We start from the raw sequence: 112141 nt of genomic DNA, 5'->3' as shown, positions 1-112141 counted from the left end.
CGGAGGGAACTGCGTTCGACGATGGATCCCGGAGCTGCGCTGCTACGCCGCCTGTCCGAGATGACGGTGGAGGTCGTGCGAGTTACTTCGCCGCCTTGAGGGCTTCCTCGGCCTTGACCTTGGCCTTGGCGTAGTTGTCGCGGGCGAAGCTCGCCCACTGCGCTTCGAGCTCGGCCTGGCGCGCGCCCTTCTCCTTGCCGCCGGTGAATGCGCCGCGCAGCTCGGGGCTCGCCGCCTGGATCTGGGTGACCGGCAACGCGGCGACCAGCTTACGGGCTTCGTCAGCGAGGGCCTTGGCTTGCGGGTTGGGCTTCTTGGCGAGCGCCGCATCGACCTCGTGCAGGGTCTTGGTGACGCCCTTCAGCGCGTCGAGCTGGAAGGAGATCAGCTGGTCGAACAGCGTGTCGACGACGGCGGTGCGGGCCTCCGACTTGTCGACGTCGAAGCCGATCATCTTCTGGAAGCGCGGATCGGTGAAGGGGTTGGGGTAGTCGGCGCCGGCCTTGGCGTAGACCGCCGGGTTGACCGGCAGGCGGCGGATGCCGGGCTCGAGCAGCACTTCCTGGCCAGTCGGCGAGAGCAGGAACTCGATGAAGGCCTCGGCCGCCGCCTTGTTCGGCGGGTTAGCGATGATGCCGACATTGGCCGGAACCACGGTGGTCACGCTCGGATAGACGAACTTGACCGGGAAGCCCGAGGCCTGGGCCGAGAAGGCAAAGAAGTCGATGACGATGCCGACGCCGACCTGGCCGGAATTGACCGCCTCTGGAACGCCGAAGGAGCGCTCGGTGATCGAGCGGAAATTGCCGGCCATCTCCTTGATGGTGCGCCAACCATTTTCCCAGCCCTCGCCCTGGAGGATGGTCTCGATGGTCAGGTGCGTCGTGCCCGAGCGGGCAGGCGAGGCGATCGAGACATGGTCGTAGAAGACCGGCTTGGCGAGATCCTGCCAGTCCTTGGGCTCGGGCAGCTTGTTGGCCTTGGCATAGCGGTCGTTCCACATGATGCCGTAGCCGGAGGCCGCGAAGCCGAAATAGAAGCCCTGCGGGTCGTTGATCGGATAGGAGCCGATCTTCTCGGGGATGCCGGCCGCCTTGGGCTTGTAGGCGGTGAGCAGCTTCTTGCCCTTCAGCACCTCGAAGGCGTCGGGCGCCGAGGCCCAGAACAGGTCCACCTGGTTGTTGGCCTTGGTTTCCTCGACATATTTCACGCCGGCATTGGTGTTGCGGTTCTGGACCTCGAGGGTGACGCCGGGAACCGCCTTCTCGAAGGCCTTCTTGATGGGGTCGGTGACGTCCTTGGAGAAGGAAGTGACGACGGTGACCTTGCCGGCGAGCGCCTGTGCGACGGCGATGGTCGCGAACGATGCGCTCAGCGACAGACCGAGGGTGGCCGCCAGCGCGGCCCTGCGATTGAGCATGGTTTCCTCCAGGACAGTTTCTTCAGCTCGACGTCGAGGCCGATGCGTCCTGGACAGCAACTGCGATGCCAACCATGGGCATCGTTGAAATCATTCGGGAATCCGACGGGATGTTACCGGATGGGCGCAATTCCGGGGTTACTCCGGTAACCTGCCGGCGGGGCCGATGGGTCAGCTCGGTAACATGAGCGCGGTGGCCCGAGCCCGGTAACCTGGTCGCTCAGTCGGCGAGTGCGGCGGAGCCGCCGAGCCCGTAGCGCCGCATTTTCAGGTAGAGCGTCTTGCGGGTGATGCCGAGGGCTGCGGCGGTGATGCCGATGCGCCCGCCATGACGCTTCAGCGCGGCGCCGATCACCTCCGCCTCCGCCAGCGCGACCTCCTCCTCCAGCGTCCGCTCGACACCGCCGGGCGCGGAGACAGTGGCATCCTCGAACTCCTCGTCCATGCCGAGCAGGCTGCGTTCGGCGGCATTGCGCAATTCGCGGACATTGCCGGGCCAGTCCTGCCGCGAAAGGCGCTGCAGGAGATCGCGCCCGAGCGGCGGCGCGGAGCGGCCGACGCGCGCTGCCGCCAGCGCCAGGAAGTGCCGGAACAGCATCGGGATGTCCTCGCGCCGGTCGCGCAGCGGCGGCAGGCGCAAGGTCACGACATTGAGCCGGTAGACCAGGTCCTCGCGGAAGCCTCCCGCCTTGGCGAGGGCAGCGAGGTCGGCCTTGGTCGCAGCGACGATGCGGATGTCGACGGCGATCTCGCGATTGGAGCCAAGTCGCTCGATGCGGCGCTCCTGCAACGCCCGAAGCAGCCGGACCTGCGCGGCCATCGGCATGGATTCGATCTCGTCGAGGAAGAGCGTGCCGCCGCTGGCATGCTCGATCTTGCCGATCCGGCGCTCGCGGGCGCCGGTGAAGGCGCCGGCCTCGTGGCCGAAGAGCTCACTCTCGATCATGGTCTCGGGGATGGCGCCGCAGTTCACGGCGACGAAGCGGCCGGCGCCGCGTTTGCCGAGATCGTGCAGGGCGCGCGCCGCGACCTCCTTGCCGGTTCCGGTCTCGCCGAAGAGCAGCACGTCAGTGTCGGCGTCGGCGAGCAGCGCGAGCCGGCCGCGCAGCTTGGCGATGGCCGGCGAACTGCCGACCAGCCGGGCGGCCCAGGGGTCCTCGGGCGTGACGCCGGCGCGCAGCGAGCGGTTCTCGATGATCAGCCGGCGATACTCGCTGGCGCGCCTCACCGTCTCGATCAGCAGCACGGGGTCGGCCGGCTTCTCGACGAAATCCCAGGCGCCGTCGCGGATCGCCTTCACCGCCATCGGCACGTCCGCATGGCCGGTGATCAGGACGACCGGAATCTCGGCGTCGATCGCGGTCACCGCCGCCAGCAGCCCGAAGCCGTCGCGGCCGGGCATGCGGACATCGCTGACGAGGACGGCTGCGCTGTCGCGGTTGAGCAGTGCGAGTGCAGCATCGCCGGAGCGCTTGGCGACGACCTCGAAACCATCGAGCTCCAGCGTCAGACGCCAGGCTTCGAGAACCTCGGCGTCGTCATCGACGAGGATGACCTTCGGGGCGCTCATACGTTCGTATCCAATGGGGCCATGACATGGGTGGTCGTGCCCTCGAGCGTGATCAGGAAACGCGTGCCCTTCGGCCCTGTTTCCGCCACGGCGAGGGTGCCGCCCAAATCCTTGATGATGTTGTAGGAAAGCGAGAGGCCGAGGCCGAGGCCGGAGCCGACCGGCTTGGTCGTGAAGAACGGGTCGAAGATCCGCTCCAGATGCGGGCGGTCGATGCCGGGGCCGCTATCCTCGACCCAGAGCTCGACGCTGCGGCCACGCCGCTGCGCGCCGATCGTCAGCGTCGCGCCAGGGCGACCGGCGACGGCGTCGAGCGCGTTGGCGACGAGGTTGACCAGCACCTGCTCCAGCCGGATTTCCTCGGCGTGGACGTACAGCCGGCTCGACGGCAGTTCGCGCTTCAGCGTCACGCCTTCGGCCTCGAGCCTTGGTTCGAACAGTGAGAGCGCGGTTTCGAAGACCTCGCCGACCTCGACCGGGGCGAGCACGACACCGGGCTTGCGGGCGAAGCGCCGCAGATGCGCGATCAGCTCGGCGGCGCGGGTCGTCAGCGCCTGGATCCGGGCGAGGGCCTGGCGGGCATCGTCCGGCCGGTCGCGTTCGAGCAGCAGCGCACCGTTATGGGCATGCGAGCGGATCGCGGCGAGCGGCTGGTTGAGCTCATGGCTGAGCCCCGCCGCCATTTGCCCGAGGGCCGCGAGCTTGGCGGCCTGGATCAGGTCGTCGCGCGTCTGGCGGAAGACCGCGAGCGCACGGGCGAGATCGCCGAGCTCGTCATTGCCGGCCTTGGGCAGGACGGCGGAGGACTGGCCGCTGGCGATGCTGGTTGCGGCCTCGGTCAAGACGCGCAGCCGCGCCACGAGGTGGCGGCGGACATAGAACCAGCCGATCAGCAGTGCGCCGAGCAGCGAGGCGGCGGCGATCGCCAGCAGCAGATTGCGCCCAAGCAGGATCGCCTCGGCCGAGCGCTCGGCGGCGGCCTTCGCCACGGCCTCGGTGCGCTGGACTTCCTGAGAGACAAGCGCGCCGAGCTCGGTGACGAGGCGCCGGCTCTCGAAGATCAGCCGCTGCGCGTCGGCCAGCGCGGCCAGTTCGGCCCGCTTGATCCCCGGCAGGCCGGCCGTCGTGTCGGCGAGGCCGATCAGGCGCTGGGTGATCTGCCGGACGGTGATGGTGTCGGCCCAGCCGGCGAGGGCCTTGGCTTCGACCTCGAGCTGGTCGACGGCTTCGCCGATGACATGGCCGGTCTGCTCCATGTCTTCGCGGGTTCGTACCGCGCCGAGGCGGCCGAAGAGCCCGACGATCAGGTTCGCCTGGGCGTTCAGCGTCATCAGGGCTTCGCTCTTGCGCGTCTCCTCGCGGATGGCGTTGGGACGGCCCGCTGCGGGGGCTTCGCTGCCCGCCTGCCCGAGCGCGGTCTCGATGTTGAAGCGGGCGTCGTCGGTCAGTGGCTCGATCTCGTCGAGCAAATCGGCCTGGAGCCAGCGCAACTCCTCGCCGATGGCCCGGTTGCGCTCGCCGAGCGGAAAACGGCGCTCGGAGACGGCGTCGATCGCCGCGAGATTGCCGCGGATCGCGGCCGCCACCGCCGACAAGGCCGGCACGTCGAAGCCGCCCAGCTTGCGCTCGGAGAGGACGCGGTCGAGCTCGTCCAGGCGCTCGCCGACCGCGCGCCGGCTGCGCTCATAGACGTCGCGTCGCTCGGCATTGGCGAGCTCCGGCACGGCCGAGATCACGCGCGCGCTGGCTTCGGAGAGCCGGGCCGCGGAGGCGAGGCCCGGCAGGTGGTCGCGGGCGATGGCGGCGAGTTCCTTGCTCAGCCGCTCATAGGAGATGACGCCGACGATGCCGGCGCCGACGGCGAACAGCCCGACCCCGAGGAAAGCGGCGATCAGGCGGCCGCCAATGCCGAAACGCCTGCCGGACCAGAAGCGTCTCACGGCCGCCCTCCGGCGAGCCCGTCTTCGCCGCCGGTCCAGCCGACGGCGGCAAGCCGCTCGGTCGCCCGGCGCAGAGCATCGGCAGCCTCCGCGGCATGGCTGGCGATGGCGCCGCGGATCTGTGCCTCGATCCGGGCCTGCGCTTCGGGTGCGGCGATGCCGCGCGGGACGCGCACGAGATTGCGGAAGCGCTCCGGCTGCTCCAGCTCGGCGGCGGTGACGGGCGGGCGGGTCAGCGCGGCGCGGGCCTGCGTCAGGAGCCGGGCGGTCTGCTCATCGGGATGGCTGAGCAGGGCAGCCTCCATCGCCTGGAGGCTGCGCCAGAGCCTTGCATGCTCGGCGCGGCGGAAGGTGATCCACTCGTCGAAGATGATGTTGACCAGCTCGTAGCGGCTGGCCGACAGGCCGGCATCGAAGCGGGTCTTGCTGAACAGGCCTGCAGTGTCCGAGAGATGCGGCGGCGTCTCGTCCGGCCCATAGGCGGCCGGGGAGACGGCGAGGCGGCCGATCTTGGGTTCGCGCAGCAGCCTCTGGCCTTCCGGCGACAGCACGAAGTCGACGAAGAGCTCGGCCTCCTTGGGATTGGGCGAGGTTGCGAGGCGTGCGATGCTGGCCGGCGCGAACAGGGTTTCCTCGGGCAGTACGAAGCGGTTGGCCTCACCTTCGGCGGCGCCGGAATCCGTCAGGAAATCGATGGAAATGCCGATGCCGAAGCGGCCGCGCGCGACGCCGGCGGTGACGCCGAAGCTGCGCGCGGTGAGCGTTGCGAGATTGCCGCCGATCGCCGACCAGAGTGCCCAGCCGCGCTCCCAGCCGAGCGATTGCAGCAATGCCTCGACCATCAGATGGGTGGTGCCGGACCGGGCCGGCGAGGTCAGGCCGATATGGCCGGCATAGGCGGGGGCGGCTAGATCCGACCAGTTGCGCGGTACCGGCAGATTGCGGGCGGCGAGATAGCCGGGATTGTAGACCAGTCCGTAGCCGGAAATGGCGAAACCGAGATAGCGGCCGGCGGGGTCGTTGACCGGGTAGCCGGCGATGGTCTCGGGCGCGCCGGTCGCGCGCGGCTGCAGCTGCGCCAGCAGCCCGGCCTGCTTCAGAAGCTCGAAGGCATCGGGCGCCGAGGCCCAGAACAGATCGGTCTCCGGCCGCTTCTGGGCGTGGATGTCGGCGAGCGCTGCGGTCGTCTTGCGCTGGACGATCTCGACAGCGATGTCGGGATGGCGGGCGCGGAAGGCGGTGCGGAACGGCTCGAAGAAGGACGGTGGGAACGAGGTGATGACCTGGACGCGGCGCGCCTCCGCCGGCCCGGCGGCGAGCCAGCCGAAGACGGAAAGGGCAAGCCAGAGAGAAAGGGCGCGGCGGCTCATCGAACCGTCATATAGCCGGGAAATCGGCCCGCATAGATCGGCAACGCGACCGCTCTGCGAGAGGAAGGGCCGCCGGCGGCGGCCCCTCGGTCGTCTGGCGCCGCCTCACTTCACATGCAGGAGGACCGCGCCTTCCAGGACGGTGGGAGCGCCGACGCCGGTATTGGCGGCGTGCTCCTTGATCCACTCCTTCGCCTTCTTGAGGCTCTCATCGGTGCCGGCCTTGTCCTTGCAGACCGTGACGGAGACCCCGCCATCGGCGGTGCGGATCAGCGCGTAGTTCGAGAAGCCCGTCACCGTCCGCATCAGCTTCTCGACGTCGGCCTTGCGCTTCTCGAGCAGGTCGAAAAGCTCCTTGGCGCCCTTGCCGGAATAGGTTCTGACGATCGCGTGCATGGCCAGTCCTCCCTTCAAGGCCCCGCCAGCCGCGACAGCTATGCGCCTCCGCGCAACGCTTGCCAATTCAAGATGACGCAAGGGAGGGTGCTTTGGCCCGGGCGGGCCTTGCTCCGGCGAGGTAGCCCATTCGCTCCGCACAGGGCGGCAAGGCGAAAGAACCGGTGAGACAGCGCAGCATGCAGTTGCGGCAGTCATGAAACTGTCACACAAGCTGCCGGCAATTCGGCTTGTTTTTCGCTGCGACGAGGGCAGCGAGGCTGGCCATGCGATCACGACGAGGTGCGCGGTGCTCGGCTGGTTCCAGAAGCTGCTTCCGAAAGAACCCAAGTTCTTCGATCTGTTCGAGGCGCATGCGGTCCCGCTGGTGGCCGGGGCGAAGGCGCTGGATGCGCTGCTCTCCGGGCGGATGCCGGTAGAGGCCGGCTGTGCCGAGATCTTCAAGCAGGAGGATCTGGCCGACGAGGTCGCCGGCGAGGTCATGCTGGAGACGGGGCGCAGCTTCATCACCCCGTTCGACCGCGGCGACATCGAAGAGCTGATCGGCTCGATGGACGATGCCATCGACCAGATGAAGAAGACCGCCAAGGCGATCGCGCTCTACGAGGTCGAGGCTTTCGAGCCCGGCATGGCCGAGCTCGGCGCGGTGATCGTGCAAGCTTCGGAGCGTGTCGCCGTCCTGCTGCCGATGCTGCGGGACATCAAGAAGCATGCGATCGCGATCGGAGCCCTCGCCAAGGAGATCGGCGCGATCGAGGAGCATTCCGACGAAATCCATGGCGACGGCCTGAAGGCGCTGTTCCGGGCGCATCGGGGCGGCGACGCCATGGGCTTCATCGTCGGTGCCGAGATCTACGACCATCTCGAAAAGGTGGTCGACCGGCTCGAGGACGTCGCCAAGCGGGTCAGCCGCATCGTCCTCGAACATCTCTAGGCGGCACGCGCCGTGGACCTTTCGAGCGTCGCCACCGCCCTGATCTTCCTGATCGCCGTCGCGCTACTGTTCGACTTCCTGAACGGCCTGCACGACGCAGCGAATTCGATCGCCACCATCGTCTCGACGCGGGTGCTGGCGCCGCAATGGGCGGTGTTCTGGGCCGCCTTCTTCAACTTCATCGCCTTCATGTTCTTCGGGCTGCACGTCGCCCAGACCGTCGGCTCGGGCATCATCCAGGCGGCGATCGTCGACGACCGGGTGATCTTCGGGGCGCTGACCGGCGCGATCGCCTGGAACGTGCTGACCTGGATCGCCGGCATTCCGTCGAGCTCCTCGCATGCGCTGATCGGCGGTCTCGTCGGGGCGGGGCTCGCCAAGGCGGGCTTCTCCTCGATCGTCTGGTGGGGGCTCGGCAAGACCTTCGTCGCGATCTTCATGTCGCCGGCGATCGGCTTCGCGCTGGCGCTGCTGCTCGTGCTGATCGTCTCCTGGAGCTTCCTCAAAGTCGCGCCGATCAAGGCCGACAGCACCTTCCGGGCCCTGCAATTCGTCTCCGCCTCGCTGTACTCGCTCGGCCATGGCGCCAATGACGCGCAGAAGACGATGGGCATCATCGCCGTGCTGCTGTTCTCGCACGGAATGATGGGCGACACCTTCTCGGTGCCGTTCTGGGTGGTGATCTCCTGCCAGGCGGCGATGGCGCTCGGCACGCTCTGCGGCGGCTGGCGCATCGTCCACACCATGGGCTCGAAGATCACCAGGCTGACGCCGCAGCAGGGCTTCTGCGCCGAGACCGGTGGGGCGATCACCCTGTTCATGGCAACCTATCTCGGCATCCCCGTCTCGACGACGCACACCATCACCGGCGCGATCATCGGCGTCGGCGCCGCTCGCCGGATGGCGGCGGTGCGCTGGGGCGTGGCGCGCGGCATCGTCTTCGCATGGATCGTGACGATGCCGGCGGCGGGCGCGATCTCGGCCGCGGCCTATTTCCTGTCTGGCTACTTCCTGACCGGGCGCTGAGGGCGGCGAGGCACCGCGAGCCTCAGGGCAGGTTCTCGCGCAGCACGATCTCGGTGCTCGGCCGGCTCGTGCCCTCGGTCGCAGGACGCCCGGCGCGCAGATTGGCGAAGATCGAGACGCAGGTCATCAGCGTCGCCTGTGGGTGCTGGGTGATCACCGCGTCCATGGTGCCGTCGATCAGCAGCGCCCGGGTGTCGGGCGTCAGGCCATGGCCGACGAAGACGACCTCATGCTGGCGCCCGGCCTCCTTCAGAGCCCGGCTGATGCCCTCGGCGGCGCCGCCGATATTGTAGATGCCGGCGAGGTCCGGATGCTGCGCCAGCAGGGTCTTGGTCTGCCGGTAGTTCTGGCCCTCGTCGTCATGGCCCTCGCGTAGGCCGACGACCTCGATCGCTGGATAAAGCTCCTGGAACAGGTGCAGGAAACCCATCTCGCGCTCCTCATGGGCGCGATAGCTCAGGCTGCCGGCGATCATCGCGACCTTGGCCGGGCGGCGGCCGATGAAGCGGGCGACAAGGTAACCGGCAGTTCGCCCGGCCGAGCGGTTGTCGAGCCCGACATAGGCGACGCGGCGGCTGTTGGCGATGTCGGAGATCAGCGTCACGGTCGGCACGCCGCGCTCGGCGAGGCCGTCGACCGCCTCGCGCACGGAAGGGTGCTCGAGCGCCATGAAGGCGATGCCGTCGACGTCGCGCGCCGACTGGCGCAGATGCTGGGCGAGGAGCTCGGGCTTGAAGCTCTCGATGTATTCGACCCTGGCGCGCATGTTGAACGAGGCGAGCTGGTCCTGCGCGCCGGCGATCTGTCGGCCGAGCAGGGTCAGGAAGCGATTGCTGCCGGCCGGCAGCAGGAAGGCGAGTTTAAGCGGCCGCAGCGCGCTGGCGGGGAGGGCGCCCTCCATGACGTAGCCGAGCTCGCCGGCCGCCTTGAGCACGCGCTGTACCGTCACCGCACGGACGCCGGGCCGCTGGTTCAGCACCCGGTCGACAGTCGCGGTCGAGACACCGGCGAGTTTCGCGACATCCTCGACACGGGCCATCTGGCGGCGCCGCGGTGCAGCATCCGGACCGGTGTCCTGGGCTTCCGCGAGCTTTGAGGTCGCGATGTTCATTCAATCAAAAACCATCACAGAATGAGCTTGATGACCATCAGACGTGATTTCTATCCTGAGTGCAAGACGCTCAAGAGCAATCAAATCGCATCAAGCGAAACTGGGAGGACATCATGACTGGACTGACCCGCCGCGCTGCGTTGCAAAGCCTTGCCGCCGTTCCCGCAGCTTCGCTGATCGGCATGCCGATGATCGCGCGGGCCGCCGAGATCGAGCTGAAATACGGTAACAACCTGCCGCTCAGCCACCCGCTCAACATTCGCGCCCAGCAGGCGGCGGAGCGTGTCGCCAAGGAGACCAACGGCCGGGTCGAGATCAAGATCTTCCCGAACAACCAGCTCGGCGGCGACACCGACATGCTGAGCCAGGTCCGCAATGGCGGCATCACCTTCTTCACGCCGTCGGCGCTGGTGATCGCGACGCTGGTCCCGGTCGCGGCGATCAATGCGGTCGGCTTCGCCTTCGCCGATTACGACCAGGTCTGGAAGGCGATGGACGGGCCGGTCGGCGCCCATGTCCGCGCCGCGATCGAGAAGGTGAACCTCTATGCCTTCGAGAAGATGTGGGACAACGGCTTTCGCCAGATGACGACCTCGGGCAAGCCGATCGAGCAGGCCGCCGACATGGCTTCGCTGAAGATTCGCGTGCCGGTTTCGCCGCTCTCGATCTCGATGTTCAAGGCGCTCGGCGCCGCCCCCGCCAGCCTGCAGTTCTCTGAGGTCTACTCGGCGCTGCAGACCAGGGTGGTCGACGCGCAGGAGAATCCGCTGCCGATCATCCAGGTCGCCAAGCTGTTCGAGGTGCAGAAGCACTGCGCGATTTCGAACCATATCTGGGACGGGTTCTGGTTCATCGCCAATGGCCGCGCCTGGCGCGGCCTGCCGCCCGACATCCAGAAGATCGTCGCCTCAGCCATCAACGATGCCGGTGTCGCGCAGCGCGGCGACATCAAGAGCCTGAACGAAACCGTGCAGGCCGATCTGCAGTCGAAGGGGCTTTCCTTCAACAAGACCAATCCGGACAGCTTCAGGGCCAAGCTGCGCGAAGGCGGGTTCTACAAGGAATGGCAGGAGCGCTTCGGCGCCGAGGCCTGGGGTCTGCTCGAAGGCGCGGTCGGCAAGCTCGCTTGAGCGAGCCGACCCATCGGATCAAGGTCATCCCGGGCCTCCCCGTGATCCCTGGGATGACCACGAATAGGTAAGAAGGAAATCGCCATGGCCGGGCACATCGCCTTGATGCCGACGCAGGCCATGCCTGCGACGGGCCTCGGACGCTTCGTCGGCCGGCTCGACCATGCGATCGGCTCGCTGGTCGAGGCGATCGCGGCCGTGCTCGTCCTTGCCGAGATCGTCATCCTCGGCGCTGGCGTCACCGCCCGCTACGCCTTCCACGCCCCGCTGGTCTGGTCGGACGAACTGGCGTCGATCCTGTTCCTCTGGCTTTCCATGCTCGGCGCGGTCGTCGCGCTCCGGCGCGGCGAGCATATGCGGATGACCGGCCTCGTCTCCCGCGTCGGGCCGCAGGCGCGCATCCTGCTGGAAGCGCTCGCGATCACTGCCGCGATCGCCTTCCTGGTGATGATCCTGCCGGATGCGCTGGACTATGCCGAGGAGGAGCGCTTCATCGTTACGCCGGCGCTGGAGATCGCCAATAGCTGGCGCGCCGCGGCGCTGCCGATCGGCATCGTCCTGATGCTGTTCGCCGCCTTCTGCCGGCTGCTGCGCTTCGGCTCCTGGAAGACAGTCGTGCTGGCGGCCGGGATAACCGTGGCGCTGGTCGCCTTGCTGTGGCTGCTCGGCCCGGTGCTCAAGCCGCTCGGTAAGCTCAACCTTCTGATCTTCTTCGTCGGCATCGTCGCGGCGAACGTCTTCGCCGGCGTGCCGATCGCGTTCTCCTTCGCGCTCGCCACCTTCGGCTATCTCTCGCTGACGACCTCGACACCGATGATCGTCATGGTGGGTCGGCTCGACGAGGGCATGAGCCATCTGATCCTGCTCGCCGTGCCGCTCTTCATCTTCCTCGGCGCGCTGATCGAGATGACCGGCATGGCCCGCGCCATGATCCAGTTCCTGGCCTCGTTGCTCGGCCATGTCCGGGGCGGGCTCTCCTATGTGCTGGTCGGCGCGATGTATCTGGTTTCGGGCATCTCCGGCTCGAAGATCGCTGACATGGCTGCGATCGCGCCGGTGCTGTTCCCGGAGATGCAGAAGCGCGGCGCCAAGCCGGGCGACCTCGTCGCGCTGCTCTCGGCGACGGGCGCGCAGACCGAGACGATCCCGCCCTCGATCGTGCTGATCACCATCGGCTCGGTCACCGGCGTCTCGATCGCGGCTCTATTCACGGGCGGCATGCTGCCGGCTGTCGTGCTCGGCATCGCGCTCTGCTTCGTTGTCTGGCGGCGCAATAGGGCTGAGGACCTCAGCCACGTCACCAAATATTCGAAGCGCGAGATCGGCCGACTCTGCCTGATCGCGGCGCCGGCCATCGCGCTGCCCTTCGTGATCCGCGCTGCAGTGGTCGAGGGCGTCGCTACCGCGACCGAGGTCTCGACCATCGGCATCGCCTATGCCGTGCTGGCCGGCATCCTGATCTACCGCCAGTTCGATTGGCGCCGGCTGAAAGGCATGCTGGCCGACACCGCCTCGCTCACCGGCGCGATCATCTTTATCATCGGCTGCGCCACGGCGATGGCCTGGGGGCTGACGCAATCGGGCTTCTCGCAGGACCTCGCCAAGGTCATGGCGGCGGTGCCCGGCGGCACCTGGGGCTTCCTCGCCATCTCGATCGTCGCCTTCGTCATCCTCGGCAGCGTGCTCGAGGGTATCCCGGCGATCGTGCTGTTCGGCCCGCTGCTCTTCCCGATCGCCAAGCAGATCGGCGTGCACGAGGTGCACTATGCCATGGTCGTGATCTTCGCGATGGGCATCGGGCTTTTCGCGCCGCCCTTCGGCGTCGGCTATTACGGCGCCTGCGCGATCTCGAAGATCAATCCCGACGAGGGGTTGAAATACATCTGGGGCTATGTGCTCGCCCTCCTGGTCGGCCTCGTCATCGTCGCCGCCGTGCCGTGGATCTCCATCGGCTTCCTCTGATTCCCCTCTCGAAAGCGAAAGACCAAAATCATGAGCCGCTTCTTCGGCCAGATCCGCCAGGCCGGCTATGTCGTCCCCGATATCGAGGCGGCGATGGATTACTGGAGCCGGGTGCTCGGCGTCGGGCCGTTCTTCTACAATCCGAAGGTGCCGATCAAAAACTACCGGTACAAGGGCGAGGAGTACGAGCCGCATAACTCGGTGGCGCTCGCCAATTCCGGCCCGCTGCAGATCGAATTGATCCAGTGCCGCAACGCGGTGCCGTCCATGTACAAGGACTTCACCGATGCCGGGCATACCGGCCTGCAGCATGTGGCCTATTGGACCTCGGACTACGACGCCGACATGGAGCGGCTGCTGGCCGAGGGCTTCAAGCCGGTGATGTCGGGCGAGGTCGGCGAGCGCGGCCGCTTCGTTTATTTCGACACCCACTACCATCCCGGCACGGTGATCGAGCTTTCCGAGGTCGCCGGTCCCAAGGGCGAGATGTTCCGCCTGATCCGCGAGGCGGCGGACAACTGGGACGGCAAGGACCCGGTGCGGCCTTTCCCGGATCTGAGCAGGCTCTAAAGTCTTCGCCCTGGCTCTGCTGTCGTCCCGGGCGACCGCAGGGAGACCCGGGATCCATGCCTGAGCCTCACCGATAGACGCTCAGGCATGGGTCCCGGATCGGCGCCGCCAAAGGCGGCTTGTCCGGGACGACCGCCATGGTGAGTATAGCGACATGTCCGCAGCCGACCGTTTCGAAGCCTCCTATCTGATCGAGACGCCGCTCGACCCGCGCAAGGTCGCGGAGGTGATGGCTGGCGAGCAGTCCTGTGGCACCTTCACCCGCGTCGCCGGGGAGACCGACGCATTGCGCGAGCGGGCGCGGGCGGTCGTCAGCCATGTCGCGGTTCTGGAGACCGCGGACGAGCCCAGCCTTCCCAATGCCTGGTTGGACCGCAAGGGTGTCACCGGGCCGTGGCGGCGGGCGCGCGTCACGATCTCCTTTCCGGTCGACAATGTTGGCGCCAATCTCGCGACGCTGGCTTCGATCGTCGCCGGCAATCTCTACGATCTCGGCGAGGTCACCGGCCTGAGGCTCGACACGATCACGCTGCCCTGGTCCTTCCGCCGACGCTTCGCCTTGCCGGCGCAGGGCATTGCCGGAACGCGCCGGCTCGCCGGCGTCGCCAGCGGGCCGCTGGTCGGCTCGATCATCAAACCCAATGTCGGGCTCAGTGCCAGCGAGACGGCCGAGCTGGTCGCGAAGCTCTGCGCGGCCGGGCTCGACTTCATCAAGGATGACGAGATCTGCGCCAACCCGGTGCATGCGCCGCTCGCAGAGCGCGTGCCGGCGGTGATGGCGGCGGTGCGGCGCCATCAGGACCGGACTGGCAAGGCGGTGATGATCGCCTTCAACATCACCGACGAGACCGATGCGATGCGTCGCCATGCCGATCTGGTGGCGCGCGAGGGCGGATCCTGCGTGATGGCGAGCCTGAACTGGTGCGGCTTCTCCGCTATCGAGACCCTGCGGCGCTCGACCGATCTCGCTTTGCACGGGCATCGCAACGGCTATGGCGCGATCTCGCGCCATCCGCTGCTCGGCATCTCCTTCCAGGCCTATCAGACGCTTTGGCGCCTCGCCGGGGTCGACCACATGCATGTCCACGGCGTGCAGGGGAAGTTCGCGCAGGAGGACGAGGAGGTCGTCTCCTCGGCGCGCGACTGCGTGACGCCGCTGACCGACGGCGCCGATGACCGCGTCATGCCGGCTTTCTCCTCGGGGCAATGGGCCGGGACGGCGCAGCCGACCTTCGACGCGATCGGCCATGCCGACCTGCTCTTCATGGCGGGCGGCGGTATCCTCGCCCATCCCGGCGGGCCGGCGGCCGGCGTCGCCAGCATCCGCCAGGCCTGGGAGGCAGTGGCCGGCGGCGTGCCGGTCGCGGAGGCGGCGCAGCGGCACCCGGAACTGAAGCAGGCGCTCGACTTCTTCGGCGCGGCGGCGGGCTGAGCTGTCATGGCCGGAACGCTGCCTCGCTACGCCTGGTATGGCGACGATTTCACCGGCTCGACCGATACGCTCGCGGTGCTGGCCGAGGGCGGGCAGAAGGCGCTGCTCTTCCTGCGCATTCCGACGCCGGAGCAGCTCGCCCAAGCCGGTGACCTCGACGCGCTCGGCATCGCCGGCGCGACGCGGGCGATGGCCCCCGAGGCGATGGCGGCCGAACTCGACCCGGCCGGGCGCTTCTTCGCCGGGCTCGGAATCGCGCTGCTTCATTACAAATGCTGCTCGACCTTCGACAGCGCGCCGCATCTCGGCAGCATCGGCGCGGCGGTGCGGGCGCTGCAGCCGCATTTTCCCAACAGCCTCCTGCCGATCATCGGCGGCCAACCCAATCTCGGCCGCTACTGCCTGTTCGGCAACCTCTTCGCCGCCGCGGGCACGGGCGGCACCGTGCACCGGATCGACCGGCACCCGACGATGAGCGTCCATCCGGCGACGCCGATGGGCGAGGCCGATCTGCGCCTGCACCTCGCGGCACAGGGGCTCGGCGAGGTCGGGCTGGTCGATTACCGCAGCTATGGCGATCCGGGTGGCCTCGCGACACGTCTGGCCAACGGCGCCGGCCCGCTGCTCTTCGACATTGCGCGCGTCGAGGATCTCGCCGTGGCTGGCCGGGCGATCGCCGCATGGGCAGCGCCCGCTCCCATGCTCGTCGTCGGCCCGAGTTCGGTCGCGCAGGCGCTGGCGGGAACGCCGCTGCTCGGCCGTCGCGAGAAAGCGAGCTGCGCTGCGACAACGCCGAAGCCGTCAGGCCCGGTGCTCGCGCTGGTCGGCAGCCTCTCGCCGGTGACGCGGGCGCAGGTCGAGGCCGCTTCGGGCTATGCCCGGATCGCCGTCGACCCGGTGCGATTGCTCGGCGAGGTCGGCCATGCGGTAGAGCTCGCGGCCGAGGCGCAGCGGCTCCTGCGGCAAGGCGACGTCATGCTGGTCACCGATCGCCCGGTGCGCGCGCCGGGCGATACCTCGAAAGTGGCGGCGGCGACGGGCGAATTGCTGCGAGCCATCGTCGCCGAGGCCGCGATCGGGCGGCTGGTGGTGGCCGGCGGCGATACCTCTACGCTAGCCGTGCGCATGCTCGACATCTGGGGACTGTCGCATCGCGCAGCTCTGGTCCCGGGCGCGCCGCTCTGCCGCGCCCATAGCGACGATCCCCGGCTCGACGGGATCGAGATGGTGCTGAAGGGCGGCCAGATGGGGCCGCCCGACTTCTTCGCGCTGGTCGCCGGGCGCTGACGCGCCCGGACCGGAGACCTAGAAAGCGACCTTGTCGGCGCCCTTGAGCTGGAGCTGCTCGCGGGCATCGTCCGGGGTTGCGATCTCGAGGCCGAGGCCCTCGACGATCTGGCGGGCGGCACGGACCTGGTCGGCATTGGACTTGGCGAGCTGGCCCGGTCCGAGCCAGAGCGAGTCTTCCAGGCCGACGCGCAGATTGCCGCCCATCGCCACCGCCATCGCCGCGATCGGGAGCTGGTGGCGGCCGGCGCCGAGCACCGACCAGTGATAGTCGTCCCCGAAGAGCCGGTCGGCCGTGCGCTTCATGTGCATGACGTCTTCCGGGTGCGGGCCGATGCCGCCGAGCAGGCCGAAGACCGACTGGACGAAGAAGGGCGGCTTCACCAGCCCGCGATCGACGAAATGCGCCAGCGTGTAGAGATGGCCGATATCGTAGCACTCGATCTCGAAACGCGTGCCGTTCTCGGCGCAGGTGGTCAGGATATTGGCGATGTCCTTGAAGGTGTTCTTGAAGACGCGATCGTCCGAGCCTTCGAGATAGGGGCGCTCCCAGTCGTGCTTGAACTCCTTGAAGCGGTTCAGCATCGGGTAGAGCCCGAAGTTCATCGAGCCCATGTTGAGCGAGGCGACCTCGGGCTTGAAGTGGGCGCAGGGCTTCAGGCGTTCCTCGACCAGCATGGTCGGCGCGCCGCCGGTGGTGATGTTGATGACGCAGTTCGAGCGCTGCTTGATCACCTTGAGGAAGGGCTCGAAGGCCTCGGGCGACTGGTCGGGCTGGCCGGTCTTCGGATTGCGGGCGTGGACGTGGACGAGGGCCGCGCCGGCCTCGGCCGCGCCGACGGCGGCGTCGATGATCTCATCGGGCGTCACCGGCAGATAGGGCGACATGGAGGGAGTGTGGATCGCGCCGGTGACGGCGCAGGTGATGATGACTTTGCGGTTCTTCGCCATGGTCGGGGCTCCGGTCGAGGCAGATGGGATCAGTATGGCGTCAGGTCGTCATTGCGAGGAGGCGTGAGCCGAAGAAGCAATCCAGGGGCGGCAGGGCGTAGCGGCAAGTCCTCCTGGATTGCTTCGCTGCGCTCGCAATGACCGAAGCCTTTCAGTCCGGCTTGCGCTGCGAGGCGCGCTTGTGCGCCTGCAGCGAGGCGAGGCGGCTGTCGCGCCAGTCGCTCAGGCGTTTGACGCGCTCTGCCTCCTGCGCGCCGCGCCATTCGCGCATGACCTCGGCGACCGTCTCCGGCTTGAACGGATTGCCGAGCCCCTCCGAGGATTTGACCATGCGGTCGAGCGACTCGGAATAGCGGGCGCAGTAATCGGGAATGCCGCCCGGCGCGTTGAGCTCGATGGTCTCGAACGGGCCCATGAAGGACCAGCGCAGGCCGAGCCCGTCGCGGATCGTCTTGTCGACATCCTCGGCGCTGACGACGCCCTCGCCGACCAGGCGGAAGGACTCGGCCAGCAGCACCGCCTGGAGCCGGTTGAGCACGAAGCCAGCCTTCTCCTTGCGCAGGGTGATCGGCACCTGGCCGGCCTGCTCGTAGATCCGCTTGGCCTCGGCGACGACAGCCGGATCGGTCCAGGGCGCCGGGGCGAGCTCGACGATCGGCACCAGATGCGGCGGGTTGACCGGATGGGCGACGAGGCAGCGGGAGCGTCCCGGCAGCGCTTCGGAAAAGGCCGAGGCCATGATGAAGGAGGTCGAGGAGGCGAGAATAGCGCCCGCCGGTGCGAGCCGGTCCATCTCCGCGAACAGCTCGCGCTTCGCCTCGACCGTTTCGGGACCGTTCTCCTGGGCGAGGGCGATGTCCTTAAGCGCATCGGCGAGGTCGGCCGCGACACGGATGCGGGCGAGGGCCCCCTTGGGATCGTCGACCAGCCCGTGGCCGGCGAGTTCCTCGAGATTGGTGCCGATATGGGCGCGCGCCGCCTGAGCGGCCTCGTGCTTGAGATCATAGAGCGCGACCTCGAAGCCATGGCTGGCGAAGACGGTGGCCCAGGCGCGGCCGATCAGGCCCGAGCCGACGATGGCGATCTTGGTCATAAGGCGATGTTCCGGGTGGGAGCGTGGGGGCGAGAGCAATTGCCGTCATTCTCGGACGAAGCGAAGCGTAGACCCGAGAATCTCCTGAAAGAGATGTTCGGGTCTACGCCCGAGCATGACGCGTTACGCGAGTTCGTCACAGCCAAAGCACCTGCCGGCGCAGCGCCAGATCCTGGCTCAGCGCCCGCGAGGGGCCGGTATGGGTGACCTGGCCGCGTTCGAGTACGACGGTGCGGTCCGAGAGCGCGAGCGCGAGATCGAGATGGTGGTCGACGATCACGATGGCGATCTCCCGGCGCAGCTTGTCGAAGGCCTCGAACAGTTCCTCGACGACGGCGGGCGCCAACCCCTCGAACGGCTCGTCGAGCAGCAGCACCCTGGTATCGCCGGACAGTGCCCGGGCCACAGCCACCATCTGCTGTTCGCCGCCGGAGAGGTAGTCCGCAGGGGAATGCCAGCGCTGCTTGATGCGCGGGAAGAAGGAGAAGATCTTCTCGTCCTCCCAGCGCACGCCATTGCCGGTGATGCGGCGCAGGCGGCCGAGCTCCATATTGTCCTTGACGCTCATGCCGGCGAACAGGCCGCGCCCCTGCGGGACATAGGCGATGCCGGCGCGTGCGATCCTGGCAGGCGGCAGGCGGGCGATGTCGCCGCCGGCGAGCGTGATCGAGCCCTGCGCTGGCGGGGCGATGCCGGTGATCGTCTTGAGCAGGGTCGACTTGCCGGCGCCGTTGCGGCCGAGCAGGGCTACGATCTCGTTCTCGTGCACGTCGAGCGAGACCTGCCGCAGGATGTGGCTCTTGCCGTAGAAGGTGTCGACCTTGTCGAGGCCGAGCAGGACCTTGGAGCCGGCGGCGCTCTCGCGCGGTTTCTCGGCGAGGGCATGGGCACCCGAGCCGATATAGACTTCCTGCACCTTCGGCGAAGAGCGGGCGTCCTCGACCGTACCGTCGACCAGCACCGAGCCCTCGTTCATCACCGTGACATGGTCGGCGATGGCGAAGACGCGGTCGATGTCGTGCTCGACGAGCAGCACCGGCAGGTCGCGCGAGATCGACTTGATGAGATTGCCGACGCGCTCGCGCTCGGCGGCGGCGAGGCCTGCGAGCGGCTCGTCGAGCAGGAGCACGCGTGGGCTCGTCGCCAGTGCCAGCGACATGTCGAGCAAGCGCTGGCCGCCATAGCTCAGCGAACCGGCTTCCGCCGCCTCGATGCCGGAGAGGCCCATGGTCGAAATGACCTGGCGGGACTCGTCGTTGATCTTCTCGAGGGCACCCGCTGCCCTCCAGAAGCCGAAGCGTTCGGGCGCCCGCGCCTGCACGGCGAGGCGGACGTTTTCGGCGACGGAGAGCGTCGGGAACAGGTTGGTGATCTGGAAGGCGCGGCCGATGCCGGCCTGGGTGATCGCTTCGGGCGAGAGCCCGGCGATGTCGCGCTGGCGCAGGCGGACCTCGCCGCGATCGGGCGGGAACAGACCGGAGATCAGGTTGAAGGCCGTGGTCTTGCCGGCGCCGTTCGGGCCGATCAGCGCGTGCAGCTTGCGGTCGCGCATGGTGATGTCGACATTCTCGACCGCCTTGATGCCGCCGAAGCTCTTGGCGAGGCCGCTCGCTGCGAGGATCGTGCCGTCGCCGGCATCGGCCGGCTTCATGAAGGCCGGCAGCTCGACCGCCCCGGCCTTGCGGGCCGACATCGCGGCATCCTCGGCCGGAACCTTGCGGAAGGGCTTGAGCAGGCGCTGGCCGACGCCGACGAGGCCATCCGGCGAGAAGACGATGAAGGCGACGAAGAGCAGGCCGAACCAGAACAGCCAGTTCTCGGTGACGCTGGAGAGATAGTCGCGGAAGACGACGAAGAAGAGCGCGCCGAGCGCGGGGCCGAGGAAGGAGCGCATGCCGCCGATCACGACCATCGCCAGCAATTCGCCGGAGAAGGCGACCGAGATCGGCTCGGCCGAGGTCATGCGGTTGTTGAAGAGAAGGAGCGTGCCGGCGAGGCCTGTGAGCACCGCCGAAAGCGTGAAGGCGACGAGCTTGTAGCGGGTGGTGGCGTAGCCGAGGAAGCGGGCGCGCTGCTCGTTCTCGCGGATCGCGACGAGGACCGTGCCGACCGGCGAGCGATGGAAGCGCCAGAGACAGTAGACCACGCCGAAGCCGATCGTCGCGACCAGCATGTAGAAGGGCAGGGCGGTCTCGAAGTCGATGCCGGCAAAGAGCGGGCGCTTGATGCCGCCGAGCCCGTCCTCGCCGCCGGTGACCGAGGTCCAGCGGAAGGCGACCGAATAGATCATCGCGGTCAGCGCCAGCGTCAGCAGCGAGAAGTAGACGCCCCTGCGGCGCAGGATCAGTGCACCGAAGGTGACGGCGACGAGACCGACGAAGACAAGCGCCAGCAGGATCGGCAGCGCGAACTGGCCGGGCAGCCAGTTGCGCTGGATCAGGCCGGCCGCATAGGCGGCGAGGCCGAACCAGGCGCCATGGCCGAAGGAGACCAGGCCGGTGGTGCCGACGAGGATGTTCAGCGCCATGCAGGCGATGGCGAAGACGACGACCTCGGTGGCCGAGGTGGTGCCGAGGCCGATGGCATGCATCAGCGAGGGCAGGGCGGCCAGGCCGATGGCGGCGATGGCGAGCGGGAGATAGTCGCGTGCGGTCGGGTTCATCTCGGCCTCACTCGAAGCGCTGGATGCGCTCGCCGAACAGGCCGCGCGGACGGAAGAGGAGGACGAGCAGCATCATCAGGTAGATCACGGCCGTCGACCATTGCGTGAAGCCGAGGCCGATGGTGATGCCCTTGACGAGGCCGACCATGATGGCCGCGACGACGACGCCCCAGAAGGAGCCGAGCCCGCCGATGACGACGACGACGAAGGCCGGGGTGATGATCTCCTGGCCCATGGCGGGATGAATCGAATAGATCGGCGCCAGGAGCACGCCGGCAAGGCCGGCCAGGCCGATACCGATGCCGGCGATGGCCATCATGTAGGGCTGCAGGGAGATGCCGAGCGCGCCGACCATGTCGGGGTTCTGGACGCCGGCCCGCACGACGCGGCCGAAGGCGGTGCGCTGCAGCAGGAACCAGAGGCCGATGACGCAGGCCGCCGCGATCAGCAGCAGCAAGGCACGGTAGCGAGAATAGATGAAGTCGCCGATGAAGATCTGGCCGCGCAGCTCAGGCGGGATCGAGAATGAGAGCGGCGGCGCACCGAAGATCATGCGCAGGGTCTGCTCGGCGACCATGGCGAGGCCGAAGGTCAGGAGCAGGGACAGGATCGGGTCCGAGCGGTAGAAGCGCTGGAACAGCCCGCGCTCGATGACGATGCCGAGCAAGGCGACGAGCACCGGCGAGGCGATGATCGCGCCGCCGAAGCCGATATGCGGCGCCAGCACGATCGTGAGATAGGCGCCGATCGCATAGAAGGCGCCGTGCGCGAGGTTGACGATGCCGCCTAGCGAGAAGATCAGCGACAGGCCGAGCGCGATCAGGAGGTAATAGACCCCGTCGAGCAGCCCGTTCAGCACCTGCTGGATGAAGAGGGTGAGCAAGGGAACGCCTTTGTCCGGGTTGCTGTCAGCTGCCTGAGGGGCGCGGGGAACCCTTCTCCCGTGTGGGAGAAGGGCAGGGATGAGGGCCTGCCCTCACCGATAAGGTCGCAGCGGTGCCGCTTCGCTTTGACGATCAGCGGCGGTCCCTCACCCCTGCCCCTCTCCCATCCGGGAGAGGGGTTCGCGTAGTGCCTGTGCTGAAGTCGTTCAGCTCATCTTGCAGACGGCTTCGTCGCCCTGGGTCGCGATGACCTCCATGCTCTCGTTCGGGCCGGGGATCGGCGGCGAGGAGGTGAAGAGGTCCCACTGGTTCTTGACCTTGGCGGCCGGCAGCGCGGTGATCGCGTACATTTCGCTGATCAGCTGATGGTCGGAGGCGCGGAAATAGCCTTCGCGCGTCTTCAGCACATCGAACTTGGCGCCCTTCTCGAGATGCTCGAGGATCTTGGCGGTCTCCGCGCTCTTCAGCTCGTTCATCGACTGGGCCATCATCTTCACGGCCATGTAGTCGCCCCAGGCCTGGTTCTCCGGGGGCTTGCCGTATTTCTTGGTGAAGGCGGCGACGAAGGTCTTGGTGCCGGGGGTCTCGATGAGATGGTGCCAGACGCAGGGCCAGATGCCGCCGAAATTGTCCTTGCCGGCGGCCCAGGCGAGCGCGGTGTCGAAGCCGAAGCCGGCGACCGGAAAGGTCAGGCCGAACTCGGAATACTGCTTGAGGAAGTTGGTGATCTGGTTGCCGGCGAGGTTCGAGATCACGAGGTCCGGCTTGGCGGCGCGGATTTCGAGCAGCAGGGCGGAGAAGTCGGTCGCGTCGGTGGGGACCAGCTTGTCGGCGGCGAACTGGCCGCCATTGGCCTCCATGAAGCGCTTGGCGACCTTGAGAAGGTCATGGCCGAAGGCGTAGTCGGCGGTGAGCGAGAACCACTTCTTGCCCTTGACCAGGCCCTGTTCCATCAGCGCCCGGCCGCAGCTCTTCACATACATCGAGTTCTGATGCTCGACATGGAACATGTAGCGGTTGCAGTTCTCGCCGCGCAGTGCGTCCGAATTGGCGCCGGTGTTGACGAACAGCGTCTTGGTCCGGCCGGCGACCTGCGCGATCGTCAGCGCCGAGGCGGAGGAAATCTCACCGATGATACAGGCGACCTTGTCGCGCTCGACCATGCGCTCGGCCTTGGTCGAGGCGGTCTGGGGATTGACTGAGTCTTCCTTCAGCAGCTCGAGCTTGCGGCCGTTGATGCCGCCGGCGGCATTGATCTCCTCGGCGGCGAGGTCGGCCGCCATCACGCCGTACTCGCCGAGCGGGCCAAGGAAGCCGGTGCGCGGCGTCAGGTGTCCGAAGCGGATCGCATCCGGCGTCTGCGCCAGGATGATCGACGGGCTCGCGATCAGCCCCGTCGCGGTCACGCCGAGGCCGGCCAGTGCCTGACGGCGCGAAAGGCCGGTTTTCTTTTGATCTGACATTTGGTTCCTCCCAGAACGCATGCCGCGCCTCTTGGCGTCGGCGTTTCGCTGTCGTTCGTCTCGTTTGCGGTCTTCGTGCCGCTTGTCGTGATCTGTGATCACAGTTAGGTTGGCAGACATGACCGCCCCTGTCCAGTCCTCGCGCCGTTCGCCCACATCGGGCTTGGCCGCCGCTGCCCCCGCGGCGCCGGAGGGCGGCGCCCTCGACGAGATCGGCTCGCTCGCCCGCGAGACGCTGGGCGAAAGGGTGACCGAGGAATTGCGCGCGCTGCTGGTCTCGGGACGGCTAGCACCCGGGGAGAAGCTCTCGCTCCGCCGTGTCGCCGAGGCACTCGGGGTCTCGATGATGCCGGTGCGCGAGGCGGTGAATCGGCTCGTCGCCGACAAGGCGCTCGAGGTCCTGCCGGGCCGGGCGGTGCGGGTGCCGGTGCTGACCCTGGCGCAGTTCCGCGAGCTGACCCGGGTACGCCTCGTCGTCGAGGGCTTCGCCGCCGAGGAGGCGACCAAGATCGCGACGCCTGAGCAGATCGCCGTGATCGCCAGCCATGAGCAGGCCTTTCGCAAGGCCGCGAGCGCCGACCCGCCGGACCTCGCGGGCGCGGTCGCTGCCAACCGGAATTTGCATTTCGCGCTCTACGAGGCTGCCGGGATGCCGCTGCTCGTCGAGACGATCGAGCGCCTCTGGCTCAAGGCCGGGCCGATCCTCAATCTCGACATGCGCGCCGAGGCCCGCCGGCTCGACCGCGGAAGCGCGGTGCTGATGCATGCGGCGCTGGTCGTGGCGCTGCGCGAACGCGACCCGGCGGCGGCCCGCAAGGCCCTGGCGGAGGATATCCAGCAGGCGGCCGACCATATCGAGGGCACGGGAAGGCTCGCCTCAGGCTAGGGCCGGCAAGCGATCACAATCACAGACGGCAATGACCGGCAAACGACAAAAGGCAAAGGGACGGAAACGATGGATTTGACGATCAAGGGCCTGCGCGTGCTGGTGACGGCGGGCGCCAATGGTATCGGCCGCGCGACGGCGCGGGCCTTTGCGGCGGAGGGCGCCAAGGTCCATATTTGCGATGTCGACGAGAAGGCGCTCGCCGAAATGGCGCAGAGCGATCCTGCGATCACGCGCTCGGTCTGCGACGTCTCCGACCGAAAGGCGGTGGCGCGGCTGTTCGAGGAGACCATCGCGGCGCTCGGCGGGCTCGATTGCCTGGTCAACAATGCCGGCATCGCCGGGCCGACCGGGCGCGTCGACGAGATCGCCCCGGAGGACTGGGACGCTTGCGTCGCCATCGACCTGACCGGCCAGTTCAACTGCACGCGGCTCGCCGTGGAGCACCTCAAGCAGTCGAAGAATGCCTCGATCGTCAATCTCTCCAGCCAGGCTGGCAAGCACGGCTTCCCGCTGCGCTCGCCCTATGCCGCGGCGAAATGGGGGGTGATCGGCTTCACCAAGGCGCTTTCGGCCGAGCTCGGCGAATTCGGCATCCGGGCGAACGCGATCTGCCCCGGGCTGGTCGACGGCCCGCGCATCCAGAGCGTGATCGCCAACAAGGCGCGCTCGCTCAACGTCTCGCATGAGGAGATGACCGGGCGGCTCTTCGCCGGCGTCTCGATCAAGCAGTTCGTCGACCCCAACGACATCGCCAAGCAGATCGTCTTCCTGGCCTCGCCCTTCGCCAAGACGATCTCGGGACAGGAGATTTCGGTCTGTGGCGATACGCGGATGCTGAGCTGAGAAGCCGGCGTCATGCTCGCCCTTGTGGCGAGTATCCACGGCTTGAACACGACACTGCCCAAAGGAAGACGTGGATGGTCGGGACAAACCCGACCATGACGGAAGAACTCGCGGACCGCTCGCCCTGTACCTTCCGCCCTTAATCGCCTAGAGGATGCCGCTTGGACAGGAGCGGCGGCTTGGCGAAGGGCGTGCATCACGAGTTCGGGGCCGGGGCAGGCCATGACGATGGCGAGGGATCGAGCGATCGTTCCTTCGGCTTCGTCTTCGCGGCCGTCTTCGCGCTGATCGGCCTCTACAATGCCTGGCATCACGGGCGAGCCTGGCCCTGGCTTGCGCTCATCGCGGCAGGCTTTCTTGCCGTTGCGCTGATCCGGCCTGCGCTGCTCGCGCGGCTGAACAGGCTCTGGATGAAATTCGGCCTGCTGCTGGCGATGATCATCAACCCGATCGTGCTCGGCATCCTGTTCTTTCTCGTCTTCACGCCGATGGCGCTGGTCGCCCGGCTGGTCGGCAAGGATTTTCTCAAGCTCAGGTCTCAGCCGGAGGCGAAGAGCTACTGGGTCGTCCGCGATCCGCCGGGGCCGGAACCGGTCTCGATGAAAGACCAGTTCTGACAGGGAAACACCGATGTCGTTCCTGCGCGAGTTCTTCCGCTTCATGGCGGCGCGAAAGAAGTTCTGGCTGGCGCCGATCCTCTTGATGTGCGTGCTGCTCGGCGGCCTGCTGTTCCTGACCAAGGGCAGCGCGATCGCGCCCTTCATCTACACGCTGTTCTGAGCCGCAGGCGGATGCGCATTCTCGGCATATCCGGGCTCTATCACGACAGCGCGGCTGCGCTGGTCGTCGACGGGTGGATTGAGGCGGCGGCGCAGGAGGAGCGCTTCACCCGCAAGAAGCATGACGCCGAGTTCCCGAAACATGCGGTCGAGTACTGCCTTTCGGTCGCCGGTTGCGGGCTCGACGAACTCGATGCGGTGGTCTTCTACGACAAGCCCTTCATCAAGTTCGAGCGCCTGCTCGAAACCTATCTCTCGTTCGCGCCGCGCGGCTTCCAGTCGTTCAAGATGGCGATGCCGCTCTGGCTGCGCGAAAAACTGTTCCAGAAGCAGATCATCGCCAAGGAGCTGAAGAAGCTCAGCCCCGGCTTCGATGTCGAGAAGCTGCTCTTCACCGAGCATCATCTCTCGCACGCCGCCTCCGCCTTCTATCCCTCGCCCTTCGAGGAAGCGGCGATCCTGACCATGGACGGGGTCGGCGAATGGGCGACGATGACGCTCGCCGTCGGCAAGGGCAACGATCTCAAGGTCCATAAGGAGCTGCATTTCCCGCATTCGCTCGGGCTGCTCTACTCGGCGGTGACCTATTATATCGGCTTCAAGGTCAATTCCGGCGAGTACAAGGTGATGGGGCTCGCGCCCTATGGCGAGCCGCGCTTCGCCAGGCTGATGCTGGAGAAGCTCGTCGACCTCAAGGAAGACGGCACCTTCCATCTCGACCAGAGCTACTTCAACTACAGCGTCGGTCTGACCATGACCAACGACAAGTTCGCCGCGCTGTTCGGCGAGCCGGTGCGCGGGCCGGAGCAGTTGCTGACCCAGTTCCACATGGACATGGCGGCCTCGATCCAGGCGGTGACCGAGGAGATCGTGCTGAGGCTCGCCCGTTCGGTGCGGGCCGAGACCGGTATGAAGAATCTCTGCCTCGCCGGCGGTGTCGCGCTGAACTGCGTCGCCAATGGCAAGCTGCTGCGCGAGGGCATCTTCGAGGGCTTGTGGATCCAGCCGGCGGCGGGCGATGCCGGTGGCGCGCTGGGCGCCGCGCTCGCGGGCTACCACCTCTTCCACGGCAAGCCGCGCGACGTCCCTGCCAAGGGCGACGCGATGCGCGGCAGCTATCTCGGCCCGGAATTCGGCCCGGCCCAGATCGAGGCCGAACTGACGACCGCCGGGGCGAAGTTCGAGGTTCTGGACGAAACCGCATTGATCGAGGCGACGGCGCAGGGTCTCGCGGACGGCAAGGCGGTCGGCTGGATGCAGGGGCGGATGGAGTTCGGCCCGCGTGCGCTCGGCGGCCGCTCGATCCTCGGCGATCCGCGCTCCCCGGCGATGCAGAAGACCCTCAATCTCAAGGTGAAATACCGCGAGAGCTTCCGGCCTTTCGCGCCGTCCGTGCTGCGCGAGGATGTCGCCGACTGGTTCGAGCTCGATGGCGACTCGCCCTATATGCTGCTGGTCGCCGATGTCCGCGAGGAATTGCGCCGCGAGATGACGGCGGAGGAAAAGGCGCTGTTTGGCATCGACAAGCTGAACGTGCCGCGCTCGAGCATTCCGGCCGTGACCCATGTCGACTATTCGGCCCGCATCCAGACGGTCCATGCCGAGACCAATCCGCGCTATCACCAGCTGATCTCGCGCTTCAAGGCGCTGACCGGCTGCCCGGTTGTGGTCAATACCTCCTTCAACGTCCGCGGCGAGCCGATTGTCTGCAGCGCGACCGACGCCTTCCGCTGTTTCATGGGCTCGGAGATCGAGCTCCTGGTCGTCGGCAACTGCATCCTGCGCAAGGAGGATCAGGACCCGGCGCTGAAGCTCGACTACAAGGAAGCCTTCGAGCTCGACTGAGGGACACGGGGATAAGATCGCAATCGATCCCCGCTGCTTTGGGAGCCCGCATAATCGGCCGGCATGGCGCGCCTCCCGCGTGCCGATCCGACCTTGCGAGGCCCCATGAGCGAAACCCCGCGTCTCGGCCTGCCCCTGCTCGCCGCCGGGCAGGCGCAGAAACATGTCACCCACAATGATGCGCTGATGCGGCTCGATGCACTCGTGCATCTGGTCGTCGCCAGCCGTACGCAGACCGCAGCGCCGGCGTCGCCGGCTGAGACCACGGCCTATATCGTCCCGGCCGGCAGCAGCGGCGTCTTCGCCGGTCGTCAGGACAATCTCGCCATCTTCGAGGACGGTGGCTGGAGCTTCCTGCCGCCGCGCGCCGGCTGGCAGGCCTGGGTGAGCGACGAAGCAGAGCACCATGTCTGGACCGGCACGCAATGGCGCCGCTCGCAGCCCGAAAGCAGCCAGGGCGCAGCGCTCTGGGGCGTGAACGCAACGGCCGATACGACGAACCGGCTTGCCGTGTCGGCCGACGCCACATTGTTCAACCATGCCGGCACCGATCACAGGCTCAAGCTCAACAAGGCGAGCGCGGCGCAAACGGCAAGCCTGCTGTTCCAGGACAATTGGTCCGGCCGGGCCGAGATCGGGCTCGCCGGTGACGATCAGTTCCGGATCAAGGTCAGCGCCGACGGCGCGAACTGGACCGAGGCGCTGGTCGTCGACCGGGCGAGCGGGCTGGTCAGCTTGCCGGCGAGCGACTGGGCGCGCGACGTGCCGCGGCCGAACCTGCTGATCAACGGCGACTGGCAGGTCAACCAGCGTGGCTTCGCCGGTGGAGCGCTGACGGCGGGCGCATTCGCCTATGACCGCTGGAAGGCGCATGCGGGTGGCGCCACGCTCAGCCGCAGCGGCTTCGATCTGAGCCTGACCTCCGGCGCGATCCAGCAGATCGTCGAGCCGGCGCTCTGGGGCGTGTCGTCCTTCGCCTCGACGCCGCTCTGCCTGTCTGTCGAGGACCTGAGCGGCGGTGATCTCGAGGTGACGCTCGGCAGCGTCTCGGGAACGATCACCGCCGGAAGCGGCCGGCGCTTCGTCGTCTTGACGCCGGCGGTCGGCGACAGCGGCAATCTCGCGGTCCAGATCGCCCCCTCGGCGGGAGCGGTTACATTCCGTGCGATCAAGCTCGAAACGGGAAACGCGCCGAGCCCATGGCTGGCGCGCAATCAGACGCAAGAGCGGCAGCTCTGCGAGCGCTATCATTGGCGCCCGGGCATGCCGGTCCACCTCGACTGCTATCATGCCGCCTTTGGCTACATGCAGCAGCTGCTGAAGTTTCCGGTCGCGATGCGGGCGATGCCGGCCGCAAGCTACACGGTCATTGCCGAGGCCAACATCTATGGTGGCGAGAGGTGGATCACGCCGAACTCCACCGCCATTGCGGTCGCCTCGATCCGCGCCTCGGCGGAGGGACGCACCTATGCCAGCTTCGACGAGATCGCCTTCGACGCCGAACTCTGATCGGTGGGCCGTTCAGGGCGCAGCTCGTCCCGCGTGATCGCGCGGTCATCGATCCTGCCGATTGGACGGGCGCGGTGCCCTGGCTCGATCAGGCCTTGAAGACGTTCGCTGCGCCGAAGCCCTTGCGGGCGCAGACATTGCGGGTATCGACCACGAGCTTCGCATTGGCGACGATCGAGGCGTAGTCGACATCGTCATGGTCGGTCGCGATCAGCACGGCATCATAGCCGGCGAGCGCCTCCTTGCCGATCGGAACGCTCTTGCGGCCGGTCAGCTCGGGGTGCTCGCGGGTCGGCGTGATCACCGGGATGAAGGGATCGTGGAAGGCGACCTTTGCGCCGCGCTTCTCGATAAGCTCGATCAGCTTGAGCGAGGGGCTCTCGCGCATGTCGTCGATGTTCTTCTTGTAGGCGATGCCGAGGATCAGGATCCTGGCATCGCTGAGATTCATGCGGCCCTCGGAATCGAGCAGCCGGGCGAGCTGGTCGACCACCTGATAGGGCATGCGGGTGTTGATTTCGCCGGCAAGCTCGATGAAGCGGGTCGTGATGTCGTATTCCCGCGCCTTCCAGGTCAGATAGAACGGATCGATCGGGATGCAGTGCCCTCCGAGCCCCGGTCCCGGATAGAAGGGCATGAAGCCGAAGGGCTTGGTCTTGGCGGCGTCGATCACCTCCCAGACGTCGATGCCCATCGCGGCGTAGACCGTCTTCAGCTCGTTGACGAGCGCGATGTTGACGGCGCGAAAAATGTTCTCCGTGAGCTTCACCGCTTCTGCCGTCGCGGTCGAGGAAACCGGCACAGCCTTGACGACGAGGGCGCCGTAGAGCGCCAGCGACATCGCCAATGCGTCGGCGCCGTCGCCGCCGACGATCTTGGGAATCGTCGACGTCCCGAAATCGGGATTGCCGGGGTCCTCGCGCTCCGGCGAGAAGGCGAGGAAGAAGTCCTTGCCACTCGTCAGCGCGCTCGTGCTTTCGAGGATCGGTCGCATGACCTCCTCGGTCGTGCCGGGATAGGTGGTCGATTCCAGCACGACGAGCTGGCCCTTGCGGAGGCGCTGAGCGATCGCCTCCGTCGTTCTGACGACATAGGACAGGTCGGGTTCGCGATATTTGGTCAGCGGCGTCGGCACGGCGATGAGCAGCGCATCGGGCTCGCCAAGCCGGTCGAAATCGGTCGTTGCGACAAAGCGGCTGGTGCGGGTTCCCTCGACGATCAGGTCCATCGGGATATGCTTGATCGCGATCTGGCCGGCATTGAGCGCATCGACGCGCTTCTGGTCGATGTCGAAGCCGATGACCTTGATGCCCTGCCGGAGCGCTGCGAGTGCGAGCGGGATGCCGACATAGCCGAGACCGATGACCCCGATCACGATGGAACGGTCATCGACACGCTCGATGAACTGCTCGGCCACTGAGGACGTCACGGAACCTCCGGGAAATGCGGCGAAACACGCGACCACGCGCTTTCGTGCCGAGGCTGTCCCAGAGTTGCCGGGCGTCGTCAACAGCGGGCAATGCCGCGCCTCGACGCCCGGCAGCAGCTCTCAGTGAATTTCCGGCTCCGCCACCTTGGCCGTGCCGGTGAGGTAGTCGAAATCGCAGCCCTTGTCGGCCTGCTGGATGTGGGCGGCCGACATCTTGCCATAGCCGCGGGCATAGTCGCGGTCGGGCGGCGTCCAGCTCTTCAGGCGCTCGGCGATCTCGGTGTCCGTCAGATTGACCGAGATGCTGCGCGCCTCGACATCGACGCTGATGATGTCGCCGGTCTTCACCGCCGCGAGCGGGCCTTTGATATAGGCTTCCGGAGCGATGTGCAGGACGCAGGCGCCGTAGCTGGTGCCGGACATGCGGGCGTCGGAGAGCCTGAGCATGTCGCGCACGCCCTGCTTCAGCAGCTTCTTCGGGATCGGCAGCATGCCCCATTCCGGCATGCCGGGGCCGCCGACTGGGCCGCAATTCTTCAGCACCATGATGTGATCGGCGGTGACGTCGAGGTTCTCGTCGTTCACGGCCTTCATCATCGCATCATAGTCCTCGAAGACGAGGGCGGGGCCGGAGTGCTTCAAGAGGCGCGGCTCGGCGGCGGAAGGCTTGATGACGCAGCCATCGGGGGCGAGGTTGCCCTTGAGCACGGCGAGCCCGTTGGCGGTCGAGACCGCCTTGTCGAGCGGGCGGATGACGTTGTCGTCATAGACCTGGGCGAGGGCGATCGTCTCCGAAATCGGCTTGCCGGTGACGGTCATCGCGTCGGTATGGAGCTTGCTCTCGAGCTGCTTCAGCAGGGCAGGGAGCCCGCCGGCATAGAAGAAATCCTCCATCAGGAACTCGCCGGAAGGCCGCAGGTTGGCGATCACCGGCACCTTGCGCGAGAATTCGTCGAAATCGTCGGGGGTGAGCGGCACACCGGCGCGCCCCGCCATGGCGACGAGATGGATGATCGCATTGGTCGAGCCGGCGACCGCCATGTGGACGGTCAGCGCGTTCTCGAAGCTCTTGCGGGTCAGGATGCGGTCCGGCGTCAGGTCTTCCCAGACCATTTCGACGATGCGCTTGCCGGCAGCCGCCGCCATGCGCGGATGGGCGGCGTCGGCGGCGGGGATGGCCGAGGCGCCGGGAAGGGTGAGGCCAAGCACCTCGGCATGGCTCATCATGGTCGCGGCGGTGCCCATCACCATGCAGGTGCCGTGCGAGCGCGCGATGCCGCTCTCCATATCGCGCCACTGGTCGTCGGAGATGTTGCCGGCCTCCTTCTCGGCCCAGTACTTCCAGACGTCCGCGCCGGAACCCAGCACCTTGCCGGCCCAGTTGCCGCGCAGCATCGGCCCGGCCGGCACGAAGATGAAGGGGAGCCCTGCACTGCAGGCCCCCATGATCAGGGCCGGCGTGGACTTGTCGCAACCGCCAAGCAGCACCGCGCCGTCGAGCGGATGGGAGCGGATCGATTCCTCCGCCTCCATCGCCAGGAAGTTGCGATAGAGCATGGTCGTCGGCTTCTGGTACTGCTCGGAGGCCGACATCACCGGGATCTCGACCGGGAAGCCGCCGGCCGCCCAGACCGCGCGCTTCACGGCCTCGGCACGGTCGCGCAGATGGGTGTGGCAGGGGTTGATCTCGGACCAGGTATTGAGGATGCCGATCACCGGCTTGCCCATGAACTCGTCATGGTTCAACCCCATCTGCAGGGCCCGCGAGCGATGCCCGAAGGAGCGCAGATCGCTCGCCCCGAACCAGCGTTTCGAGCGCAGCGTGTCGGGCGTCTTGCGGGGATGGGACATCGGCGTTTCCTCGAATTCTTGGTGTTCTAAGTTTTGCTCATGACGGGCACTGCCGTCATGCTCGCCCTTGTGGCGAGCATCCACGTCTTGAACACCGCGCTTGGCGAAGGAAGACGTGGATGGTCAGGACACGCCCGACCATGACGATGAGGCGCTACTCCGCCGCCGCCCGCTGGCCACCCCAGCTCGAAACAATCGCCCGCAGCTCGGCGCGTTCGCTCTCGTTGAGCTCGGGGAGACCGGGCAGCCGCACCGGGCCGACATTCGTGCCGAGCAGGCCGAGCGCTTCCTTGACCACGGTGACATTGGCGCCATTGCCGTATTTCGTCCTGAGCTTCTCGAAGCCGGCAATGGCGTCGACCTCGCGGCGCGCGGTGCCGTAGTCGCCGGCCTCCAGCGCCCGCCAGACCGCCAGCGAGCGCTCGGGCGCGACATTGATCAGGCCAGAGGTAAAGCCGCGCGCGCCGAGCGCGTAGAAGGGCGCGGCCCAGCCCTCGGCGAGGCCGCAGATCCAGTTGGCGCTGGAGCCTTCAGTCTCGCGGACGCAATCAGCCAGCAGCATCATATTGGACGAGGCGAACTTCACGCCGGCGACGTTCGGGTGGTTGGCGACGCGGGCGAGATCCTTCACGCCGATCGCATCGGAGCGGACATAGGCGACGAGCGGGATCTCCAGCGCCTCGGCGATCGCCAGGAAATAGTCTGCCTGGGATTGCGGCGCGGCGAAGGGGTCGAGCGGGTGATGCACCATCACGGCATCGCAGCCGGCCTTGGCGGCGAGCCTGCCGGTCGAGACCGCCTCGCGCAGGGAACGGCCGATGCCGGCGGTGACCAGCGCCTTGCCGGCGGCGGCCTCGGCCGCGACGGCGTGGCTGCGCACCACCTCGTCGGTGGTCATCGGATAGAACTCGCCGGTATTGCCGGCCGAGACGATGTTGTGGATGCCGGCTTCGGCGATCCCCCGGACGATCTTGCCGGTCAGCGCCCAGTCGGCCTCGCCATCGCTCTTCCAGGCGGTGACGTGCACGCCCGAAATGCCGCGCAGCGCCTCGCGCACCTTCCGCTGCTGTCCGCTCTCATTCGTCATAGGCCAATCCTTCCGCGTCGGCGCCGAAGACCTGGCGCACATGACTCTTGGCGGAGCGCACGATGTGGCTCCGCATCCTCTGCTCGGCCAGCGCCGGGTCATGGGCGGCGAGCGCTTCGAAAATGCCCTTGTGCTCGACATAGCCCTGGCGCCGTTCGGCCGGCTCGCCGAGCAGGGCGATGCGCTGGGCGTGGTCGTACATGCGCTGGCCGTCGAGCCGGCGCTCCAGATAGGCGCAGCCGGAAATGCGGTGGATCATGCCGTGATAGGCCTCGTTCAGGTTGACGAGGTCTTCGAGCGCACTGTGCTCGGTCGCGTGCGCCATCTCGTCGATCAGCCGCGCCATCTCGGCGATCTCCGCGTCGCCGATCCGGTTGGCCGCGATATGGGCCATGACGCTTTCGAGCGCGGCGCGGCCGAGCGCCATTTCCAGCGCCTGCCTTGCCGAAAACTCGACGAAGACGCCGCGGCGCGCCTCGGTGCGGACAAGGCCCTCGCTTTCGAGCTTGCGGATCGCGTCCTTCACCGGGGTGGTCGAGACGCCGAGCAGATCGGCAAGATGCCGCTCGTTCAACCGTTCGCCATTGCGGAAATTGCCCGCGACGATCGCCCGGCGCAGGCGCTCATGCACATGCTCGCGCAGCGAGCGCAGCAGGTGCGGAGAGACAGGTTCGATCGCGAGCAGGTCTGACATCGGGGCTCCAGCCATCCGTCGGCCGATCCCTTGTGCGGGCCGCGCCGGACAGCGCCATTCCGCATCAGTCACCACAAAGCGCAAGCTGTATCAAGTCTGAAATTTCAGATTTCAAATCTCAAACCCCGTGCTATGGGAAGGGCAAGACGCCCGAACGAGGCGCGGCCCGAAAGCACGCGGCAGGGCGGGAAACACAGAAGGGGAGGAACAGATGACGAAGTTCACACGCCGGGCCTTGCTCGCCGGCGCGGCCAGCCTGATCGCGGCGCCGGCCCTGGCGCAGTCCGCCTATCCCGGCAGCAAGGTCGTCACCATCGTGGTGCCCTTCGCCGCGGGCGGTACGACCGATTTGCTCGGGCGCATCCTGGCCGACCGGCTCAGTGCCCGTCTCGGCGGCAAGTTCATCGTCGAGAACCGGGTCGGCGCCGGCGGCAATACCGGGGCTGCGGCGGTCGCCCGCTCCGAGCCCGACGGCTACACGCTGACCATGGGCACGGTGTCGAGCCATGCGATCAATCCCGGCGTCTATGCCAAGATGCCCTATGACCACATCAAGGATTTCGCGCCGATCTCGCAGGTGGCGAGCGTGCCGAACATCCTGATGGTCAATCTCGACCTGCCGGCCAAGACGGTGCCGGAGCTGATCGAGCTGCTGAAGAAGAACCCCGGCAAATACTCCTTCGGCTCGTCCGGCGCCGGCACCTCGACCCATATGGCCGCCGAGCTGTTCAAGGTCGCGACGGGCACCGACATGGTGCATGTGCCCTACCGCTCCAGCGGGCAGGTGACGCAGGACCTGCTCTCCGGCCAGATCCAGCTGACCTTCGACAACATCACCATCGCCTGGCCGCATGTCGAAGCCGGCAAGATCCGCGCTCTCGCCACGGCGACGCCGAAGCGGCTCGCGGTCGCGCCCGACCTGCCGGCGCTCTCCGAGTTCATCCCGGGCTACGACGCCAGCTCCTGGCACGGCTTCTTCGCGCCTTCGAAGGTGCCGCCGGAGATCGTCGCCAAGCTCTCGACCGAGACGCAGGCGATCATGCGCGAGCCCGCCGTGATCGAGCAGCTCAAGAAGCTCGGCGTCGACGCGGTCGGCTCCTCGCAGGCCGAGTTCACCACCCATATCGCCAACGAGACCAAGCGCTGGGCCGAGGTGGCGCAGAAGGCGAATGTCAGGATCGAGTGAGCGGCGGGTTCGCCGCTAACCTCGCCCGTCATTCCGGTCGCAGCGAAGCGGAGAGCCGGAATCCATCACAGGGCTCACCTCAAGATGGATTCCGGAGCTGCGCGGCTGACGCCGCTTGGCCGGAATGACGATCCTGACGCTGATTGAGTCGTGGCCTGAACGAGGACGCCTGCCAATGACATCGACTGCCCTGACGCCTGAGAACCGCGAGAAGCTCAAGCGCGTCTCGACCGCGACCCTGACCACCGCCCTGTTCAAGCGCGGCTTTCGAAACGTCTTCATCCAGGATGTGCGCCCGCTCGATCCCAAGGCGCGTATGGTCGGCGAGGCCTATACGCTGCGCTACATCCCGGCGCGGGAGGATCTCGACCATCTCGGCGTCTTCGCCGGCACCGAGCATCCGCAGCGCGTCGCGGTCGAGGCCTGCCCCCCCGGCCATGTCATGGTGATCGACAGCCGCAAGGACCCGCGAGCGGCCTCTGCCGGCTGCATTCTGGTGACGCGGCTGATGCAGCGTGGCGTCGCCGGGATCGTCACCGATGGCGGCTTCCGTGACAGCCCCGACATCGCCGCGCTCGGCATCCCGGCCTACCACAACCGGCCGAGCGCTCCGACCAACCTGATCCAGCATCACGCGCTCGACCTCAACGCGCCGATCGGCTGCGGCGACGTCCCGGTCTATCCGGGCGACATCATCGTCGGCGACGGCGAGGGCGTCTGCGTCATCCCCGCCCATCTCGCCAACGAGGTCGCGGCCGAGGCCTATGAGCAGACGGCCTATGAGGATTTCGTCGAGGAGAAGGTGTGCGAGGGGCGCGGCATTTTCGGGCTCTACCCGGCCAATGACGAGACCAAGGCCGAATTCGCGCGATGGCGCCCCGGCTGGAAGTAGCCGTCGGTCGCGGCATCAGCCGCGCGAGCAGGAAAGCAAGCGAGGGCCGATCATGAAGAGGGTGCCGTACAGCAGCACCCGTGAACGCAGCAACACAAGCAAGCATGGGAGAACGCAATGGAAGATGCCTCTCGCCGTCAGTTGCTGAAGGGAGGGCTCGCTGCGGCGGCGAGCCCGATGCTCGCCATTCCGGCGCTCGCCCAATCCTTCCCGTTCACGCCGAACCAGCGCTATCCCGATCCGGCGGTCGAGATCCTCGATCCGAGCTTCGCGAAGTACCGGATCTATTCGAGCACGGTCGAGCAGCTCGGCAGCGGCATGCGCTGGGCCGAGGGGCCGGTCTACTTTCCGGAAGGGCGCTACGTTCTCGTCAGCGACATCCCGAACAACCGGATCATGAAATATGACGAGGCGAAGAACGGCTTCACCGTGTTCCGCGACAACGCCAACTACGCCAATGGCAATGCCCGCGACCGGCAGGGCCGGCTGATCACCTGCGAGCATTCGGTGACGCGGCGCGTCACGCGGACCGAGAAGAACGGCAAGATCACGGTGCTCGCCGACAAGTTCGAGGGCAAGCGCCTGAACGCGCCCAACGATGTCGTCGTCAAATCGGACGACACGATCTGGTTCACCGACCCGCTTTTCGGCATCAACGGCGAATGGGAGGGGGCGCGCGCCAAGCCCGAGCAGGCGACGACCAATGTCTACCGGCTCACGCCGGACGGAAAGCTGACGGCCGTCATCACCGATCTCGTCAATCCCAACGGACTCGCCTTCTCGCCGGATGAGAAGAAGCTCTACGTGGTCGAATGGCGCGGCACGCCGAACCGCAGCATCTGGAGCTATGACGTCGCCGCCGACGGCAAACTCGCGAACAAGGTCAAGCTGGTCGACGCCGCCGATTTCGGCGCGCTCGACGGCTTCAAGGTCGACCGCGACGGCAATCTCTGGTGCGGCTATGGCAGCAATGGCGCGCTGAATGCCGAGCCGAGCGATGTCGGCGGGCGCAAGGTCCATACGCTCCGGGGCAGATCGGAGGATCTCGACGGGGTGATGGTGTTCAGCCCGGCGGGCAAGCCGCTCGCCTTCATCCGCCTGCCGGAGCGCTGCGCCAATCTCTGCTTCGGAGGGCCCAAGGGCAACCGGCTCTACATGGCGAGTTCGCACTCGCTCTACGCCTTTTATGTCGAGGCGCACGGCGCGGTCTGACGAGCACTCGACAAGGGCTCCGACCTGACGACGAAGGGCCGGCGACCGCGGAGGTCGCCGGCCCTTCCTGCCTTTTCGGGAGTCAGCTCTTCAGGAAGGCGAGCATGTCCTGGTTGAGCCGGTCCTTGTGCGTGTCGGAGAGGCCGTGCGGGGCCCCCTCATAGACCTTCAGCACCGCATGCGGGACGAGCTTCTTCGAGGCGCGGCCGGCGGCGTCGATCGGTACGATCTGGTCGTCGTCGCCATGGACGATCAGCGTCGGCCTGTCGAACTTCTTGAGGTCCTCGGTGAAGTCGGTGGCCGAGAAGGCCGCAATGGAGTCATAGGTGTTCTTGAAGCCGCCCTGCATGCCCTGCGCATACCAGGCATCGATGATGCCCTGGCTCGGCTTCGCGCCCGGCCGGTTGTAGCCATAGAAGGGTCCGGAGGCGATGTCCTTGTAGAGCTGGCCGCGATCGGCGATCTGGCCGGCGCGGATGCCGTCGAAGACGTCGATCGGCAGGCCGCCGGGATTGGCAGGGGTCTTCAGCATCAGCGGTGGTACCGCCGAGACCAGTCCGAGCCGGGCGACACGCTTGGTGCCATGGCGGCCGACATAGCGCGCCACCTCGCCGCCGCCGGTCGAGAAGCCGAATGCCGAGACATCGCGCAGGTCGAGCGCCTCGATCACCTCGGCGAGGTCGTCGGCATAATGGTCCATGTCGTTGCCGTCCCAGGGCTGGCTGGAGCGGCCATGGCCGCGCCGGTCATGGGCGACGACGCGGAAACCGTTGTTGGCGAGGAAGAAGGCCTGGTTCTCCCAGCTGTCGGAGGAGAGCGGCCAGCCATGGCTCAGCGTGACGACCGGGCCGTCCTTCGGACCCCAATCCTTGAAATAGAGGCTCACGCCTTCACGGGTGGTGACATAGCTGCCGGCGACGGTCGGCTTGGCATTGGCGGTCATGATCGTACTCCCTGGCTCGAGGGCCCGGCTTCCGGGCGGATCGCATTGCAGATCTATAAATCGCTCACGATTAGATCGTGAGCGATTTATATTCGGATCTTTTCCAAGCTGTCAATCCCTTGCGATCAGATCGCGCACGATTTACCTGGGGCGCAAAGGAGACAGCCACATGACGACCGGACCTGCCGCCGCGAGTCCAGCCCTCAGGCTCGACAATTTCCTCTGTTTCGCGGTCTATACCGCCGGCCACGCCTTCAACCGGCTCTACAAGCCGTTGCTCGAGGCGCTCGGCCTGACCTATCCGCAATATCTCGCCATGGTCGCGCTCTGGGAAAAGGACGACCAGACCGTCGGCGAACTCGGCGAAAAGCTCTTTCTGGAATCGAACACGCTGACGCCGCTGCTGAAGCGGCTCGAAGGCATGGGTCTGGTCACGCGGGTCCGGGACAAGGCCGATGAACGCCAGGTCCGGCTGCAACTAACCGAGGCGGGCAGGGCGCTGCGCGAAAAGGCGGAGACGGTGCCGCCCTGCGTGCTCGATGCGGCGGGGATGACGGCCGCCGATGCCGGCGCGCTGACCGAGGCGGTGACGAAGCTGCGCGATACGCTGCTGCGGCGGGACTAGGCTTCGGCCTCGCCGACCAGCTCGCGCACCATCGGCACGACCTTGCCGCCATAGAGCGCGATGCAGCGCATCATCCTGTCATGCGCCAGCGGCCCGGCGCTGATCTTCAGCTGGAAGCGCGAGAGGCCTAGCCCCTTGACGGTCGTCGCGATCTTGCGCGCGACCGTCTCGGGCGAGCCGAGATAGAGCGAGCCGCCGGCGACCTCGCGCTCGAACTCCTCGCGCGTCAGCGGCGCCCAGCCGCGCTCGCCGCCGATCCGATCGCGCATCTGCTTGTAGGCGGGGAAGAACTCCTCGGCGGCCTCAGCATCGCTCTCCGCGATATAGCCGGGCGAATGCACGCCGACGGGTCGCACGGGGCGGCCGAGGCGCTCGAAGGCATCGCGATAGAGATCGACGAAGGGCCGGAAGCGCAGCGGCGGCCCGCCGATGATGGCGAGCATCATGGGCAGGTCGTAGCGCGCGGCACGGACCACCGATTCCGGGCTGCCGCCGACGCCGATCCAGGTCGCGAGCCCGCCCTTCTCGATCGGCGGGAAGACTTGTTGGCCCTGGAGCGGCGGGCGTAAGCGCCCCTGCCAGGTGACGCTCTTCTTGCTGATCAACTCGGCGAAGAGGTCGAGCTTCTCCTCGAACAAGGCCTCGTATTGGCGCAGGTCGAAGCCGAAGAGCGGGAAGGATTCGGTGAAGGAGCCACGGCCGAGGATGACTTCGGCACGTCCGTTCGAGAGTGCGTCGACGGTCGAGAAGCGCTGGAAGACGCGGATCGGGTCGTCCGAGCTCAGCACGGTGACGGAAGAGCCGAGGCGGATGTAGCTGGTGCGGGTGGCGATGCCGGCGAGCACGGTCTCGGGCGACGATACCGAGAAATCGGCACGGTGATGCTCGCCGATGCCGAAGAAATCGATGCCGAGCCCATCGGCGAGTACGGCCTGGTCGACGAGGTCGCGGATCACCTGCGCATGCGGCAAAAGCTTGCCGTCCGAGCCGACGGTGACGTCGCCGAAGGTGTCGAGGCCAAGCTGGAGACCGGCCCCGCCGCGGGGCATATCTTCAGGCGTTTCGAGCATGGCGGGACCGTTCCTCGGGAGGGCGGAGGGGAGGGTTCGAGCGCCATTGCCTAGCATGGGGCGGGGAGGGCGCCGCATGCATTTGTGAAAGCCGTCGCTTTCCCGGATCGGTCGCCCGGGTTGCGCTCTGGTGCTTCCGGCTGCGCTAGCGGGCCGAGCCTTCCTTGCCGTCGAAGGCCTCCTGCGCCTTTGCGATCCGGGCCTCGTGCTCGATCGCCCAGAGCCCGAGCTGCTCGACGGGCTCACGCAGCGAATGGCCGAGCTCGGTCAATTCGTAATCGACGCGCGGCGGCTTGCTCGGGATGACTGTTCGCCTGACCAGTCCGTCCCGCTCCATGCCTTTCAGGGTAAGCGTCAGCATGCGCTGCGAGATCGTGCCGATGGCCCGCTTGATCTCGTTGAAGCGGCGCGGACCGTTGCGCAGCGCCATCACGATCAGCACGCTCCATTTGTCGCCGACCCGCGCCAGGATCTGACGGACGGGCCAGCACATCTCCAGCAATCCGCCGGTCTCAGGTAACACCGGTGTGCCTCCTTGCAGCGTTCCTGGCAGTCACAATATGAGGCCAGGTTACGAAAATATACTGATCGAAGGGTGCGGCAACAAGCGGCGCCCTTCGCGAAGGAGGGATCATGGAACTGGGAATCTACAGCTTCGGCGATGTTCAGCGCGATGCGGCGACGGGCGAGCTCGGCTCGACCGCGCAGGCGACGCGCAACCTGCTCGAAGCGATCAAGCTTGCCGACGAAGTCGGGCTCGATTTCTTCGGGATCGGCGAGCACCACACCCGCGAAATGCCGGCCTCGGCCGCAACCGTGGTGCTCGGCGCCGCGGCCAGCGTGACGAAGCAGATCAAGCTCGGCAGCGCGGTGACGGTGCTCAGCACCGACGATCCGGTGCGCGTCTACCAGCAGTTCGCGACGCTCGACGCGCTGTCGAACGGCCGGGCCGAGATAACCGCCGGGCGCGGCTCGTCGACGGAATCCTTTCCGCTCTTCGGCCATAGCCTGAACGATTACGACGAGCTCTTTGCCGAGAAGCTCGATCTCCTGCTCGACATCAACGAAAACGAGACGGTGAGCTGGAAAGGTAAGCACCGGCCGGCGCTGAACGACGCGCTGGTCGTGCCGCGTCCCGACAGCGGCACGCTGCCGATCTGGCTGGCGACCGGCGGCAATCCGCAATCCTCGGTGCGCGCCGGGCTGCTCGGCCTGCCGATCTCCTATGCGATCATCGGCGGCCAGGCCGCGCGTTTCGCGCCGCTGGCGGAGCTTTATCGCCGCGCCGGTGCCCAGGCGCAGATTCCGGCCTCCGAGCTCAAGATCTCGGTCGCAAGCCCGGGCTTCGTCGGCGAGGACGCGAGCAAGGCCAAGGAGCAGTTCTGGAGCCACTGGCATGCGGTGATGGAATCGATCGGCAAGATCCGCGGTTTCGCGCCGCCGCCGCGCCACCATTACGATCTTGAGGCGAGCGGCGCCGGGGCGCTGTTCGTCGGCGACCCCGAGGAAATCGCCCGGCGCATCGTCACCCTGCACGGGCAGATCGGCCATATGCGCCAGTTCTTCCAGATGGATGTGGGGCATCTCCCGCAGAAGGATTTTCTGCGTTCGATCGAGTTGCTCGGCACGCGGGTGAAGCCGCTGGTCGATGCCGAACTCGGGGCAAAGCTGGCTGCTTAAGGAGACGCCGATGCGAGACGTTGCGAAGACCATCGGCATCCTCGGCGCGGGACGCGTCGGCACCGCGCTTGCGCGCCGCGCCGTCGCGGCCGGCTACGAGGTCCGGGTGGCGACGGCAAAGCCCGTGGCGGAGATCGCGCTGCTGCTGGAGATCATGGCGCCCGGCGCCAGGGCTGACGATGCGGAAGCGGTGGTCGCCGGCTCCGACATCGTCATCCTGGCGCTGCCCTTGTCGAAGTACCGCGCTCTGCGGCCGGAGCTGTTCGCCGGCAAGGTCGTGGTCGACGCGATGAACTATTGGGCGCCGACCGATGGGGTGATTCCCGAATTCGAGGGCGCCGGCTCCAGCAGCGAGGTGGTCCAGGACCATCTTGCCGGAGCCCGGCTCGTGCGCAGCTTCAACCATATGGGCTATCACGAGATCGACGAGGCGGCGCGGCCTGCGGGCGATCCGCAGAGGCGGGCGCTCGCGCTGGCGGGCGACGATGGCGAGGCCCGCGATCTCGTCGCCGGCTTCATCGATCGCATCGGCTTCGATCCGGTCGATGCCGGTCCGCTCGCGGCGAGCCGGGGTTTTGCTACGGGTGGTCCGATCTTCGGCGCGAGCCTCGGGCGCAGCGAAATGCGGCGGCGCCTGCAGGAGGCTGCGCTCGCGGCCTGATAACCCGTCGGCGTCGCGGCCCGGTTGCATGCGCCGGCTGGAAGCATGAGAGAGTGAGGGCGCCCCGGTCGCGAAGGCCCGGGGCGCGCCGGCAGAAAGGACGAGTGACCTGACATGACCAGTGGGATCCACCATCTCACCCTGATCACGCGCGACGTGCAGGCCAATGTCGATTTCTATGCCGGCTTTCTCGGCCTGCGGCTGGTGAAGCAGACCGGCGGCTACGAGGATGCCGAGCAGCTGCACCTGTTCTATGGCGACCGGCTGGGCACGCCGGGCTCACTGATCACCTTCCTGGTCTGGCAGGACGGGTCGCAGGGCCGCGTCGGCCATGGCCAGGTCAGCGAGATCGCGCTCGCGGTGCCGCCGGCCAGCATCGGCTTCTGGCTGACGCGGGCGCTGACACGGCAGGTGCCGGCCGAGGGGCCGCGGCAGGAGTTCGGCGAGCCGGTGCTGCGCCTGCGCGATCCCGACGGCGTGGTGGTCAAGCTGGTCGGCACGGAAATGCCGGCCGCTGCGCCCTGGGCATCGCCCGGCATCGAGCCCGGCGATGCGGTGCTGCGCCTGCGCGGGGCGACGATCCTCACCGAGACGCCGGAGGAGACCGCCCATTTCGTTGGGCGCTTCGGCTATGAACCCGCGGCGAAGGCCGATGGTGTCCAGCGCCTGATCTCGGAGAGTGGTGACGTGATCGATATCCGCGAGGCGGGCGGCTTCTGGCCGGGCGCGCCGGGAACCGGCGTCGCCGACCATGTCGCGTTCCGGGCGCCCGACGTGGAAGCGGTCGCGGCGGCGGAGGCTTCGATGGCGCGCCTCAACTCCTCGATCACCAACCGCCACGACCGGAAATACTTCACCTCGCTCTATGTGCGCGAGCCCGGCGGCACGCTGATCGAACTGGCGACGGACGGGCCGGGCTTCACCATCGACGAAACCGAGCAGGCGCTCGGCACGACGCTGATGGTCCCGCCTTCCGACGCCGAGCGAGCCGAGGCGATCCGGGTGATGCTGCCGCAATTCGCACGGCCGGGCGAGCCGCGCCCGACCTATCGCGACCTGCCCTTCGTCCACCGCTTCCATGTCCCGGCCGAGGACGACGGCAGCACCATCGTGCTCCTGCACGGCACCGGCGGGAACGAGGCCGACCTGATGCCGCTCGCCCACCGAGTCGCGCCGCAGGCGACCCTGCTCGGCCTGCGCGGGCGCAGCACCGAGGAGGGGACGGCGCGCTGGTTCCGGCGGTTCGGCGAAGGCAGGTTCGACCAGGGCGACATCCACGCCGAGGCGGCGGCCTTCGCCGCCTTCGTCGAGGAGGCTTCACGGGCCTACGGGCTCGACCCGGCCCGCACGACCTGGCTCGGCTATTCGAACGGCGCAAACTTCCTCGCCGCGGCGATGCGGCTCCATCCCGGCCTGATCAGCCGCGCCGTGCTGCTGCGCGCCGTCGATGTGCTCGAGGAGCAGCCCCCTGCCGATCTTTCGGACAGCGCGGCGCTGATCGTGGCTGGCGAGGCCGACCCCTATGCTCCAGGGGCCGAGGCGCTGGCGGAAGCGCTCCGCAAGGCGGGCGGCAAGGTCGAACTGGCGCAGATCGACGCCGGTCACGCGCTGTCGGACGCCGATGTCGTCACGATCAGGACCTGGCTCGCGGCCCGCTGACAGGGCCGGGAGGCGGCAGGCCAACACCGGCAAGCCGTCCTGCCGGGCCAGACGAGCGGGTAGGGCGCCGCGCGGATCTACCGCGGCAAGGCAGGCGGATGCGTCAGCCGGCCTTGCCGCCCAGCGACTCGCGTTCCTTCAGCAGCGTGTTGAGCCGCTGCTGGAGATCGTCCAGCCGTGCGGCCAGGCTCTCTTCCGTCGCGGCTCCCGATGCGGCGGTTGCCTGCTCCATCAGGTCGGAAATGGTCCGTCGGAGAAGCGCGATCCGTTCGTCCAAGGTTGTTGCGGAGTCAGACACAGGCCATCACTCCTTCCGTTTCGCCAACGCACGCAAAGGCGACGGCGTCGCTGCAGCTCCGCCAGCAGATCACCGGGCTTCGCTTTTGTACAGATGACCTGCGGGCGCGGGCGGCCAGGAGCCATCTTGCCCTTCTTCCGTGTCGGTAGTCGCGGCGGATGAACGGGACGGATAGGGCGCATGCCGACGCATGCCATCCTGCTTCAAACGCTTGATACGGCTCGGGCTGGAAGCCCCTCGTGGAGAAGACCAATTGGCGCTACTATTCGCTTGCGCTCAGTCGAACCGACGAATGCGCGTCTGTGACCTCAGGGTTCGTGACATGCTGTCCGGCATCGAGAGGACAGCCCATCCCGGCCGGGAGGTCGCAGCGACACCGCTGCTATGACGCGAAGCGCCCGCGGCGCTTAGGCCTGAGATCGTTCCCGTTCCGCTTGCCCGAAGGGCTTGGAGGAGGCTGGCGTGGGTCTTGTGCTCGACAAGGTACGTCGCGACGTTGGAGCGCAGACGCATATCCATGAGACGAGTTTGCGGCTTCCGCCGGGCACCATGACCGTGCTGCTTGGCCCGACACTCGCCGGCAAGACCTCGCTGATGCGGCTGATGGCCGGCCTCGACAGGCCGACATCGGGGCGGATCCTGGTCAATGAAGGCGGCCGAGAGAAGGACGTGACCGGGACCGCGGTCCGCGAGCGCTCGGTCGCGATGGTCTACCAGCAGTTCATCAACTACCCCAATCTCAGCGTCTTCGAGAACATCGCCTCGCCGCTTCGGGTCAAGGGCCTGCCGAAGGCCGAGGTCGACAGCAAGGTGCGGGCAATGGCGCGTCTCATGCAGCTCGAGCCCTTCCTCGCGCGGATGCCGCTCAATCTCTCGGGCGGGCAGCAGCAGCGGACGGCGATGGCGCGCGCGCTGATCAAGGGAGCCGACCTCGTCCTGCTCGACGAGCCGCTCGCCAACCTCGACTACAAGCTGCGCGAGGAACTGCGCGAGGAACTGCCGAAGATCGTGCGGCTGTCGAATGCGACGGTCGTCTACGCCACGACCGACCCGCAGGAGGCGCTGCTGCTCGGCGACCATACCGCCACGCTCTGGCAGGGCCGGGTGACGCAGTACGGGCTGACGGCGGCGGTGTATCGACAGCCACAGGATCTGATCACGGCGCGCATATTCTCCGATCCGCCGCTCAACATCCTGCCCATCACCAAGAGAGGCGCCGACATCATCCTGCCCGATGGCGCGAGCGCTCCCGCGACGGGAGCGCTGGCCGGGCTGGCGGATGGCGGCTACCAGGTCGGCTTCAGGGCACATCATCTGGGACTGCAGGCTGCGGCCGGACCCGGCCTAAGCTTTGACGGCACGGTGATCGTCTCGGAGATCGCCGGCTCCGAGAGCTTCATCCATGTCGAATGCGCAGGAGCGCGCTGGGTCGCACTTGTGCCCGGGGTCCAAGAGCTGGAACCTGGGGCCGCAATTTCCGTCCATGTCGACCCGGCGACTGTCTTCGTGTTCGATTCCGACGGGCGGCTCGCTCACGCCCCGGCCTTCCTCTCGGCTGCTTGAGGAGAGCTCCATGGCGCGCATCGAACTTTCCGATCTCGCGCATTCCTACAGGCGGGGCGCCTCGGATCTCGGCGATTTCGCCCTGAAGCCGATGACCCTGACCTGGCGCCAGGGCGGCGCCTACGCCCTGCTCGGCCCTTCCGGCTGCGGCAAGACCACGCTGCTCAACATCATCTCGGGCCTGCTCGTCCCGTCGCATGGCCGCGTGCTGTTCGACGGCCGGGATGTTTCGCACCTGCCGACGGAGGCCCGCAACATCGCCCAGGTGTTCCAGTTCCCGGTCGTCTACGACACGATGACGGTCTACGAGAATCTCGCCTTCCCGCTGCGCAATCGCGGCATGATGGGCGGGACGGTCGATCGCCGTGTCCGTGAAATCGCGGCGCTTCTGGATTTGACCGAGGAGCTGAACCGCAAGGCGCGAGGCCTGACGGCGGACGCCAAGCAGAAGATATCGCTCGGCCGCGGTCTCGTACGCCCCGACGTTGCAGCCATCCTGTTCGACGAGCCTTTGACCGTCATCGACCCCCAGCTGAAATGGGAACTGCGTTCAAAGCTCAAGGCCCTGCACAGGGCGCTCGACCTCACCATGATCTACGTGACGCATGATCAAACCGAGGCGCTGACCTTCGCCGACACAGTGGTGGTGATGCATGACGGAAGGGTCGTGCAGGCGGGGCGGCCGGACGAATTGTTCGAGAAGCCTGCCCATACCTTCGTCGGCTATTTCATCGGTTCGCCGGGCATGAACGTGCTTCCTGCCTCGGTCGCGGGCAACCACGCCCAGGTCGCCGGAGCGACGATCGAACTGCCGCAGAGTTACGAGATTCCCGCCGGCAAGCGGATCGAGATCGGGATCAGGCCGGAATTCGCCATGCTCGCCCGCCCCGGCGAGGGCTTGCCGGTCAGGGTCGAGCGCATCGATGATCTCGGCCGCTCCCGGCTGGCGCGCCTGCGCCTGCGAGAGCATGCGGTCGCCGCGGGTGTGCCGGACGGGCTCGGCGAGATCGGCGAGACCGCGGGGCTCATTCTCCAGCCCGGTCACATCCATGTCTACGCCGATGGCGCACGCCTGGACGGAAGGGCGTGATGGACAAGCCCTATGACAATCGCGCCTGGCTCCTCGTCCTGCCGGTGCTTGCCATCGTCGCCTTCTCGGCGGTGATCCCGCTGATGACCGTGGTCAACTATTCCGTGCAGGACACGTTCGGCAACAACCAGTTCTTCTGGAACGGCACCGGCTGGTTCAGGGAGCTGCTCGACCCGTCGAGCGACCTTGGCGGCCGCGTGCGCGACTCGCTTTGGCGCAACCTTCTGTTCTCGGCGATCATCCTCGCGATCGAGGTGCCGCTCGGCATCGCGGTCGCGCTCGCCATGCCGCGCGAGGGCTGGAAGGTGGCGGCAACGCTGGTGCTGATGGCGATGCCCCTGCTCGTGCCGTGGAACGTCGTCGGCACGATCTGGCAGGTTTTCGCGCGGGGCGATATCGGGCTGCTCGGCTACACGATCAACCGTCTCGGCATCGACTACAACTATGTCGCCGATCCGCTGGCGGCCTGGATCACCATCATCGCGATGGATGTCTGGCACTGGACCTCGCTGGTCGCGCTGCTCTGCTATGCCGGCCTGAAGTCGATCCCCGACGCCTACTACCAGGCGGCGCGTATCGACGGCGCCAGCCGCTGGGCGGTGTTCCGCTTCATCCAGCTGCCGAAGATGCGGCGCGTGCTGATCATCGCCGTGCTGCTGCGCTTCATGGACTCGTTCATGATCTACACCGAGCCTTTCGTCGTCACGGGCGGCGGCCCGGGCAACTCGACGACCTTCCTGTCGATCGAACTCGTGAAGCTCGCGCTCGGCCAATTCGACCTCGGCAAGGCCGCGGCGATGTCGATCGTCTACAACCTGATCATCCTCGCCGTGTGCTGGGTCTTCTACACGGTGATGACCAATCTCGATGTCGAGCGCCGGCGCCCGCCGGCCGATGGATGAGGGCGGCCGATGTCGACGGACAGTCTCAGCCGGGCCGCCGCGCTCCCCGCCGCCGGGGCGACGCCGAAGGCGCGCTCGGCCTTCCGCTTCAATGGCGGCGCGCTGACGCTCGGCCTGTACCTGATCTTCCTGACCCTGCCGATCTACTGGCTCATCGTGATGAGCCTCAAGACCAATGCCGAGATCAATTCGGGCATGACGCTCTGGCCGCGCGAGATCACTTTCGCGAACTACCGGACAATCTTCACCGACCCGTCCTGGTATTCCGGCTATATCAACTCGCTGAGCTACGTGGTCATGAACACGGTGATCTCGATCACCCTGGCGCTGCCGGCGGCCTATGCCTTCTCGCGCTACCGCTTCCTCGGCGACAAGCACCTGTTCTTCTGGCTGCTCTCGAACCGGATGGCACCGCCGGCGATCTTCGCCCTGCCGTTCTTCAACCTCTACTCGGCGATCGGCCTGTTCGACACGCCGCTCGCGGTGGCTCTGGCCCACTGCCTGTTCAACGTCCCGTTGGCCGTGTGGATCCTCGAGGGCTTCATGTCGGGCGTCCCGCGTGAAATCGACGAGACCGCCTATCTCGACGGCTACTCCTTCCCGCGCTTCTTCGTGCGGATCTTCGCTCCGATCATCGCCAACGGCATCGGCGTCACCGCCTTCTTCTGCTTCATGTTCTCCTGGGTCGAGCTGCTGCTGGCGCGAACCCTGACGACGGTGAACGCCAAGCCGATCGCCGCGACGATGACGCGCACGGTCTCGGCCGCCGGCATGGACTGGGGACTGCTCGCCGCCGCCGGCGTGCTGACGCTGATCCCCGGCGCGCTCGTGATCTGGTTCGTCCGAAACTACATCGCCAAGGGCTTTGCCCTGGGGAGGGTCTGATGCCCGGCTTTGCCTCGATAGATCTGGCGTGGATGGCGTGGACGCAACAGACCGGGCTGTTCTTCGCCGGGCTCTTCGGCCTGCTCGGGCTGATGACGGCGCTGGCGATCTGGCGGCCGGAGCTCGAGCGCGTCGGGGTGCTCGGCATTCCGACGACGCGCGGCGACCGCCTCTTCCTGAGCCTGCTGGGCTCGGCCTTCATCCACCTTGCCTGGCTGGGCCTCATAGGCGCCGATCTCTGGTGGGCGACCGGCCTTTCGCTTCTCTACGCCGCGGCGGTTTTCCGCTTCGTCTGACTACCCACGGAGGCTGTTCTCGGACGACCACTGCCTTCGCAACAAGAAGCCGGCAAGGCTCGCAGGAACAATCATCCAGTGGAGGAAACGATGAGAAAGCAGATGCTAGCCGCTACCGCGCTCAGCTCCTTGCTCAGCGCCGTACCCGCCCTCGCCGACATCGATGCGGCGCGACGCTGGATCGACAGCGAATTCCAGCCTTCGACGCTGACAAAGGACGATCAACTCAAGGAAATGGAATGGTTCATCAACGCCGCCAAGCCGTTCGCCGGCATGGATGTCAATGTCGTCTCCGAAACCATCACCACCCATGAATACGAAGCCCGGACGCTGGCCAGGGCCTTCAGTGAGATCACCGGCATCAAGGTGAAACACGACCTGATCCAGGAGGGCGATGTCGTCGAGAAACTGCAGACGCAGATGCAGTCCGGCCGGAATGTCTATGATGGCTGGATCAACGATTCCGACCTGATCGGCACGCATTTCCGCTACAAGCAGACCACCAATCTGACCGACTGGATGGCGGGGCCGGGCAAGGATGTCACCAACCCGATGCTCGACGTCGACGACTTCATCGGAAAATCCTTCGGCACCGCGCCGGATGGAAAGCTCTACCAGCTGCCGGACCAGCAATTCGCGAACCTCTATTGGTTCCGCTACGACTGGTTCACCCGCCCGGACCTCAAGGATAAGTTCAAGGCCAAGTACGGCTATGAGCTCGGTGTGCCGGTCAACTGGTCGGCCTATGAGGACATCGCCGAGTTCTTTTCGAACGACATCAAGGAGGTCGATGGCGTCCGTGTCTATGGCCATATGGACTACGGCAAGAAGGACCCCTCGCTCGGCTGGCGCTTTACCGATGCCTGGCTCTCCATGGCTGGCAACGGCGACAAGGGCATCCCCAACGGCAAGCCCGTCGATGAATGGGGCATCCGCATGGAGGGCTGCCGCCCGGTCGGCTCCTCGGTCGACCGCGGCGGCGACACCAACGGTCCCGCCTCGGTCTATGCCGTGCAAAAATATGTCGACTGGCTCAACAAATATGCGCCGCCTCAGGCGCGCGGCATGACCTTCTCGGAATCCGGGCCGGTCCCGGCGCAGGGCGCCATCGCCCAGCAGATCTTCTGGTACACCGCCTTCACTGCCGACATGGTCAAGCCCGGCCTGCCGGTGATGAATGCCGATGGCACGCCGAAGTGGCGGATGGCGCCTTCGCCGAAGGGCTCCTACTGGAAGGAGGGCATGAAGCTCGGCTACCAGGATGCGGGATCGCTGACCCTGCTTGAATCGACGCCGCTGGAGAAGCGCAAGGCGGCCTGGCTGTACCTGCAGTTCATCGTCTCGAAGTCGGTCAGCCTGAAGAAGAGCCATGTCGGCCTGACCTTCATCCGCGAGAGCGACATCTGGGACAAGAGCTTCACCGACCGGGCTCCGAAGCTTGGCGGCCTGATCGAGTTCTACCGCTCGCCGGCGCGCGTGCAGTGGACGCCGACCGGCAACAACGTTCCCGACTATCCGCGCCTCGCGCAGCTCTGGTGGCAGAACATCGGCGACGCGTCCTCCGGCGCCAAGACCGCACAGGCAGCCATGGATTCGCTGGCCGCGGCGCAGGACTCGGTCCTCGAACGCCTCGAACGCTCGGGCGTCCAGGGCGATTGCGGCCCGAAGCTGAATCCGAAGCAGACTGCGGAGGCCTGGTTCGCGAAGTCGAAGGCCGACGGCAACGTCGCTCCGCAGCCCAAGCTCGCGAACGAGAAGGCCAAGGGCGAGACGATCGACTATGACACGCTGATCAAGTCCTGGCCGGCGACGCCGCCCAAGAAGAACTGAGACCGAACCCCGGAACGCGGGCGGACGATACGAGCCGCCCGCGCACGCGCCGCGAGGACTGGCGCACTTTGCTTTTGTCTTCAACCAGTCGTCAGCAGGCTCAGTTCTGGTTTCCGAACTGCTGGGAGAGCTGATCCGGATACGATGAGCTCTCTTTTTCCGTCGGGGTTGAAGCGTATCACGCTGCCATCGTCTCTCAGGAGATATGCCGAGAGCCCGGCACGTCTCATTTGCTGAATGGTGTTGCGGTGGAACAGCGCGATTTTCCGATCGAAGGTGGGGGGCATGTGGTGCGCTCCGCGGCTCAATCCAGCCCAATGGATACGCAATTCTCCGGAAGTGAATGTGACGGGACTCACAGAACGAATATTGCCAACTGGGGTGCCGGGCGAGCCGCAAGCTGAATTGGAAGATCGTCGCCAGCGACGCTCGGACGAGCGGCCGAACCAAAAATGTGCGAGTTCCGACTTCGACGCGAAACGGCTATTGAGCCGGGGTGACCTCGTCAAAGCTCAGGAACGCCACGATGACAGAGCCCGCCACGATCCTCTTGAGCCGCGTCAATGGCCACGGCGCCTCCACGAGCGGGCAAAGCAGCTGCCTCGATCTGACGGATAGCAATGGCCAGCGCTTCATTCTTCACATCCCGCGTCACCTTGAGGGTGATTTCCTGTCACGGTTCGAAGCTGCTGCCATGCACGCTGCCGAGCTGCGTGGCTCGCCAACACATGCCGACGTGGTCAGCGCGGTCCTCGCCGAACAAACCAGCTTCGTGATGGCGGACGACGGAACGCTCATACTGAGGACGAAAACCCGTTCAGGCGTGGATATCGATATCAGCTTTGACGAGAGCACTGTACGCGGCCTTCGCGCGCTTCTGGATATCCGGCGCCCCTGAACTTCGATTGCTACGGCGCCGTGCCTCGGCGCGTCGCGACGTCGAGGTCATCGACACCGCGGATGAGGGGCCAGCTCCCGGAGCGAGCCGGAAGCGATCGCATTCCATCAGGGTCTGGAATCGGTATGAGACATCCCTGTGAGATGTCTCATAGTCCGCAAACGCGAAAGATCGCCGAAAAATCGATCGATTTCAAAGTCTTGAACCTGCTCAGGGGGTTCAAGAAAGGAAATGGTAGCGGGAGAGGGACTTGAACCCCCGACACGCGGATTATGATTCCGCTGCTCTAACCAGCTGAGCTACCCCGCCCCGATGCGCCGCGTCTCGAAAGACGCTCAATCGCGACGGCGCGGATATAGGGTTTCGCGGGGGGCGGCGTCAAGCCTTGATGCGGCTTAGATTCACCGCAACTTTCGCAGCCTCACGACCTTGAAGTAGCCCTGGCCGACATGGACGGTTTCGTAGCGGCCTGTCGCAGCGGCCCAATCGGTCAGCCGGCTGACCTTGAAGTCGCTGCTCCAGCCGACCGCCTTGGCCAGCGGCGCGACCAGCGACCAGAGCGGTGCGGCAAGCCCGCCTTCGCCGACGAGGCGGCTGGAGATGACGATCTCGCCGCCCGGCCGCAGCACGCGGTCCATCTCGGCCAGCGCCTGCTCCGGATCCGGCACCAGCGTGATCACGAACTGCGCGGTGACCGCGTCGAAGGAGCGGTCGGCGAAGCCGAGGCGGCAGGCGTCCATGACAAGCAGGCCGATGACGTGATCGAGTCCCTGGCTCTGAACCTTGGCGTGGGCAACGCGCAGCATGTCGAGCGAGAGGTCGGCGCCGACGACCCGCCGGCCACGCTCGAAATAAGGCAGGGTCAGCCCGGTGCCGACGCCGATCTCGAGGATGTCGCGCCCGCAGGCGCAGGCCGCGGCCACCGCCTCGCGCTGGGCGCGCGACAGCAGCCCCTGATAGATCCGGTCGTAGAATTTCGCCCAGACCGCATAGACGCGCTTCTGCGCGTCGAGACCCTTGCCAGCCGTCATGATGTCGCGAGCGAAAGTTCCGGAGTGTCGGGAATGCGGCGGGTCTTCTCAGCCAGGATGACGCCGCCGCCAAGGACGCGCGCACCTGCGCCGGCATGATCGTAGATCACGCAGGCCTGGCCGGGCGAGACGCCTTCCTCGCCCTGGGCAAGCAGGACGTGGACGCCGCTGTCGTCGACGAGGAGACGCGCCTCGCGCGGCGCCCGGGTCGAGCGCACGCGGACCGCGACTTCGAGGCCTTCGGGCGGCAGTTCGGCGAGGGCTATGTCGCCGATCCAGTTGAGATCGCGCAGGTCGACGCGGCTGACGCTCAGCGCCTCGCGCGGGCCGACGATGACGCGGGCGTTCTGCGCGTCGAGCGCGACGACATAGAGCGGCTCGGCGCCACTGATGCCGAGGCCCTTGCGCTGGCCGACGGTGTAGCGCAGCACGCCTTCGTGCTGGCCGAGCACGCGCCCGTCGAGATGGACGATCTGGCCGGGGCGGGCAGCGCCCGGCTTCAGCCGCTCGATGACGTCGGCATAGCGGCCGTTCGGCACGAAGCAGATGTCCTGGCTGTCGGGCTTGTCGGCGATGGCGAGGCCGAATTCGGCGGCGAGCGCGCGGGTCTCGGCCTTTTCCATCTCGCCGAGCGGGAAGCGCAGCAGGTCGAGCTGCTCCTGCGTCGTGGCGTAGAGAAAATAGCTCTGGTCGCGGTTCTCGTCGGCGGCGCGGAACAGTCCGCGATGGCCGTTGCCGAGATCGCGGCTGGCGACGTAGTGGCCGGTTGCAAGTGCATCCGCCCCGAGTTCGCGAGCGAGCCCGAGCAGGTCGCGGAACTTCACGGTGCGGTTGCACTCGACGCAAGGGATCGGCGTCTCGCCGGCGAGATAGCTTTCGGCGAAGCGCTCGATCACCGCGTCGCGGAAGCGGCTCTCGTAATCCAGTACGTAATGCGGGATGCCGATCGCCTCGGCGACGCGGCGGGCGTCGTGAATGTCCTGGCCGGCACAGCACGCCCCGGCGCGGTGCACGGCGGCACCATGATCGTAGAGCTGGAGCGTGACGCCGACGACGTCGTAGCCCTGGCGCTTGAGCAGCGCCGCGACCACGGAGGAATCGACGCCGCCCGACATCGCGGCGACGACGCGCGTCGCCGCGGGCGGCTTGGCGATGTCCAGCGAATTGAGCGGGGCGGTCATGATGAATTCTGGCGCGCGGCAAACGAGGGCGGGGTGCCCACTTGACGGGTTCTATACCGGCTTTGCCGGGTCGGGACCAGCATCCGCCCGGCAAATACTGCCGGGCCGGTTCGGCGATGCGGCGCTTCCTGCCGGGGGTTGGCCAAGTTGGATCCATCAAGTGACTGATTTGACGCGGTAATTTATCTGGCCCGGCTCTTGCTGTGGCGAGGCTGGCGCCCTTCGCCATCTGGCCGTTCCGGAGTCCTTCATGTCCACCGCGTCGATCTCGCGTTCTCCGTTCGAGACTGCGCCGCCCGCTCGCCGCGAGCCGGCCAAGGCGCGCGGGACGGATGAGGTCTTCACCCTGCCGCAGGCCGAAAAGCCGGGTCAGCAGGACGGGGCGAGCCGCCAGCGCACGCGCGTCGAGCAGGGGCGCGGCGCCGGCGAAGCCGCGGCGGCAGAACGCGCCGGAGCAGGCGGCAAGGAGGTTGCCGAAGCGACGCCTCCGGACGGAGCGGAGAAGACCGAAGGCGGCAAGGCGACCGGCGAGACGAAGGTCGACGGAAGCCGGGCCGATGCGGGCCCGCAGCTCGGCGAGGTGCCTGCCGAAAAGCCTGTCGCTGGTGAGAAGCCGCCGATCGGCGAGGAGATGATCGCAGTCCTGCCGCAGCCGGTGCCGCAGGTGGTCGAGACGGGCAAGCCAGGGCTCGCAGCGGCGCCGGAGGAAGCGGCGCAACCCGCTCCTGATTTCATTGCCGCGACTGGCGAAACGCCGCCGGAGGCTGCCAAGCCCGCGATCGGGTCAAGCGAGATCGCGACGCAATTCCTGGCGCTTGTCGCCACGACGCAGCAGCCCGGCACCGCTGCCGAGCCCGACGACGCAGCAGACAAAGAGGCAGGCGCTGTGCCGAACGGCAAGCCGGAGACCGTGGGCGCGTTGCCGGCCGCCGTTGTCGTAGTGCCGGCTCCGGCCGCGCCGGTCCAGGTCGAAGGCGAGGCGAGCGTCGGTGGCGAAGTCGTTGCCGGCGAGGCCAAGGCCGCAGCCAAGCCGACGGTTGCAGGCACCATGCTGCCGGCCGAGGCCGTCAAGGCCGACCCCGAAGCGGCCGACGAGGCCGGCACGGGACAGACCGGTACCACGACCGCCACGGCCGGCGCCGAAGGCAAGCACGCCGAGCGCGCAGCAGGTGCCGGACAGGTTCCGGCGGTGACCGAAGCCGGCAAGGCGGATGCGCCGCAACAGGCTGCGCCCGCGAACGTCCAGGCAGTCTCGGCTGCCGCTCCGCAGGTGCCGGCAAGGCCGGAGTCGCCGCTGGCACCGCTCGATGCTGCCGCCCAGGCCAATGCACAGGCGCAGGCCGAAGCGAATGCCCGGGCTCACGTCGAGACGACGCGGCCAACGCCGCTGCATGTCGTGCCGGTCGAGATCGGTGCGCGGGCGCTCGCCGGCAACAAGCGTTTCGACATCAGGCTCGATCCGGCCGAGCTCGGCCGCGTCGATGTTCGCCTGGAGATCTCCGACAAGGGCGAGGTCAGCGCCAAGCTGACGGTCGACCGGGTCGAGACCCTGCATCTGCTGCAGCGCGATGCGCGGACGCTGGAACGGGCCTTCGAGCAGGCCGGGCTGAAGCCTTCCGAAGGCGGGGTCGAGATGAGCCTGCGGGATTCCGCCGATCAGAGCTCGCGCCAGCACCGCCAGGAAGACGAGGGCGGACGCACGCGTCGGGCCTGGATCGAGACCGCCGAAGAGGCCGGGCCCGTCACCGAGATGGCGCCGCAGCGCCGGGCCGCAAGGCTCGGCGGCGTCGACCTCAGCATCTGAAGAGAGGCGATACCGTGAGCATCTCCAACACCGGCAAGCTGAGCAATTCGGCCGTCATCGCCGCGCAGAACGGGACCAATGCAAGTGGCGGCGGCACCTCGATCGCCAATAATTTCGACCAGTTCCTGACGCTGCTGACGACGCAGCTCAAGAACCAGAACCCGCTCGACCCGCTCGATACGAACCAGTTCACCCAGCAGTTGGTGCAGTTCGCCGGCGTCGAGCAGCAGCTCAAGCAGAACGAGACGCTGACCGCGCTGCTCGGCGTCAGCAAGGCGACGACCGGGGCGAGCGCGATCGGCTTCGTCGGCCAGAAGGTGACGGCCGACGGTGCCGCGACCCAGCTCAAGGACGACAAGGCCGAGTGGAAGCTCAACGCCTCGAAGGGCGGCACGGCGACGATCACCATCAAGGATGTGAACGGCAAGGTCGTGCAGACCGCCACGACGACGCTGACGGCCGGCGATCAGAGCTATCGCTGGGACGGCAAGACCTCGACCGGCTCGGTCGCTCCCGAGGGCGAATACACGATCACGGTCGACGCCACGGACATTTCCGGTGCCGCGATCACGGTCAAGACCGAGGTCACCGGCATCGTCGATGGCGTCGACTTCTCGACTGCGGTCCCGACCCTGCTGATCGGCGCGATCAAGGTGCCGCTCGACCGGGTGAAGTCGGTGAAGAGCAATTCCTGACGCGCGGCATACTGAAAGCCTGCGCGGTTGCTTTAGGCAAAATTTAAGTCCGGAGGGGTACGGTCGGGAAGAAGTAGGTCTGTTGAGTTGTGTGAGTGTACCATGACCGAGCCGCTGCGACCGCGCGTGAAGTATGTCATCGGCCCCGACGGGAGCCCGCTGACCATCGCCGATCTGCCCCCGATGAACACCCGCCGCTGGGTGATCCGGCGCAAGGCCGAAGTCGTCGCCGCCGTACGCGGCGGCCTGCTCAGCCTCGAAGAGGCCTGCCAGCGTTACACGCTGACGGTGGACGAGTTCCTGAGCTGGCAGATGTCGATCGACCAGCATGGCCTGGCCGGTTTGCGCACCACCCGTATCCAGCATTACCGCCAATAGGCGCTGCTGCATTTTAAGGTTTACCGAGAGGCGCCGGTCCCGACAGGGACCGGCGCCTCTCGGCGTTTGTACCAGCCAATTCCATCTTGAGACGCCACGATCATCACGGCGTTAACCCGGTGCTAACCATGCACTGGGAAAAACTTGCCTAGCGATAGCTGCGCGGGTTGGTCCGCGTCGGCGACGGGCATCGGATGGCGGCGTGAACGGTTTGGTCGATCAGTTCCGGAGATTTGGCGCGGCGCGGCTGGCGGCGATGCTGGCGGTGACGCTGGCGCTGATCGGCTTCTTCGCCTTCGTCATGCTGCGCATGTCGCAGCCGGCGATGGGCGTGCTGTTCGCTGACCTGTCGAGCCAGGACGTCAGCGCGATCCTGAAGGATCTCGACGCGCGCGGCGTCAAATACGAGCTGCGCGGCGACGGGCAGACCATTCTCGCGCCGCGCGCCGACGTGCCGCGCCTGCGGCTCGATCTCGCCGGCAAGGGCATCCCGTCCGGCGGCGGCGTCGGCTACGAGATCTTCGACAAGGGCGACGCCTTCTCCTCGACCAGCTTCGTCCAGAACATCAACCATCTGCGTGCGCTCGAGGGCGAGCTCTCGCGCACCATCCGCTCAATCGGCCGGGTCCAGGCCGCGCGCGTCCATCTCGTCATTCCAGAGCGGCGCCTGTTCGAGCGCGACCGCGAGCCGCCGCGCGCCTCGATCGCGCTCAAGCTCGCCGGCGACCTCGACGCGGCCCAGGTCCGGGCGGTTCGTCATCTCGTCGCCTCGGCGGTGGACGGGCTGAAGCCGGAGCGGGTCTCGATCGTCGACGAGCGCGGCCGGCTTCTCGCCGACGGCGCCCAGGGCGAGCAGGGGCTCGCCGGCGTCGGCCTCGACGAGCGCCAGGGCGCGATCGAGCGGCGGATCAAGTCGCAGGTCGAGGATATCGTCGCCAGCATCGTTGGTCCCGGCCGGGCGCGCGTCCAGGTCTCGGCCTCGCTCGACAGCAACCGCATCGAAAGCCGCTCGGAGACCTTCGATCCCGAGAGCAAGGTCATCCGTTCGAGCCAGAACCGCAACGAGACCTCGACCACCAACGAGGCGCGCGAGGGCGTCACCGTCGGCAACGAGCTGCCGGGTGCGCAGCAGCCGAACCAGGCCCAGCAGGGCGTGCAGAAGGACGCCACCAACAAGAACGAAGAGGTGGTCAACTACGAGATCTCGCGTACCACGCGCACCGAGGTGCTCGAGGGCGGGCGCGTCCGCAAGCTTTCGGTCGCGGTGCTGGTCGACGGCACCTATGCCCGCGGGCAGGGCGCCGAGGCGAGCTACCAGCCGCGGACCCAGGAGGAGCTTGAGCGGATCGGCCAACTGGTGCGTACCGCGATCGGCTTCGACCGGCAGCGCGGCGACCAAGTCGAGGTCGTCAACCTGCGCTTCGCCGAAGGGCCGCAGGCGCAGGCCGATCTCGTCGAGCAGAGCCTGATGCAGCAGCTGCTCTCCTTCACCAAGGAGGACATGGTCCGCTTCGCCGAGATCGGTGTGATCTCGCTGCTGATCCTGATCGTGCTGATGGTGGTCGTGCGTCCGCTTCTGAAGCAGGTACTGGCGCCCGAGCGCGACTTCCGGGCGATCCCGACCTTCATGCGCAATGGCGTGATCGTCACCACGGCCGAGCAGGGCACCGGTGATCCGGCGAACCTGCCCGCAGTCGCCGGTGGCTCCGCTGGCGACGGCGGCGATGGCGATGTCGCCGCACCATCCGAGCGGATGCTGGCGATCGCGCAGGTCAAGGGCCAGCTCAAGGCGCAGTCGGTCGAGAAGATTGGCGCCATGGTCGCGCAGAACCCGGCCGATTCGGTCGCAGTGCTGCGTGGCTGGATCCACGAAAAAGCACCGGCGTGAGGGGCTGAGCCATGGCCACGCGCTCCATAGCCACCCGAAGCACCGGCGAGAGCGATCTCGCCGAGAGCTTTTCGGGGCAGCTGCCGGTGGTCTCGCTGGAGGCCATGACCGGCCCGCAGCGGGCTGCCGTCATCCTGTTGGTGCTCGGCGAGGACCATGGCCGGGTGATCTGGCAGGAGTTCGACGACGAGGAAATCCGGATCATCACCCGGGCGATGGCCGAGCTCGGCACGGTCGATTCCGACCAGGTCGAGCGGCTGATGCTCGAATTCGTCGGCAAGCTCTCCAGCGCCGGCGCGATCACCGGCTCCTTCGACCGCACGATTTCACTACTCGAAAAGATCCTGCCGACCGATCAGGTCGCCCTGATCATGGAGGAGATCCGTGGTCCGGCCGGCCGCAACATGTGGCAGAAGCTCGGCAATATCGACGCCGTCGTGCTCGCCAACTTCCTGAAGAACGAATACCCGCAGACCATCGCGGTGATCCTGTCGCGTATCCGCCCCGAGCATTCCGCCAATGTGCTGCGCAACCTGCCGGGTGAGCTCTCGATCGAGGTGGTCAGCCGCATGCTGCGGATGGAGTCGGTGCAGAAGGAAGCGCTCGACCATATCGAGAACACGCTGCGCACCGAGTTCGTCTCGACCCTGACGCAGACGCGCCGGCGCGACCCGCACGAGATGATGGCCGAGATCTTCAACGGCTTCGACCGTCAGACCGAGACGCGCTTCCTCGCGGCGCTCGATGCCACCAACCAGGAATCGGCCGAGCGCATCCGGGCGTTGATGTTCACCTTCGAGGACCTCGGCAAGCTCGATTCCGCCGGGCTGCAGACGCTGATGCGCCAAGTCGACAAGGACACGCTGGCAAGGGCCCTCAAGGGTGCCGGCGAGGAGATGCGCAACTTCTTCCTCGGCGCCATGTCGCAGCGCGCCGCCAAGAACCTGCTCGATGACATGCAGGGGCTCGGCCCGCTGCGCCTCAAGGAGGTCGACGAGGCGCAGATGAAGATGGTGACGCTGACCAAGGATCTCTCCGAGAAGGGTGAGATCGTCATCTCCAAGGGCAATGCCGAGGACGAGCTGGTTTACTGATGGCCCCCGCCAAGAAATTCATGTTCGACACCGACTTCAGCGGCAACAGCCGCAAGGCGGTCGACGAGGGGGCGCTGGATGCGGCCCGGGCCGAGGGTTTCCACAGCGGCGTCGACCAGGCGCGTCGCGAGGCCGACCAGCAGACCGCGGCGCTGCTGTCGCAACTCGCCAGATCCTGCCAGCAATTGCTGGCGCAGCAGGATGCCCGGCTCGCCGCGATCGAGGAGCAGGCGGCGCATCTCGCCGTGGCCGCCGCACGCGGCCTCGCCGGGGCGGCGCTGGCGGATAAGCCGCTGGTCCAGCTCCTGGCTGCCGCCCGCGAGTGCTTCGGCCATGCAAGGCAGGCACCGCATCTGGTGGTACATGTGCATGAAAGCTTGGTCGAGACCGTCGAAGGCAAGCTCGCGGGGCTGGCGCGCGAGACCGGCTTTGCCGGCCGCGTCGTCGTGCTCGGCGAGCCCGATATCGCTCCGGGCGACGGGCGCATCGAATGGGCCGATGGCGGCCTTGCCATCGACAGCGCGCAGCGCGACGGCGCCATCGAGGCGGCGATCAGAAGCGTATTTGGCCCGGCCGGATCGTCCGGTCAGGGAACGAGGTGACAGACATGGCCGACAACGACCTCAACCTGCCTCCGCTCAATCCGGCCGATCTCTCCTTCGACCACAACAACGATGCCTCTGTCGCCCGCTCCGGTCCGGTGCCGGTCAAGACGGCCGAGGATCTCGAGCAGGTCTTCGACGTGCCGGTGACGGTCTCGGCGGTGCTTGGCTCCTCGCGGATCGCGGTCGGCGATCTCCTGCGGATCACGCCCGGCGCCGTGCTCGAACTCGACCGGCGCGTCGGCGAGGCCATCGACATCTTCGTCAACGAGCGCCTGGTGGCGCGCGGCGAGGTGGTGGTGGTCGAGGAGCGCCTCGGCGTCACCATGACGGAAATCATCAAGGCCGACCGGTGACGAACCGGACCGCCAAAGCAGATCACGCAAGGAAGTCCTGACCCATGCGCCTCATCATCGTCGGCAGCCTCAAGGGCCAGCTCATCACCGCGGCGAAGATCGCCGTCTCGCATGGCGCCGCCGTGACCCATGCCGAGAGCGCCGAGCAGGCGCTCGCCGTGCTGCGTGCCAAGGGCGGCGATCTGCTGATGGTCGATGTCGAGCAGCCGATCGCCAAGCTGATCGCGGCGCTCAAGGCCGAGCGCATCCGCACCCCGCTCGTCGCCTGCGGCACCTCGACCGATGCCCGGGCCGCAGTGGCGGCGATCCAGGCCGGCGCGCGCGAATATGTGCCGCTGCCGCCGGATCCCGAGCTGATCGCGGCGGTGCTCGCCGCCGTCGCCTCCGACAAGGCCAGCCTGATCTGGCGAGACCCGGCGATGGAGCGCGTCGTCCAGCTCGCCAACCAGATCGCCCGTTCCGACGCGCCGGTGCTGGTCACCGGCGAAAGCGGCACCGGCAAGGAGATGATCGCCCAGCACCTGCACCAGAAGTCGCTGCGCAAGGACAAGCCCTTCGTCGCGGTGAACTGCGCGGCGATCCCCGACAACCTGCTCGAATCCGAACTGTTCGGCCATGAGAAGGGCGCCTTCACCGGGGCGGTCGCCCGCCGCATCGGCAAGTTCGAGGAAGCCAGCGGCGGCACGCTGCTGCTCGACGAAATCTCGGAAATGGATGTGCGGCTGCAGGCCAAGCTGCTGCGCGCCCTGCAGGAGCGGATGATCGACCGGGTCGGCGGCACGCAGCCGGTCAAGGTCGACCTGCGCATCATCGCGACCTCGAACCGCAATCTCGGCGACGCCGTGCGCGAAGGTTCGTTCCGCGAGGACCTGTTCTACCGGCTCAACGTCGTGCATCTGCGCCTGCCGGCGCTGCGCGAGCGCCCGGGCGACATCCTGGCGCTGGCCGACCATTTCGCCCGGAAATACGCCGAGCTGAACGGGCTGCCGCAGCGCCCGATCGCAGCCGAGGCGCGCAAGCTGCTGCTCGCCAATGGCTGGCGCGGCAATGTCCGTGAGCTCGAGAACACCGTCCACCGTGCCGTGCTGCTGGCGCAGGGCGTCGAGATCGGCACGGAGGCGATGCTGACCCCGGAGGGCGAGACGCTCGGCCCGGCTACCGGCCGCGACGTCGCCTCACGGGCGGCCCAGACGGCAGAGGCGATGACGCGCGGCCTCGTCGGGCGCACCGTCGCCGATGTCGAGCGCGACCTGATCCTCGACACGCTCGACCATTGCCTCGGCAACCGCACACATGCGGCGAAGATCCTCGGTATCTCGATCCGGACCTTGCGCAACAAGCTCGGCGAATATGTCTCTGCCGGCATTCCGGTGGCCGAGCCGGGGCAGGCGCGGACGCAGTCGCTCTGAGCACGGCGACGGCCGCAGAAAATGAAGCGGGCCGGAGCGATGCTCCGGCCCGTGGAAAACCACTCAGTAGTAGTAGCGGCGGCGGTAATAGGGCCGCGGGCGATAATAGTAGCGCGGGCGATAATAGGGACGCCGATAATAGCGCGGGCGATAATAGGGGCGCCGGTAATAGGGGCGCCGATAATAGTAGTACTGGCTGAACTCGGCGTCGGTCTTGTCGAGCGCGGCGCTGGTCTCGGCGTCGAGCGCTTCGCCGCCTTCAGTTGCCTTGGGCTCCGGCGCCGGCGTTGGAACGAGCTTCGGCTGGGCCGCCTCGGCGGCGGCGATACCGCCGACGCTGGCAGCGGCGAGACCGCCGAACAGCGCCATCACGAATGAACGTCTATCCATGCATTCCTCCATCAGGTTCGATCCGAGCGCCGCGTTCCCGCGAGGCTACTCTATGTCCCTCCTGACCATCCGTCACGTCCGGGACGCGCCGGTGGGCGGCGGGGGCTGACGGCGCGGGGGGCCGGCCGTTAGCGCTTTGGGATGGTCTGAGGCCAAATCGCCCGGCCTCGTCGGCATCCCGAATATTGCGGTCTGCGGGGGTCATTGCGCCCCCAGCGGCCGGCTGATGTCCTCCAGCGAGCGGCGCTCGGCCCTGACCGCGAACTTCCAGGCGATCAGGCCAGCGCCGATCATCAGCACGGCACCGAACAGATAGCCGCCGAGCACGCTGGTGCGCGAGCCGGTATCGATCAGGGCGCCGAAGACCCAGGGGCCGGCGACGCCGCCGAGGCCGGTGCCGAGCGCGTAGAAGACGGCGATGGCGAGCGCCCTGATCTCGAGCGGATAGGTCTCGCTCACCGTCAGATACGCCGAGCTCGCCGCGGCGGATGCGAAGAAGAAGACGACGCTCCAGCAGGCGGTGAGCTGGGCGGCCGTGAGCAGGTCGCGCTCGAAGAGCAGGCCGGTGCCGGCCAGCAGCAGGCCCGACAGCACATAGGTCGCAGCGATCATCGTTCGACGGCCGAGGCTGTCGAAGAGCCGGCCGAGCAGCAGCGGGCCGAGGAAATTGCCGGCGGCGAAGGGCAGAATGAACCAGCCGATCGCATTGGACGGCACATTGTAGAAATCGGTGAGGATCAGCGCGTAGCTGAAGAAGATGGCGTTGTAGAAGAAGGCCTGCGACGACATCAGCGCGAGCGCCACCAGCGTGCGCGGCCGGTGGGTCACGAACAGGGTGTGGCCGACCTCCTTCATTGGGGTGAAGCGCCGGGGCCGCAGGGTGAGGGTCGGGAGCGGGGCCTGCGCCGGCGGGGCAGGGGCAAAGGCCTCGATCCGCGCCACGATGGCTTCGGCCTCGGCGAGACGGCCATGGCTCATCAGCCAGCGCGGGCTCTCGGGAATCCAGCGGCGCAGGAAGAGGATGATCAGGCCGAGCGCGGCGCCGATGAAGAAGGCGAGCCGCCAGCCGAGCTCGGGATCGATCACCCTGGGGTCGAGCAGCACGATCGCGCCGATTCCGCCCATCGCGGCACCGACCCAGAAGGAGCCGTTGATGACGAGGTCGGTCCAGCCACGGACACGGGCGGGCACCAGCTCCTGGATTGTCGAGTTGATCGCTGTGTACTCGCCACCGATGCCCATGCCGGTCAGGAAGCGGAAAAGGAGGAAGCTCCAGAGGTTCCAGGAGAAGGCGGTCGCGGCCGTCGCGGCGAGATAAAGCAGCAGGGTGATGGTGAAGAGGCGCTTGCGGCCGAGCCGGTCGGTCAGCCAGCCGAAGAGCACCGCCCCGATCACCGCGCCGGCGAGATAGGCCGCGCCGGCGAGGCCGACCTCGGTGTTGCTGAACTTGAGGACCGGGCTTTCCTTCAGCGCGCCGGACACGGAGGCTGCGAGCGTGACCTCGAGGCCGTCGAGGATCCAGGTGACGCCGAGGGCGACGACGACGAGCGTGTGGAAGCGTGACCAGGGCAGCCGGTCCAGCCTGGCGGGAATGTCGGTGACGATTTCGCGGGGCAGGTCGCGCGTTTCGTTCACGGCTCCCGTTCCATTACAGAGCGGCCGGAGGCCGCGAGGAGGGAAAAGGCCGGCGCCTTCACGCCGGCCCGTTCGGCGTCAGCGCACGTAGACGCGGCGCGGTCGGACGACGGTGGTGCGCCGGACCACAACCGGGCGACGATAATAGCCCGGCGGCCGGCGGACGACGGTGGTACGCCGGACGACGACAGGACGGCGATAGCCGACCGGACGGCGCACCACGGTGGTGCGGCGGACCACTGTCTGGGTGAAGTCGGCGTCGGCCTTGTCGAGACCAGCCTTCAATTCGAGGGCGAGATCCTCGGGACCGGGAACCGGGCTGGCTGGCGCCGGCATTGCCGCCTGAGCCAGGCCCGCACCACCGATAGCGGCTGTGGCGAGGCCACCGAACAGGCTCAATACAAACGAGCGTCTATCCAAGATTTTCTCCAATAATCCAGGCCCGAAAGCCAATCTTGTCGACCCGCGTCGAGTTGGCTGGCCGAATGCGGCCGCAAAGCGGCCATTCGATAACGGTCTGTTCAGGGAAAGGTTCCAAACGGGATTTTTTCGCCTTCTTAACCACTCGTTCACCATACACCCGGCAAGAATTGCCGGGTGTGGATCGCGCTTCGTGACGGGCCACGCATGGAGCGGGCTGGGCGATGAGCGATGTGACGGCGGGCGCTGGCGGTGGCATGACCATGCCGACGCGCGGCCAGATGGGCAGCCTGCTGAACCGTCCGGACCTGTTCCTCGCGATCGGCGTGATGGGCATCCTCGTGGTGCTGATCTTCCCGATGCCGGCGGTCCTTCTGGATCTCCTCCTGGCGTTGTCGATCATCCTCTCGGTGCTCGTGCTGATGACGGCGCTGTTCATCGAGGAGCCGCTGGAGTTTTCCGCCTTCCCGACGGTGCTGCTGATCGTCACCATGTTCCGGCTGGCGCTCAACCTCGCCTCGACGCGCCTGATCCTGTCGCATGGTCATGAGGGCAGCTCCGCCGCCGGCCATGTCATCGAGGCCTTCGCCAATTTCGTGATGAGCGGCAATTTCGTGATCGGGGTGATCGTCTTCACCATCCTGATCATCGTGAATTTCGTCGTCATCACCAAGGGTTCCGGCCGCATCGCCGAGGTTGCGGCGCGCTTCGCCCTCGATGCGCTGCCCGGCAAGCAGATGGCGATCGACGCCGATCTTTCGGCCGGTCTGATCGACCAGGATGTCGCCAAGGCCCGCCGCAAGGCGCTGGAGGACGAAGCCTCCTTCTTCGGGTCGATGGACGGTGCCTCCAAATTCGTGCGCGGCGACGCGATCGCCGGCCTCCTGATCACCTTCATCAACGTCATCGGCGGCATCATCATCGGCGTCGCGCAGCAGGGCATGAGCTTCGGCGCGGCGGCCCACAACTACACCCTTCTCACCGTCGGCGATGGCCTCGTCAGCCAGATCCCGGCGCTGATCGTCTCGACTGCGGCTGGCCTGCTCGTCTCGAAATCGGGCGTGCGCGGCGCTGCCGACAAGGCGCTCGGCAAGCAGCTCTCGGGCTATCCCAAGGCGCTCGGCATGTCGTCGGCGGTGATGGCGCTGATCGCGATCCTGCCCGGCATCCCGATGCTGCCCTTCCTGGTGCTGGCGGGCGGCTCGGCCTGGCTCGCCCGGCATTTCGGCCAGATCGCCAAGGAGCGGGCGGTGGAGACCGCGCAGGCGGCGCAGGACGCTTCCCCGCTGGCGGCCGACGGCACGCCGAAGGAAGAGACGCTGAACGACCTGCTGAAGCTCGACGAGCTCAAGATCGAGATCGGCTACGGGCTCTTGCCCCTGGTCAACGCGCCGGGCGGGGCAGACCGCCTGACCGACCAGGTCCGGGCGTTGCGGCGCCAGCTCGCGGCCGAGCTCGGCTTCGTCATGCCGGCGGTGCGCATCGTCGACAACGTCCAGCTCGAGGCGAACAACTACTACATCAAGATCAAGGAGATCGATGCCGGTCACGGCGTCGTCTACGCCGGCCAGTACATGGCAATGGACCCGATGGGCGGCAGCGTGAACCTACCCGGCCACAATGTGCTGGAGCCGACCTTCGGCTTGCCGGCGACCTGGATCGACGCGGCGCTGCAGGACGAGGCGCAGCTGCGCGGCTTCACGGTGGTCGACGCCGCGACCGTGATCTCGACCCACCTCACCGAGGTTCTCAAGTCGCACATGCCGGAGCTGCTCTCGCATGGCGAGGTCCAGAAGCTGCTGCGCGAGCTGCCGAAGGACCATGCCGATCTCGTCAAGGAGATCGTGCCGAACCAGATCTCGACCACCGGCATCCAGCGCGTGCTGCAGCTCCTGCTCGCCGAGCGCATCTCGATCCGCGACCTCGCGACCATCGTCGAGGGCATCGCCGAGGTCGCGGGCGGCATCAAGAACCCGCGCGACATCGCCGAGCATGTCCGCGTCCGGCTCGCCCGCCAGATCTGCGCCCAGTTCTCCAACCAGCACGGGCAACTGCCGATCATCACCCTGTCGCCGGCCTGGGAGAGCGTCTTCGCCGAGTCGATCGTCGGCCAGGGCGAGGACCGCCATCTCGCCATGCAGCCCTCGCGCCTGCAGGAATTCGTCCATGCCGTGCGCGACAAGTTCGAGGACGCGGCGCGGATGGGCGAGATGCCGGCGCTCGTGACCTCCGGTATGGCCAGACCCTTCGTGCGCCAGATCGTCGAGCGCTTCCGGCGCGAGACGCCGGTGCTCTCGCAGGGCGAGATCCATCCGCGGGCCAAGCTCAGGACGGTCGGGAGCGTCTGACCTACACGGCCAGCTTCGCGCAACCTTCCACGCTCTCGTCCTTCGAGACGCCGCTTCGCGGCTCCTCAGGATGAGGACTGAGGAAGCGTGTTCCCAGGGAGTCAGCGCCGCGACACTACCACGAGATAGCGCGCCGGCCCGGGGCCGGGATTGCTGAAGCGGCAGTCGCTCGGCGGGCCGAGCTCCATGCAGTCGCCGGGTTCCAGCCGCGTGACGACGCCGCCCTCGTCGAAATCCAGCAGCCCGGACTGCATCCAGATCTGCTGGCGGATGAAGGCATAGGAGCTGGCGGGGTAGGCGATGGCGGCGCCGGCAGGAAGCTCGCCCGCAACCAGTTCGAGATCGCCATTGCCGGCCGGCGAGATGGCGCGGCGGACGAAGCCGGTCTCCGGGTCGCGCCAGGAGGGCTGGTCGGCGGCGCGCCGCAGGCGCTCGCCGGCGCTCTCGATACGGGCGAGCAGATTGGACAGGGTCAGCCCGAAGGCACCTGAGAGCCGGCCGAGCAGAACCGCGGTCGGGCTGGCCTCGCCGCGCTCGATCCGGCTGATCATGGCGCGCGAGACGCCGGAGCGCTCGGCGAGATCGTTCAGGCTCCAGCCCCGCGCCTCGCGCTCGCCACGCAGCCTCTCTGCCAGTCTTGACGCGAGATCGTCCATCATCATACCCTTCTTTCTCATATAATAGACTGTGGCAGGGGCATTGGCCAGATGGCGAGGCGGGCGCCCTGCATCCGCGCCATGGCTGCATGCCCGGCCGGCATTGGCCCTTGCTCGTCTCTCTCGCTAAGCGCAGCCCATGTCCCGCAATGCCGCTCTCTTCGCCTTGATGTGCCTCGTCTGGGGCCTGACCTGGCTGCCGATCAAGGTCGGGGCTCAGCATGTGCCGCCGGTCTTCCTCGCGGCGGCGCGCTTCACCATTGCGGGTGTGCTGATGCTCGCCTGGGCGGGGCGCGACCTCAGGAAGGTGCCGGCGGATGCATGGCCGCGCCTCGTCGCCACGGCGCTGCTGCTCAACACCGGGAACTATTCGCTGCTGTTCTGGGGGGCCGCGCAGGCGCCGAGCGGCCTCGCCGCGATCGTCAACTTCGCGACGATCCCGATCTTCACGATCATCGCCAGCCGGACGATCGAAGGCCAGGCGATCGGCGCGCGCAAGCTTGCCGCCATCGGCCTCGGCACGCTCGGGCTGTGCTTCCTGTTCGCGACGCGGGCGCTCGGCGGCCTGGACGCGGCGAGCGGCAATCCGCTGGAAATCTGGGGCCTCGCCGCGATCGCGCTCGGAACCCTGCTCTACTGCTTCGGTGCCGTCCTGGCGCGTCCCATCGCCAGCCGTATGCCGACGCTGGCCCTTGCAGGCTGCCAGACGCTGATCGGCGGGATCGGCCTCAGCCTCGTCTCGGCCAGCTTCGAGACCGTGACGGCCGCGCATTTCCAGGCGCTCGTCGCGTGGCCGACGCTGCCTTCGCTCGCCTTCCTCGTGCTCGGCGGCTCGCTGATCGGTTTCACCGTCTATATGCGGCTGGTGCGCGACTGGGGCGCTTTCCGGGCCGGGCTCTATGCTTTCATCAGCCCGGCGGTCGCGGTGGCCGCTGGCGTGCTCGTGCTGTCCGAGCCGTTCGGCTGGAGCGAGGCGCTCGGGAGCCTTTTGATGTTCGGCGCGGCAGCGATCGCGCTGAAGCGCTGAGGGCCCCGCTTTCCGGTTGCCGCGATGGTGTGGCCGCCGGTCGGCTTCTTTGCGAGGGCACCGGTGCTGGGTTCCGGGCTCAGGCCTTCGGCCTGTCCCGGAAAGACGGCATGGTTCCGTTCGTAAGCGAGCGTGCGCTCAAGCCTCAATCCGGCTTGTCGATGTGCAGGGCCGCGGCCTTGGCAGCCGCCTGCTCCTGCGCCTTTACCTGAGTCTCATGCGCCATCGCCTTGCGCAGCTGGGCGCGCTCGAAGGCGAGCACGATCGGCAGCGAGAGCACCAGCGGCAGGATGAGATAGAACAGGCGCCAGATCAGCAGCGCGGCGAAGACGGCGGGGGCGGGCACGCCCGGCATGACGGCAAGGAAGACCGCCTCCATCACGCCGACGCCGCCGGGAACCTGGCTGAGCAGACCGGCCGAGAACGAGATCAGGAAGGCGCCGAGCACGATGAAGAAGCCCGGATTGCCCTGGTCCGGCAGCGCGAAATAGATGATGCCGGCCGCCCCCATCAGCTCCAGCGGCGCCGCGAGATACTGTCGTGCGACGATCGGCAGGCGGGGATAGACCAGCTCGAATTTGCCGATCCTGAGCGGCTTGAAGCGCAGCCAGGAGCCGATCGTGTAGAGAACGCAGAAGGCGAGCAGGCCGAACCCGATCAGCCGGGCTTGCGTGTCGCCGATGCCGAACCATTGCGAGAGGCGGTGCAGGGGCCGCAGGATCTGCGGCTCGCCGACGAGGACGAGGCCAAGCAGCAGGATGGTGCCGAAGGCGAAGGTGAAGGAGCAGAGCGCAACGAGCACCGCGATCTCTGCCGCGGTCAGCCCCTTCGCGTGATAGGCGCGATAGCGCACCATGCCGCCGGAGAACACCGAGGCGCCGATATTGTGCGACAGCGCGTAGGTGACGAAGGAGCAGAGCGAGATATAGGGCCAGGAAATGCCCTTCTCCTTGCCGAGATGGAGAAGTGCGATGCGATCGTACCAGGCGAGCGCGGCATAGGCGACCAGTGTCGCAAGGCCGGCATGGAAGAAGGCGGCGGGCGGGATCAGCGCGATCTTCTGGCCGATGCCGCCGGCGACGATGGCGATGCTGTCCCAAAGCCCTGCATGCTCGAGGCGCGCACTCATCGCCTCGTTGGTCAGAGCCTCGGTCTTGAGCTTGTCCCAGAGCAGCTCGACGGACCAGATGACAGCGACGAGGCCGATCAGCGGCCAGAGATAGTCGAGATACTTCTTCATGAAACCCGCAGGCAGCCGGACGGCGAGGGAGGTATCGAGGCTATGCGCAGTCTGCAGCCGGCGCATGCGATATCCGCGCGGGTCGCGTTCGTTCTCTCTGCCAGCGGCCGGCAGCGAGGGCAAGCGGCGCGACGGTATTTCGTTTCAGCCGAGCCACTTGCCGCAAGGTCGGTCAGTGACCGTTCTTCTTGAGCCAGTCCCGCATGAAGGCGATCTCCTTCTCCTGCTCGGTGATGATCGCATTCGCGAGCTTGCGCAGCTCCGGGTCCTTGCCATGGGCGAGCACGACCTTGGCCATGTCGATCGCGCCCTGGTGGTGGGGGATCATGCCACGGACGAAATCGGCATCGGCGTCGCCGGTGAAGGCAACCATCATGTCCTTGTGCATCTTGTCGTTGACCGCCTTGTAGGCAGTGGTCGCTGCGCTGTCCGCGGCGCTGGCGCCATGGTTGCCGTGGCCCTGATGGCTCTGGGCGAAGGCGGAGCCGGCGGAGGCGAGGGCACCGGACAGGGCGAGACCGGCGAAAAGCCTGCGGTCGATGGTCATATGATATCCTTTCGAAGCACGAGGCCGCCGTCAGGGCGTACCGGGTCAGGCCCGGCATCGCCTGTGGGCGGGCTGCCGGACGAACAGCCGGCCTGGTCCAGTTGGGCCGGGATCATGTCATGATCGCGGCGAAACGAATCGAGCCCGGGCGTCGCCCCGGCGGAGCCCCATGTCCGAGACCTTTTCCATCAGCCTCAACGGCGTCACCGACCTGCCGCCGGGCAAGGTCGCCGCCATCGTCACCTCGCTCGAAATGACCGCCGCGCCGCCAGTGAGGCAGGACCCGCCGGGCACCGAAGGGTTGACGCTGGAGCCGATCGGTGCGCCCGATACGGCGCGTTATCTCGCCATGTACCGGGTGTTGGGCGAGCGCTGGATGTGGTTCAGCCGCCTGGTCAAGCCGGCGGCCCATAGCGAGGCGGTCCTCGGCGACGCGGCGGTGCTGTGCTTCGTCGTGCGTCTCGAGGGGCGCGATGTCGGATTGCTGGAGCTGGACTTCCGCGAGGCGGGCGAGGGCGAGCTCGCTTTTTTCGGCCTGGAGGAAAGCGTGCTCGGCAAGGGCGCGGGGCGCTGGCTGATGAACCGGGCGCTGGAACTGGCCTGGGCCCGGCCGATCTCACGATTCTGGGTACACACCTGCACGCTCGATCATCAGGGAGCGCCGGAATTCTACCAGCGCTCCGGATTCAGGGCGTTCAAGCGCAGCGTCGAGGTGGTCGACGATCCAAGGCTCGCGGGCCATATGCCGCGAGCCTCCGTGCCGCATCATCCGGTGATCGAATGATGTGGCTGTGGGCTTACATGCCGGGGCGCGGCGAGCGCAGGCCGATCGAGTCCATCATCGCCTGATCGCGGGCGGCGTCGGCGGCACGCTCGGTGGCGCGCTCGCGGTCCTCGAGGATCTCGACCTTCTTCATCTCCTCGAAGGCCTCCTGCAACTCACCCTTGGCCTCTTCGAGCTGGCCCTGCAGGTTGTCGGCCGACTGGCGCAGATTATCCCGGCGACCGAGCGCCGCCTTGGCATAGGTCGGGTACGCGAAATGGGCGGGATCGGAGATCCCGGCGCGGCTTTCCTCGTTCTGGATCTCGCGATCCAGATCGCCCGCCATCCGGTGAAACTCGGCGATCATCATCTCGATCTGGCTCACGCGGCGGCGCTTCTCATCCACCTGGAACCGTTTGAGACGCAAAAGGGTCTCTCGCGACTTCATGTCGGCTCTTACTCCTGATTACGCATGGCGGCGTGCCAACCCCTCGGCACGGCGCCCGAACGACTTACGCGAGACGAAAAGGACAATGGCGCAAGGAGGTTGACCGTTCCTTACCGGCAATGGCCGCATTTGACGCATGTTGCATCTGCGCCATGGAGCCTGCCGACTGGACGCGGCCTCGCCTAGTCTCGACGGTATCAAGAATCAGCAGCAAAAGTGCTGCGGGACCATCGTCTTGCCCGGCCCTTTCCGTCTTCCCCAATATGGGCCGCTGCTTGCCGGCCTCGCCCTCACCCGGATCATCGGCTGGGGTTCGATCTACTATTCGCCCTCGGTCCTTGCGGCCTATCTCGACCGCGATCTTGGCCTCGGCCCGGCGGTGGTCTTCAGCGGGGTGACCATCCTCCTGGTCACCGGCGCCGCGCTCTCGCCGTCGCTCGGGCGTCATCTCGACCAGCGTGGCACGCGCCAGGCGATGTGCGTCGGTGCGGTGATCGCCGCGATCGGACTCGCTTTGCTCTCGCAGGTGCAGGGGCCGATAAGCTATCTGGCGACCTGGTTCGTCATCGGCATCGGCCACGCGATGCAACTCGCCAACACCGGCAACGTCACGGTGGCGCAATTGATGGGCGAGCGCACGCGCAAGGTCATCGGCCTGATGATGCTGGTGACCGGGCTCGCCTCCAGCGTGTTCTGGCCGCTGACCGCGGCGCTGTCCGCCGCCTATGGCTGGCGCGTCTGTCTTTTGATCTTTGCGGCGATCCAGCTCCTCATCGTCCTGCCGATCCACCTCGCCATTCCGCGCTATCGGATGAAGCCTGCGGGCGAAGCTGTCGACGCCGGGCAGGAGACTGCCGATGAAGGCCGGGTGCCGCCATCGGCACGGCGCGCGACCTTCTGGCTGATGGCGCTGAGCTTCTCCGCCAGCGGCCTGGTCTCCTGGGGGCTGCCGCTGCACGTGATCGGCCTGATGCAGGAGGCTGGTCTCAGCAATGCGACGGCGGTGGCGATCGCGACGCTCAGCGGCCCGGCGACGCTGGTCGCCCGGGCCATCGATGCGGTGGCGGGCCATCGGCTGCCGGTCGAGCGCGTCGCGCTCGGGGGGCTCGCGATCGGACCGCTGTCCTGCCTGCTGATGGCGCTCGCGCCGGGGGCTGCTCCGGTCGCGGTCGCGTTCATCCTCTTGTTCAACGCTGCGATGGGGGTGATCGCGGTCGCCCGCGCGACCTTGCCGCTGGCGCTGTTCGGCCGCCACGGATTCGGCAGCATGTTGGGGCGGCTTGCGGTTCCGCAGAACCTGACCTTCGCGGCCGCGCCACTGCTGTTCGCGTTGATGATCGAGCGGATCGGCCCGTCCGGAACGCTCTACATCTCGGCCATGATCCAGTTCGCGGCGCTGCTGGCGATGGTCGCGCTGGCGCGTCGCCTCAGGACCTGAGTCCGGCGGGCGCAAATGTCGCGGCTGGTGCCTTGAGTGTGCCGTGTTAGGGCGGCAACGGTTCTGTGCCGCAGTCTCCGCGGTTGCCGCATGATCGCGCCACCGCCCCGGCGAGGCGCGTGGATCTATTGAGAAACTCCCGAGCCCGATGCCGCTTCCACTCTTCTCCCGCCGCGTGGTCCTTCCGACCTTGTTCGCCGGGCTCGCCGTCTCGGCCAAGGCCGGCGAGCGCCCGCCGGTCTTCCGCACCTCGCGCTATCAGTTCAGGGAGCTAGACCCGGTCGTCACCATGACGCCGCTGGCGCTTGCGCGGCTGGACGGCAAGCCAGCTCTGGCGAAGCCGACAAACGGGAAGGTCACCTTGGTCTATCTCTGGGCGACCTGGTGCCCGGTCTGCCGGATCGAGCTGCCGCGCTTCGAACGTCAGCTGGGCGGGCTGAGACAGAACGGCATCGAATTGCTGACGATCGCCACCGACGAGCGCGAACCGGCGCATGTCCGGTCCTATCTCGCCCGGCTCGGCGTCAAGCGGCTTCCGGTCTTCCTCGACCATGGCGGCACGCGGCTCTCGGCGCCGCGCGACGATGGCAGCGAATCGCCGTTCTCACTTTCCGAAGGCCAGCCGATCACCTATGCGGTCGATCCGCGCGGCGGAGTGCGAGGCTATATTCTCGGGGAGGCGGACTGGTCCTTGCCGCAGGCCCAGGCGCTGCTCGGCTATTTCGCCAGAGCTTGAGAATACCGGTGCTCACATCCCCATTATGCGGGCGAGCCTGGCATAGCCGTCGCCCAGCCCCGTCGCCTCGTCCTTGGCCTGTTTCAGGAAGGCTTCGAGCTCGGGGTTGAGGCGGATCGCCTCGTCGACCTCGGCGGATGCGCCCTGGCGATAGGCGCCCAGGCGAATCAGTTCCTCCATGTCGGCATAGGTCGCGAGCGTGGCGCGAGCCTTCTGGACGACCGGATAATAGGCCGGGTCGCAGGAGCGTGGCATGGTGCGCGAGACCGATTTCAGCACGTTCACCGCCGGATAGCGGCCGCGTTCGGCAATGCCGCGTTCCATCACGATGTGGCCGTCGAGAATGCCGCGCACCGCGTCAGCGACCGGCTCGTCATGGTCGCCGCCGTCGACGAGCACGGTGAACAGGCCCGTGATGGCGCCGTCGCCCGTGCCGGGGCCGGCCCGTTCGAGCAGGCGTGGCAATTCGGCGAAGACCGTCGGCGTGTAGCCCTTGGTGGTCGGTGGCTCGCCGGCGGCGAGGCCGATCTCGCGCATCGCCATGGCGAAGCGGGTGACCGAGTCCATCAGGCACATCACCTGCAGGCCCTGGTCGCGGAAGAACTCGGCCAGCGCCAGCGTCGTCAGTGCCGCCTGCTTGCGCATCAGCGCCGGTTCGTCCGAGGTCGCGACGACGACGACCGAGCGGGCGAGTCCGTCCGGCCCGAGGTCGTCCTGCAGGAATTCCTGGACCTCGCGACCGCGCTCGCCGACCAGGCCGATGATGTTGACGTCGGCGCGGGCATAGCGGGCGAGCATCGAGAGCAGCACCGATTTTCCGACGCCGGAGCCGGCGAAGATGCCCATGCGCTGGCCGAGGCAGCAGGTCAGGAAGGTGTTGAGCGCCCGCACGCCGAGATCGAGCGGCGGGCCGACGCGGCGCCTCGCATGGGCCGGCGGCGGGTCGTTGCGGAACGGGATTGTCCTCTCGCCGAGCGGGAGGGCCGGGCCGCCATCCACAGGCCGGCCGAGTGCGTCGACGACGCGGCCGAGCCAGGCCGAGGTCGGGCGCAGGCCCGGCACCGTACGCTCGACATAGGCGGGGCAGCCGCGTCGGACGCCGTCGAGTCCGCCAAAGGGCATGACCAGGGCCTTGTCGCCGGAAAAGCCGATGACTTCGCAGGGAATCCGGGTGCCGGCGGCGATTTCGATGCCGACGCGCCCGCCGAGGCTCATCGCCGAGATCGGCCCGGAAACCTCGACCATCAGGCCGCGGACGGCGGTGACCCGGCCATAGACGGTCGTGCCCTCGATGCCGCCGATGATGGCGGCGAGGTGGGAAAGCCGTTCGGGATCGCGTTGCGCACCGCTCATGATGCCTGCCGTCAACCTTTCATTTACCTCTGTGATTAACACTGCGTTTCGAAGCTATGCCGCTGGGAGGTGCCATTTTCGGGCAAATCCTCGGGGCGAGCTTCCGCGAAGGGCGCTTTCGCGGCTGAAGCCAGATCGATCCGTGTCAAATTCGACTCACCTCGACAAGGATCGTTAGCTTTCTCCGAAGAAGCGCTTGCGCCCGGGAATCAGGGTTTGTTAACCATTTCCCCGTAGCGTGTCGCGTGGCGTTTCATCAGGCAAGCTTTCGCCGTCCAGGGCCGTGGGGGTTCGGGGCGGAGTCAATTCGGATCGCTGGCCTCGGGGCGAAATTGGGGACGTGACATGCGGGTTCTGCTGATCGAAGACGATAGCGCAACCGCCCAAAGCATCGAGCTGATGCTGAAGTCAGAGAGCTTCAACGTCTACACGACGGACCTGGGCGAAGAGGGCGTCGATCTCGGCAAGCTCTACGATTACGACATCATCCTGCTCGACCTCAATCTGCCCGACATGTCCGGCTACGAGGTCCTGCGGTCCTTGCGCGTCGCCAAGGTCAAGACCCCGATCCTGATCCTCTCCGGCCTCGCCGGCATCGAGGACAAGGTGAAGGGCCTCGGCTTCGGCGCCGACGACTATCTGACCAAGCCGTTCCACAAGGACGAGTTGGTCGCGCGCATCCACGCCATCGTGCGCCGCTCGAAGGGCCATGCCCAGTCGGTGATCACGACCGGCGACCTCGTCGTCAATCTCGACACCAAGACGGTCGAGGTCGATGCCCAGCGCGTCCACCTGACGGGCAAGGAATACCAGATGCTGGAGCTGCTCTCGCTCCGCAAGGGCACCACGCTCACCAAGGAGATGTTCCTCAACCATCTCTATGGCGGCATGGACGAGCCCGAGCTCAAGATCATCGACGTGTTCATCTGCAAGCTGCGCAAGAAGCTGGCGAACGCGTCCGACGGCAAGAACTACATCGAGACGGTCTGGGGCCGCGGCTATGTGCTGCGCGAGCCGTCCGACGCCGAGGAACGCATCCCGGCCTGAAGTTCGTCATCAGCGTGTCATCACCGGCGCGCTACACGAAAGTCGCCTGATCGTCGGATGTACACGACAGGTGAACGGGGACCCCGCCGAGAGGCGGGGTTTTTGTTTGGCGCCTTGCGCAAGAGGCTCGTGGGATCGAGACGGAAGGTCCGCGCAGCGCGGGCCGCGTCAGCTCAGCGGGACGAAGCTGCGCGCCGGAGAACCCGCCGGGCCCGCGGGCTCGGGGCGCTGCGTCGCCCGGCTCGTGGCGTCGCGGTAAAGGCCGCGATGGAGAGGGTCGGGCACCAGCGTCGTGGTGATGCCGATGACCGTCTCGGCTGCGCCGAGAATGAAGGCGCCGTTCGGCGCCAGGCGCTGGGAAAGCGCCGCCATGACCCGCGCCTTGGTCGGCACGTCGAAATAGATCAGGACGTTGCGGCAGAAGATGACGTCGAACTGGCCGAAATGGGTGCTCGATTCCAGCAGGTTGTGCTGCTTGAGCTCGACCATGGCGCGGACACGGTCATCGACGCGCCATTTGTCGCCCTCCTGACGGAAATATTTGAGCAGGAGCTGGATCGGCAGGCCACGCTGGACCTCGAACTGGCTGTAGAGGCCCTGGCGGGCCTTCTCGAGCACCTCGGTCGAAATGTCGGTGCCGAGGATCTCGATCTTCCAGCCGGCGAGGCGCGGCGCCGCCTCGTCGAGGATCATCGCCAGCGAGTAGGCCTCCTGTCCGCTCGATACGGCGGCGCACCAGATGCGCAGCTGCCGGCTCTGGGCATTGGCGGCGAGCTTCTCGGGCAGAATGACGTCCCGGAACAGGTCGAAAGGCGTCCTGTCCCGGAAGAACAGGGTCTCGTTGGTCGTCATCGCTTCGACGACGGCGTTCTCCAGCTCGCGGCCGGGCTCTCGGCGCAAGGTCGCGACAAGCGCGCTGATGCTCTCGATGCCGCGGCGCCGGCAGAGCATGCCGAGGCGGCTCTCGACGAGGTAGCCCTTCTCAGCGCTGAGATGCAGGCCGGAGCGGACCTGGAGCAGGACGCGCAGGAAATCGAAATCCTGTTCCGTCATGCGCCGTGGCCTCCGCCGACGAGGGCGCGAATGGCCGGCCCGATGTTGGCGAGCGGGATGATGGCGCTGGCATGGCGAGCCCGGACGACGGAACCCGGCATGCCCCAGATGGTGCTCGACGCCTCGTCCTGGGCGATGACGGCTGCGCCGGCGCGCCGCAGCGCGGCCGCGCCCTCCGTACCGTCGCTGCCCATGCCGGTCATCACCAGGCCGAGGGCTGCGGGCCCGAGATGACGGGCAGCCTCGTTGAACAGCACGTCCACCGCCGGGCGGCAGAAGCGCACCGGCGGCCCGTCGCTGACATTGGCGACGATATGGCCGAGCTTGCGCTCGATGCCGAGATGACGCCCGCCGGGAGCGATATAGACGGTGCCGCGCGCCAGCCGCTCGCCGTCATAGGGTTCGCGTGCGGGAATCCCGATCTGGGTTGCGATCTGATCGGCGAAGGAGGCGGTGAACAGCGGCGGCATGTGCTGCACGACCAGCGTCGTCAGATGGTGCGCGGCGTCGCCGAGATCGGACAAGACGCGGGCGACCGCACGCGGACCGCCGGTGGAGGCGCCGATCACCAGATAGCGGGGCACGACCGAGACCAGCGGCTTGAGATCGACCACACCGACAGGGGGTAGGGCGAGCGGCATGGGCGGCTCGGCGTCGGCCGGAGCGGACCGCCCGCGGGACTGCTCGATGCTGGCAAGCTTGCCTAGGAACTCGCTTCGAAAATCGAGCGACAGGGTCAGGCCGCTGCGGCTTTCCGGTTTCGGCAGGACATCGACGGCGCCCATCGTCATGCATTGCAAGGCGAGGCGGGCATTGCGCTCGGTCAGCGTCGTCGTCATCAACACGGCGCTGCCGGGGCTCTCCTTGACGAGGCGGGGCAGGGCGGCGACGCCGTCGAGGCCAGGCATGTCGATGTCGAGCACGACGATGTCCGGGTGATAGCGGGCAGCATGCTCGATCGCCATCTCGCCATCGCCCGCGACGGCGACGACGTTGAACTTGCCGCTTTCGCCGAGCCAGCGCGCAAACAGCCCGCGCACGACGACGGAGTCGTCGACGATCATCACGGTACTGAGCCGTGTGCTAGGCTGGGGCATCGGGCTTGCGGTCAGCATCGAGGGCGCTTGTTCGAAGGAGGCTCGCGGTGTCCGAAAGGGCGCCGCGGGGGCATCACGTCAGAGCAGCCCCACCTGATGGAACTTCGACGCGACGATCTCCTTGTCGAACGGCTTCATGATGTACTCGTCGGCGCCGGCATGCATGGCGCGGGCGATATGGGCGATGTCGTTCTCGGTGGTGCAGAACACGACCTTGGGGCGCTTGCCGCCGGGCATCTGCCGGAGATTCCTCAGGAAGTCGTAACCGTCCATGATCGGCATGTTCCAGTCGAGCAGCACCGCGTCCGGCATTTCGCCGCGGCAGGCGTCGATCGCGCGCGCGCCGTCCTCTGCCTCGGCGATACGGAACTGCAGGCCCTCGAGGATCCGGCGGGCGACCTTGCGGATGACAGCGGAGTCATCGACCACGAGGCAGTACTTCATTTCGGTTCTCCAGAGAGGCGGCTGCTCAGGCGGCGACCGGCAATTCGATTCTGAGGATGGCATCGACGTCGAGAACGACCAACAGGCGATCTTGGAGCCGGTGCACGCCCTTGGCGACACCGGCCCAGCTCCGGTCGAGATGAATCGGGACGGGCTCGAAGGTCGAGCGTTCGAGGCGCATCACCTCGCCGACCTTGTCGACGATGAGTGCGAAGGCCTCGCCACCTTGGTCGATGCCTACGGCGACGAGCTCGCGCTCGCCTTCGCCGGGCGAAGCGGGGGCGGAAGGCTGGCCCATGCGCTCGCGCATGCTTATGGCGGTGACGATGCGGCCGCGCAGATTGAGCAGGCCGACGATCTCGCGCGGCGCCAGCGGTACCGGCGTGATGCGCGTGGCGATGAAGACGTCCTGGACGCGGCCGATCGGCAGGCCGAGCAACTGCTCGTCGATGAAGACGGTGACGTAGTCGAGCGAGTCCTCGAAACCGGATTCGTCGGCCTCGTCCCTGGAGACTATCGTGGTCATGCCGCTTGCCTCTGTGCCCGGCACTCGGCCAGTTCCGCGATCAAGGCGCGCCGGTCGAATTTGGTGACGACCTCGTCGAAGCGGGCCTGGGCCGCGGCGAGGTGCAATTCGGGGGTCGGCAAAGTCGACAGGCCGATGATCCGCAGACCGGCATGCCTCGGCTCGGCGCGGAGACGGGTGGCAAGCGCCAGGCCGGCAGCCGGATCGCGGTCCAGATCGAGCACGACCGCTGCGAGATCGGCATGGCCGGCGGCGATGCCAGCGGCGACCCCGATGTCGGCGCTCTGGCTTACCCGCATGCCCGAGGCCTTGAGCACCGGCAGCAGCATCTCGCGCAGGAAGTCGGAAGGCTCGATCAGCAGCACATGCGGCGCGTCGGCGAGGGTCGCATCGCGGCGGCTGCGCAGCCAGTTGGCGTTCGCCTTCGGCAGATAATGGGCGAGATCGAGGATCTCGGTCGCGCGGCCACGGATGATCGCCGAGCCGACCACACCTTGTTCGGCCATCGCGACCATCTCGATGTCGAGCGTCTCCTCGACGATGTCGACGATGGCATCGACCGCGAGCGCCATGGTGAAGTCACCATCCGAGAAGATCACCAGCGGCTGCAGGCCGCTGGCCCGGATCTCGACGCCCTCGACGGGCACGATCGGCATCAGCCGGCCGCGGTAGTTGAGCAGGGAACGCCCGCCGCCGCTTTCGAAGATTGCGGCATCGACCTCCTCGAGCCGGGTCACCAGTGCCAATGGTACGGCCTTGAGCCGGTTCGCTCCTGCCCGGAAGACCAGCATGGTGGTCCGCTCGGCAGCGGTGGCGACGTCACCGGCCGTGCCGGGGAGCGGGCCGTCCTGGCCGGCGGTCAGAGCCCCGACCAGGCGCGCGACCCCGTTGGGGTCGATGATCAGCACGACGGCGCCGTCGCCCAGGATCGTATTTCCGGAGAAGAGCGGAATATGCCGCAGCTTCGTCGACATCGGTTTGACGACGATTTCTTCGGTGTGGAACACCGAGTCGACGAGGATGCCGAACTGGCGCTCGCCGACCTGCGTCACGACGATGAAGCCGTCCTCCAGCGAGGCCGTGCCACGGTCCATGACGCCGGCGAGCGCGATGATCGGCAACAGCCGGTCGCGCAGGCGCAGCACAGGCGAATCGTTGATGCTCTCGATGCGGTGCTCGCTGCCCGGCTTGACCCGCACCAGTTCGCGCACGACCACCTGGGGAATGGCGAAGCGCTGTGCGCCCGAGGCGACGATCAGCGCCGAGACGATGGCCAGCGTGAGCGGGATCTTGATGGTGATCGCCGTGCCGGCGCCGGCGACACTGGCGATGTCGACGACCCCGCCGATCGCGTCGACATTGACCTTGACGACGTCCATGCCGACCCCGCGCCCGGAGATCGCGGTGATGTCCTCGGCGGTGGAGAAACCGGGGTGGAAGACGAAGCGCAGGATCTGCGCCTCGCTCATCTTCTCAAGCTCGGCCTCGCTGGCCAGCCCTTTCTGCAGCGCCTTGTTGCGGATGCGGGCGACATCCATGCCGCGGCCGTCATCGGCGATGGCGATGGTGACCGCGCCGCCCTCGTGATAGGCCGAGACGCGGATCGTGCCGGCTTCCGGCTTTCCGAGTGCCAACCGTTCCGCCGGCGGCTCGATCGCGTGGTCGGCGCAGTTGCGCACCATATGGGTCAGCGGATCCTTGATCAGGTCGAGGATCTGGCGGTCGAGTTCGGTGTCTTCGCCCTCCATCACCAGCTCGATCTTCTTGTCGAGATCGGTGGAGAGGTCGCGCACGATGCGCGGCAGTTTCGACCAGGCGTTGCCGATCGGCTGCATCCGGGTCTTCATCACGCCGTCCTGCAGCTCGGCGGTAATCAGGGAGAGGCGCTGCAGCGGCGCCTTCAGCCCGGCATCCTCCTGCTGGCGCGCGATCTCGAGAAGCTGGTTGCGGGTCAGCACCAGCTCGGAGACCATGGTCATCAGGTGTTCGAGCGTGTCGACATTGACGCGCAGCGTGGCCGGCCCGACGGGACGCATCGGCTCTTCGCTGCCAGGCGCGCGCGGCTGGTCGAGTGGGCTCGGTGCCGCCCGGAAGACCAGGTCGATATCATCCGACTTTGTGTCGCTGGCAGGCCTGTTCTCGGCCGCCGATCTGGCGAGGTAGGCCGCGACCGGGTCGAGGTCAGCGGGGCCCTCGCGGCTCGCCAGTTCCTGCTTGGCCTTGGCGGCAAGGGCACGCAGCTGGCCGATCAGAGGCTCGTCATTGCCCGGCGGCTCCTGCCCCTTCTCGGTCAGCTCGGCCATGATCTCCTTGATCTGGTCGATCGTCTCGAGGATCGCGGTGACGGCGGTCGAGGAGACCGAGGCGCCGTCGCGGAGCTGGCCCATCACCGATTCCGCGGCGTGGGTCAGCGCCTCCAGGCGCGGCAGGCCGATGAAGCCGCAGGTGCCTTTGACGGTGTGAACCAGCCGGAAGATGTTGCGCAGGATATCGGTGTTGTTCGGTTCCTGCTCGAATCTGACGAGCTCGCGATCGACCGTGTCGAGATGCTCGCCGGTCTCGCTAAGGAACTCTTGCAGCAACTCGTCCATGCGAGGACCGTTCACTCACGCCACTGATGCCGCCGGGATTGTGCGGGCGAAGGGTTTATGATCGGTTGAGAACGCCCGGAAAAACGGTGTTTCCGGGCGCTTGCTCTTTGGTTTTTCGAGCGTTTCGGCTCAGGCCTGATCGGCGGAGATGCTGACGGTGTCGCCCTCGATGCTGAAGGCGATCGCCATTCCGGCCGCGCGGGCGACCATTCCGGTATAGACCGGCTGCACGGCATGGGCGTCGATCGCGCCGCTTTCGGAGCGGCCGGCGATGAGGTCCTCGACATGGGCGGGAATGCGGGCATGCGAGCCGGTCGCGGTGATCCGGAAGGTGCCCTGCTCGCCGGTGACCGTGGTACGGCAGGTGATCTTGCCGCCGCGCGGGATCGCCTGCGTCGCCAGCACCAGCAGGTTGAGGACGAGCTTGACCTGGTTCTTCGGCAGCAGGGCGCGCGGCGCTTCCCAGTCGAGCGAGAGCTTCTCGTCGTTGAGGAAGCCGTTGGCGACGTTGCCGGCATCGCCGAGGTCGATCATTGCTCCGGCGGAGCCGGCTGCGCCGAAGGCGAGACGGGCGAACTGCAGGCGGGCGGAGGCGTTGCGGGCGCTCTTCTTGATCAGGTCGAGCGCGAATTCCTTCATCGAGGGATCGTCCTCCTCGAGCACCTCGAGCGCGTTGACGATGGCGCCGACCGGGCTGATCACGTCATGGCAGACGCGGCTGCACAGAAGCGCTGCCAGATCGAGCGGCTCGAGCGTGATGGCGGTCATGATCTGGTCCTGGGTCACAAGGGGGCAGCGCCACCGGCGCCGGCATAGGTGTCGCAGAATGCGCGAGTCTGGTTTGCGGGAAGTTAAGCATAAGAGCCGGGGGTGAATAACTTCGGCCAGCATGTCCGCCCGGGATGGCGGCCAGAAGGCGAGCCGGCTTTCCCTTTCTCCTGCAATGCACTAGGTGGTTATGTCTCGCGCAGCGTGTCCGACATGGGCTGCGGGTATGGCTGGGAAACCATGACGATTGCTCCCGACGATCCGCTGCTCGACGACCGGGACCGGCTTGCCGGTCTCCTCGGCGAGGCGGCGCGGCGCAGCGCGGCCGTCCTGCTCGCCAAGCGTTCGGCCCGCGACGTCAAGCTCAAGCCGGACGGCTCGCCGGTCTGCTCGGCCGACATGGCTGCCGACGAGGCGGCGAAGGCGGCGCTGGCGCAATTGCTGCCCGATTTTCCGGTGATCAGCGAGGAGAGCGTCGGCGAGATCGAGGTCGCGCCGGTCTTCATCCTGCTCGATCCGCTCGATGGAACGCGCGAGTTCCTGGCTGGCGGCGACAGCTATTGTGTCTGCATCGCCATCATCTGCGCCGGCCGGCCGATCGCGGGCGCGATCGCGGCGCCGGGTCTCGGCCGGCTCTGGTATGGCGGCGAACGCGCTTTTGCCCAGCCGCTGGGGCCGGATGCGGCGCCTGCTGGCGCTCCCGTCATGATCCAGGTCAGGGCCGAGCCCGCGGCCGGGCCGCGCATGCTGGTCAGCCGGTTCCATGGCGATCCCGTCAGCGCCGGAATCGCCGCGGCGATCGGCGACGGCGAAGGCGCCCCGGTGTCGTCGGCGGTGAAGTTCGGACTGATCGCCGCCGGCGAGGCCGATCTGCATGTCCGCTGCGGCACGACCATGGAATGGGATGTCGCCGCTGGGGAAGCGATCCTGGACGCAGCCGGCGGTGTGGTGCGGACCCTCACCGGCGCGGTAACGGCCTATGGCTGCAGCGAGCGGGCCTTCCGCAATCCGCCTTTCGTGGCGGCGGGCAGCGAGGACCTCGCGGCTCGCGCCATCGCGCAGGCCCTCTGCAGCCCCTCCGCCTGAGGCTCAGCGGGCGATCTGCCGGGCCACGGCCGGCCAGTTGATCCGCGCCTTCTCTTGCAGGCCCGCATCGGCCAGGAAGCGGCGGCGGCTCTCTTCATCGCGGAAGAAGAACAGCTGGTTGCCGATGAGCGCGAAGCGGCGCGGATCGGCATCGGCAGCATAACCATCGGCGACCGCACTGGCGTCGAAGCCGGCGAAGCGCGGCTCGTAGAGCGCGGGAGCGTCGAGGAAGGCGTCGCGATTGGCGGCGCTGGCGAAACGCCAGACGGCCCCGGCATGGGTCAGCTCGTGCTCCGGCAATCCCGGTAGCGGTCCGCCGCCGAGATGGTACGCGACAGGGTCGAAACCGGCGAGCGCGATGGGCGAGTGTGTTCCGCGCATCATGCTTTCGCCGAGACCGGGCAGATCCGGCAAGCCAACCGGCAGGGACGAGGCCTGCTCCTGTCCGCGGGCAGCGCCGGCAGACAGCGCGAGCACGGCGCCGATCAGGGCGAAGATGCGCCGATTTTGCCTTGCTGCGGCCTTCATTGCCGGAAAATCCTCGGAAATGCGTCGTCGCGCGCGGCAGGCGGGCGGTTGTTCACCGCTTGGATACATATGCAGGGTATCCAAGCAGTTACCGTAATCGCGTGGAATCGACGCGTATTGGCGCACTTCTGCGCCGCCGCCGCCCGGATCGAAGGCAGAATGCCTGGCGCCCGGGCCGGCCTGGAGACGATGTGATGAACCAAATCCGCCGCAACCTGCTGGCTGCCGCGCTCCTGCTCGCGGCCAGCGCCGCGAGCGTAGTCAGCGCTCCTGCCGCCGCTCAGCAGAACTCTTTCTCGCAGAACGAGCTGGTCACCTCCGGCCATCAGTTCTTCGGCAATGTCTCGCGCGGCTTCGCGCTCACCGTCGAGGAGGCGGTGCGCCGCTGGGGTGAGCCCAACGGCTATGTGCTCGGCCAGGAGGCGTCCGGCGCCTTCGTCGGCGGGCTGCGCTATGGCGAGGGCACGCTGTTCACCCGCAATGCCGGTGACCGCAAGGTCTTCTGGCAGGGGCCCTCGGTCGGCTTCGATTTCGGCGGGGAGGGCGCCCGCACGATGATGCTGGTCTACAATCTGCCGAGCGTCAGCGCGCTCTATCAGCGCTTCGCGGGCATCGACGGCTCGGTCTACTTCGTCGGTGGCTTCGGCTTCACGGCGATGGCCGCCGAAGGCGTCACGCTGGTGCCGATCCGCACCGGTGTCGGCTGGCGGCTCGGCGTCAATCTCGGCTATCTCAAGTTCACGCCGGAAGCGACCTGGAACCCGTTCTGAGCAGTCGAGCTGCCGTTACTGGAATTGTGCTTTCGATCATGGCAAGCTGACTTTTCGGGCGTAGTCTAGAATGGAGCTGCCAGCCTTGATCGAAGCCGTCATGCTCGTTGCGCTCGGCTTCCTGGCTGCCAGTCTGCTTGCGCTCGCGGCGCTGCCGGCTCTGGCGCGCCGCGCCGACCGGCTGGCGCGAAGGCGGGCCGAAGCGGCATTTCCGCTGTCGCTGGCGGAGATCGCAGCTGACCGCGATCATTTGCGGGCCGAGCTCGCCATGCGAGAGCGGGCGCTCGAGCAGCGGGCGGAGAGCGGCTTTGCCGCCAAGGCCGGCGCGATGACCGAGGTCGGCCGGCGCGACATGGCGATCAGCCAGCTCGAGAGCGACCTTTCCGATCATCGCAGGCGCATCGAGGGCCTCGAAGCGGATCTGAAGCAGACCCGGCACGGTCTTGCCCTCACCCGCGAGGAACTCGCCCGCGAGAGCGCCGGCCATCAGACGACGCAGGCGACACTTTCGGAGCGGGTCGACGATCTTGCGGCGCTGGAAGACCAACTCGCCGAGACCCGGACGGCGCTCGGCGGCACCGGTGCCGACCTTGCGGCGCGCAGCCACGAACTCGCCGAAAGCAGGGAGACGAACGGTCGGCTCGAAACGCTCCTGGCGGAGCGCGAGGCGGAGCTGGCGGCGATCCGGATCTCGCATGACGGGCAGCATGTCGCACTGGTCGAGGCCGGCACGCAGCGCCTGACGCTGGAGACGAAGCGCGACGAGCTTGCGTCAAGGCTGGCCGCGAGCGAGAAGGCGCTGGCCGAGGCGAGGACGTCGCTGGCGGCGATGAAGATCGACCGCGACAGCGAGCGCCTGCGCGCCGACGCCGTCACCGGTCGCGCCGTCGAAGCCGAGGCCGCACACGCGGCGGCCGATGCCAATGCCGTCAAGCTCGGAGCCGAGATCGTCAGGCAGGAGGCCGCAGTGAAGCAGGGATCGGTCGAGCTCGCCGAAGCACTCAGCCGGATCGCGACCTTGGAGAAGCAGCTGGAAACCGCCGCGACCGCCAAGGCCGAGCTCGAGCGGGGGCTGGCGACAGAGGCCACGCGGCAGCGCGAGACCATGCGCGAGCGCGACGAGACGATCGAGGCGCTGCATGGCGAGGTGCTGACCCTGCGCGGCGCGCGCGATCAGGCGCGGGCCGATCGGGCCGGGCTGAAGCGCGAGCTAGCGACGCTGCGGCGCCAGGGCGGCACGGGCGACAAGGCGGACGAGACCGCCTTGCGCCAGGAGATCGTCAGGCTGGCCGACACCTTGCTGGCATCGGCCGAAAGCCGCGAAGCGGCGGAGTAGGCCGCGCCCTTCCTCAGTAGGGATGACGGTCCTTCTTGTTCATCCAGGCCTCATAGGCCTTCAGACCGGTCTCCCGTTCGAAGTTCTCGGCGACCTTGATGCGCCGGTCGGCCCAGGGCTTGGCGAAGTCCTCGTACTGGAAAGCGTCGTCGAAGCCGATCGCGCTCGTGTCCTTCAGGCTCGCAGCGAAATAGACGTTGTCGATGCGTGACCAGTAGATCGCGCTCATGCACATCGGGCAGGGCGCGCCGTTGATGTAGATGCTGCAGCCCTTGAGCATGCGGGCGCGCTCGGGAACCGGGTCGGGCGAGCCCTGCTCGCGCGGGATCATTTCGAGGATGGTGCCGGCGCCGTAGTCGCTGCCGAGCAGAGCCTTCGGGTTCAGGCGTGCCGAGGCGTCCATGATCGCGGTGACTTCAGCATGGAAAACCGGGATGCCGGTGAGCAGCACGCGATTCTGGCCGCGGCCGATGATCTCGCCGTCCTTGACGATCACCGCGCCGAACGGGCCGCCCCAGCCCTTCTCGACGGATTCGATGGCGAGGCGAGTGGCCTCCTCCATGAACTTTTTGTCGCCGGGCGGAGGCGGGGCGGCGTTGGCCGAGCGGGCCGACAGGCCGATCATGCCGGCAGCGCCGGTGGCAACCGCCGTCGCCAGGAATTTGCGCCGTCCCGGCGCCGCGGGCGCCTCGCACCCCGCCTCATGGGCGGCCTTGCAACTGCAGGTCTTCATGCCGTTTGGCTCTCTCGCTTGGTGAGGGAATTCTGACAGGCCGGATGCGGACGCCGCCCTTCTGCTTGCGACAGGATGGGGTGGCGCGCAGAGCCGCGCCTCTCCTTACGGCAGAAGTGCTGTGCGATTGGTTACCTTGCGTCAGGTTCCTGTCGGCGAGAGAGCGGAAAACCGGTTTCCCCTTTTCGGCGGGATGCTCTAGGGAGACGACGCGTCTTCGCTTGGGCGCAGCCTCTCTGTGCGGCTCTATCGGTAGGGATGATGACGGATATCGTTTGTATCGGCGAGCCCCTGGGCGAGTTCAACGCGACACGCGGCGAGGCGGGCGCCTACCGCTTCGGCCTGGGAGGCGACACCTCGAACTGCGCCATCGCGGCGGCACGGCAGGGCGCCAGCGTCGCCTATGCCGGGGCACTCGGCAATGACGAGCCCGGGCGAGCACTTCGGACGGCCTGGGCGCAGGAAGGCATCGACGACAAGCATGTCTCGACCCATGCGACGGCGCCGACCGGGCTCTATTTCGTGGCGCATGGCGAGCAGGGACACGTCTTCTCCTATCTGCGCGCGGGCTCGGCTGCGAGCCTCTACGGCCCGGCCGATCTGCCGCGGGAGCTGATCGCCTCGGCCAAGGTGGTCCAGGCTTCCGGCATCAGCCAGGCGATCTCGGCCAGCGCCTGCGACGCGGTGTTCGAGGCTTTCGAGCTGGCGCGCCAGAACGGCGTGCTGACCGCCTACGACACCAATCTGCGCCTCAAGCTCTGGCCGCTGACCCGGGCCCGGTCGATCGTCCATACCGCCTGCCAGATGGCCGACATCGTCCTGCCGGGCGACGGCGACGCCAAGCTCTTGACCGGCCTCGAAGAGCCCGACGCCATCGTCGATTTCTATCTCAGGCTCGGTGCCAAGGTGGTGGCGCTGACGCTCGGCCATGAGGGCTCCCTTGTCGCGACATCCGAGCGCCGCCAGCGCTTCGTGCCGATCAAGGTCGAGGCGGTCGACGCGACCGGGGCCGGCGACTGCTATGACGGCGCCTTCCTCGCCGAGTACATCCGTACCGGCGATGCTTTCGTCGCCGGCGCCTATGCGAATGTCGCGGCGGCGCTCTCCACCCAGGGCTATGGTGCGGTAGCCCCCCTGCCGCGCCGGGCCGAGGTCGAGGCGCGGATCGCAGCAGAGGCAGCTCTCAAGGCATGACTATTCCGATCCTGACGCAAGCGGGCGAGCTCCTCGCCCGCTACGAAGTGCTGATCAGCGACGTCTGGGGCGTCGTCCATGACGGCGTGCTGGCGCTGCCGCCGGCCTGCGAGACGCTTGTGCGCTATCGCCAGGCGGGCGGCACCGTCGTCCTGCTCTCGAATGCGCCGGGGCCGTCGGAGCAGATCGCCGGCGTACTCGACGACAAGCGCGTGCCACGCACTGCCTGGGACCGGCTGGTCACCTCCGGCGATGTGACGCGGGCGCTGATCGGGGCGAGCCATCTGCGCAAGGCCTACCATATCGGCTGGCATGAGGACCGCGCGGTGTTCAAGGGCTTCGACGTCGAGCTCGTCGACGAGGACGAGGCCGAATTCGTCGTCGCGACCGAGCTCAACGACTATCGTACCGAGCAGCCGGAGCAGTACCGGCCGCAGCTCGAGCGCTTCGCGGCGCGGGGTTTGCCCTTCATCTGCGGCAACCCCGATCTCGTCGTCCATGTCGGTCATGATCTCCTGCCCTGCGCCGGGGCACTGGCGACGATCTATGAGGAGCTCGGCGGCCGGGTCGCCTGGGCCGGCAAGCCGCATCGGCCGGCTTACGACCTTGCTCTGGCGGCGGCGCGCGATGCGCGCGGCGGCCGCGACGTCGATGCCGGCAAGGTGCTGGTGATCGGCGACGCCGTGCGCACCGACCTCGCCGGCGCGCGGCTGATGGGCTTCGACAGCCTGTTCATCGCCGGCGGTATCCATCGCGACGAGACGATCCGCGATGGCGCGGTCGATCCTGCGGGGCTCGCCAAGGTGCTGGCGACGCATGCGCCGCTCCCCGTCGCCGCGATCGCAGCGCTGGCCTGAGGCTCACACCGGCGGCGGGTTCGCCTTGCGGATCCGCTCGCCGATCGCCTGGAAGAGGCCTTCGAACGGCCGGAAGGTGAAGCGGATCGTCGAGCGGCCGGGCGGCACCTGCACGGCGCGGAAAATCACATTGGCACGGAGCAGCTCGGCCGGCTTGCCGTCGACCTCGACCTGCCACCAGGGCTGCCAGACATCGTTGAGGACGACGAAGCCGCCGGCGGGCGCGTCGGCCTCCAGCGTGACGTCGGTGGTGCCGTAGTCGCGGATGCTCACCGTGCCCGGCCCGGCCGGGCCGCCCGGCAGCTTCGGCGGTGCCCGGTCGAGCAGCACGATGCGCCGCGGATCGAAGCCCGCCGGCCATTGCCCGCTCTTCAGGATGGCGTCGAAATCGGCCTGCTGCGCATTCGTGACGAGCAGGACGCGCGGCAGGGCCCGCGGATTCTCGTAGACGAAGGCGTCGGCGGTCCGGGCGATCTGGACGAGGTCACCGGGCTTCAGCGCCTTGTCGATCTGCTCGACCGGCACGCCGGTGGCGATGAAGCGCAGGCCGAGCATGTCGGCGAGCAGCGAACGATAGGACGGCATCAGCGCCGAGAAAGTTCGCTGGTCGGGCAGGGCGACATGGTCGCCGGCGCCGGTGGCGGCGCTGTAGAGGCCGAGCCGCAGCGGATTGTAGCCGAGCGTATTGTCGAGCCCGTGGACCAGGCTGGCATTGGGCCAGTGGAAGTCGATGCCGGCGAGCTCGATGCGGTCGCGCCGGTCGGGGCCGGCGGTACGCGCGGTCTCGCGCTTGAGCAGGGCGATGGTCTCGTTGCTGCTGTCGGCGCGCAGGACCTCGTAGCGGGATGAAGGCAGGGCAGTCGACTCGCTCGGGCCGTTGTTGACCGAGAGGTCGATGGTCATCGTCATGGCGAGGATCAGCGTGGCGGCCATGCCTGCCCCCTGCAGAGCGAGGCCGCGCGCGGCGACGAGGGCGCCGGCGACCAGCAGCAGGCAGAGCAGGGCGGTGATTGCCGGCAGTGCCGCGACGCCGAGCCGGCCCGTCGTCCAGGCGAGCCAGATGGCGAGGCCGAAGGCGGCGCCGAGCAGGGCGGCTTCCAGGGCGATCTGCCAGGGCCGGGGGCGCGGCGCGGTGTCGGTCAGGACGAGATGGGTGAAGTAGCCGCCGAGGATGGCGAAGAGCGCGCCGAGGATGAAGAGCGCATCGGCCGGCCGGCGGTAGAGATCGATGCCGGGCAGCGCCGCGAACATCAGCTGGAAGCCCGGCGTATAGCGCCCGAGCGCGTAGACCAGCACGAGGATGGCGGCGACGCTCAGCGCCACGATCTCGCGCCGCCAGAGGCCGCCGCGGACGACGCCGACGCCGATGATCATCAGCAATGGCAGCAGGCCGAGATAGAGCACGCTCATATTGCGGGCGAGGTAGAGGTCGACCGGGCCGAAGCGGGCCTCCCAGGCCGGGCTCGGCGGCCCCCAGAAATTCTCCAGCGGGCCGGCGGCACCGTAGAGATTGGCGATCAGCCCGGTGAGCAGCGAGGCCGGATGCAGCGAACCTTTGCCGGCGCCGGCGAGGTCGATCATTGGGCGGTTCGATTCCTGCGCGAGGAAGGCGGTGAGCAGGATCGGTATCGCCGCGACCAGCACGGCGCCGAGCACGCCGAGGGACAGCGGCATCATGCTGCCCTTGAGGGCGCGCAGCGGCTGCTTCGCCATGGCGATCGCGGCGATGACGAGCCCGGCGAGGACGTAGACGCCGATCAGCGCGACCTGGTCGCGTCCCAGCACCATGAAGCCGGCGACGATGCCGGCGAAGAAGCCATAGCTCCAGGAGCCGCGTTCCAGGGCGCGCGAGAGCAGCAGCAGCGTGATGGCGAAATAGGCGAGGCTCAGAACCTGCCCGACATGCTGGATGCGCCAGGCGGCCGAAGCCCCGAAGGCGAAGGCGAGGGCGCAGACCACGGCACCGCCCGGATGCCAGTTGCGGTCGCGGAAGACGAGGACGAGGCAGAGCGCGCCGACCAGCAGCGAGCCGAGCAGCGCGCCGTCGCTCCAGCGGAAATCGGGTGTCGGATTGATCAGCGCGATCAGCGCGAAAGGCGGCGAGAAGATCAGTGACTGCGGATCGGCGACCTGCGGCGATCCGGCAAAGACGAAGGGCGTCCAGAACGGCGACAATCCCTTGTGCAGGGCGCTGGCGAGGAACTGGAGCTGCGGGTGGAAATGCGCCTTGGCGTCCCAGGGCACGGTGACGACGCCCGACAACCAGGGCCAGGACAGAGCGAGCCAGGCGGCGCAGACGATCAGGAAGACCTTGGCGACAGGCCAGGGCGCGCTCACCGCCGCGAGATCGGACCGTTCTTGCTCGGACAGCTTCTGCTCGGACCGCTTCTGTTCGGACATGGCGGCTTCCTGCCCCAGGCCCCGCACCGGATCAATGCCCGGCGCGGGCTCGCTGCCTGGAGCGAGGTCAATCCTTCGGGGCGGCACGCGCCATCAGCGCGTCCATGTCGATGAAATGACCGGCGCGATCGCGCTTCGAGGCGAGATAGCGGACATTGTGGATATTCGGGCGGCCGAGCACGCGCTGGGTCGCGGCGACCTCGAGTCCGGCGGCCTTGATCGCGCCGACCTTGAGCGGATTGTTGGTCAGCGCCGTGACGCGGGTCACGCCGAGCTGTTTCAGCATCTCTGCGGCGAAGTCGAAATGGCGCTGGTCGAGATCGAAGCCGAGCACCTCGTCGGCATCGTAGGTGTCCCAGCCCTGGCTCTGCAGCTTGTAGGCGCGCATCTTGTTGGAGATGCCGTTGCCGCGCCCTTCCTGGTCGAGATAGAGCAGGATGCCGCCCTCGTTCTGGGCCATCCACTCGACGGTCTCGCGCAGCTGGTCGCCGCAATCGCATTTCAGCGAGCCGAACAGGTCGCCGGTCAGGCAGGCGGAATGCAGGCGCACCGGCACGGCGGCCGACAGGTCCGGCTTGCCGACGATGATCGCGACCTGGTCGCGCAGCCCCTCGCCGCCGCGGAAGACGACGAATTCGGTGTCGGGGGCGCCCTCCAGCGGCACTGGCGCGCGGCCGACGATGGCGAGGGTCGCGACCTGCGCCGCGCGATAGCCGTTGATGGCGGCGATGGCGACCTCGACCAGCGGCTCCCCGGCGATCTGCGCCGCGGCGACCGGGACCAGGATGATGGCGGGCAGGACGAGCGCAAGGCCTGCGAGCTCGAGCGCCGCAGCGTCGAGCGTATTGGCCGGGCCGACCGGCGCATCGACGCGCGCATCGATCTTGAGGGCGAGGGTTTCGACGCGGGCGATGTCGATCGCGGGCATGGCGAGGACGCCGGTCTCGCTGCGGCCCTTGGCGCCGAGGCGGCGCAGGCGCGCGGCGCTCAGCACCAGCCTGGCATTGCCTTCCGCAAGCGTTTCGAGCCGCTCGGCAATGTCGACATCCGCAAGCTCTGCCGAGAGCGCCAGCGCCAGGTTCTCGCCATCGCGCAGCAGGACGGGGCGGCCGGCCCGAAATTCGGCGAGCGCCCGGTCGACTGCGATGATCTCGGTCTCGCCGGGACGGCCGAAAAGCGTACGCGACTTAGGCATGGCTGAGTCCGTCAGATTGCGCCGGCTGGCGGCGGAGGAGATGGTCTTATACGCTCGTTTCGGCGGGACGGATGCCATCCGGCGCAATACGGCGTTCCTACAACGTGTCCGGTGCTGCGTGGTTCCCAACTTCGTGAGCGCAGCCGGGCTTTCAGGCGGTTTTCCAATGCCATCCGGTCGACTGCATGGTGGGCTATAAGAGCGAGACGTTGAACGCGAGATGAATGCGGGTGCCAGACCCCTATCTGGGGCGTCGGCAAGTGGATGCGAAATGATGCAGGCACATGACCCCATGACAAGGATGGGAGATCGCGAGGCGGTCTACAGCGCCGCGGCGCGGCGGTTCCATTGGATCACCGTGGCGGCCGTCTTCACCATGATCCCGCTCGGCCTCGGCATGACCTATCGCGGCAATACGCTCGATATCTGGGACGGGCTGACCAACTCGCTCTATTCCGCGCATAAGCTGCTCGGCTTCCTGGTGCTCTGGCTGACGGCGGGACGGCTGGCCTATCGGCTCCTGCACGGCGCGCCACCCGACGAGCCGACGCTGGCCTGGTGGCAGAAGGCAGCCTCCCATCTCGTCCACTGGGCGCTCTACGGGCTGCTGCTGATCGTGCCGCTGCTCGGCTGGGTCGGCGTCTCGCTATATCCCGCCCTGACGATCTTCGATCTGTTCAGCCTGCCGGCGCTGGCTGCACCGAACGAGGAGGCGGCGAAGCGCGTGCTTGCACTGCATGGCTGGCTCGCGATCCTGCTCGCGCTCGCGATCACCGGGCATATCGTCGCGGCGCTCGCCCACCATTTCATCCGCAAGGACGGCGTGCTGCGGCGGATGCTGCCGGGGCTTGGATAGCTTCACCAGCGGCTGTCTATCGGAGCGCCCGCCGTAATCTCGGCAAGGCGACGGCGCGTACCGGCCGTCGTCGTTTCCGGCAGGGCCGAAAGCGCGAAGAAGCCGATTTCGGCGATCTCCAGATCTGAGCTTTTCGGCGCGGTCCGGGTGAAATGGCGGATGACGAAGACCGCGACATGATCGCGACGCGCCCCTTCGTAACTCAGAAAAAGGCCGTGCAATACGGCCGGGCCGGTCAACGCGACATTGGCCTCCTCGCGCAATTCCTTGCTGATCGCTTCAGCAACCGTCTCGCCAGGCTCTACGCCGCCGCCCGGCAGGTGCCAGCCAGGCGAGTAGGTATGGCGGACCAGCAGGACCTCGCCGGCGTCGTTCAGCACGGCGCCGCGCACGCCCAGCGTCAGGCCACGGCTCATCCGGAAATACAGGTGCAGGAACCGGCCGACCAGGCGCCATAGCGGCTTCGGCAGCCTGTCGAGCAGCGCGCGCCGTGGCACAGGCGAGGGCGAAGAACTGCTCATCTCGGTGGCATTTTTCGCTGTGCGGCGAAATGTCTATGCAATAGGCGCATATCGGACCCCATATTTGCCCTCTCGTACCAACACAAACGCGCCTTAAATCAGGCGGATAAGGCCTCACCTACCGCTGGGGAATTTGTCATGCTTCTCGCCTTCATCACCTCCTGGTTTCAGGCCAAGCCCGCCTTCGTCTGGAAGCCGGCGTTGACCCTGACCGATCCGCGCATCGTCTCGGAACTGACCGACTCCTTCAACTGAGACGTTGCGGACCCTGCGTCACATTGGTCCGATCGCCCGTCTTTGCTTGACTGCGCCTGCCTGCTGAGGGCAAGCGCAAGGTGTGTTCACGCTTGCGCATCTGTCGGACCCGCATCTCGGGCCGCTCGCCCGGTTCTCCCTGCGGGAGCTGATCGGCAAGCGCGCGACCGGCTATGTCAACTGGCGGCGCAAGCGTCGCCATGCCCATGACATGGAGATCCTCGGGCTGATCGTCGCCGATATCCTGGCGCAGAAGCCCGACCATATCGCCTGTACCGGCGACGTCTCGCATATCGGCCTGCCGAACGAGTTCAAGACGGCACTGACCTTCCTCGACACGCTCGGCCCGCGCGACAAGGTCTCATTCGTTCCCGGCAACCACGACGCCTATGCCCGTTCCTCGTTGAAGGCGCTGGCCGGCGAGCTTGGCCCCTGGTGCGCCAGCGATGGCGGCGAGGCCGGCTATCCCTGGTATCGTCGGCGTGGTCCCGTCGCGCTGATCGGCATGAATTCGGGCATCCCGACGCTGCCGCTGATGGCGACCGGGCGGATCGGTCCGGCACAGATCGTCATGGCCGAGAAGCTTCTGGCGCAGGCCAAGGCCGAGGGGCTGATCCGCGTCATCCTGATCCATCACCCGCCCTATGTCGGCGGCGCCCGGCGCACCCGCGAACTGCTCGACGCGCCGGCCTTCGAGGCGATGCTCGCCCGCGTCGGCGCCGATCTTGTTCTGCACGGTCATAACCACCGCTTCTCGCTGGCCTGGCGGCCGGGTGCGGGCCGCGACGTGCCGATCGTCGGCGTGCCCTCGGCCTCGATCGGCCCGCGCGGCCATGGCGAGCTCGCATCCTGGCATCTGCTGCGGATCGAGGGGACGGCGGAGGCGCCGGCGATCACGCTCGAGCGGCGCTGCTTCGATCTCGACGGCACGGTGAAGCTGCAGCAGTCGATGCCGCTGACCGGCGGCGGCATCGTCTGACATTCCAGCAGCTCTCAGCCCTCATCCTGAGGAGGCCGCTCAGCGGCCGTCTCGAAGGATGCTCCAGGAGGGGCGGACATCGCTGAGGCATCCTTCGAGACACAGCCTGAGGGCTGCTCCTCAGGATGAGGCGGAGTTGTGCGATTGCCGCTCAGACGCAGCGGCCGCCGTCAACCGCCAGCACCGAGCCGGTGACCATTTCGGACTCGTCCGAGCACAGGAAGAGCGCGGCGTTGGCGATGTCCTGCGGCGTCGAGAAACGGCCCCAGGGAATGGTCGCGGTGAAGGCCTTGCGCTTTTCCGGCGTGTCCTCGCCCATGAAGGTCGCGAGCAGCGGCGTCTCGCCGGCGACCGGGGCGATGGCGTTGACGCGGATCCGGTCGGGCGCGAGCTCGACCGCCATCGACTTCGACAGCAGGTTCGCGGCGCCCTTCGAGCCATTGTACCAGGTGAGGCCGGGGCGGGGCCGCACGCCGGCGGTCGAGCCGATGTTCAGGATGACGCCGCCGCCATGCTCGCGGAAATGCGGCACCGTCGCCTTGGCCATCAGGAAGATCGACTTCACGTTGACGTCGAAGACGCGGTCGAACTCGGCCTCGCTGACATCGAGCATCGGCTGGTTGCGGTGGCTGATGCCGGCATTGTTGACGACGATGTCGAGCCGCCCGAAGCGTTTGATGACGCGGGCGGCGGCGCTGTCGACGCTGCGGGCCTTGCCGACATCGCAGGCGACGGCGAAGGCCTTGCGGCCGATCGCTTTGGCCGCTTCCTTGGCCTTGTCGCCGTTGATGTCGAGCACCGCGACGCGCGCGCCCTCGCGCACGAAGGTCTCGGCGATGCCGAAGCCGAACCCTTGCGCCGCGCCGGTGATCAGCGCGGTCTTGCCCTTCAGTCTCATGGTGTTTCCTCGGGATTATTCGTGTCCGAGGAGTTTGGGGCGTTTTGCCGGCCGGGATAAATACGCTTTCGCGATCGGGCGGATAGCGAAAACGTATGGGCGGTCGGTCATGGCAGCCGGCGGCAGCATTCGGATCGGCGGGCACCCCTTGCAGCGCGGCCATGCAGGGATGTCTCGGCATTGTCAGGTTGTCGGCGCTAGGATGCGATTCCGAGACGACCATCACGAGATTGCCGATGACCAGACCATCCCATCGCCCGGATCAGCGGTCGCGCTTTGCGGGGCGTCGCGTCGCGGCCTTGGCGCTCGTCGCCGCTCTGCTCGCGGATACGGCCGCCCAGGCCTGCACCCGCCTCGTCTACTTCGGCGCCGACGGCCGCAACCTGACGGCGCGCTCGATGGACTGGAAGAGCGACGTCGCGACCAATCTCTGGATCCTGCCCCGCGGTATCGAGCGCAATGGCGAAGCCGGGCCGAACTCGCTGAAGTGGACGGCGAAATACGGCAGCGTCATCGCTTCGGGCTACGACATCTCGACGACCGATGGCGTCAACGAGGCCGGGCTTTCCGCCAATCTGCTCTGGCTGGTGGAATCGGAGTATCCGAAGTTCGACGCTGCCTCGAAGCCGGGCCTGACCATCGCCGCCTGGGCGCAGTACGTTCTCGACAGCTTCGGCACTGTGGCGGAGGCCGTGGACGCCCTGCGCAAGGAGCCCTTCACGATCGTCACCGACGCCGTCCCGGGCGAGACGCGGCTCGCGACGCTGCATCTTTCGATTTCGGATGCGACGGGCGACAGCGCGATCGTCGAGTACATCGGCGGCCGGCAGGTGATCCACCATGACCGCGCCTATCAGGTCATGACCAATTCGCCGATCTTCGACCAGCAGCTCGCGCTCAACGCATACTGGAAGCAGATCGGCGGCACCGCGATGCTGCCCGGCACCAATCGCGCCTCCGACCGCTTCGCCCGGGCCTCGTTCTACGTCAATGCGATCCCGAAATTCGAGGATCCCGACCGCGCCGTCGCCAGCGTCTTCAGCGTCATCCGCAATGTCTCGGTGCCGTTCGGGCTGACGACGCCGGACCAGCCGAACATCTCCTCGACGCGCTGGCGCACCGTCGTCGACCACGCGCGGAAGCTCTATTTCTTCGAATCCGCGCTGACGCCGAACACGTTCTGGGTCGACCTGAAACAGGTCGATTTCTCGGCCGCCGGTGGTGTCCGCAAGCTCGATCTCGGCAAGGACCAGACCCAGATCTACTCCGGCAATGCGACTGCCCGCTTCGTTCCAGCCAAGCCGTTTCCGTTCCTGGGCAAGAATCCGTAGCTCGATGGCTTCCAGCGCCGGCAGGCAAACTGCGGCGGGCGCTTGCGTTCAGGCGAGGCGCGCTCAGGCGCCGATCTCCTCGCGCAGCATTTCCAGCTCGAGCCAGCGCTCCTCGGCTTCGGCTATCTCGCGCGTCACCTCGTCGAGCCGCGTCGTCGCCTTGGCGAAGAGTTTTGGATCGCGGGTGTAGAGATCGCCCGCCAGCGCGGCGTTGAGCTTGCCGGCCTCGGCCTGCAGCTTGTCGATCTGCTGGGGAAGGGTCTTCAGTGCGTGCTGCTCGTTGAACGACAGCTTGCGCTTCGACGTTGCCGGAGTTGCTGTGGCAGACTTGGCGGTTTCCGACGCAGCCGCCTTTACCGGCACCGCCCGCGCCTTGGCGCCGACGCCGCGTCCGCGCTGGGCCAGCATGTCGGAATAGCCGCCGGCGAATTCGGTCCAGATGCCGTCGCCATCCGAAATCAGGGTTGAGGAGACGACGCGGTCGAGGAAGTCGCGGTCGTGGCTGACCAGCAGCACGGTGCCGGCATAGTCGGCGAGCAGTTCCTGGAGGAGGTCGAGCGTCTCGATGTCGAGATCGTTGGTCGGCTCGTCCAGCACCAGGAGGTTGGAAGGTTTGGCCAGGGCACGGGCCAGCATCAGCCGTCCGCGTTCGCCGCCCGACAGCGCGCCGACTGCGGTGCCGCGCTGGATCGGCTGGAACAGGAAGTCCTTCATGTAGCTGATGACATGGCGCGGCTGGCCGCCGACCATGACCTGGTCCGAGCCGCCGCCGGTCAGCGCGTCACCGAGCGGCGTCGCCGGGTCGAGGCTCTCGCGACGCTGGTCGAGCGTCACCATTTCGAGGGAGGCGCCGAGCTTGATCTTGCCTGAATCGGGAGCGAGCGCACCGGTCAGCAGATTGATCAGCGTGGTCTTGCCGGCGCCGTTGGGGCCGACGATGCCGATGCAGTCGCCACGGGCGACGCGGATCGAGAAGTCCCGGACGATCGGCTTGTCGCCATAGCTCTTGGAGACATTGATCGCTTCGATCACCAGCTTGCCCGAGGCCTGCGCCTCGCTCGCTTCCAGCCGGACCGAGCCGACGGCATGGCGGGCGGTGCGGCGCTGGTCGCGTAGCGAATGGAGCTCGCCGAGCCGGCGCTGGTTGCGGGTACGGCGCGCGCTGACGCCATAGCGCAGCCAGTCCTCCTCGCGTGCGATCTTGCGGTCGAGCTTGTGCCGGTCGAGCTCCTCCTGCGCCAACACCTCGTCGCGCCAGGCCTCAAACTCGCCGAAGCCGCGCTCGACGCGCCGGGTCACGCCGCGGTCGAGCCAGATTGTGGCGCGCGAGAGCGAGGTCAGGAAGCGGCGATCGTGGCTGATCAGCACCATGGCCGAGCGCAGCGATTTCAGTTCCTGCTCCAGCCATTCGATCACCGGCAGGTCGAGATGGTTGGTCGGCTCGTCGAGCAGCAGGATGTCGGGCTCGGGCGCGAGGACGCGGGCGAGCGCGGCGCGGCGGGATTCGCCGCCCGACATGCTTGCCGGATCCTCTTCGCCGGTCAGGCCGAGTTCCTCGACGAGATAACGGGCGCGATAGGGATCGTCACCCGGTCCGAGGCCGGCCTCGACATAGGCGAGCGAGGTCTTGTAGCCGGAGAAATCAGGCTCCTGCGGCAGATAGCGCACGGTCGCGCCGGGCTGCAGGAAGCGCTCGGCGCTGTCGGGCTCGACGATGCCGGCAGCGATCTTCAGCAGCGTCGACTTGCCGGAGCCGTTGCGGCCGACCAGGCAGACCCGCTCGCCGGCGGACACCGCGATCTCGGCGCCCTCGAGCAGCGGGTGGCCGCCGAAGGTGAGAGCAACGTCGCGGAGATGCAGCAGGGGGGCCATGGCGTTCCTTTGATGTCAGGCCGCCCGGATAGACCGCCCGGCCGGTGCTGTCACCTCCGGCACGGGCTTGCCTGTTTCGGAATCCATTATAGGATACATTTCGTATCTCTTATTGGACGAAGACATGCCATGAGACAGCCGGCGCCCCGCAAGCCACGTGCCGCCCGCATCGGTGATAATGGTGGTCCTCCGCTGGAGGAGAAGCGGCCTGCGCCGGAAACCGGCAAGGGCGAGATCGGCCGCTATTTCGACTGGCGCTTCGCCCATCGCCGGGCCTGGAAAAAGCCGCGCGAGATCGCGCTCCGGCGCGAGGAGCGGGCCGAGGCGCTCGGCCTCACCTATGAGGAATATACGCTCGAAGTGCTTGAGCGCGGCTATTTCCCGCAAGCAGAGCATGTCGAGACGATTGTCGCGAAGAGGCCGGAACGGCGGCGCGATGGCGGCGTGGTCGGGCAGTCGCTGAAGGGCATGCGGCTGAAGAAGTAGGGCTGCTCCTCAGGATGAGGAAGCGAGCGGGTCAGGCGCGCAGCAGGCGCCGCAACAGCTTCGTCATTGGCTTCTCGAACCAGCGATAGACGGCCATCGCCCCAAGCACTGCGGCCGCCAGGGCGGCAATGATGAAGATGATCGTCGCGCCCGGCGCGAGGTGCAGAAAGATCTGGCGCACGGCTCGCATGGCGAAGGGGTGGATGAGATAAAGCGCATAGGAGGCGTCGCCGAGCCGCGCGAGCTGGCGCACCAGCGCCGAGGGCGCCGATTGGCCGCGGCCGCAGGCCGCGGCCGTGACGAGGAGCAGCGCGGCCGGGCCGCGATAGGCGAGGGACCCCCAGGGCGTATGCGCCCAGTCGCTGCCTGCCGCGGCAACCAGTATCGCCACGCCGGCCGCGACCATCAGCCAGCGCAAGCGGCCTTCGAGGCGCAGGCCGCGGTTGCGCAGCAGCGCGATCGCCATGCCGCCAGCGAATTCGAGCACGATCGGCTGGGCCCAGAAGCCGAAGGGCAGCGGCAGGGGGATCATCGCTTGCGTGGCGACGAGGCCGAATAGCGCGAGGGCCGTCGCTGGCACGACGAGGCGCGCCGGCAGCAGTAGCGCTGCGCCGAACAGCGCGTAGAACAGCATCTCGTAGTTCAGCGTCCAGCCCAGCGAGTAGACCGGCTGGATCGCCCCTACGGCGTCCGGCAGCGGCCAGAACAGGTAGGAGGCGAGAATCTGTCCGGCGCTCGGGGCGCCCGAATTGAGCAGGGCCGGCGAGGCCAGCATCACCAACAGGAACAGCGTGGTCGCGGCCCAGTAGAGCGGCACGATCCGGGCGATCCGGCGGGCGAGGAAAAGCCGCGCGCCGCCCGCCTGCCCGAACAGGCCGGACGAGGCGTGCACCATGATGAAGCCGGAGATGACGAAGAACAGGTCGACGCCGGCATCCCAGGGCAGGATTGTCCAGGGCGTGAACGGCACGCCGGCCTGCCCGGCCAGGAAGCCCGCATCCGACTGGACATGGTGCACGGCGACCATCAGCGCCGCGAGCGCGCGCAGGACCTGGATGCCGTAGAGCTGGGACAAGGCGCGAAGGGCTCGAAAGCGGGAACGGGATCGCTACGGCGTCAGGCGAGCCGCAACGCGTTCACGCAAACCACAACCGGGCTGGGTCGTCGAGCCCGAAACGTTCCGGCGCGCTGGCGATCGCGGCAATTCCGTGCTCGGCGGCCGCGTCGGAGGTGATGACGTGCAGGGCAAAACGGGCGGCGAGATCCTCGACCGGCGGCTTGGCGCTGAAGACGGCGTGGATCGTCGCCTTGTCGGCGAGCGGCAGGATGCGCGGCGCTATGCCGCCGGCGAGATAGACACCGCCGGTCGCCTTGTAGGCCAGGGCGAGATCGCCGGCGACGCGCGCCAGCAGGCGCCAGAAGCAGATCACCGCCATCAACGCGGCCGGGTTGCCGTCGAGAGCGAGGGTGGTGACGTCGGCGGCACTGATATCCGGCTCGGCGATGCCGGATTCACGCACCACGGCACGGTGAAACCGGACCAGCCCGTCGCCCCGCAGCAGCGCCTCGATGGTGACGCGCGGCAAGCCGTCAGCCAGCGCCGGCCAGAGACGGGTCTCGGCGGGGTCTTCCGGGCCGATACCGATATGGCCGCATTCGGTCGGCACCAGCATGCCGGTCTTGCCGCGGCTCAGCAGGGCCGCGGCGCCGAACCCGGTTCCAGGGCCGAGCACCAGACGGGGGCCGGCCGGTTCCGGCTTGCCGGGCACGAGTGTGACGGTGTCCTCCTCCCGCAGCACCGCGAGATAGGCCGCCAGCCCCTCGAAATCATTGACCAGCAGCCCCTGTTCGAGGCCGAGGGTCCGCGCCAGTTTCGGCCCGTCGAAATGCCAGTGGGCATTGGTGAGTTGGGCGGTGCGCCCGTCGAGCGGACCGGCGACCGCAAGGATCGCCGAGCGCGGCCTTGTGTGGAGCGTCGAAAGCACCGATTCGAGCGCGGCCTCCGGTGTCGGATGGGCGCCGGTCGCGATCCGGGCGAGCGGCTCCGGCACTCCGCCCGGCTGCGAGAGCAGCGACAGCCGACAGTTCGTGCCGCCGATATCGGCGATCAGAACCGGGCCGGGGAAGCGCGGGGCCCTCAAGCCGGCGCCTTCCAGTCGGCGAACCAGCCAAGCCCTTCGAGGGTGCCGGCGCGCGGCCGATACTCGCAGCCGACGAAGCCGGGATAGCCGAGCGAGTCGAGCTGGGCGAACAGGCTCGGATAGTCCGGCCGCGTGCCGTCGGGCTCGTGGCGGCCTTCGGCGTTGGCGATCTGGACATGGCCGACGAGCGGGTAGAGCGCTTCCAGCCGCGCGCCGACTTCGCCGTGGATCAGCTCGCAATGATACATGTCGAACTGCAGCTTGACGTTCGGCCGGCCGGATTCGCGGACATAGGCGGCCGCGGCGTCGAAATCGTTGAGGAAATAGCCCGGCATGTCCTTGCCGTTGATCGGCTCCAGCAGGAGATCGATGCCGTGCTCGCCGAGCTTGTCGGCGGCATAGGCGATCGAGGCGCGATAGGCCTGCTGCGCGGCGGGGTCCTTTGGGTCGGCATGGCCGGCCATCATGTGCAGGCGCTTGACGCCGGTTTCATGGGCGTAGGCCAGGGCGGTTTCGATGCCCTTGCGGAATTCCGCCTCGCGGCCCGGGATCGCGGCCATGCCGCGTTCACCCTTCTCCCAGTCGCCCGGCGGCAGGTTGAACAGCGCCTGCTCGAGCTCGCCGCCAGCCAGAGCAAGGCCGACCTGTTCGGGCGGATGCTCATAGGGGAACAGGAACTCGACAGCCTCGAAGCCGGCATCGGACGCCGCCTTGAAGCGGTCGAGGAAGGCCCATTCGTTGAACATCATCGAGAGATTGGCGGCAAAGCGAGGCATGGAGTTCTCTTCAGTCGATTCAGCCCGGGCAGGCTAGTCCGATCCGCCCGCTGCGTCATGCGGATAACGCGACTGGAGGCACTCCGTTCCGGAATGCGCGATCTGTGCTCGGGGTTTCGGGGCTCAAAGGCGGCCGACAAGCTGCGGCAAGGACGATGCGAGCAGGGCAAAGCCGGATAGGGTCAGAAGTCCCAGCACGACCCTGCGGAAGCTCGCCTCGCTGATCCCGATATAGAGCCGCGTGCCGAACAGCGTCGGGATCAGCATGGCCGGCGCGACCACCGCGAAACCCGGCAGCATCTCGCGTGTGACGGCGCCGCTGGCGAGATAGGCGAGCATGGTGGCGGCGAGCGTCGCCAGGTTGAAGTTCTGGATGATGCTGCGCTGGGCGTGCTTGTCGTAGCGGCGAAGCGTGCACCAGAGCGTCGGCAGCACGCCGGTGAAGCCGCCGAAGCCGCCCATGATGCCGCCGGCGAGCCCGACCGCGCCATCGGCCGCGCGCCCGCCGAAGCGGATGGCCGGCAGATGCGTCGCGAACAGCATGGCGGGGCACCAGATGACGAGCAGGAGCCCGAGCGCTGCCTTGAACATGTTGGCGTCGAGCAGGGGCAGGATGGCGACGCCGATCGGGATGCCCGCGAGCCCGCCGAGCAGGAAGGGCCAGAGCCGGGCGAAATCGAAGCCGCGACGGACCGAGAAGGCGGCGATGATCTGCCCGGTCAGGCTGCCGAACACAGCCATCACGGCGGCGAGCTTCGGGTCCAGCGTCCAGGCCCAGATCGACATCGCAACCAGGCTGAAGGCGAAGCCCGATAGTCCCTGCACGAAGCCGGCGAGCGCCGCGCCGAGGGCGAGGCTCAGGATGATGGTGGTGTCCATGAAGGGCCCCCGGTCCGCAATATGTCGCCTAGCCCATGCGTCCCGCTCGAAACACTCACTGTCGTCCCGGGGGGCGACCGGAGGGAGATCCGGGACCCATGCCGGAACGGTTCAGGCATGGATCCCGGATCGGCGCCGCTTCGCGGCCTGTCCGGGACGACCAGTCGAGAGTTTGAGGAAGGCTACTTCTTCGCCTCCGGCTTGGCCGGCGGGTTCGGGTCCTTCGAGAAGCTGCGGAAGACCATGTCGGGCGAGGAGGTGTTGTGGCGCGAATGGGTGGCGCGCCCCATCCAGACATCGGTCGCCTTGCCGCCGGCGAAGGGCATCAGCAGCTCCTCGCGCCAGCCCTTGGCGCCGGGCTCGCGGATGGCGATGCGGGCGACGTCGTTGTTGAACTCGGTGACGTACATCGAGCGCAGGGCGGCGAAGGCCTTGCCACCGGTGACCGGCTTGTCGAGCACGGCGTCGAGCACCATGCGGTCCTGATCGACGCTGTCGAGCTTGAGCGTGCCGGAGGAGCCGTCCTTGAAGGCGAGGTTGAAGGAGAGCGTCTTCGGGTCGAAGGCGATCTCTTTGATGTTGACCACGGGGCGCGCGCCGTCCTGCTCGATCGGCCCGAACAGGAAGGAGGAGCCGTAGGCGGCGGCGGAGAGCTGCGGCGGCGGCAGCGGCCGGACGCGCCAGTAGCCGTCTTGTGGATAGACGACCAGAACCTCATAGGAGCCGGTCTTGCCGAGCTTCCAGAGCTGGACGAGGTGCAGCCCCTTCTCGACGCGGTCGCCGACCCGGAAGGTGGTGTCGGCCGGGCGCCAGAAGCTCTCGAAGGTGTAGCCGACCAGCCAGTACTCGATGCTTTCGTAGAAGGTGATGCGCTGCGGCGGCACCGGCGCCTTGTGGACGGGATCGCCACTCATGTCGCAATCGGTCCAGTCGGCATCCCAATTGTCGCGCAGCAGCCCGGCGATATAGGCCGGGTGCGCCGCTTCGATGCGGAAGCGCCGGACTTCCGGCGAGATCGCCTTGATGGTGACGTTGTCCTTCTCGGCGCAGAGCACCGGCTCCGACTCGTTCTTGACCTCGACGGCGACGTCGCTGGCGGCGTGGCCGGTGGCGGCCGAGATCAGCAGGGCGAGCGAAACGGCGAGCGGGCGGGCGAGGCTGAGCATGTCCATCCTTCGAAAGCGGAGCGGGCCGCCATGGTGAGCGCGGTGAGATGAACGCAGGCTGGCTGGCGCCGGCCGGCATCCCCATGGCTTCATAAAGAAGGCCGTGCGCCGGCGAAAGCGCGCGGCGATGCTGCCTCGCCCGTCAGGCCGCTCGGATCGCCGCCGTCAGCGCGGCAGAACCGCATAGACGTCGCCGGAATTGGCGGCGTGCGGCAGGTCGCGCAGATGGCTGCCCATCGCCTCGGCGCCGACGGCCTCGGGAAAGACGAGCGTCTGGCTCTCGCCGAGTGCGACGTTGAAGCGGTAGGGGCCGAGCGCCTCGACCAGAGCGAGGCAGGCCTCGGCGACGTCGCGCTGGATCGTGGTGAACTCGAAGGAGAGCGCCGGGACCGGCCGCGTCAGGCCGGCGAGGACATGCGCCTCGAAACCCTCGACATCGACCTTGATGAAGGCCGGCATGCCGTGCTGGCAGATCAGCGCGTCGAGCGTGGTGCAGGGAACCTCGATCTCGCGATCCCAGACCTGCTCGCGCCAGCCATCCGCGTCGACGGCGGCACCGACGAAATCCGTCGAAACGGTCGAGACAGTCGGGTTGGCACTGTTGATCCTGAGCGTCACCGTGCCTGGCCGATCGCCGCAGGCGGCCTCGACCAGGGTGACGTCGGGATCGCGGCCATGGATCAGCCGGATGGCGCGGGCCGGGCCGGGCTGCGGCTCGAGCGCCACGACGCGGGCGCCGAGCCGGCGAAAGCTGGAGATGCGGTCGCCGACATGCGAGCCGATGTCGAAGGCGAGGTCGCCGGCCTTGAGGAAGCGCGCATAGAGCGTGTCCATGGCGGCGTTGCGGGCGTGGTCGCCATGATAGACGCGCAGCGAGCGCGACAGGCTCTTGGCGGTGCCTCTGGGATAGGCGACGGGCTTCATTTCGGCTCGTCCGCCTGGATGGCGACGAGCTCGCGCGGCGGGTCGAAATCCTCGGGGATGCCGCAGAGGCCCCGGCGCGCGAACCAGCGCCCGAGTGCCGGGGAAGCGGTCAGCATCGCGAAGGGGATCGCGAGGAGATAGCCGGCGGTGAGTGGCAGCGACCAGATCAGTACCGTCGGCGAGAGCAGAGCGAGCGTGCCGAAGATGTAGAGACCGAAGAGCAGATGCGGCCACAGGCCTTCGAAGGCGGTGGCGCAGGAGAGGGCGTGGGCATCGCGGGCTTGGCCATTCCAGCCGATCTTCGCCTTGCCGAAGGCGAGGCCGACCATGAAGATCGTGGTCCGGAAGGTCGAGACCGCGCCCTGCAGGAAGGCGAAGACGATCTCGATCAGCGAGGAGGTGACGAAGCGGGCGGTGCCGCCATAGCGCTTCGTGCCGTCCTTGCTAAGCAGGATGTCGGCAAAGCCCGCGAGCTTCGGCGAGAGATACATCGTGAAGAACAGGACATAGAGGAAGGCGGCGAGGCCAGCGGGATAATCGAGGATGCCGCGGTCCTGCCAGACCTTGAGCGGCAGCAGCGCGATCATCAGCGTCCAGGCCGGCAGGCCGATGAACATCAGGATCGCCCAGGCGAGCTGGAAGCGGCTCATGAACTTGAGCCCCGGAATATCCATCAGCTTGAGATATTGCAGGTTGCCGAGGCACCAGCGCAGGTCGCGCCTGGCGAATTCGAGCATGGTCGGCGGGTTCTCCTCCCAGCTGCCCATCTCGACCGGCAGCACGCGGACCTCGTAGCCGGCGCGGCGCATCAAGGTCGCCTCGACCTGATCGTGGCTCATCACGGCGCCGCCGAGCGGCGGGCCGCCCGGCAGGACCGGCAGGTGGCATTGGTCACGGAAGGGCGCGATGCGGACTAGGGCGTTATGGCCCCAGAACGGGCCGCAATCGCCGATCCACCAGGCCGAGCCCATGGTGTAGGGCCGCATGCCGTGGCGCATGCCGAACTGGAAGATGCGCGCAAACGCGGACTTGCTCGGCATGCCGACAACCAGGCTCTGCAGGATGCCGAGCTTCGGGTAGGCCTGCATCATCCGGGCGAGCTTCACGATGGCATCACCAGACATGACGCTGTCGGCGTCGAGCGGCAGCATCAGCTCGTAGCGATCGCCCCAGCGCTCGCAGAAATCGCGGACATTGCCGGCCTTGTAGCCGGCATTGTCGGTACGGCGGCGATAGGTCAGGCGCGAGGCGTCGCCGATCGTCGCGGCGAAGGTGACGGCGAGTCTCTCCTCGGCTTCGGCCACGGCGGCGTCATTGGTGTCGGAGAGCACGAAATAGTCGAACCAGGCGCCTTCTCCAGTGGCGTCGAGGCTCTGCTTGACGATGGCGAGACGACGGAAGGCGCGTGCCGGGTCCTCGTTGCGCAAGGTCATCAGGATCGCCGTGCGGACGGCGAGCGGGGTGGCCGCGTCGCCGGCCGCGGCGAAGGGCGCGACGCGCTCGAGCCCGTCCTCGACGCCATGCAGCAGCCAGAGGCCGATCGCGGCGTTCCAGAAGCCCAGCACCGTCCAGGGCGCGCCGAGCAGGAAGGCGACGAAGATCACGATGTCGACGAGGCTCCAGCCGCCGGCCGCCAGCACATGCGAAAGGCCGTAGAGCAGGGCGGCGAGCGCCGCGAGATTGAGGCCTGCTACCAGCAGCCGGCGCGCGCGCAGGCTTGAGGTCCGCTGCAGGCCGGCCGGTGTCAGGCCGCTGTCGAGTCCTGGCTCTTGCGCCGCCGCCTGGAACGTGGTCGGACCGGGACGCTGGTTCATGGCGGTCTCTGTCATGCGCTGGGCTGAGCTGAAGCTGCAGGGAACGTCGCGGAGGATCTGCGTGATAGAACCGGCAAAGCCCGCCAAGGCAAGCGGCAAAGCGGCTGCGACAGCGCTCTGGTATGTCGGCCAGCGTGAATGCGCCCTGAACGATCTTCCTCTGCCGCGGCGCAGGCCGGAGGACTGCCTCGTCCGTACGCTGTGGAGCGGCATTAGTCGTGGCACGGAACGCCTCGTCTTCGAGGGGCGGGTGCCGGTCGCCGAGCATGAGCGCATGCGCGCGCCCTTCCAGGAAGGGGCGTTCCCGTTCCCGGTGAAATACGGCTACTGCGCCGTCGGGATCGTCGAGGAAGGGCCTCCTGCGCTGCTCGGCGAGACGGTGTTCTGCCTCTACCCGCATCAGGACCGTTTCGTGGTGCCGGCGAGCCGGGTTTCGCACGTGCCGAAGGCGGTGCCGGCGAGGCGGGCCGTGCTCGCCGCCAATATGGAGACCGCGCTGAACGCGCATTGGGATGCCGGCTCCGGCCCGGCCGACCGCATCGTCGTCGTCGGCGGTGGGGTGCTCGGCCTGCTGAGCGCGTTCATCGGCGCGCGGCTGCCGGGGGCAGAGGTGACGTTGGTCGATGTCGATCCCGCCCGTGCCGCATTGGCGGAGGCGCTCGGCTTCGGTTTCGCCCTGCCGCAGGACTGCCCGGGAGACGCCGATCTCGTCTTCCATGCCAGCGCCAGCGCGCCCGGACTCGCGACCGCGATCGGCGCGGCCGGCTTCGAGGCCCGGATCGTCGAATTGAGCTGGTATGGCGAGGGGGCGGTCGCCGCCCCGCTTGGTGGGGCCTTCCATTCGAAGCGCCTGCAGCTGGTCTCGTCGCAGGTCGGGCAGGTTTCGCCATCACGCCGGCCGCGCTTCGACTATGCGCGCCGGGCGCAGGCCGCGCTCGCGCTGCTGGCCGATGAGCGGCTCGAAGCGCTGATCACTGAGGAGATCGCCTTCGCGGAGGCGCCCGCGCGGTTGCCGGCGCTGTTCGCGGGCAAGGGGATCACGGCGGTGCTGCGCTATTGATCTTGAAGGGTAGGCAGAAGCGCGCGACCGGCTTAAGCAGGCTGGGCTGAAGGAGACTGTCCATGTTTTCCGTCGAAGTCCGCGACCGCATCATGATCGGCCATTCGCTGCCCGATCCGTTCTTCGGCCCGGCGCAGGCCATGCATGGCGCGACCTTCGTGGTCGATGTCGCCTTCTTCCGCGAGAGCCTGACCCGGCACAACGTGGTGGTCGATATCGGTGCGGCGCTTTCCGTGCTGAACCAGACGCTGAAGCCGCTGAACTACAAGAATCTCGACACCCTGCCGCAATTCCAGGGCGTGCTGACCACCACCGAATTCCTCTGCAAGTACATTTTCGACGCGATGGCGGCGGCGGCCCGTTCCGGCAAGCTCGGCGCCGATGCCGCCGATCTCGCCAAGATCCGTGTCACCCTGCACGAGACCGATCTTGCGCGCGCCAGCTATGAGGGCGCGCTCGCGTGAGCGAGATCGCCTTCGCCATCCCCGGCGATCTTTCGCTGCCGACCGGCGGCTACGCTTATGATCGGCGGCTGCTGGCGGAATGGGCACAGATGGGCGTGGCGGCGCATCATCTTGAACTGCCCGGCAGCTTTCCGGCACCGAGTGAGGCCGATCTCGCCGAGACCGGCCGCCTGATCCTGTCGCAGCCCTATGACCGGGTGCTGCTGGTCGATGGGCTTGCCTATGGAGCCTTCCCGGAAGGGCTCGCCGCTGGGCTCGCCGGACGCGTCGTCGCGCTGGTTCACCATCCGCTCGGTCTCGAGACCGGACTTGACCCGGAGCGCGCCGCCGCCCTGCTGGCGCGGGAGACGGCGGCACTCCGCTATGCCAGCGCCGTCATCGCCACCAGCCAGAACACCAAGCGCATGCTGGTCGTGGATTTCTTCCTGCCGGAAGCACGGATCACCGTGGCGGAGCCCGGTGTCGACCCTGCGCCGCGCGCTTCCGGCTCACCGGACGGAGGGCCGCTTCAGCTCCTGGCGGTCGGCTCGCTGGTGCCGCGCAAGGGCTATGACGTGCTGGTCGCGGCCCTTGCCGGGCTCGAAGAGAAGAACTGGCGGCTGACCATCATCGGCGCGGCCGACCGTTCGCCGGAGACGGCGGCGGCGCTGGCGGCGCAGATCGTCGAAGCCGGCCTCGGCGATCGCATCCGGCTCGCGGGGGCGCTCGACCAACCGTCGCTGGAAGCGGCCTATGCCGGCACCGACCTCTTCGTGATGCCCTCGCTGTTCGAGGGCTATGGCATGGTGCTGACCGAAGCCCTCGCCCGCGGCCTGCCGATCCTCTGCACCACCGGCGGTGCGGCGGCCGAGACGGCGCCGGACGCCGCCGCGCTCAAGGTCCCGCCCGGCGATGTCGCGGCGTTGCAGGCCGGGCTCGCCCGGCTGCTCTCCGATGCCGGGGAACGCAGAAGACGCGCCGACGCTGCGTGGCATGCAGCCGGTGCATTGCCGCGCTGGCGAGACACCGCGACAATCGTCGCGCAAACCTGTGCGAAGGTGTCGCCATGAGTGGATTCTCTCCGGATTGGCTCGCCCTGCGCGAGCCGGCCGACCATGCCGCCCGCAATCCGCAGGTGCTGGCCGCGGTCGGTGCCGCCTTCGCCAGCCGGCAGTCGCTGACGGTGATCGATCTCGGCTGCGGCGCCGGCTCGAATCTGCGCGGCACCTATTCGGTGCTGCCGGCGCGCCAGTACTGGACGCTGGTCGATTTCGACCCGGCCCTGCTGAACGTGGCCCGCGAGCGCCTCACCGCCTGGGCCGACGAGGCGGAGGCGCTGGGTGAGGAGCTGGTGCTGCGCAAGGGCGACAAGTCGCTGACCGTCGATTTTCGCAAGGCCGATCTCAACACCGATCTAGAATGGGTGCTTGGCTGGCAGCCCGACCTCGTCACCGCCGCCGCCCTGTTCGACCTGACCTCGGTACGCTGGCTCGAGCGTTTCGTCGCCTCGCTGGTGAGCCAGCGCCTGCCGCTCTACACGGCGCTAACCTATGATGGGCGCGAGAGCTGGGAGCCGGCCCACCCCGCCGATGCGAAGATGCTGGCGGCCTTCAACCATCACCAGCACAGCGACAAGGGTTTTGGCCCTGCCGCCGGCCCGGAAGCGACCGAGACGCTGGCGCAGGCTTTCCGCAAGTCGGGGAGCGCCGTCACCGTGGGCGAGAGCCCCTGGGTGCTGGACGCCGGCAGCGCTGCGCTGACGCGCGAGCTCACGGCCGGCATCGCAGCGGCAGTGGCGGAGACCGGCCATGTCGATGTGGAGACGATCGCAAGCTGGCTCGCCGCCCGCGCCAAGGCGAGTTCCGGCCGGATCGGCCATCTCGACCTGTGGGCCCGGCCGGTCTGACTCCGCCGGGTCGCGGCCACCACACGATTGCCATTTCATGCAAATTCCGCCATCCCGCTGCCGACCATGACCTCCCTGCCTCTGACCATCCGCCAGGAACTGCCGGGCGACGCCGCGGCGATCGAGCGCCTGCACGAGCGCGCCTTCGGGCCGGGGCGCTTCGCCCGCACCGCTTCGCGCCTGCGCGAGGGCCGGCCGCACGAGCCGACGCTCTCCTTCGCCAGCCATGTCGGCACCTTCCTGGTCGGCTCGGTCCGGGTGACGCCGATCCTCGCTGGCGGTGGTCCCGGGCTGATGCTCGGACCGCTGACGGTCGATCCGGCCTTCGAGGGCAGGGGTATCGGCGCTGCGCTGATGAACGCGGCGATCGAGGCGGCGCGCGGCCAGGGCCATGAGCTGATCCTGCTGGTCGGCGACGCGCCCTATTACGCCCGCTTCGGCTTCAAGCCGGTGAAGCCCGGCCAGCTCGTCCTTCCCGGGCCGGCCGATCCCGGCCGCTTCCTGGCGCTCGAACTCGCCGAGGGCGTGCTGGCCAGACGCAGCGGCGCGGTGGCGGCGCTGCGGTAGAATCGGGCTCTCTGTCGCCATCCGGGTTCGTGCCTGCGGCATGCCCCGGAATGACGGCGCTGGTCAGCTTTCCTTGCGGAATCTCCGGCCGCTCTCGCCGATCCAGCCGGCGACCAGCGCGCCGAACAGCAGGGCAAGTCCGATCAACCCGATGAACAGCGGCGAGATCTGCACGCCGCGGACGATGCCGGAATCGCTGATCCGTAGGCCGATCCAGTCGGCGCCGGCGAATTGCCGGCCCGAGCGCACCGGCACGATGCGCGGCACGCTGACGCCGGAGCCGCTCTCCTGGCCGATGCGGCGCGAGGAGCCGCCGGTCGCTTCCGCCAGCGCCTGCAAGTGGGTGGGGTCGCTGACCACTTCCATCAACTCGCGCGGGTTCTCCG

The 112141-nt window shown here is 67.5% G+C and carries 106 protein-coding genes and 1 tRNA gene (1 of these 107 cut by a window edge); 55 read left to right on the top strand and 52 right to left on the bottom strand.

Features of this window, described 5'->3' with window-relative positions:
- Window positions 1-82: 82 nt before the first annotated feature.
- The 5 genes from RKE40_RS03880 to RKE40_RS03860 form a co-directional block, all read right to left on the bottom strand.
- Window positions 83-1420: an ABC transporter substrate-binding protein gene (locus tag RKE40_RS03880; protein ID WP_316016914.1), complete on the bottom strand. Its 1338-nt coding sequence runs from the start codon at window positions 1418-1420 to the stop codon at window positions 83-85.
- A 220-nt stretch (window positions 1421-1640) separates the two neighbouring features.
- On the bottom strand, window positions 1641-2990 hold the full coding sequence (locus RKE40_RS03875; protein WP_316016913.1) for a sigma-54-dependent transcriptional regulator: 1350 nt from the start codon (window positions 2988-2990) through the stop codon (window positions 1641-1643).
- On the bottom strand, window positions 2987-4930 hold the full coding sequence (locus RKE40_RS03870; protein ID WP_316016912.1) for an ATP-binding protein: 1944 nt from the start codon (window positions 4928-4930) through the stop codon (window positions 2987-2989). The genes RKE40_RS03875 and RKE40_RS03870 overlap by 4 nt, the downstream gene beginning before the upstream one ends.
- Window positions 4927-6300 (bottom strand): ABC transporter substrate-binding protein, encoded by a 1374-nt coding sequence (locus RKE40_RS03865; RefSeq protein ID WP_316016911.1) that lies wholly within the window; start codon window positions 6298-6300, stop codon window positions 4927-4929. Before RKE40_RS03865 ends, RKE40_RS03870 begins: the two co-directional genes overlap by 4 nt.
- A gap of 105 nt (window positions 6301-6405) precedes the next feature.
- Window positions 6406-6696, bottom strand: coding sequence for a hypothetical protein (locus tag RKE40_RS03860; protein WP_316016910.1), 291 nt, complete (start codon window positions 6694-6696; stop codon window positions 6406-6408).
- A 289-nt stretch (window positions 6697-6985) separates the two neighbouring features.
- Between RKE40_RS03860 and RKE40_RS03855 the strand changes: the two genes are divergently transcribed.
- Window positions 6986-7630 carry a DUF47 domain-containing protein gene (locus RKE40_RS03855; protein ID WP_316016957.1) on the top strand — a complete coding sequence of 215 codons (645 nt, stop codon included), beginning with the start codon at window positions 6986-6988 and terminating at the stop codon, window positions 7628-7630.
- A gap of 12 nt (window positions 7631-7642) precedes the next feature.
- Window positions 7643-8656, top strand: coding sequence for an inorganic phosphate transporter (locus RKE40_RS03850; protein ID WP_316016909.1), 1014 nt, complete (start codon window positions 7643-7645; stop codon window positions 8654-8656).
- 22 nt (window positions 8657-8678) lie between these two features.
- Here the strand turns inward: RKE40_RS03850 and RKE40_RS03845 are convergent, their stop codons facing one another.
- A complete protein-coding gene (locus tag RKE40_RS03845; protein WP_316016908.1) occupies window positions 8679-9767 on the bottom strand; it encodes a LacI family DNA-binding transcriptional regulator in 1089 nt (362 codons plus the stop codon).
- Between the two features lie 113 nt (window positions 9768-9880).
- On the opposite strand from RKE40_RS03845, the gene RKE40_RS03840 reads away from it, so the two are divergent.
- The 5 genes from RKE40_RS03840 (at window position 9881) to RKE40_RS03820 (ending at window position 16148) form a co-directional block, all read left to right on the top strand.
- Window positions 9881-10897, top strand: coding sequence for a TRAP transporter substrate-binding protein (locus RKE40_RS03840; RefSeq protein WP_066476270.1), 1017 nt, complete (start codon window positions 9881-9883; stop codon window positions 10895-10897).
- Window positions 10898-10981: 84 nt separating this feature from the next.
- Window positions 10982-12859: a TRAP transporter large permease gene (locus RKE40_RS03835; protein ID WP_390893211.1), complete on the top strand. Its 1878-nt coding sequence runs from the start codon at window positions 10982-10984 to the stop codon at window positions 12857-12859.
- Window positions 12860-12889: 30 nt separating this feature from the next.
- Window positions 12890-13429, top strand: a complete 540-nt coding sequence (locus RKE40_RS03830) for a VOC family protein (protein WP_291649467.1) — start codon at window positions 12890-12892, stop codon at window positions 13427-13429.
- Between the two features lie 154 nt (window positions 13430-13583).
- Window positions 13584-14861 (top strand): ribulose-bisphosphate carboxylase large subunit family protein, encoded by a 1278-nt coding sequence (locus tag RKE40_RS03825; protein ID WP_316016907.1) that lies wholly within the window; start codon window positions 13584-13586, stop codon window positions 14859-14861.
- Between the two features lie 6 nt (window positions 14862-14867).
- The gene (locus RKE40_RS03820; RefSeq protein ID WP_316016906.1) at window positions 14868-16148 is read left to right on the top strand and encodes a four-carbon acid sugar kinase family protein; all 1281 of its coding nucleotides are present in this window, start codon (window positions 14868-14870) and stop codon (window positions 16146-16148) included.
- An 18-nt stretch (window positions 16149-16166) separates the two neighbouring features.
- Here RKE40_RS03820 and kce read toward each other — a convergent pair whose 3' ends face one another.
- The 5 genes from kce to RKE40_RS03795 all read right to left on the bottom strand — a co-directional run bounded on the left by kce (window position 16167) and on the right by RKE40_RS03795 (window position 23201).
- Complete coding sequence (kce, locus tag RKE40_RS03815; RefSeq protein WP_316016905.1) at window positions 16167-17099, bottom strand: 3,5-dioxohexanoate:acetyl-CoA acetone transferase; 933 nt, start codon at window positions 17097-17099, stop codon at window positions 16167-16169.
- 151 nt (window positions 17100-17250) lie between these two features.
- On the bottom strand, window positions 17251-18192 hold the full coding sequence (locus RKE40_RS03810; protein ID WP_316016904.1) for a 3-hydroxyacyl-CoA dehydrogenase: 942 nt from the start codon (window positions 18190-18192) through the stop codon (window positions 17251-17253).
- 136 nt (window positions 18193-18328) lie between these two features.
- Complete coding sequence (locus RKE40_RS03805) at window positions 18329-20854, bottom strand: branched-chain amino acid ABC transporter ATP-binding protein/permease (RefSeq protein ID WP_316016903.1); 2526 nt, start codon at window positions 20852-20854, stop codon at window positions 18329-18331.
- A 7-nt stretch (window positions 20855-20861) separates the two neighbouring features.
- Entirely contained in the window at window positions 20862-21737 is an 876-nt protein-coding gene (locus tag RKE40_RS03800; protein WP_316016902.1) for a branched-chain amino acid ABC transporter permease, read from the bottom strand.
- A 207-nt stretch (window positions 21738-21944) separates the two neighbouring features.
- Window positions 21945-23201 (bottom strand): ABC transporter substrate-binding protein, encoded by a 1257-nt coding sequence (locus tag RKE40_RS03795; protein ID WP_316016901.1) that lies wholly within the window; start codon window positions 23199-23201, stop codon window positions 21945-21947.
- A gap of 118 nt (window positions 23202-23319) precedes the next feature.
- On the opposite strand from RKE40_RS03795, the gene RKE40_RS03790 reads away from it, so the two are divergent.
- The 6 genes from RKE40_RS03790 (at window position 23320) to RKE40_RS03765 (ending at window position 29066) form a co-directional block, all read left to right on the top strand.
- Window positions 23320-24087 carry a GntR family transcriptional regulator gene (locus RKE40_RS03790; protein ID WP_316016900.1) on the top strand — a complete coding sequence of 256 codons (768 nt, stop codon included), beginning with the start codon at window positions 23320-23322 and terminating at the stop codon, window positions 24085-24087.
- Window positions 24088-24156: 69 nt separating this feature from the next.
- Entirely contained in the window at window positions 24157-24933 is a 777-nt protein-coding gene (locus tag RKE40_RS03785) for an SDR family oxidoreductase (RefSeq protein ID WP_316016899.1), read from the top strand.
- Between the two features lie 179 nt (window positions 24934-25112).
- A complete protein-coding gene (locus RKE40_RS03780; protein ID WP_316016898.1) occupies window positions 25113-25550 on the top strand; it encodes an SxtJ family membrane protein in 438 nt (145 codons plus the stop codon).
- Between the two features lie 13 nt (window positions 25551-25563).
- Entirely contained in the window at window positions 25564-25713 is a 150-nt protein-coding gene (locus RKE40_RS03775; RefSeq protein ID WP_184231721.1) for a DUF5989 family protein, read from the top strand.
- A gap of 11 nt (window positions 25714-25724) precedes the next feature.
- Window positions 25725-27557 carry a carbamoyltransferase family protein gene (locus RKE40_RS03770; protein WP_316016897.1) on the top strand — a complete coding sequence of 611 codons (1833 nt, stop codon included), beginning with the start codon at window positions 25725-25727 and terminating at the stop codon, window positions 27555-27557.
- A 105-nt stretch (window positions 27558-27662) separates the two neighbouring features.
- Window positions 27663-29066 (top strand): DUF2793 domain-containing protein, encoded by a 1404-nt coding sequence (locus RKE40_RS03765; RefSeq protein WP_316016896.1) that lies wholly within the window; start codon window positions 27663-27665, stop codon window positions 29064-29066.
- Window positions 29067-29154: 88 nt separating this feature from the next.
- On the opposite strand, the gene RKE40_RS03760 is transcribed toward RKE40_RS03765, so the two are convergent.
- From RKE40_RS03760 to RKE40_RS03745, 4 genes are all read right to left on the bottom strand, one after another.
- The gene (locus RKE40_RS03760) at window positions 29155-30495 is read right to left on the bottom strand and encodes a nucleotide sugar dehydrogenase (protein ID WP_316016895.1); all 1341 of its coding nucleotides are present in this window, start codon (window positions 30493-30495) and stop codon (window positions 29155-29157) included.
- A 120-nt stretch (window positions 30496-30615) separates the two neighbouring features.
- Complete coding sequence (gene araD / locus RKE40_RS03755) at window positions 30616-32346, bottom strand: L-arabinonate dehydratase (protein ID WP_316016894.1); 1731 nt, start codon at window positions 32344-32346, stop codon at window positions 30616-30618.
- A gap of 154 nt (window positions 32347-32500) precedes the next feature.
- Entirely contained in the window at window positions 32501-33433 is a 933-nt protein-coding gene (locus tag RKE40_RS03750; protein WP_316016893.1) for a dihydrodipicolinate synthase family protein, read from the bottom strand.
- The gene (locus tag RKE40_RS03745; protein ID WP_316016892.1) at window positions 33423-34127 is read right to left on the bottom strand and encodes a GntR family transcriptional regulator; all 705 of its coding nucleotides are present in this window, start codon (window positions 34125-34127) and stop codon (window positions 33423-33425) included. The genes RKE40_RS03750 and RKE40_RS03745 overlap by 11 nt, the downstream gene beginning before the upstream one ends.
- A gap of 211 nt (window positions 34128-34338) precedes the next feature.
- On the opposite strand from RKE40_RS03745, the gene RKE40_RS03740 reads away from it, so the two are divergent.
- From RKE40_RS03740 to RKE40_RS03730, 3 genes are all read left to right on the top strand, one after another.
- Window positions 34339-35313, top strand: coding sequence for a Bug family tripartite tricarboxylate transporter substrate binding protein (locus tag RKE40_RS03740; protein ID WP_316016891.1), 975 nt, complete (start codon window positions 34339-34341; stop codon window positions 35311-35313).
- 175 nt (window positions 35314-35488) lie between these two features.
- Window positions 35489-36205, top strand: a complete 717-nt coding sequence (locus RKE40_RS03735) for a ribonuclease activity regulator RraA (protein ID WP_316016890.1) — start codon at window positions 35489-35491, stop codon at window positions 36203-36205.
- Window positions 36206-36382: 177 nt separating this feature from the next.
- Window positions 36383-37417 (top strand): SMP-30/gluconolactonase/LRE family protein, encoded by a 1035-nt coding sequence (locus tag RKE40_RS03730; RefSeq protein ID WP_316016955.1) that lies wholly within the window; start codon window positions 36383-36385, stop codon window positions 37415-37417.
- Window positions 37418-37499: 82 nt separating this feature from the next.
- Here RKE40_RS03730 and RKE40_RS03725 read toward each other — a convergent pair whose 3' ends face one another.
- Window positions 37500-38360: an alpha/beta fold hydrolase gene (locus tag RKE40_RS03725; RefSeq protein WP_316016889.1), complete on the bottom strand. Its 861-nt coding sequence runs from the start codon at window positions 38358-38360 to the stop codon at window positions 37500-37502.
- 169 nt (window positions 38361-38529) lie between these two features.
- Here RKE40_RS03725 and RKE40_RS03720 point away from each other — a divergent pair, with 169 nt between their 5' ends.
- Window positions 38530-38985: a MarR family winged helix-turn-helix transcriptional regulator gene (locus RKE40_RS03720; RefSeq protein WP_316016888.1), complete on the top strand. Its 456-nt coding sequence runs from the start codon at window positions 38530-38532 to the stop codon at window positions 38983-38985.
- Here RKE40_RS03720 and RKE40_RS03715 read toward each other — a convergent pair.
- Both RKE40_RS03715 and RKE40_RS03710 read right to left on the bottom strand, forming a co-directional pair.
- On the bottom strand, window positions 38982-40055 hold the full coding sequence (locus RKE40_RS03715; RefSeq protein WP_316016887.1) for an LLM class flavin-dependent oxidoreductase: 1074 nt from the start codon (window positions 40053-40055) through the stop codon (window positions 38982-38984). The genes RKE40_RS03720 and RKE40_RS03715 overlap by 4 nt on opposite strands.
- Before the next feature lie 145 nt (window positions 40056-40200).
- Complete coding sequence (locus tag RKE40_RS03710; RefSeq protein WP_316016954.1) at window positions 40201-40548, bottom strand: winged helix-turn-helix transcriptional regulator; 348 nt, start codon at window positions 40546-40548, stop codon at window positions 40201-40203.
- Window positions 40549-40688: 140 nt separating this feature from the next.
- On the opposite strand from RKE40_RS03710, the gene RKE40_RS03705 reads away from it, so the two are divergent.
- The 3 genes from RKE40_RS03705 to RKE40_RS03695 all read left to right on the top strand — a co-directional run bounded on the left by RKE40_RS03705 (window position 40689) and on the right by RKE40_RS03695 (window position 44055).
- Window positions 40689-41735, top strand: coding sequence for an LLM class flavin-dependent oxidoreductase (locus RKE40_RS03705; RefSeq protein ID WP_316016886.1), 1047 nt, complete (start codon window positions 40689-40691; stop codon window positions 41733-41735).
- 10 nt (window positions 41736-41745) lie between these two features.
- A complete protein-coding gene (locus RKE40_RS03700; protein ID WP_316016885.1) occupies window positions 41746-42396 on the top strand; it encodes an NADPH-dependent F420 reductase in 651 nt (216 codons plus the stop codon).
- Window positions 42397-42510: 114 nt separating this feature from the next.
- Window positions 42511-44055, top strand: coding sequence for a VOC family protein (locus RKE40_RS03695; RefSeq protein ID WP_316016884.1), 1545 nt, complete (start codon window positions 42511-42513; stop codon window positions 44053-44055).
- A 103-nt stretch (window positions 44056-44158) separates the two neighbouring features.
- On the opposite strand, the gene RKE40_RS03690 is transcribed toward RKE40_RS03695, so the two are convergent.
- On the bottom strand, window positions 44159-44353 hold the full coding sequence (locus RKE40_RS03690; RefSeq protein ID WP_316016883.1) for a hypothetical protein: 195 nt from the start codon (window positions 44351-44353) through the stop codon (window positions 44159-44161).
- A gap of 462 nt (window positions 44354-44815) precedes the next feature.
- On the opposite strand from RKE40_RS03690, the gene RKE40_RS03685 reads away from it, so the two are divergent.
- The 6 genes from RKE40_RS03685 to RKE40_RS03660 all read left to right on the top strand — a co-directional run bounded on the left by RKE40_RS03685 (window position 44816) and on the right by RKE40_RS03660 (window position 50919).
- Window positions 44816-45916: an ABC transporter ATP-binding protein gene (locus RKE40_RS03685; RefSeq protein ID WP_316016882.1), complete on the top strand. Its 1101-nt coding sequence runs from the start codon at window positions 44816-44818 to the stop codon at window positions 45914-45916.
- A 10-nt stretch (window positions 45917-45926) separates the two neighbouring features.
- Complete coding sequence (locus tag RKE40_RS03680; RefSeq protein ID WP_316016881.1) at window positions 45927-47006, top strand: ABC transporter ATP-binding protein; 1080 nt, start codon at window positions 45927-45929, stop codon at window positions 47004-47006.
- Complete coding sequence (locus tag RKE40_RS03675) at window positions 47006-47908, top strand: carbohydrate ABC transporter permease (RefSeq protein ID WP_316016880.1); 903 nt, start codon at window positions 47006-47008, stop codon at window positions 47906-47908. Before RKE40_RS03680 ends, RKE40_RS03675 begins: the two co-directional genes overlap by 1 nt.
- Before the next feature lie 9 nt (window positions 47909-47917).
- Complete coding sequence (locus RKE40_RS03670) at window positions 47918-48793, top strand: carbohydrate ABC transporter permease (RefSeq protein ID WP_316016879.1); 876 nt, start codon at window positions 47918-47920, stop codon at window positions 48791-48793.
- Between the two features lie 32 nt (window positions 48794-48825).
- Window positions 48826-49089, top strand: a complete 264-nt coding sequence (locus RKE40_RS03665; RefSeq protein ID WP_316016878.1) for a DUF2160 domain-containing protein — start codon at window positions 48826-48828, stop codon at window positions 49087-49089.
- Between the two features lie 90 nt (window positions 49090-49179).
- A complete protein-coding gene (locus RKE40_RS03660; RefSeq protein ID WP_316016877.1) occupies window positions 49180-50919 on the top strand; it encodes an ABC transporter substrate-binding protein in 1740 nt (579 codons plus the stop codon).
- Window positions 50920-50999: 80 nt separating this feature from the next.
- Here the strand turns inward: RKE40_RS03660 and RKE40_RS03655 are convergent, their stop codons facing one another.
- The gene (locus RKE40_RS03655; RefSeq protein WP_316016876.1) at window positions 51000-51206 is read right to left on the bottom strand and encodes a hypothetical protein; all 207 of its coding nucleotides are present in this window, start codon (window positions 51204-51206) and stop codon (window positions 51000-51002) included.
- Window positions 51207-51445: 239 nt separating this feature from the next.
- Between RKE40_RS03655 and RKE40_RS03650 the strand changes: the two genes are divergently transcribed.
- On the top strand, window positions 51446-51817 hold the full coding sequence (locus RKE40_RS03650; RefSeq protein WP_316016875.1) for a hypothetical protein: 372 nt from the start codon (window positions 51446-51448) through the stop codon (window positions 51815-51817).
- A gap of 232 nt (window positions 51818-52049) precedes the next feature.
- Here the strand turns inward: RKE40_RS03650 and RKE40_RS03645 are convergent.
- The 3 genes from RKE40_RS03645 to mnmA all read right to left on the bottom strand — a co-directional run bounded on the left by RKE40_RS03645 (window position 52050) and on the right by mnmA (window position 54029).
- Window positions 52050-52126: transfer RNA gene (locus RKE40_RS03645), tRNA-Met, on the bottom strand.
- 92 nt (window positions 52127-52218) lie between these two features.
- Entirely contained in the window at window positions 52219-52848 is a 630-nt protein-coding gene (locus tag RKE40_RS03640; RefSeq protein ID WP_316016874.1) for a class I SAM-dependent methyltransferase, read from the bottom strand.
- Window positions 52845-54029, bottom strand: coding sequence for a tRNA 2-thiouridine(34) synthase MnmA (mnmA, locus tag RKE40_RS03635; protein WP_316016873.1), 1185 nt, complete (start codon window positions 54027-54029; stop codon window positions 52845-52847). The genes RKE40_RS03640 and mnmA overlap by 4 nt, the downstream gene beginning before the upstream one ends.
- A 250-nt stretch (window positions 54030-54279) precedes the next feature.
- Between mnmA and RKE40_RS03630 the strand changes: the two genes are divergently transcribed.
- From RKE40_RS03630 to flbD, 8 genes are all read left to right on the top strand, one after another.
- Window positions 54280-55833, top strand: a complete 1554-nt coding sequence (locus RKE40_RS03630; RefSeq protein WP_316016872.1) for a flagellar hook-length control protein FliK — start codon at window positions 54280-54282, stop codon at window positions 55831-55833.
- Window positions 55834-55847: 14 nt separating this feature from the next.
- Complete coding sequence (locus tag RKE40_RS03625; protein WP_316016871.1) at window positions 55848-56528, top strand: flagellar hook assembly protein FlgD; 681 nt, start codon at window positions 55848-55850, stop codon at window positions 56526-56528.
- A gap of 102 nt (window positions 56529-56630) precedes the next feature.
- The gene (sciP, locus tag RKE40_RS03620; protein ID WP_038359348.1) at window positions 56631-56906 is read left to right on the top strand and encodes a CtrA inhibitor SciP; all 276 of its coding nucleotides are present in this window, start codon (window positions 56631-56633) and stop codon (window positions 56904-56906) included.
- A gap of 202 nt (window positions 56907-57108) precedes the next feature.
- Window positions 57109-58794: a flagellar basal-body MS-ring/collar protein FliF gene (gene fliF, locus RKE40_RS03615; protein WP_390893208.1), complete on the top strand. Its 1686-nt coding sequence runs from the start codon at window positions 57109-57111 to the stop codon at window positions 58792-58794.
- An 11-nt stretch (window positions 58795-58805) separates the two neighbouring features.
- Window positions 58806-59888, top strand: coding sequence for a flagellar motor switch protein FliG (fliG, locus tag RKE40_RS03610; protein ID WP_316016870.1), 1083 nt, complete (start codon window positions 58806-58808; stop codon window positions 59886-59888).
- Window positions 59888-60490 carry a FliH/SctL family protein gene (locus tag RKE40_RS03605; protein WP_316016869.1) on the top strand — a complete coding sequence of 201 codons (603 nt, stop codon included), beginning with the start codon at window positions 59888-59890 and terminating at the stop codon, window positions 60488-60490. The genes fliG and RKE40_RS03605 overlap by 1 nt, the downstream gene beginning before the upstream one ends.
- A 5-nt stretch (window positions 60491-60495) precedes the next feature.
- Window positions 60496-60846, top strand: coding sequence for a flagellar motor switch protein FliN (gene fliN / locus RKE40_RS03600; protein ID WP_316016868.1), 351 nt, complete (start codon window positions 60496-60498; stop codon window positions 60844-60846).
- Between the two features lie 44 nt (window positions 60847-60890).
- Window positions 60891-62255 carry a sigma-54-dependent transcriptional regulator FlbD gene (gene flbD / locus RKE40_RS03595; RefSeq protein ID WP_316016867.1) on the top strand — a complete coding sequence of 455 codons (1365 nt, stop codon included), beginning with the start codon at window positions 60891-60893 and terminating at the stop codon, window positions 62253-62255.
- Between the two features lie 63 nt (window positions 62256-62318).
- Here flbD and RKE40_RS03590 read toward each other — a convergent pair whose 3' ends face one another.
- The 3 genes from RKE40_RS03590 to RKE40_RS03580 all read right to left on the bottom strand — a co-directional run bounded on the left by RKE40_RS03590 (window position 62319) and on the right by RKE40_RS03580 (window position 64700).
- Window positions 62319-62645, bottom strand: a complete 327-nt coding sequence (locus tag RKE40_RS03590) for a hypothetical protein (RefSeq protein WP_316016866.1) — start codon at window positions 62643-62645, stop codon at window positions 62319-62321.
- Window positions 62646-62846: 201 nt separating this feature from the next.
- Complete coding sequence (locus RKE40_RS03585; RefSeq protein WP_316016865.1) at window positions 62847-64280, bottom strand: MFS transporter; 1434 nt, start codon at window positions 64278-64280, stop codon at window positions 62847-62849.
- 78 nt (window positions 64281-64358) lie between these two features.
- Window positions 64359-64700, bottom strand: a complete 342-nt coding sequence (locus RKE40_RS03580; protein ID WP_316016864.1) for a hypothetical protein — start codon at window positions 64698-64700, stop codon at window positions 64359-64361.
- Window positions 64701-64924: 224 nt separating this feature from the next.
- On the opposite strand from RKE40_RS03580, the gene flhA reads away from it, so the two are divergent.
- Complete coding sequence (gene flhA, locus RKE40_RS03575) at window positions 64925-67048, top strand: flagellar biosynthesis protein FlhA (RefSeq protein WP_316016863.1); 2124 nt, start codon at window positions 64925-64927, stop codon at window positions 67046-67048.
- 101 nt (window positions 67049-67149) lie between these two features.
- Here flhA and RKE40_RS03570 read toward each other — a convergent pair whose 3' ends face one another.
- Window positions 67150-67704, bottom strand: coding sequence for a helix-turn-helix domain-containing protein (locus RKE40_RS03570; protein WP_316016952.1), 555 nt, complete (start codon window positions 67702-67704; stop codon window positions 67150-67152).
- 139 nt (window positions 67705-67843) lie between these two features.
- Here RKE40_RS03570 and RKE40_RS03565 point away from each other — a divergent pair, with 139 nt between their 5' ends.
- Entirely contained in the window at window positions 67844-68731 is an 888-nt protein-coding gene (locus RKE40_RS03565; RefSeq protein WP_316016862.1) for a DMT family transporter, read from the top strand.
- A gap of 145 nt (window positions 68732-68876) precedes the next feature.
- On the opposite strand, the gene RKE40_RS03560 is transcribed toward RKE40_RS03565, so the two are convergent.
- Both RKE40_RS03560 and copM read right to left on the bottom strand, forming a co-directional pair.
- On the bottom strand, window positions 68877-70037 hold the full coding sequence (locus RKE40_RS03560; RefSeq protein WP_316016861.1) for a lysylphosphatidylglycerol synthase transmembrane domain-containing protein: 1161 nt from the start codon (window positions 70035-70037) through the stop codon (window positions 68877-68879).
- Window positions 70038-70143: 106 nt separating this feature from the next.
- Window positions 70144-70518: a CopM family metallochaperone gene (copM, locus tag RKE40_RS03555; protein ID WP_316016860.1), complete on the bottom strand. Its 375-nt coding sequence runs from the start codon at window positions 70516-70518 to the stop codon at window positions 70144-70146.
- A gap of 169 nt (window positions 70519-70687) precedes the next feature.
- Between copM and RKE40_RS03550 the strand changes: the two genes are divergently transcribed.
- A complete protein-coding gene (locus RKE40_RS03550) occupies window positions 70688-71302 on the top strand; it encodes a GNAT family N-acetyltransferase (RefSeq protein ID WP_316016859.1) in 615 nt (204 codons plus the stop codon).
- A 13-nt stretch (window positions 71303-71315) separates the two neighbouring features.
- Here the strand turns inward: RKE40_RS03550 and fliJ are convergent, their stop codons facing one another.
- On the bottom strand, window positions 71316-71729 hold the full coding sequence (gene fliJ, locus RKE40_RS03545) for a flagellar export protein FliJ (protein WP_316016858.1): 414 nt from the start codon (window positions 71727-71729) through the stop codon (window positions 71316-71318).
- A gap of 235 nt (window positions 71730-71964) precedes the next feature.
- Here fliJ and RKE40_RS03540 point away from each other — a divergent pair, with 235 nt between their 5' ends.
- Together RKE40_RS03540 and RKE40_RS03535 are read left to right on the top strand one after the other, a co-directional pair.
- A complete protein-coding gene (locus RKE40_RS03540) occupies window positions 71965-73167 on the top strand; it encodes an MFS transporter (RefSeq protein WP_316016857.1) in 1203 nt (400 codons plus the stop codon).
- A 148-nt stretch (window positions 73168-73315) separates the two neighbouring features.
- Entirely contained in the window at window positions 73316-73903 is a 588-nt protein-coding gene (locus RKE40_RS03535; protein WP_316016856.1) for a TlpA disulfide reductase family protein, read from the top strand.
- Between the two features lie 12 nt (window positions 73904-73915).
- On the opposite strand, the gene fliI is transcribed toward RKE40_RS03535, so the two are convergent.
- A complete protein-coding gene (fliI, locus tag RKE40_RS03530) occupies window positions 73916-75256 on the bottom strand; it encodes a flagellar protein export ATPase FliI (RefSeq protein WP_316016855.1) in 1341 nt (446 codons plus the stop codon).
- A 345-nt stretch (window positions 75257-75601) separates the two neighbouring features.
- On the opposite strand from fliI, the gene ctrA reads away from it, so the two are divergent.
- The gene (gene ctrA, locus RKE40_RS03525) at window positions 75602-76303 is read left to right on the top strand and encodes a response regulator transcription factor CtrA (protein ID WP_291633241.1); all 702 of its coding nucleotides are present in this window, start codon (window positions 75602-75604) and stop codon (window positions 76301-76303) included.
- A 168-nt stretch (window positions 76304-76471) separates the two neighbouring features.
- Here ctrA and RKE40_RS03520 read toward each other — a convergent pair whose 3' ends face one another.
- The 6 genes from RKE40_RS03520 to chpT form a co-directional block, all read right to left on the bottom strand.
- On the bottom strand, window positions 76472-77356 hold the full coding sequence (locus RKE40_RS03520; protein ID WP_316016854.1) for a CheR family methyltransferase: 885 nt from the start codon (window positions 77354-77356) through the stop codon (window positions 76472-76474).
- A complete protein-coding gene (gene cheB, locus RKE40_RS03515) occupies window positions 77353-78453 on the bottom strand; it encodes a chemotaxis-specific protein-glutamate methyltransferase CheB (RefSeq protein WP_316016853.1) in 1101 nt (366 codons plus the stop codon). The genes RKE40_RS03520 and cheB overlap by 4 nt, the downstream gene beginning before the upstream one ends.
- A gap of 78 nt (window positions 78454-78531) precedes the next feature.
- A complete protein-coding gene (locus tag RKE40_RS03510; RefSeq protein WP_066470969.1) occupies window positions 78532-78897 on the bottom strand; it encodes a response regulator in 366 nt (121 codons plus the stop codon).
- Window positions 78898-78922: 25 nt separating this feature from the next.
- Window positions 78923-79423 (bottom strand): chemotaxis protein CheW, encoded by a 501-nt coding sequence (locus tag RKE40_RS03505; RefSeq protein ID WP_316016852.1) that lies wholly within the window; start codon window positions 79421-79423, stop codon window positions 78923-78925.
- Complete coding sequence (locus RKE40_RS03500; protein WP_316016951.1) at window positions 79420-82014, bottom strand: hybrid sensor histidine kinase/response regulator; 2595 nt, start codon at window positions 82012-82014, stop codon at window positions 79420-79422. The genes RKE40_RS03505 and RKE40_RS03500 overlap by 4 nt, the downstream gene beginning before the upstream one ends.
- A 129-nt stretch (window positions 82015-82143) precedes the next feature.
- Complete coding sequence (gene chpT / locus RKE40_RS03495) at window positions 82144-82782, bottom strand: histidine phosphotransferase ChpT (protein ID WP_316016851.1); 639 nt, start codon at window positions 82780-82782, stop codon at window positions 82144-82146.
- Window positions 82783-83022: 240 nt separating this feature from the next.
- On the opposite strand from chpT, the gene RKE40_RS03490 reads away from it, so the two are divergent.
- Complete coding sequence (locus RKE40_RS03490; protein ID WP_316016850.1) at window positions 83023-83868, top strand: 3'(2'),5'-bisphosphate nucleotidase CysQ family protein; 846 nt, start codon at window positions 83023-83025, stop codon at window positions 83866-83868.
- A 3-nt stretch (window positions 83869-83871) separates the two neighbouring features.
- Here RKE40_RS03490 and RKE40_RS03485 read toward each other — a convergent pair whose 3' ends face one another.
- Window positions 83872-84522: a YHS domain-containing (seleno)protein gene (locus RKE40_RS03485; RefSeq protein WP_316016849.1), complete on the bottom strand. Its 651-nt coding sequence runs from the start codon at window positions 84520-84522 to the stop codon at window positions 83872-83874.
- A gap of 68 nt (window positions 84523-84590) precedes the next feature.
- Here RKE40_RS03485 and RKE40_RS03480 point away from each other — a divergent pair, with 68 nt between their 5' ends.
- Complete coding sequence (locus RKE40_RS03480) at window positions 84591-85166, top strand: DUF1134 domain-containing protein (protein WP_316016848.1); 576 nt, start codon at window positions 84591-84593, stop codon at window positions 85164-85166.
- Between the two features lie 85 nt (window positions 85167-85251).
- The gene (locus RKE40_RS03475) at window positions 85252-86502 is read left to right on the top strand and encodes a coiled-coil domain-containing protein (RefSeq protein WP_316016847.1); all 1251 of its coding nucleotides are present in this window, start codon (window positions 85252-85254) and stop codon (window positions 86500-86502) included.
- Between the two features lie 13 nt (window positions 86503-86515).
- Here the strand turns inward: RKE40_RS03475 and RKE40_RS03470 are convergent, their stop codons facing one another.
- Window positions 86516-87235 carry a nucleoside deaminase gene (locus RKE40_RS03470; protein WP_316016846.1) on the bottom strand — a complete coding sequence of 240 codons (720 nt, stop codon included), beginning with the start codon at window positions 87233-87235 and terminating at the stop codon, window positions 86516-86518.
- 261 nt (window positions 87236-87496) lie between these two features.
- On the opposite strand from RKE40_RS03470, the gene RKE40_RS03465 reads away from it, so the two are divergent.
- Together RKE40_RS03465 and RKE40_RS03460 are read left to right on the top strand one after the other, a co-directional pair.
- Entirely contained in the window at window positions 87497-88429 is a 933-nt protein-coding gene (locus RKE40_RS03465) for a sugar kinase (RefSeq protein WP_316016845.1), read from the top strand.
- Entirely contained in the window at window positions 88426-89286 is an 861-nt protein-coding gene (locus tag RKE40_RS03460) for a TIGR01459 family HAD-type hydrolase (RefSeq protein ID WP_316016844.1), read from the top strand. Before RKE40_RS03465 ends, RKE40_RS03460 begins: the two co-directional genes overlap by 4 nt.
- A 3-nt stretch (window positions 89287-89289) precedes the next feature.
- Here RKE40_RS03460 and RKE40_RS03455 read toward each other — a convergent pair whose 3' ends face one another.
- Window positions 89290-91686: a glycosyltransferase family protein gene (locus RKE40_RS03455; RefSeq protein WP_316016843.1), complete on the bottom strand. Its 2397-nt coding sequence runs from the start codon at window positions 91684-91686 to the stop codon at window positions 89290-89292.
- Window positions 91687-91753: 67 nt separating this feature from the next.
- Complete coding sequence (gene ribA / locus RKE40_RS03450; RefSeq protein WP_316016842.1) at window positions 91754-92881, bottom strand: GTP cyclohydrolase II RibA; 1128 nt, start codon at window positions 92879-92881, stop codon at window positions 91754-91756.
- 292 nt (window positions 92882-93173) lie between these two features.
- Between ribA and RKE40_RS03445 the strand changes: the two genes are divergently transcribed.
- Window positions 93174-93737, top strand: coding sequence for a cytochrome b (locus RKE40_RS03445; RefSeq protein ID WP_316016841.1), 564 nt, complete (start codon window positions 93174-93176; stop codon window positions 93735-93737).
- 2 nt (window positions 93738-93739) lie between these two features.
- On the opposite strand, the gene RKE40_RS03440 is transcribed toward RKE40_RS03445, so the two are convergent.
- Window positions 93740-94234 (bottom strand): NUDIX domain-containing protein, encoded by a 495-nt coding sequence (locus RKE40_RS03440; protein WP_316016840.1) that lies wholly within the window; start codon window positions 94232-94234, stop codon window positions 93740-93742.
- 361 nt (window positions 94235-94595) lie between these two features.
- Here RKE40_RS03440 and RKE40_RS03435 point away from each other — a divergent pair, with 361 nt between their 5' ends.
- Entirely contained in the window at window positions 94596-95492 is an 897-nt protein-coding gene (locus RKE40_RS03435; protein WP_316016839.1) for a metallophosphoesterase family protein, read from the top strand.
- A 151-nt stretch (window positions 95493-95643) separates the two neighbouring features.
- Here the strand turns inward: RKE40_RS03435 and RKE40_RS03430 are convergent, their stop codons facing one another.
- Window positions 95644-96390, bottom strand: a complete 747-nt coding sequence (locus RKE40_RS03430) for a glucose 1-dehydrogenase (RefSeq protein ID WP_316016838.1) — start codon at window positions 96388-96390, stop codon at window positions 95644-95646.
- Between the two features lie 236 nt (window positions 96391-96626).
- Here RKE40_RS03430 and RKE40_RS03425 point away from each other — a divergent pair, with 236 nt between their 5' ends.
- Complete coding sequence (locus RKE40_RS03425; RefSeq protein ID WP_316016837.1) at window positions 96627-97721, top strand: linear amide C-N hydrolase; 1095 nt, start codon at window positions 96627-96629, stop codon at window positions 97719-97721.
- Between the two features lie 63 nt (window positions 97722-97784).
- Here RKE40_RS03425 and RKE40_RS03420 read toward each other — a convergent pair whose 3' ends face one another.
- Complete coding sequence (locus tag RKE40_RS03420; RefSeq protein WP_316016836.1) at window positions 97785-99593, bottom strand: ATP-binding cassette domain-containing protein; 1809 nt, start codon at window positions 99591-99593, stop codon at window positions 97785-97787.
- 129 nt (window positions 99594-99722) lie between these two features.
- Here RKE40_RS03420 and RKE40_RS03415 point away from each other — a divergent pair, with 129 nt between their 5' ends.
- Window positions 99723-100079 (top strand): hypothetical protein, encoded by a 357-nt coding sequence (locus tag RKE40_RS03415; RefSeq protein ID WP_316016835.1) that lies wholly within the window; start codon window positions 99723-99725, stop codon window positions 100077-100079.
- Between the two features lie 31 nt (window positions 100080-100110).
- Here the strand turns inward: RKE40_RS03415 and RKE40_RS03410 are convergent, their stop codons facing one another.
- The 7 genes from RKE40_RS03410 to mdoH all read right to left on the bottom strand — a co-directional run bounded on the left by RKE40_RS03410 (window position 100111) and on the right by mdoH (window position 107779).
- Window positions 100111-101154 carry an acyltransferase family protein gene (locus RKE40_RS03410; RefSeq protein WP_316016834.1) on the bottom strand — a complete coding sequence of 348 codons (1044 nt, stop codon included), beginning with the start codon at window positions 101152-101154 and terminating at the stop codon, window positions 100111-100113.
- Window positions 101155-101215: 61 nt separating this feature from the next.
- Window positions 101216-102220 (bottom strand): glucokinase, encoded by a 1005-nt coding sequence (locus RKE40_RS03405; protein WP_316016833.1) that lies wholly within the window; start codon window positions 102218-102220, stop codon window positions 101216-101218.
- Window positions 102217-102996 (bottom strand): 2-oxo-tetronate isomerase, encoded by a 780-nt coding sequence (otnI, locus tag RKE40_RS03400; RefSeq protein ID WP_316016832.1) that lies wholly within the window; start codon window positions 102994-102996, stop codon window positions 102217-102219. Before otnI ends, RKE40_RS03405 begins: the two co-directional genes overlap by 4 nt.
- A gap of 123 nt (window positions 102997-103119) precedes the next feature.
- Window positions 103120-103875 carry a sulfite exporter TauE/SafE family protein gene (locus RKE40_RS03395; protein ID WP_316016831.1) on the bottom strand — a complete coding sequence of 252 codons (756 nt, stop codon included), beginning with the start codon at window positions 103873-103875 and terminating at the stop codon, window positions 103120-103122.
- 182 nt (window positions 103876-104057) lie between these two features.
- Window positions 104058-105041, bottom strand: coding sequence for a hypothetical protein (locus tag RKE40_RS03390; RefSeq protein WP_316016830.1), 984 nt, complete (start codon window positions 105039-105041; stop codon window positions 104058-104060).
- A 165-nt stretch (window positions 105042-105206) separates the two neighbouring features.
- Window positions 105207-105965 carry an FkbM family methyltransferase gene (locus RKE40_RS03385; protein ID WP_316016829.1) on the bottom strand — a complete coding sequence of 253 codons (759 nt, stop codon included), beginning with the start codon at window positions 105963-105965 and terminating at the stop codon, window positions 105207-105209.
- Window positions 105962-107779 carry a glucans biosynthesis glucosyltransferase MdoH gene (mdoH, locus tag RKE40_RS03380; RefSeq protein ID WP_316016828.1) on the bottom strand — a complete coding sequence of 606 codons (1818 nt, stop codon included), beginning with the start codon at window positions 107777-107779 and terminating at the stop codon, window positions 105962-105964. Before mdoH ends, RKE40_RS03385 begins: the two co-directional genes overlap by 4 nt.
- Before the next feature lie 61 nt (window positions 107780-107840).
- On the opposite strand from mdoH, the gene RKE40_RS03375 reads away from it, so the two are divergent.
- From RKE40_RS03375 to RKE40_RS03355, 5 genes are all read left to right on the top strand, one after another.
- On the top strand, window positions 107841-108839 hold the full coding sequence (locus RKE40_RS03375) for a zinc-dependent alcohol dehydrogenase (RefSeq protein ID WP_390893206.1): 999 nt from the start codon (window positions 107841-107843) through the stop codon (window positions 108837-108839).
- A 62-nt stretch (window positions 108840-108901) separates the two neighbouring features.
- A complete protein-coding gene (locus RKE40_RS03370; protein ID WP_316016827.1) occupies window positions 108902-109303 on the top strand; it encodes a 6-pyruvoyl trahydropterin synthase family protein in 402 nt (133 codons plus the stop codon).
- The gene (locus RKE40_RS03365; protein WP_316016826.1) at window positions 109300-110352 is read left to right on the top strand and encodes a glycosyltransferase family 4 protein; all 1053 of its coding nucleotides are present in this window, start codon (window positions 109300-109302) and stop codon (window positions 110350-110352) included. Before RKE40_RS03370 ends, RKE40_RS03365 begins: the two co-directional genes overlap by 4 nt.
- Window positions 110349-111188, top strand: coding sequence for a class I SAM-dependent methyltransferase (locus RKE40_RS03360; protein WP_316016825.1), 840 nt, complete (start codon window positions 110349-110351; stop codon window positions 111186-111188). Before RKE40_RS03365 ends, RKE40_RS03360 begins: the two co-directional genes overlap by 4 nt.
- A 66-nt stretch (window positions 111189-111254) precedes the next feature.
- Window positions 111255-111755: a GNAT family N-acetyltransferase gene (locus RKE40_RS03355; protein WP_316016824.1), complete on the top strand. Its 501-nt coding sequence runs from the start codon at window positions 111255-111257 to the stop codon at window positions 111753-111755.
- Between the two features lie 63 nt (window positions 111756-111818).
- On the opposite strand, the gene RKE40_RS03350 is transcribed toward RKE40_RS03355, so the two are convergent.
- Window positions 111819-112141 carry the end of a hypothetical protein gene (locus tag RKE40_RS03350; protein ID WP_316016823.1) on the bottom strand. Its footprint extends 1765 nt past the window's final position, so the window shows 323 of its 2088 coding nt (coding positions 1766-2088); the start codon falls outside the window, past its right edge; its stop codon occupies window positions 111819-111821.

The organism is Allobosea rubneri, from assembly GCF_032464875.1.
GTDB classification, from domain to species: Bacteria; Pseudomonadota; Alphaproteobacteria; order Rhizobiales; family Beijerinckiaceae; genus Allobosea; species Allobosea rubneri.
Note: the sequence above shows the minus strand (reverse complement) of the source record. Positions and strands in the feature narration are given on the sequence as shown.

Excerpts from the sequence above, each read along its gene's own strand:
- RKE40_RS03510 (WP_066470969.1), bottom strand. The coding sequence starts at position 78,897 with ATGAAGTACTGCCTCGTGGTCGATGACTCCGCTGTCATCCGCAAGGTC.
- RKE40_RS03790 (WP_316016900.1), top strand. The coding sequence starts at position 23,320 with ATGACCGCCCCTGTCCAGTCCTCGCGCCGTTCGCCCACATCGGGCTTG.
- RKE40_RS03570 (WP_316016952.1), bottom strand. The coding sequence starts at position 67,704 with ATGGACGATCTCGCGTCAAGACTGGCAGAGAGGCTGCGTGGCGAGCGC.
- RKE40_RS03500 (WP_316016951.1), bottom strand. The coding sequence starts at position 82,014 with ATGGACGAGTTGCTGCAAGAGTTCCTTAGCGAGACCGGCGAGCATCTC.
- RKE40_RS03455 (WP_316016843.1), bottom strand. The coding sequence starts at position 91,686 with ATGTCCGAACAGAAGCGGTCCGAGCAGAAGCTGTCCGAGCAAGAACGG.
- fliG (WP_316016870.1), top strand. The coding sequence starts at position 58,806 with ATGGCCACGCGCTCCATAGCCACCCGAAGCACCGGCGAGAGCGATCTC.
- mnmA (WP_316016873.1), bottom strand. The coding sequence starts at position 54,029 with ATGACCGCCCCGCTCAATTCGCTGGACATCGCCAAGCCGCCCGCGGCG.
- araD (WP_316016894.1), bottom strand. The coding sequence starts at position 32,346 with ATGTCCCATCCCCGCAAGACGCCCGACACGCTGCGCTCGAAACGCTGG.
- RKE40_RS03520 (WP_316016854.1), bottom strand. The coding sequence starts at position 77,356 with ATGACGGAACAGGATTTCGATTTCCTGCGCGTCCTGCTCCAGGTCCGC.
- RKE40_RS03775 (WP_184231721.1), top strand. The coding sequence starts at position 25,564 with ATGTCGTTCCTGCGCGAGTTCTTCCGCTTCATGGCGGCGCGAAAGAAG.
- ribA (WP_316016842.1), bottom strand. The coding sequence starts at position 92,881 with ATGCCTAAGTCGCGTACGCTTTTCGGCCGTCCCGGCGAGACCGAGATC.
- RKE40_RS03425 (WP_316016837.1), top strand. The coding sequence starts at position 96,627 with ATGACCAGACCATCCCATCGCCCGGATCAGCGGTCGCGCTTTGCGGGG.
- RKE40_RS03795 (WP_316016901.1), bottom strand. The coding sequence starts at position 23,201 with ATGTCAGATCAAAAGAAAACCGGCCTTTCGCGCCGTCAGGCACTGGCC.
- RKE40_RS03445 (WP_316016841.1), top strand. The coding sequence starts at position 93,174 with ATGACAAGGATGGGAGATCGCGAGGCGGTCTACAGCGCCGCGGCGCGG.
- RKE40_RS03810 (WP_316016904.1), bottom strand. The coding sequence starts at position 18,192 with ATGACCAAGATCGCCATCGTCGGCTCGGGCCTGATCGGCCGCGCCTGG.
- RKE40_RS03480 (WP_316016848.1), top strand. The coding sequence starts at position 84,591 with ATGAACCAAATCCGCCGCAACCTGCTGGCTGCCGCGCTCCTGCTCGCG.
- RKE40_RS03385 (WP_316016829.1), bottom strand. The coding sequence starts at position 105,965 with ATGAAGCCCGTCGCCTATCCCAGAGGCACCGCCAAGAGCCTGTCGCGC.
- fliJ (WP_316016858.1), bottom strand. The coding sequence starts at position 71,729 with ATGAAGTCGCGAGAGACCCTTTTGCGTCTCAAACGGTTCCAGGTGGAT.
- sciP (WP_038359348.1), top strand. The coding sequence starts at position 56,631 with ATGACCGAGCCGCTGCGACCGCGCGTGAAGTATGTCATCGGCCCCGAC.
- RKE40_RS03640 (WP_316016874.1), bottom strand. The coding sequence starts at position 52,848 with ATGACGGCTGGCAAGGGTCTCGACGCGCAGAAGCGCGTCTATGCGGTC.
- RKE40_RS03705 (WP_316016886.1), top strand. The coding sequence starts at position 40,689 with ATGGAACTGGGAATCTACAGCTTCGGCGATGTTCAGCGCGATGCGGCG.
- RKE40_RS03430 (WP_316016838.1), bottom strand. The coding sequence starts at position 96,390 with ATGAGACTGAAGGGCAAGACCGCGCTGATCACCGGCGCGGCGCAAGGG.
- RKE40_RS03750 (WP_316016893.1), bottom strand. The coding sequence starts at position 33,433 with ATGACGAATGAGAGCGGACAGCAGCGGAAGGTGCGCGAGGCGCTGCGC.
- RKE40_RS03710 (WP_316016954.1), bottom strand. The coding sequence starts at position 40,548 with ATGTGCTGGCCCGTCCGTCAGATCCTGGCGCGGGTCGGCGACAAATGG.
- RKE40_RS03805 (WP_316016903.1), bottom strand. The coding sequence starts at position 20,854 with ATGAACCCGACCGCACGCGACTATCTCCCGCTCGCCATCGCCGCCATC.
- RKE40_RS03565 (WP_316016862.1), top strand. The coding sequence starts at position 67,844 with ATGTCCCGCAATGCCGCTCTCTTCGCCTTGATGTGCCTCGTCTGGGGC.
- RKE40_RS03605 (WP_316016869.1), top strand. The coding sequence starts at position 59,888 with ATGGCCCCCGCCAAGAAATTCATGTTCGACACCGACTTCAGCGGCAAC.
- RKE40_RS03420 (WP_316016836.1), bottom strand. The coding sequence starts at position 99,593 with ATGGCCCCCCTGCTGCATCTCCGCGACGTTGCTCTCACCTTCGGCGGC.
- RKE40_RS03550 (WP_316016859.1), top strand. The coding sequence starts at position 70,688 with ATGTCCGAGACCTTTTCCATCAGCCTCAACGGCGTCACCGACCTGCCG.
- RKE40_RS03680 (WP_316016881.1), top strand. The coding sequence starts at position 45,927 with ATGGCGCGCATCGAACTTTCCGATCTCGCGCATTCCTACAGGCGGGGC.
- RKE40_RS03650 (WP_316016875.1), top strand. The coding sequence starts at position 51,446 with ATGACAGAGCCCGCCACGATCCTCTTGAGCCGCGTCAATGGCCACGGC.
- RKE40_RS03875 (WP_316016913.1), bottom strand. The coding sequence starts at position 2,990 with ATGAGCGCCCCGAAGGTCATCCTCGTCGATGACGACGCCGAGGTTCTC.
- kce (WP_316016905.1), bottom strand. The coding sequence starts at position 17,099 with ATGGCGAAGAACCGCAAAGTCATCATCACCTGCGCCGTCACCGGCGCG.
- RKE40_RS03695 (WP_316016884.1), top strand. The coding sequence starts at position 42,511 with ATGACCAGTGGGATCCACCATCTCACCCTGATCACGCGCGACGTGCAG.
- RKE40_RS03415 (WP_316016835.1), top strand. The coding sequence starts at position 99,723 with ATGAGACAGCCGGCGCCCCGCAAGCCACGTGCCGCCCGCATCGGTGAT.
- RKE40_RS03630 (WP_316016872.1), top strand. The coding sequence starts at position 54,280 with ATGTCCACCGCGTCGATCTCGCGTTCTCCGTTCGAGACTGCGCCGCCC.
- RKE40_RS03845 (WP_316016908.1), bottom strand. The coding sequence starts at position 9,767 with ATGAACATCGCGACCTCAAAGCTCGCGGAAGCCCAGGACACCGGTCCG.
- RKE40_RS03560 (WP_316016861.1), bottom strand. The coding sequence starts at position 70,037 with ATGCGCCGGCTGCAGACTGCGCATAGCCTCGATACCTCCCTCGCCGTC.
- RKE40_RS03470 (WP_316016846.1), bottom strand. The coding sequence starts at position 87,235 with ATGAAGACCTGCAGTTGCAAGGCCGCCCATGAGGCGGGGTGCGAGGCG.
- RKE40_RS03490 (WP_316016850.1), top strand. The coding sequence starts at position 83,023 with ATGACGATTGCTCCCGACGATCCGCTGCTCGACGACCGGGACCGGCTT.
- fliI (WP_316016855.1), bottom strand. The coding sequence starts at position 75,256 with ATGAGCGGTGCGCAACGCGATCCCGAACGGCTTTCCCACCTCGCCGCC.
- cheB (WP_316016853.1), bottom strand. The coding sequence starts at position 78,453 with ATGCCCCAGCCTAGCACACGGCTCAGTACCGTGATGATCGTCGACGAC.
- RKE40_RS03830 (WP_291649467.1), top strand. The coding sequence starts at position 12,890 with ATGAGCCGCTTCTTCGGCCAGATCCGCCAGGCCGGCTATGTCGTCCCC.
- otnI (WP_316016832.1), bottom strand. The coding sequence starts at position 102,996 with ATGCCTCGCTTTGCCGCCAATCTCTCGATGATGTTCAACGAATGGGCC.
- RKE40_RS03840 (WP_066476270.1), top strand. The coding sequence starts at position 9,881 with ATGACTGGACTGACCCGCCGCGCTGCGTTGCAAAGCCTTGCCGCCGTT.
- flbD (WP_316016867.1), top strand. The coding sequence starts at position 60,891 with ATGCGCCTCATCATCGTCGGCAGCCTCAAGGGCCAGCTCATCACCGCG.
- RKE40_RS03825 (WP_316016907.1), top strand. The coding sequence starts at position 13,584 with ATGTCCGCAGCCGACCGTTTCGAAGCCTCCTATCTGATCGAGACGCCG.
- RKE40_RS03660 (WP_316016877.1), top strand. The coding sequence starts at position 49,180 with ATGAGAAAGCAGATGCTAGCCGCTACCGCGCTCAGCTCCTTGCTCAGC.
- RKE40_RS03370 (WP_316016827.1), top strand. The coding sequence starts at position 108,902 with ATGTTTTCCGTCGAAGTCCGCGACCGCATCATGATCGGCCATTCGCTG.
- RKE40_RS03745 (WP_316016892.1), bottom strand. The coding sequence starts at position 34,127 with ATGTCAGACCTGCTCGCGATCGAACCTGTCTCTCCGCACCTGCTGCGC.
- RKE40_RS03865 (WP_316016911.1), bottom strand. The coding sequence starts at position 6,300 with ATGAGCCGCCGCGCCCTTTCTCTCTGGCTTGCCCTTTCCGTCTTCGGC.
- RKE40_RS03590 (WP_316016866.1), bottom strand. The coding sequence starts at position 62,645 with ATGGATAGACGTTCATTCGTGATGGCGCTGTTCGGCGGTCTCGCCGCT.
- RKE40_RS03360 (WP_316016825.1), top strand. The coding sequence starts at position 110,349 with ATGAGTGGATTCTCTCCGGATTGGCTCGCCCTGCGCGAGCCGGCCGAC.
- RKE40_RS03505 (WP_316016852.1), bottom strand. The coding sequence starts at position 79,423 with ATGACCACGATAGTCTCCAGGGACGAGGCCGACGAATCCGGTTTCGAG.
- chpT (WP_316016851.1), bottom strand. The coding sequence starts at position 82,782 with ATGACCGCCATCACGCTCGAGCCGCTCGATCTGGCAGCGCTTCTGTGC.
- RKE40_RS03720 (WP_316016888.1), top strand. The coding sequence starts at position 38,530 with ATGACGACCGGACCTGCCGCCGCGAGTCCAGCCCTCAGGCTCGACAAT.
- RKE40_RS03390 (WP_316016830.1), bottom strand. The coding sequence starts at position 105,041 with ATGCTCAGCCTCGCCCGCCCGCTCGCCGTTTCGCTCGCCCTGCTGATC.
- RKE40_RS03535 (WP_316016856.1), top strand. The coding sequence starts at position 73,316 with ATGCCGCTTCCACTCTTCTCCCGCCGCGTGGTCCTTCCGACCTTGTTC.
- RKE40_RS03675 (WP_316016880.1), top strand. The coding sequence starts at position 47,006 with ATGGACAAGCCCTATGACAATCGCGCCTGGCTCCTCGTCCTGCCGGTG.
- RKE40_RS03820 (WP_316016906.1), top strand. The coding sequence starts at position 14,868 with ATGGCCGGAACGCTGCCTCGCTACGCCTGGTATGGCGACGATTTCACC.
- RKE40_RS03700 (WP_316016885.1), top strand. The coding sequence starts at position 41,746 with ATGCGAGACGTTGCGAAGACCATCGGCATCCTCGGCGCGGGACGCGTC.
- RKE40_RS03835 (WP_390893211.1), top strand. The coding sequence starts at position 10,982 with ATGGCCGGGCACATCGCCTTGATGCCGACGCAGGCCATGCCTGCGACG.
- RKE40_RS03465 (WP_316016845.1), top strand. The coding sequence starts at position 87,497 with ATGACGGATATCGTTTGTATCGGCGAGCCCCTGGGCGAGTTCAACGCG.
- ctrA (WP_291633241.1), top strand. The coding sequence starts at position 75,602 with ATGCGGGTTCTGCTGATCGAAGACGATAGCGCAACCGCCCAAAGCATC.
- RKE40_RS03735 (WP_316016890.1), top strand. The coding sequence starts at position 35,489 with ATGACATCGACTGCCCTGACGCCTGAGAACCGCGAGAAGCTCAAGCGC.
- RKE40_RS03725 (WP_316016889.1), bottom strand. The coding sequence starts at position 38,360 with ATGACCGCCAATGCCAAGCCGACCGTCGCCGGCAGCTATGTCACCACC.
- RKE40_RS03715 (WP_316016887.1), bottom strand. The coding sequence starts at position 40,055 with ATGCTCGAAACGCCTGAAGATATGCCCCGCGGCGGGGCCGGTCTCCAG.
- RKE40_RS03730 (WP_316016955.1), top strand. The coding sequence starts at position 36,383 with ATGCTCGCCATTCCGGCGCTCGCCCAATCCTTCCCGTTCACGCCGAAC.
- RKE40_RS03785 (WP_316016899.1), top strand. The coding sequence starts at position 24,157 with ATGGATTTGACGATCAAGGGCCTGCGCGTGCTGGTGACGGCGGGCGCC.
- RKE40_RS03740 (WP_316016891.1), top strand. The coding sequence starts at position 34,339 with ATGACGAAGTTCACACGCCGGGCCTTGCTCGCCGGCGCGGCCAGCCTG.
- flhA (WP_316016863.1), top strand. The coding sequence starts at position 64,925 with ATGAGCGATGTGACGGCGGGCGCTGGCGGTGGCATGACCATGCCGACG.
- RKE40_RS03670 (WP_316016879.1), top strand. The coding sequence starts at position 47,918 with ATGTCGACGGACAGTCTCAGCCGGGCCGCCGCGCTCCCCGCCGCCGGG.
- copM (WP_316016860.1), bottom strand. The coding sequence starts at position 70,518 with ATGACCATCGACCGCAGGCTTTTCGCCGGTCTCGCCCTGTCCGGTGCC.
- RKE40_RS03655 (WP_316016876.1), bottom strand. The coding sequence starts at position 51,206 with ATGCCCCCCACCTTCGATCGGAAAATCGCGCTGTTCCACCGCAACACC.
- RKE40_RS03460 (WP_316016844.1), top strand. The coding sequence starts at position 88,426 with ATGACTATTCCGATCCTGACGCAAGCGGGCGAGCTCCTCGCCCGCTAC.
- RKE40_RS03665 (WP_316016878.1), top strand. The coding sequence starts at position 48,826 with ATGGCGTGGACGCAACAGACCGGGCTGTTCTTCGCCGGGCTCTTCGGC.
- RKE40_RS03765 (WP_316016896.1), top strand. The coding sequence starts at position 27,663 with ATGAGCGAAACCCCGCGTCTCGGCCTGCCCCTGCTCGCCGCCGGGCAG.
- RKE40_RS03880 (WP_316016914.1), bottom strand. The coding sequence starts at position 1,420 with ATGCTCAATCGCAGGGCCGCGCTGGCGGCCACCCTCGGTCTGTCGCTG.
- RKE40_RS03355 (WP_316016824.1), top strand. The coding sequence starts at position 111,255 with ATGACCTCCCTGCCTCTGACCATCCGCCAGGAACTGCCGGGCGACGCC.
- RKE40_RS03770 (WP_316016897.1), top strand. The coding sequence starts at position 25,725 with ATGCGCATTCTCGGCATATCCGGGCTCTATCACGACAGCGCGGCTGCG.
- RKE40_RS03860 (WP_316016910.1), bottom strand. The coding sequence starts at position 6,696 with ATGCACGCGATCGTCAGAACCTATTCCGGCAAGGGCGCCAAGGAGCTT.
- mdoH (WP_316016828.1), bottom strand. The coding sequence starts at position 107,779 with ATGAACCAGCGTCCCGGTCCGACCACGTTCCAGGCGGCGGCGCAAGAG.
- fliN (WP_316016868.1), top strand. The coding sequence starts at position 60,496 with ATGGCCGACAACGACCTCAACCTGCCTCCGCTCAATCCGGCCGATCTC.
- RKE40_RS03395 (WP_316016831.1), bottom strand. The coding sequence starts at position 103,875 with ATGGACACCACCATCATCCTGAGCCTCGCCCTCGGCGCGGCGCTCGCC.